Annotated in this window: 90 protein-coding genes, 9 tRNA genes and 3 pseudogenes (2 of these 102 only partly in view); 49 read left to right on the top strand and 53 right to left on the bottom strand. The window is 46.0% G+C overall.

The features are described 5' to 3' along the window. The 3 genes in view from dnaB-PI to XDD1_RS06420 are tightly spaced (each overlapping or abutting the next) and all read right to left on the bottom strand, a layout consistent with a single transcriptional unit that may run on beyond the window. A protein-coding gene (gene dnaB-PI, locus XDD1_RS06430) for an SPI-7-type island replicative DNA helicase (RefSeq protein WP_084720960.1) crosses the window boundary here: on the bottom strand, window positions 1-1,180 show its 5' portion. It extends 200 nt beyond the left edge of the window; 1,180 of the gene's 1,380 nt are visible here — the first part of the coding sequence; its start codon is at window positions 1,178-1,180; the stop codon falls past the left edge of the window. Further along, window positions 1,161-1,559, bottom strand: a complete 399-nt coding sequence (locus XDD1_RS06425) for a hypothetical protein (protein WP_045969698.1) — start codon at window positions 1,557-1,559, stop codon at window positions 1,161-1,163. The genes dnaB-PI and XDD1_RS06425 overlap by 20 nt, the downstream gene beginning before the upstream one ends. After that, window positions 1,556-2,443: a ParA family protein gene (locus XDD1_RS06420; protein ID WP_045969696.1), complete on the bottom strand. Its 888-nt coding sequence runs from the start codon at window positions 2,441-2,443 to the stop codon at window positions 1,556-1,558. The genes XDD1_RS06425 and XDD1_RS06420 overlap by 4 nt, the downstream gene beginning before the upstream one ends. Window positions 2,444-2,677: 234 nt before the next feature. Between XDD1_RS06420 and XDD1_RS06415 the strand changes: the two genes are divergently transcribed. Further along, window positions 2,678-3,694 (top strand): hypothetical protein, encoded by a 1,017-nt coding sequence (locus tag XDD1_RS06415; RefSeq protein WP_231854468.1) that lies wholly within the window; start codon window positions 2,678-2,680, stop codon window positions 3,692-3,694. A gap of 2 nt (window positions 3,695-3,696) precedes the next feature. Next, entirely contained in the window at window positions 3,697-4,080 is a 384-nt protein-coding gene (locus XDD1_RS06410; protein WP_045969694.1) for a hypothetical protein, read from the top strand. Window positions 4,081-4,089: 9 nt separating this feature from the next. Here the strand turns inward: XDD1_RS06410 and XDD1_RS06405 are convergent, their stop codons facing one another. Then, on the bottom strand, window positions 4,090-4,554 hold the full coding sequence (locus XDD1_RS06405; protein ID WP_231854467.1) for a VOC family protein: 465 nt from the start codon (window positions 4,552-4,554) through the stop codon (window positions 4,090-4,092). After that, window positions 4,530-5,516: a 6-phosphogluconolactonase gene (gene pgl / locus XDD1_RS06400; RefSeq protein WP_045969690.1), complete on the bottom strand. Its 987-nt coding sequence runs from the start codon at window positions 5,514-5,516 to the stop codon at window positions 4,530-4,532. Before pgl ends, XDD1_RS06405 begins: the two co-directional genes overlap by 25 nt. Window positions 5,517-5,663: 147 nt before the next feature. On the opposite strand from pgl, the gene XDD1_RS06395 reads away from it, so the two are divergent. Then, window positions 5,664-6,479 carry a pyridoxal phosphatase gene (locus XDD1_RS06395; protein ID WP_045969689.1) on the top strand — a complete coding sequence of 272 codons (816 nt, stop codon included), beginning with the start codon at window positions 5,664-5,666 and terminating at the stop codon, window positions 6,477-6,479. Between the two features lie 75 nt (window positions 6,480-6,554). Here XDD1_RS06395 and modC read toward each other — a convergent pair whose 3' ends face one another. The 4 genes from modC to XDD1_RS18770 form a co-directional block, all read right to left on the bottom strand. Next, entirely contained in the window at window positions 6,555-7,619 is a 1,065-nt protein-coding gene (gene modC / locus XDD1_RS06390; protein WP_045969687.1) for a molybdenum ABC transporter ATP-binding protein ModC, read from the bottom strand. Then, on the bottom strand, window positions 7,613-8,305 hold the full coding sequence (gene modB / locus XDD1_RS06385; protein ID WP_045969685.1) for a molybdate ABC transporter permease subunit: 693 nt from the start codon (window positions 8,303-8,305) through the stop codon (window positions 7,613-7,615). The genes modC and modB overlap by 7 nt, the downstream gene beginning before the upstream one ends. 17 nt (window positions 8,306-8,322) lie before the next feature. Further along, window positions 8,323-9,093, bottom strand: coding sequence for a molybdate ABC transporter substrate-binding protein (modA, locus tag XDD1_RS06380; protein WP_045969683.1), 771 nt, complete (start codon window positions 9,091-9,093; stop codon window positions 8,323-8,325). A 212-nt stretch (window positions 9,094-9,305) separates the two neighbouring features. Next, window positions 9,306-9,446, bottom strand: coding sequence for an AcrZ family multidrug efflux pump-associated protein (locus XDD1_RS18770; protein WP_071827244.1), 141 nt, complete (start codon window positions 9,444-9,446; stop codon window positions 9,306-9,308). Between the two features lie 291 nt (window positions 9,447-9,737). Between XDD1_RS18770 and modF the strand changes: the two genes are divergently transcribed. The 3 genes from modF to gpmA all read left to right on the top strand — a co-directional run bounded on the left by modF (window position 9,738) and on the right by gpmA (window position 13,197). Beyond that, a complete protein-coding gene (modF, locus tag XDD1_RS06375) occupies window positions 9,738-11,222 on the top strand; it encodes a molybdate ABC transporter ATP-binding protein ModF (RefSeq protein ID WP_045969681.1) in 1,485 nt (494 codons plus the stop codon). A gap of 158 nt (window positions 11,223-11,380) precedes the next feature. Further along, window positions 11,381-12,208 (top strand): CPBP family intramembrane glutamic endopeptidase, encoded by an 828-nt coding sequence (locus XDD1_RS06370; protein ID WP_045969679.1) that lies wholly within the window; start codon window positions 11,381-11,383, stop codon window positions 12,206-12,208. A gap of 236 nt (window positions 12,209-12,444) precedes the next feature. Then, complete coding sequence (gpmA, locus tag XDD1_RS06365) at window positions 12,445-13,197, top strand: 2,3-diphosphoglycerate-dependent phosphoglycerate mutase (protein ID WP_045969677.1); 753 nt, start codon at window positions 12,445-12,447, stop codon at window positions 13,195-13,197. Window positions 13,198-13,284: 87 nt separating this feature from the next. Here gpmA and aroG read toward each other — a convergent pair whose 3' ends face one another. The 25 genes from aroG to sdhC form a co-directional block, all read right to left on the bottom strand. After that, window positions 13,285-14,337, bottom strand: a complete 1,053-nt coding sequence (aroG, locus tag XDD1_RS06360; protein ID WP_045969675.1) for a 3-deoxy-7-phosphoheptulonate synthase AroG — start codon at window positions 14,335-14,337, stop codon at window positions 13,285-13,287. Window positions 14,338-14,594: 257 nt separating this feature from the next. Then, window positions 14,595-15,317: a nicotinamide riboside transporter PnuC gene (pnuC, locus tag XDD1_RS06355; protein ID WP_045969673.1), complete on the bottom strand. Its 723-nt coding sequence runs from the start codon at window positions 15,315-15,317 to the stop codon at window positions 14,595-14,597. A 361-nt stretch (window positions 15,318-15,678) separates the two neighbouring features. Next, window positions 15,679-15,818, bottom strand: a tRNA-Lys gene (locus tag XDD1_RS19360). A 31-nt stretch (window positions 15,819-15,849) separates the two neighbouring features. Then, window positions 15,850-15,989 (bottom strand) — tRNA-Lys (locus XDD1_RS19355). Window positions 15,990-16,020: 31 nt separating this feature from the next. Beyond that, window positions 16,021-16,096 (bottom strand) — tRNA-Lys (locus XDD1_RS06335). A 31-nt stretch (window positions 16,097-16,127) separates the two neighbouring features. Further along, window positions 16,128-16,203, bottom strand: a tRNA-Lys gene (locus XDD1_RS06330). Window positions 16,204-16,359: 156 nt separating this feature from the next. After that, window positions 16,360-17,136, bottom strand: coding sequence for a cell division protein CpoB (gene cpoB, locus XDD1_RS06325; RefSeq protein WP_045969671.1), 777 nt, complete (start codon window positions 17,134-17,136; stop codon window positions 16,360-16,362). Window positions 17,137-17,145: 9 nt separating this feature from the next. Continuing rightward, window positions 17,146-17,649, bottom strand: coding sequence for a peptidoglycan-associated lipoprotein Pal (pal, locus tag XDD1_RS06320; RefSeq protein WP_045969669.1), 504 nt, complete (start codon window positions 17,647-17,649; stop codon window positions 17,146-17,148). A 42-nt stretch (window positions 17,650-17,691) separates the two neighbouring features. After that, window positions 17,692-19,002 carry a Tol-Pal system beta propeller repeat protein TolB gene (gene tolB, locus XDD1_RS06315; RefSeq protein ID WP_045973364.1) on the bottom strand — a complete coding sequence of 437 codons (1,311 nt, stop codon included), beginning with the start codon at window positions 19,000-19,002 and terminating at the stop codon, window positions 17,692-17,694. A gap of 162 nt (window positions 19,003-19,164) precedes the next feature. Continuing rightward, complete coding sequence (gene tolA, locus XDD1_RS06310) at window positions 19,165-20,208, bottom strand: cell envelope integrity protein TolA (protein ID WP_045969667.1); 1,044 nt, start codon at window positions 20,206-20,208, stop codon at window positions 19,165-19,167. 35 nt (window positions 20,209-20,243) lie between these two features. Next, on the bottom strand, window positions 20,244-20,675 hold the full coding sequence (tolR, locus tag XDD1_RS06305; protein WP_045969665.1) for a colicin uptake protein TolR: 432 nt from the start codon (window positions 20,673-20,675) through the stop codon (window positions 20,244-20,246). 24 nt (window positions 20,676-20,699) lie between these two features. Beyond that, complete coding sequence (gene tolQ, locus XDD1_RS06300) at window positions 20,700-21,389, bottom strand: Tol-Pal system protein TolQ (RefSeq protein WP_045969663.1); 690 nt, start codon at window positions 21,387-21,389, stop codon at window positions 20,700-20,702. Beyond that, on the bottom strand, window positions 21,386-21,790 hold the full coding sequence (gene ybgC / locus XDD1_RS06295; protein WP_045969661.1) for a tol-pal system-associated acyl-CoA thioesterase: 405 nt from the start codon (window positions 21,788-21,790) through the stop codon (window positions 21,386-21,388). Before ybgC ends, tolQ begins: the two co-directional genes overlap by 4 nt. Before the next feature lie 114 nt (window positions 21,791-21,904). Then, window positions 21,905-22,165 (bottom strand): cyd operon protein YbgE, encoded by a 261-nt coding sequence (gene ybgE / locus XDD1_RS06290; RefSeq protein ID WP_408068281.1) that lies wholly within the window; start codon window positions 22,163-22,165, stop codon window positions 21,905-21,907. A gap of 26 nt (window positions 22,166-22,191) precedes the next feature. Then, window positions 22,192-22,308, bottom strand: coding sequence for a cytochrome bd-I oxidase subunit CydX (gene cydX / locus XDD1_RS18610; protein ID WP_065814092.1), 117 nt, complete (start codon window positions 22,306-22,308; stop codon window positions 22,192-22,194). A gap of 12 nt (window positions 22,309-22,320) precedes the next feature. Further along, window positions 22,321-23,460: a cytochrome d ubiquinol oxidase subunit II gene (gene cydB, locus XDD1_RS06285; protein WP_045969657.1), complete on the bottom strand. Its 1,140-nt coding sequence runs from the start codon at window positions 23,458-23,460 to the stop codon at window positions 22,321-22,323. Window positions 23,461-23,474: 14 nt separating this feature from the next. Then, window positions 23,475-25,046 carry a cytochrome ubiquinol oxidase subunit I gene (gene cydA / locus XDD1_RS06280; protein WP_045969655.1) on the bottom strand — a complete coding sequence of 524 codons (1,572 nt, stop codon included), beginning with the start codon at window positions 25,044-25,046 and terminating at the stop codon, window positions 23,475-23,477. A gap of 643 nt (window positions 25,047-25,689) precedes the next feature. After that, the gene (gene sucD / locus XDD1_RS06275; protein ID WP_045969653.1) at window positions 25,690-26,559 is read right to left on the bottom strand and encodes a succinate--CoA ligase subunit alpha; all 870 of its coding nucleotides are present in this window, start codon (window positions 26,557-26,559) and stop codon (window positions 25,690-25,692) included. After that, the gene (gene sucC / locus XDD1_RS06270; RefSeq protein ID WP_045969651.1) at window positions 26,559-27,725 is read right to left on the bottom strand and encodes an ADP-forming succinate--CoA ligase subunit beta; all 1,167 of its coding nucleotides are present in this window, start codon (window positions 27,723-27,725) and stop codon (window positions 26,559-26,561) included. Before sucC ends, sucD begins: the two co-directional genes overlap by 1 nt. 174 nt (window positions 27,726-27,899) lie before the next feature. Next, a complete protein-coding gene (gene odhB, locus XDD1_RS06265; RefSeq protein ID WP_045969649.1) occupies window positions 27,900-29,111 on the bottom strand; it encodes a 2-oxoglutarate dehydrogenase complex dihydrolipoyllysine-residue succinyltransferase in 1,212 nt (403 codons plus the stop codon). 13 nt (window positions 29,112-29,124) lie between these two features. Continuing rightward, window positions 29,125-31,932 carry a 2-oxoglutarate dehydrogenase E1 component gene (sucA, locus tag XDD1_RS06260; protein ID WP_045969647.1) on the bottom strand — a complete coding sequence of 936 codons (2,808 nt, stop codon included), beginning with the start codon at window positions 31,930-31,932 and terminating at the stop codon, window positions 29,125-29,127. 334 nt (window positions 31,933-32,266) lie between these two features. Continuing rightward, entirely contained in the window at window positions 32,267-32,983 is a 717-nt protein-coding gene (locus XDD1_RS06255; RefSeq protein WP_045969645.1) for a succinate dehydrogenase iron-sulfur subunit, read from the bottom strand. A gap of 52 nt (window positions 32,984-33,035) precedes the next feature. Further along, entirely contained in the window at window positions 33,036-34,802 is a 1,767-nt protein-coding gene (gene sdhA, locus XDD1_RS06250) for a succinate dehydrogenase flavoprotein subunit (protein ID WP_045969643.1), read from the bottom strand. Continuing rightward, entirely contained in the window at window positions 34,803-35,150 is a 348-nt protein-coding gene (gene sdhD, locus XDD1_RS06245; protein WP_045969641.1) for a succinate dehydrogenase membrane anchor subunit, read from the bottom strand. It lies immediately after the preceding gene. Beyond that, complete coding sequence (gene sdhC, locus XDD1_RS06240) at window positions 35,144-35,533, bottom strand: succinate dehydrogenase cytochrome b556 subunit (RefSeq protein WP_045969639.1); 390 nt, start codon at window positions 35,531-35,533, stop codon at window positions 35,144-35,146. Before sdhC ends, sdhD begins: the two co-directional genes overlap by 7 nt. 622 nt (window positions 35,534-36,155) lie before the next feature. On the opposite strand from sdhC, the gene XDD1_RS06235 reads away from it, so the two are divergent. Further along, window positions 36,156-37,439 carry a citrate synthase gene (locus tag XDD1_RS06235; protein WP_045969637.1) on the top strand — a complete coding sequence of 428 codons (1,284 nt, stop codon included), beginning with the start codon at window positions 36,156-36,158 and terminating at the stop codon, window positions 37,437-37,439. Window positions 37,440-37,508: 69 nt separating this feature from the next. On the opposite strand, the gene XDD1_RS06230 is transcribed toward XDD1_RS06235, so the two are convergent. Further along, window positions 37,509-38,309 carry an AraC family transcriptional regulator gene (locus tag XDD1_RS06230; protein WP_045969635.1) on the bottom strand — a complete coding sequence of 267 codons (801 nt, stop codon included), beginning with the start codon at window positions 38,307-38,309 and terminating at the stop codon, window positions 37,509-37,511. Window positions 38,310-38,428: 119 nt separating this feature from the next. Here XDD1_RS06230 and XDD1_RS06225 point away from each other — a divergent pair, with 119 nt between their 5' ends. Continuing rightward, entirely contained in the window at window positions 38,429-39,595 is a 1,167-nt protein-coding gene (locus tag XDD1_RS06225; RefSeq protein WP_045973363.1) for an MFS transporter, read from the top strand. Between the two features lie 21 nt (window positions 39,596-39,616). Here the strand turns inward: XDD1_RS06225 and XDD1_RS06220 are convergent, their stop codons facing one another. Both XDD1_RS06220 and XDD1_RS06215 read right to left on the bottom strand, forming a co-directional pair. Beyond that, window positions 39,617-40,360: a type 2 GTP cyclohydrolase I gene (locus tag XDD1_RS06220; RefSeq protein WP_045969633.1), complete on the bottom strand. Its 744-nt coding sequence runs from the start codon at window positions 40,358-40,360 to the stop codon at window positions 39,617-39,619. Window positions 40,361-40,619: 259 nt separating this feature from the next. Next, the gene (locus XDD1_RS06215; RefSeq protein ID WP_045969632.1) at window positions 40,620-40,829 is read right to left on the bottom strand and encodes a YbfA family protein; all 210 of its coding nucleotides are present in this window, start codon (window positions 40,827-40,829) and stop codon (window positions 40,620-40,622) included. A gap of 451 nt (window positions 40,830-41,280) precedes the next feature. Here XDD1_RS06215 and kdpF point away from each other — a divergent pair, with 451 nt between their 5' ends. From kdpF to kdpD, 5 genes and pseudogenes are all read left to right on the top strand, one after another. Then, window positions 41,281-41,370 carry a K(+)-transporting ATPase subunit F gene (gene kdpF / locus XDD1_RS18605; RefSeq protein WP_065814091.1) on the top strand — a complete coding sequence of 30 codons (90 nt, stop codon included), beginning with the start codon at window positions 41,281-41,283 and terminating at the stop codon, window positions 41,368-41,370. Continuing rightward, the gene (gene kdpA / locus XDD1_RS06210) at window positions 41,371-43,062 is read left to right on the top strand and encodes a potassium-transporting ATPase subunit KdpA (protein WP_045969630.1); all 1,692 of its coding nucleotides are present in this window, start codon (window positions 41,371-41,373) and stop codon (window positions 43,060-43,062) included. 49 nt (window positions 43,063-43,111) lie between these two features. Next, window positions 43,112-45,196, top strand: coding sequence for a potassium-transporting ATPase subunit KdpB (kdpB, locus tag XDD1_RS06205; RefSeq protein ID WP_045969628.1), 2,085 nt, complete (start codon window positions 43,112-43,114; stop codon window positions 45,194-45,196). A 43-nt stretch (window positions 45,197-45,239) separates the two neighbouring features. Next, window positions 45,240-45,851, top strand: a complete 612-nt coding sequence (kdpC, locus tag XDD1_RS06200) for a potassium-transporting ATPase subunit KdpC (RefSeq protein ID WP_045969626.1) — start codon at window positions 45,240-45,242, stop codon at window positions 45,849-45,851. Further along, window positions 45,838-48,027, top strand: a pseudogene (gene kdpD / locus XDD1_RS06195) (two-component system sensor histidine kinase KdpD); the annotation flags it as partial. The gene kdpC and the pseudogene kdpD, both read left to right, overlap by 14 nt. A gap of 61 nt (window positions 48,028-48,088) precedes the next feature. Here the strand turns inward: kdpD and pulA are convergent. After that, window positions 48,089-50,926, bottom strand: coding sequence for a pullulanase-type alpha-1,6-glucosidase (pulA, locus tag XDD1_RS06190; RefSeq protein WP_045969624.1), 2,838 nt, complete (start codon window positions 50,924-50,926; stop codon window positions 48,089-48,091). A 420-nt stretch (window positions 50,927-51,346) separates the two neighbouring features. Here pulA and XDD1_RS06185 point away from each other — a divergent pair, with 420 nt between their 5' ends. Beyond that, the gene (locus XDD1_RS06185) at window positions 51,347-51,775 is read left to right on the top strand and encodes an EamA family transporter (protein ID WP_045969622.1); all 429 of its coding nucleotides are present in this window, start codon (window positions 51,347-51,349) and stop codon (window positions 51,773-51,775) included. 49 nt (window positions 51,776-51,824) lie between these two features. Here XDD1_RS06185 and pgm read toward each other — a convergent pair whose 3' ends face one another. Both pgm and seqA read right to left on the bottom strand, forming a co-directional pair. Then, window positions 51,825-53,465, bottom strand: a complete 1,641-nt coding sequence (gene pgm, locus XDD1_RS06180; protein ID WP_045969619.1) for a phosphoglucomutase (alpha-D-glucose-1,6-bisphosphate-dependent) — start codon at window positions 53,463-53,465, stop codon at window positions 51,825-51,827. 90 nt (window positions 53,466-53,555) lie between these two features. Continuing rightward, on the bottom strand, window positions 53,556-54,089 hold the full coding sequence (seqA, locus tag XDD1_RS06175) for a replication initiation negative regulator SeqA (RefSeq protein WP_045969617.1): 534 nt from the start codon (window positions 54,087-54,089) through the stop codon (window positions 53,556-53,558). Window positions 54,090-54,348: 259 nt separating this feature from the next. Here seqA and ybfF point away from each other — a divergent pair, with 259 nt between their 5' ends. From ybfF to XDD1_RS06155, 4 genes are all read left to right on the top strand, one after another. Then, on the top strand, window positions 54,349-55,128 hold the full coding sequence (gene ybfF / locus XDD1_RS06170; protein ID WP_045969615.1) for an esterase: 780 nt from the start codon (window positions 54,349-54,351) through the stop codon (window positions 55,126-55,128). Window positions 55,129-55,422: 294 nt separating this feature from the next. Next, a complete protein-coding gene (locus XDD1_RS06165; protein ID WP_045969614.1) occupies window positions 55,423-56,160 on the top strand; it encodes a class I SAM-dependent methyltransferase in 738 nt (245 codons plus the stop codon). A 391-nt stretch (window positions 56,161-56,551) separates the two neighbouring features. Continuing rightward, window positions 56,552-57,589 (top strand): methyltransferase, encoded by a 1,038-nt coding sequence (locus XDD1_RS06160; protein WP_045969612.1) that lies wholly within the window; start codon window positions 56,552-56,554, stop codon window positions 57,587-57,589. Between the two features lie 58 nt (window positions 57,590-57,647). After that, window positions 57,648-59,189 carry an FAD/NAD(P)-binding protein gene (locus tag XDD1_RS06155; protein ID WP_170235718.1) on the top strand — a complete coding sequence of 514 codons (1,542 nt, stop codon included), beginning with the start codon at window positions 57,648-57,650 and terminating at the stop codon, window positions 59,187-59,189. A gap of 82 nt (window positions 59,190-59,271) precedes the next feature. Here XDD1_RS06155 and XDD1_RS06150 read toward each other — a convergent pair whose 3' ends face one another. Beyond that, window positions 59,272-60,081: an inositol monophosphatase family protein gene (locus XDD1_RS06150; RefSeq protein ID WP_045969608.1), complete on the bottom strand. Its 810-nt coding sequence runs from the start codon at window positions 60,079-60,081 to the stop codon at window positions 59,272-59,274. A 225-nt stretch (window positions 60,082-60,306) separates the two neighbouring features. Here XDD1_RS06150 and XDD1_RS06145 point away from each other — a divergent pair, with 225 nt between their 5' ends. After that, complete coding sequence (locus XDD1_RS06145; RefSeq protein WP_045969606.1) at window positions 60,307-61,047, top strand: class I SAM-dependent methyltransferase; 741 nt, start codon at window positions 60,307-60,309, stop codon at window positions 61,045-61,047. A 133-nt stretch (window positions 61,048-61,180) separates the two neighbouring features. On the opposite strand, the gene XDD1_RS06140 is transcribed toward XDD1_RS06145, so the two are convergent. From XDD1_RS06140 to rtxH, 5 genes are all read right to left on the bottom strand, one after another. Further along, a complete protein-coding gene (locus XDD1_RS06140) occupies window positions 61,181-61,834 on the bottom strand; it encodes a DUF4276 family protein (protein ID WP_045969604.1) in 654 nt (217 codons plus the stop codon). After that, the gene (locus XDD1_RS06135) at window positions 61,831-62,922 is read right to left on the bottom strand and encodes an AAA family ATPase (protein WP_045969602.1); all 1,092 of its coding nucleotides are present in this window, start codon (window positions 62,920-62,922) and stop codon (window positions 61,831-61,833) included. Before XDD1_RS06135 ends, XDD1_RS06140 begins: the two co-directional genes overlap by 4 nt. A gap of 168 nt (window positions 62,923-63,090) precedes the next feature. Beyond that, entirely contained in the window at window positions 63,091-77,289 is a 14,199-nt protein-coding gene (rtxA, locus tag XDD1_RS19855) for an MARTX multifunctional-autoprocessing repeats-in-toxin holotoxin RtxA (protein ID WP_045969600.1), read from the bottom strand. Between the two features lie 27 nt (window positions 77,290-77,316). After that, window positions 77,317-77,778, bottom strand: a complete 462-nt coding sequence (gene rtxC / locus XDD1_RS06125; RefSeq protein WP_045969598.1) for an RTX toxin-activating lysine-acyltransferase RtxC — start codon at window positions 77,776-77,778, stop codon at window positions 77,317-77,319. Window positions 77,779-77,812: 34 nt separating this feature from the next. Beyond that, window positions 77,813-78,178, bottom strand: a complete 366-nt coding sequence (gene rtxH / locus XDD1_RS06120) for a protein RtxH (RefSeq protein WP_045969596.1) — start codon at window positions 78,176-78,178, stop codon at window positions 77,813-77,815. Between the two features lie 640 nt (window positions 78,179-78,818). Between rtxH and XDD1_RS06110 the strand changes: the two genes are divergently transcribed. From XDD1_RS06110 to fur, 9 genes are all read left to right on the top strand, one after another. Beyond that, window positions 78,819-80,936 (top strand): peptidase domain-containing ABC transporter, encoded by a 2,118-nt coding sequence (locus tag XDD1_RS06110; protein WP_045969593.1) that lies wholly within the window; start codon window positions 78,819-78,821, stop codon window positions 80,934-80,936. Beyond that, on the top strand, window positions 80,929-82,284 hold the full coding sequence (locus tag XDD1_RS06105; RefSeq protein WP_045969591.1) for an HlyD family type I secretion periplasmic adaptor subunit: 1,356 nt from the start codon (window positions 80,929-80,931) through the stop codon (window positions 82,282-82,284). The genes XDD1_RS06110 and XDD1_RS06105 overlap by 8 nt, the downstream gene beginning before the upstream one ends. A 2-nt stretch (window positions 82,285-82,286) precedes the next feature. Next, a complete protein-coding gene (locus XDD1_RS06100; protein ID WP_045969589.1) occupies window positions 82,287-84,461 on the top strand; it encodes a type I secretion system permease/ATPase in 2,175 nt (724 codons plus the stop codon). 187 nt (window positions 84,462-84,648) lie between these two features. After that, the gene (locus tag XDD1_RS06095; protein ID WP_045969587.1) at window positions 84,649-85,638 is read left to right on the top strand and encodes a GlxA family transcriptional regulator; all 990 of its coding nucleotides are present in this window, start codon (window positions 84,649-84,651) and stop codon (window positions 85,636-85,638) included. A 59-nt stretch (window positions 85,639-85,697) separates the two neighbouring features. Further along, a complete protein-coding gene (locus tag XDD1_RS06090; RefSeq protein WP_197541005.1) occupies window positions 85,698-85,946 on the top strand; it encodes a type II toxin-antitoxin system CcdA family antitoxin in 249 nt (82 codons plus the stop codon). Next, a complete protein-coding gene (locus XDD1_RS06085; protein ID WP_045969583.1) occupies window positions 85,946-86,266 on the top strand; it encodes a CcdB family protein in 321 nt (106 codons plus the stop codon). The genes XDD1_RS06090 and XDD1_RS06085 overlap by 1 nt, the downstream gene beginning before the upstream one ends. A 96-nt stretch (window positions 86,267-86,362) precedes the next feature. Continuing rightward, the gene (ybfE, locus tag XDD1_RS06080) at window positions 86,363-86,653 is read left to right on the top strand and encodes a LexA regulated protein (RefSeq protein ID WP_045969581.1); all 291 of its coding nucleotides are present in this window, start codon (window positions 86,363-86,365) and stop codon (window positions 86,651-86,653) included. A gap of 175 nt (window positions 86,654-86,828) precedes the next feature. Next, complete coding sequence (fldA, locus tag XDD1_RS06075) at window positions 86,829-87,362, top strand: flavodoxin FldA (RefSeq protein WP_045969579.1); 534 nt, start codon at window positions 86,829-86,831, stop codon at window positions 87,360-87,362. A 186-nt stretch (window positions 87,363-87,548) separates the two neighbouring features. Further along, window positions 87,549-88,001 carry a ferric iron uptake transcriptional regulator gene (gene fur / locus XDD1_RS06070; RefSeq protein ID WP_045969577.1) on the top strand — a complete coding sequence of 151 codons (453 nt, stop codon included), beginning with the start codon at window positions 87,549-87,551 and terminating at the stop codon, window positions 87,999-88,001. Window positions 88,002-88,134: 133 nt separating this feature from the next. Here fur and XDD1_RS06065 read toward each other — a convergent pair whose 3' ends face one another. The 3 genes and pseudogenes from XDD1_RS06065 to nagE all read right to left on the bottom strand — a co-directional run. After that, window positions 88,135-90,840: a beta-N-acetylhexosaminidase gene (locus tag XDD1_RS06065; protein WP_045969575.1), complete on the bottom strand. Its 2,706-nt coding sequence runs from the start codon at window positions 90,838-90,840 to the stop codon at window positions 88,135-88,137. Window positions 90,841-91,075: 235 nt separating this feature from the next. Further along, a complete protein-coding gene (glnS, locus tag XDD1_RS06060; protein WP_045969573.1) occupies window positions 91,076-92,743 on the bottom strand; it encodes a glutamine--tRNA ligase in 1,668 nt (555 codons plus the stop codon). A 219-nt stretch (window positions 92,744-92,962) separates the two neighbouring features. Then, window positions 92,963-94,456 (bottom strand): annotated as a pseudogene (gene nagE / locus XDD1_RS06055) (N-acetylglucosamine-specific PTS transporter subunit IIBC); the annotation flags it as partial. Between the two features lie 379 nt (window positions 94,457-94,835). Here nagE and nagB point away from each other — a divergent pair. The 8 genes from nagB to XDD1_RS06015 all read left to right on the top strand — a co-directional run bounded on the left by nagB (window position 94,836) and on the right by XDD1_RS06015 (window position 98,732). Then, window positions 94,836-95,642: a glucosamine-6-phosphate deaminase gene (gene nagB, locus XDD1_RS06050; RefSeq protein ID WP_045969571.1), complete on the top strand. Its 807-nt coding sequence runs from the start codon at window positions 94,836-94,838 to the stop codon at window positions 95,640-95,642. Window positions 95,643-95,666: 24 nt separating this feature from the next. Then, window positions 95,667-96,824: an N-acetylglucosamine-6-phosphate deacetylase gene (nagA, locus tag XDD1_RS06045; protein ID WP_045969570.1), complete on the top strand. Its 1,158-nt coding sequence runs from the start codon at window positions 95,667-95,669 to the stop codon at window positions 96,822-96,824. 12 nt (window positions 96,825-96,836) lie between these two features. Continuing rightward, window positions 96,837-98,060, top strand: a complete 1,224-nt coding sequence (gene nagC / locus XDD1_RS06040) for a DNA-binding transcriptional regulator NagC (RefSeq protein WP_045969568.1) — start codon at window positions 96,837-96,839, stop codon at window positions 98,058-98,060. 153 nt (window positions 98,061-98,213) lie between these two features. Further along, window positions 98,214-98,290: transfer RNA gene (locus XDD1_RS06035), tRNA-Met, on the top strand. Window positions 98,291-98,295: 5 nt separating this feature from the next. Further along, window positions 98,296-98,380, top strand: a tRNA-Leu gene (locus XDD1_RS06030). A 69-nt stretch (window positions 98,381-98,449) separates the two neighbouring features. Further along, a tRNA-Gln gene (locus XDD1_RS06025) sits at window positions 98,450-98,525 on the top strand. A gap of 41 nt (window positions 98,526-98,566) precedes the next feature. Beyond that, window positions 98,567-98,643: transfer RNA gene (locus tag XDD1_RS06020), tRNA-Met, on the top strand. 14 nt (window positions 98,644-98,657) lie between these two features. After that, window positions 98,658-98,732, top strand: a tRNA-Gln gene (locus XDD1_RS06015). A gap of 170 nt (window positions 98,733-98,902) precedes the next feature. Here the strand turns inward: XDD1_RS06015 and XDD1_RS06010 are convergent. Together XDD1_RS06010 and ubiF are read right to left on the bottom strand one after the other, a co-directional pair. After that, window positions 98,903-99,271: a hypothetical protein gene (locus XDD1_RS06010; RefSeq protein ID WP_045973360.1), complete on the bottom strand. Its 369-nt coding sequence runs from the start codon at window positions 99,269-99,271 to the stop codon at window positions 98,903-98,905. Between the two features lie 578 nt (window positions 99,272-99,849). Beyond that, on the bottom strand, window positions 99,850-101,037 hold the full coding sequence (ubiF, locus tag XDD1_RS06000) for a 3-demethoxyubiquinol 3-hydroxylase (RefSeq protein ID WP_045969565.1): 1,188 nt from the start codon (window positions 101,035-101,037) through the stop codon (window positions 99,850-99,852). 227 nt (window positions 101,038-101,264) lie between these two features. Between ubiF and miaB the strand changes: the two genes are divergently transcribed. The 7 genes from miaB to speD all read left to right on the top strand — a co-directional run bounded on the left by miaB (window position 101,265) and on the right by speD (window position 108,516). Continuing rightward, window positions 101,265-102,695, top strand: a complete 1,431-nt coding sequence (gene miaB, locus XDD1_RS05995) for a tRNA (N6-isopentenyl adenosine(37)-C2)-methylthiotransferase MiaB (protein WP_045969563.1) — start codon at window positions 101,265-101,267, stop codon at window positions 102,693-102,695. Window positions 102,696-102,788: 93 nt separating this feature from the next. Then, complete coding sequence (locus XDD1_RS05990; RefSeq protein WP_408068289.1) at window positions 102,789-103,766, top strand: PhoH family protein; 978 nt, start codon at window positions 102,789-102,791, stop codon at window positions 103,764-103,766. Further along, window positions 103,763-104,230 carry an rRNA maturation RNase YbeY gene (gene ybeY / locus XDD1_RS05985; protein ID WP_045969558.1) on the top strand — a complete coding sequence of 156 codons (468 nt, stop codon included), beginning with the start codon at window positions 103,763-103,765 and terminating at the stop codon, window positions 104,228-104,230. The genes XDD1_RS05990 and ybeY overlap by 4 nt, the downstream gene beginning before the upstream one ends. Before the next feature lie 72 nt (window positions 104,231-104,302). Next, window positions 104,303-105,181, top strand: coding sequence for a CNNM family magnesium/cobalt transport protein CorC (gene corC / locus XDD1_RS05980; RefSeq protein WP_045969556.1), 879 nt, complete (start codon window positions 104,303-104,305; stop codon window positions 105,179-105,181). Between the two features lie 10 nt (window positions 105,182-105,191). Continuing rightward, window positions 105,192-106,721, top strand: coding sequence for an apolipoprotein N-acyltransferase (gene lnt, locus XDD1_RS05975; protein ID WP_045969554.1), 1,530 nt, complete (start codon window positions 105,192-105,194; stop codon window positions 106,719-106,721). 307 nt (window positions 106,722-107,028) lie between these two features. Further along, window positions 107,029-108,012: an IS30 family transposase gene (locus XDD1_RS05965; protein WP_045968417.1), complete on the top strand. Its 984-nt coding sequence runs from the start codon at window positions 107,029-107,031 to the stop codon at window positions 108,010-108,012. A 117-nt stretch (window positions 108,013-108,129) separates the two neighbouring features. Next, entirely contained in the window at window positions 108,130-108,516 is a 387-nt protein-coding gene (gene speD, locus XDD1_RS05960) for an adenosylmethionine decarboxylase (protein WP_045969550.1), read from the top strand. 296 nt (window positions 108,517-108,812) lie between these two features. Here the strand turns inward: speD and XDD1_RS19610 are convergent, their stop codons facing one another. Then, on the bottom strand, window positions 108,813-109,082 hold the full coding sequence (locus tag XDD1_RS19610) for a hypothetical protein (protein WP_148886161.1): 270 nt from the start codon (window positions 109,080-109,082) through the stop codon (window positions 108,813-108,815). Next, window positions 109,075-109,895: pseudogene (locus tag XDD1_RS19150) on the bottom strand (ISKra4 family transposase); the annotation flags it as partial. The gene XDD1_RS19610 and the pseudogene XDD1_RS19150, both read right to left, overlap by 8 nt. On the opposite strand from XDD1_RS19150, the gene XDD1_RS19605 reads away from it, so the two are divergent. The 6 genes from XDD1_RS19605 to leuS form a co-directional block, all read left to right on the top strand. Beyond that, window positions 109,852-110,037, top strand: coding sequence for a hypothetical protein (locus XDD1_RS19605; RefSeq protein WP_167541611.1), 186 nt, complete (start codon window positions 109,852-109,854; stop codon window positions 110,035-110,037). The pseudogene XDD1_RS19150 and the gene XDD1_RS19605 sit on opposite strands and share 44 nt — an antisense overlap. 420 nt (window positions 110,038-110,457) lie before the next feature. After that, a complete protein-coding gene (locus tag XDD1_RS05945) occupies window positions 110,458-111,345 on the top strand; it encodes an amino acid ABC transporter substrate-binding protein (RefSeq protein WP_148886162.1) in 888 nt (295 codons plus the stop codon). Between the two features lie 122 nt (window positions 111,346-111,467). Continuing rightward, window positions 111,468-112,208, top strand: coding sequence for an amino acid ABC transporter permease (locus XDD1_RS05940; protein ID WP_045969544.1), 741 nt, complete (start codon window positions 111,468-111,470; stop codon window positions 112,206-112,208). A 4-nt stretch (window positions 112,209-112,212) separates the two neighbouring features. Continuing rightward, window positions 112,213-112,887: a glutamate/aspartate ABC transporter permease GltK gene (gene gltK / locus XDD1_RS05935; RefSeq protein ID WP_045969542.1), complete on the top strand. Its 675-nt coding sequence runs from the start codon at window positions 112,213-112,215 to the stop codon at window positions 112,885-112,887. After that, on the top strand, window positions 112,887-113,612 hold the full coding sequence (locus tag XDD1_RS05930; RefSeq protein WP_045969540.1) for an amino acid ABC transporter ATP-binding protein: 726 nt from the start codon (window positions 112,887-112,889) through the stop codon (window positions 113,610-113,612). The genes gltK and XDD1_RS05930 overlap by 1 nt, the downstream gene beginning before the upstream one ends. Before the next feature lie 198 nt (window positions 113,613-113,810). Then, window positions 113,811-115,343, top strand: the 5' portion of a protein-coding gene (gene leuS, locus XDD1_RS05925) for a leucine--tRNA ligase (protein ID WP_045969538.1). Its footprint extends 1,050 nt past the window's final position; only the first 1,533 of its 2,583 coding nucleotides appear in the window; it begins with the start codon at window positions 113,811-113,813; the stop codon falls past the right edge of the window.

Here is a 115,343-nt window from a genome sequence, read left to right as displayed (position 1 = left end):
ACCCGGAATCGCGCAAGTCCCCGTTATTGGGGCGTTTGTCGGATCGGTTTTCGACCTGGCGGTTAAGCTGGGACAGCGCCAGTACCGGACAATTCAGCTCTTTGCCCAGGGCTTTCAGGCTGCGGGAGATTTCGGCAATTTCCTGTGTGCGGTTTTCCTGTCCGGGCGCACACATCAACTGGAGATAGTCCACCATAATCAGGGCGGGCTGACCGTATTGACGGGTGTAACGGCGCGCGCGGGCACGCAATAGCGCGGGGGTCTGGTAACTGCAATCATCAATTATCAGCCGCTGATCCCACCGGGCAAACTGATCCAGACTCTGGCTTATCCGTCCCCACTGTTCATCATCCAATATCCCGCTGCGCAGGGCCGTTAAAGCAACCCCGCCTTCCATCGCAGACAGACGCAGCATCAGTTGTGAGGTTGGCATTTCCAGACTGAAAATCTGCACCACCGCATCGTCACGATGGCGCAGTGCACCGAGACAGAATGCCAGTGCCAGCGCGGTCTTGCCCATCGAAGGACGGGCGGCCAGCAAAATCAAATCACCGGGTTGCAAGCCACAGGTTTTTTCATCGAGAATCTGAAATCCCGTTGGCGTACCGGTAATCCCGTTGCTGCCCTGTATTCGCTCCAGATGGGAAATCAGGGCATCCGCCCCTTGCAGCAGGGTCATGGCCTGATGCTGCCGAATGGCTCCTTTTTCCGCCAGATTAAACAGCTGGCTTTCAGCTTGTTCAATCAGGGTTTCTGAACGGATATTCGGCTGAAAGACTTCCGCGCTAAGGGAATTACACAGTATCAATAACTGACGTAAGCGGCTTTTTTCTACCGCAATACGAGCATATCCCTCAATATTGGCCGCACTGGGGGTGTTTTTACACACTTCCGCCACGTAGGCAAAACCCCCTACATTGTCGATTTTTCCCTGTTGGGTCAGCATATCGGTCAGGGTTATCAGATCGAACGGGCAGTTTTTTTCACTCAGTTCCGCGATGGCCTGATACATTATCCGGTGTGCCGGAAAGAAAAAATCTTCTGGTGCCAGTAACTGAACAATGTCATCCCAGCGATCATTCTCCAGCACCAGCCCGCCAATAACGCCCGCTTCGGCATAAGCGTAACTTGGAGCCACGTCACTGATGGCCTGTAGATAATCATGCGCCATAATATCCATCAGTGACCTCCTTGCTGACCCTATTCAGTGCATTGACTAACCGCTGTTGCAGACGGGGCGAAGAGACCCAGAACAGGACGTCGTTTGCGGTTAAATACCGGGGTTTTCCCGCATACCGGCTACATTCCAGTAAGGCTAAATCATGCGGGGCATCGGGGCGCAGTGCCCGACCGCGCAATTCCGCTTCATTGAGGGGACTGAAATGCTCTACGTTATCAGGAGAAACATCCCAGATAACCGGCAACAAAGCCTGATATTTTGCCAGTGCCGCTTTACGATCCGGCGCATCAACAAACACGACCCACTCATCCTGGATCTCCGTGAACGGTAGTACCATGTTGTCATAACAAAAACAGACGGCACGCCAGATAACATTCATTGCGCATCCCCCGTCGGTTGTTTAGCCAATACGGCATCAAACTTCGCTGTCCATTCGGGGAACAGTTCACAGGCCAGACTGTGCATGGTTTGCGCGGCAGCCGGGCTTTTTCGGTTGGTTTTATATTCAAGACGATGCACGGGCTGGGCACGAACGTGTCCCAGTTTGTAGATATCCAGCAGGTCAATGCGGGTTTGCAACAGCTGATAAACACGCCTGCCGCCTAACGCCGACGTATCGTAGCGTTGCTGTTCAATAATATCAGCCAGCTCATTAAGCGTATCCCGATCCAGATTGGTAGCTTCAATGCCGTTTGCCAGTATCTGAATAGAGGGCAACCGGATGCCATAATTTTCAAAGGACTGAAGGCGGGTCAACATCCGCAGCGTGCCGCGCAGGAATTCACGCACATCAGGCAGGATCGGTTTGATTATCCCCAGCACACTGTGCGTGGCACTCAGCACAACCAGCTCGGTCATTATCCCGGTTGCCCCCTTGGAGTCGATAATAATGATGTCGTACTGACTAAAGAGAGGGTGCTGCAAGATATTTTTCAGGCGTAAACGGCCATCGGGCGCGTGCAGCATCGCTGTCGGCAGGAGTTCATCCGGATCATTGGAGATAATAATGTCGAGGTTTTTGATCGCCGAGCGGGAGATGATCTGATCGGGTTGGTTCAAACCTGCGGTCTGCATCAGTAATTCATACAGACCTGCGGGTGCTTCATGGCTCAGAGTAAAAATACAGCTGGATGTGGGTTGGGAATAATCAGCATCAATCAGGAGAACGCGTAAACCGGCATCAGCAAGAAATCCGGCTAAATTGGCTGAATGGGTCGATTTACCTTCGCCCCCTTTGGGGGAAGTAATAGGAAGTATTCTCATTTTGCATACTCGGTTAATTAAGTACACAAAACAGGAAAACTTAATTTATTAACATTATTTCAACTTACGAGGGGATCCAATGTTCCTGCGGAAAACCTACTTTACGATTTAACCATTTATCGTCAGGATGCAAAAGGTAATTTCCATATATTACTCGATGTTTTTCAGGAGAAACTACAGAGTAATTATGCAACACAACAGCATGTCACGCAGGTAACAGATGACTCTCTTTCCGTGATTTATATTATGCAAATGATGCTTTACCGTAAGCATGGTTCAAATACAATTCAGGCATTGCAAGCCCCGTTTAAAAAGATGTATACACTTGGTGAGTTTGTATCAGGCAAAGCTTGCTCGGATAAAAAATGGGAGAATGCCTGTTATTTTGAAAGTACGATTGAAACAAAACCTGTCAGCGATGGGGATAATACCGTTGAACTAAAGATTACTGTTTCTGAAAGACCTTTTATTGCTAAAGAATATCCAATTGGTCATCCATACGATCCGTTTGAAAAACGTAAAATTGAATCACAAATTCAGGATAGGTTGTCTAAAAGAACTTATCCCCAACAAGGATGGGCGAGTTTGTGTGGACCTGCGGCATTTTTTTATTGCTTACAGATGGACAGACCCGATGTTTATGAACAGGCTGCACGTGAATTATGGCAGTACGGTAGAACTAAGATTGGTCAATTAGAAATTAAGCCGGGTGAGGGTTGTCGTCATCCTAGCGGTTCCTTTCATAATGATGGAGAACCAACAATTTCAGGTTTAGACTGGATAACATTAGCGAGTTTAAGAGATTCTGAAAATATCATTTTCAGCTATGATAAAGTTGATAATGAAATAGCTGGTATTACAATGTGGGGTAAATTAACCGAATGGTTTGAAAAAGCAGGTTATGAAAAAATTTTTGATAATATAAGTCTTTCCCATAGCAATATCACCGACATAATAACTTTAAACGACTATATAAAAAAAGGATATAGGGTCGTAAGTTTAATATCTGTTGGAATGCTAAAAGGAATCCCTGGCGATACTTCAGTTAAAAATCATTGGATTGTATGGGAAGGTAAAGTAGGCTCAAAAGGAAAAACAATAAACTTAGATGATGTAAACAGTGAAAATAACATAGTTAATTTAAACATGTTTACTTGGGTAGGAATTAGTGAACGGGTTAAGCCCAATAACAATTTAAATTATTTTTTAAAACATACATTTGGAGGATTGGTTTTCAAACCAATAAAATAAACATGAGAAGACTTTTTTTCATTATATCCGTCTTTCTTATTTCTGCTTGCACAAGACAAACTGTTTATATTTATCCTAATGGAAACTCTTTAAAAGATGCTCAAGTCGGTGTTCCATATAATGAGTTAATAAATATACCGGGAGTTATAGACATGGGTTTTTCAGCCCAAGTAACACCTTCAGACTCAGGCCTAACATGGAACCCGAGTGATTATACGACTCCTGTGCAACCAGCAACAGCAAAAGACTATAGCCGTATTCAAATTCAAGGAACTCCAATACGTGCTGGAGAAATACACATCAAAATATCTGGTGGGATTTATGGAAACATGTTTACAAAAGTGGGTAAATTTAATAAAACTTACACCATAAAAGTAAAGGAATAATTATCATTATTAGAATGGTGATTTATATCGCCATTCTTCATCCTTAAATCGCCCTTTCAAACCAATCAGATTACCAAACGGATCTTTAACCTGACACATCCCCAAACCGTTATCAATCTTTATAGGCCCACGATAGAGAGATGCGCCTAGAGTCTGGAAATGTTGAATAGCAGCATAAAGAGAAGGGACAGACCAATATAAAACTGTTCCCTGCTGACCGGAATTGACTTTCTTATCAGCTTGTACAATATCCAATGAAAAATCGCCTATTTCTAATACGGTAAAATCAAATTCAGCGACATAAACAACACGAGCTGCCGGAAATGCACGTTTGTACCATGCCAATCCAGCTTCAACGTCAGGAACAGGAATCAATAAGGTGGCTGGTTTCATTTTTATACCTAATATCTGCCTAATATCGCCGCGCCAAAAAATAGCGCGGCTTAAGTTTACAGTGCCAATACCGTCACCCACATCGGGCCTTTACCAACCGGATAACGTGCCAGTTGAGTTAATTCTCCCGAACAGTTGTCAATATGTGAGACTGAAATATGATCCGATTTCTGCCCCGATGCAATCAGAAAATGACCGCTATGATCGATGGCAAAACCTCGGGGTTGGGTTTCTGTCGGATAATGCCCGGCTAATGTTAAATGATAGCCATCTTCTGACACGCGAAAGTGGCTGATCAGACTCTCAGAACGCTCACTGACATAAAGGTGGCGGCCATCCGGTGTCATGTGGATATCCGCCGACCAACGAACGCTGGAAAAATCGGTTGGCAGAGAATCAATAGATTGCACAATGCGATATTTTTCCCATTTACGCAGCACATCAACGGTTGAATCCAATTCATTAATGCAGTAGATAGCTGGTTTTTTCGGATGAAATGCCATATGACGCGGACCCGCGCCTGCTGCTGTGGTTACTTCATCAGCCCGATTTTCTGTTAAGCAGCCCTGCTCATCCAAGTTGAAAATACGAATATGATCTTCTTTCAAGCATGGAACCAGTAATTGACGGTTTTCCCGATCAATATTGGCAGAATGTGGCGCTTGCAGACCTTCTACAATTTGGCGGGGTGCTTTGACGATCCCATTTTCATCAATAGGATGGACGCTTAAGTTATTGAAGCTGTAGGAAGCAGAAAATAAAAAACGCCCCGCCCTGTCAGTGGAGATATGGGTCGGGCTACCCGCCAAAGGTGCAATGGCCTGCTGTTCAAGACGCCCATCTTCCTTAATGGCATAAGTAACGAGACTAAATTGTGGACGAATTCCCACATATAAGTGTTTGCCATCAGGATTAACGACCATGGGTTGTACTTCACCCGGCACATTGACGGTCTGGAGCAGCGAAAGTTTTCCGGCCTCATTCAGTGACCATACGTGGATCTGTCGGCTATTTGGGCTGGCTGTATAAACCACCTGTTTCATATTCTCTCCTTAATGCTTTATTGCCATTTCATTGATCTATAACGATTCTTGAAAAGATTTGTCGGCTAAACTGCCCATATAACAGTTTATTATGTTCAACTACCGTATAATATTTGCCTATATCATAGACAACCCAGAGGCCAACCCATGTCATATCGCGTTATCGCGCTGGATCTCGATGGAACACTGCTTGATCCACAAAAACGTATTCTGCCAGAATCACTGGCGGCCCTAAATGAAGCCCGCCAGTCAGGAATCAAGGTCTTGATTGTCACCGGGCGCCATCATGTCGCCATCCATCCTTTCTATCAAGCGCTGCAACTCGATACGCCTGCCATCTGTTGCAATGGGGCTTATTCATATGATTATCATGCAAAGAAAGTCTTGGCCTCAAATCCACTCTCTATTCAAGAAGCCTCCCAAGTACTTTCCTATCTGCAAGACACGGAAATTCAGCATCTGATGTATGTTGATGATGCTATTTTATATCAATTTCCTCACACTGTAGCCCAAACTCTGGCCTGGTCGGATTCCCTGCCTGAACACCAACGCCCCAATATCCGGCAAACCGGAAATTTCCAAGATGCTATCCATAATGTGGGAGCTATCTGGAAACTCGCCACCAGCTCATCCGATTTAGTGAAACTGCGGGAAATTAGCAAGCAAATTGAGGAGAATCTTGGCCTTGAGTGTGAATGGTCATGGTTTGATCAGGTCGATATCGCCAAAAAAGGCAATAGCAAAGGTATGCGGCTGCAACAATGGGTCGAATCGCAAGGCATGAGCATGCAAGAGGTGATTGCTTTTGGTGATAATTATAACGATCTCAGTATGCTGGAAAGCGTTGGGCTGGGCGTTGCCATGGGGAATGGCGTCGATGCCGCCAAAGCGCGGGCGGATATTGTCACACGGGATAATACCCAGCCCGGCATCGCTGAAATCCTGCGAAAATATGTGCTGTAATGACCTTTGACATCCATTCAATGGGAGCAAATCCGTCCACGGCTGTGCTCCCTATTAACCTAACTTTCTACCTGTTCATAAGGGGCGATTTAGCGAAATACTCTTTATCTGTGCATATAACCATTGCCCAGCCCGCAGATTAAGCTCTTCCCGTGCCCAAGGGGTGATTCTCGCCCATAAACTATGTTCATTCAGCGCCAGCTTGACATCGACCTGACCATTATCCTCAAAAAACTCAAGGACTTTGACTTGCAAAGTATTACGGATGCTGCTGACTTTTGGTGGCTCCAGCACTAAGGAAACGTCTGAGGCATCAATGCGGATATGCAGATCCGTTCCCGGAGAGGCATTTATTTGCGGTAACCAAAGGAGTTTATCCGCCACCGCGACGGCGGTCATGTGATAACGCTGATGATGTTGCATAACCGAAACTTTCAGGATGCTGCCCAGACTCTCTTTTTGCAGCCACGGACGCAGTACACTGCTCGACCAAACCTCTTCCAAGGTTCCTGTCGCCCGGATTTTTCCCTTGTCCATGACAATAACATTATCTGCCAGACGTAAAATTTCATCCAAACTGTGACTCACATACAGGATCGGGATTTTGACGTCTGCGGATAATTTTTCGAGATAAGGTAATAACTCGCGCTTACGGGGTAAATCTAATGATGCCAGTGGCTCATCCATCAACAGGAGTTCAGGGGCGGTCAGCAATGCCCGGCCAATCGCTACCCGCTGTTTTTCTCCACCCGATAATGTGCCGGGAAAACGTGACAGTAAATGTTCAATCCCTAACAGGCTAACGATGCTGTCAAACTGCGGTTTCATCTCTGGTGCCATGCCGTATTGTAAATTTCCCTTCACACGATAATGCGGGAACAGGCGTGCATCCTGAAAAACATAACCAATTCGGCGCTTTTCTGGCGGCAAAAAGAGGTTGCGTTCCGTATCCACTAACGTAGAACCGTTTAAAACAATGCGGCCTTGTTGTGGGCGGCTCAATCCCGCAATCACATTGATCAGTGAGGTTTTTCCTGCCCCCGAAAGCCCAAAGATGGCGGTGATGCTTTCTGTGGGCAACGTGGTATCAAGTTGCATATGCAGCTCACCCAAGCGCTGTTCAAAATCCAGTTCTAACATGCCGCCCCCAAACGTTTTCTGCCCCAACGTGTCAGCCATTCGGACAGCATCAATGAAATCAGCGCCAATGCAATCGCGATAACGCACAGGCGGGCGGCAGCGGCTTCAGCACCCGGCATTTCCAGCAATGTATACATGGCAAGAGGAATGGTTCGGGTTTCCCCCGGAATATTCGATACAAAGGTAATGGTGGCGCCAAATTCCCCCAGCGAGCGGGCAAACGCCAATACCGCTCCCACAATAATGCCGGGTAATGACAACGGCAGGGTAATGGTAAAAAAGACTTTAAGTGAACCCGCGCCCAACGTACGGGCGGCCTGTTCCAAACGCTGATCGATGCCCTCCAAGGATAACCGAATAGCCCTGACCATCAGCGGAAAAGCCACCACCGCCGAAGCTAATGCCGCTCCTGTCCAGTTAAAGGTAAAACTGACACCCAACCAGTCATAAAGGAATTCACCAATGACTCCGCGGCGCCCCATGCTAATCAGTAACAGATATCCCACCACCACTGGCGGTAATACCAGTGGCAGATGGATGATACTGTCAAGCAGGGATTTTCCAAAAAACTGGCAACGGGCCAGCATCCATGCCATTAATATCCCGAATGGCAAACTGAATAACACCGCAATGCCTGAGATTTTTAAGCTCAGTAAAATTGCCTGCCATTCATATTCACTTAACATCTCCAAAAGATCAGTTCCTACAGTGGAGTAAAACCATAGCGTTTAAAAATAGCCGCGGCTTCAGGGGTCTCAAGATAGTCATAAAAGTCGCGCACAGCCTGTTTTTCATGACCTTTAACGATTGCAATCGGGTATTCCACTGGTTTATGGCTTTCCGATGGGAAAACACCCACCACTTTCACTTTATGGCTGGCAACGGCATCAGAACCGTAAACAATGCCCAACGGCACCTCGCCCCGCTCGACCAGTGCCATGCCACTACGCACATTGTTAGTTCGCGCCATCAGTGGATTAACCATCTCCCACGCATGCAAATATTGCAGTGATTCTTTGGCGTAAATACCCACCGGCACATGATTGGGATCACCCACCGCTAAACGCCCTCCTGCCAGCAAGGATGCCCATTTTGTTTCCCGGTTGATCGCCACTTTATCCAGTTTGCTCTCTTTAGGCGCAATCAGGACAAGCTGGTTACCCAACAAGGTATGGCGGGTATTCTCAGCCATTAATTGTTTATCAGTCGCGTAATTCATCCACTGCTGATCGGCAGAAATAAAAATATCCGCCGGTGCACCCTGTTCTATCTGACGTGCCAGTGTCGAGGATGAAGCGTAGGAAGTCACAATATCGCCCTGCTTCTTTTGGTTATACAGTGCCGCAATATCATCCAAGGCATTGGTTAATGAAGCCGCCGCAAAAACTGTCACTTTATCTGCTGCCGAAACATTTCCGGCCAGCGCAAAAGATACTACAGCCCCTGTCAGCAACGGATAAACGTTCTTTTTCATTTTATACTTACCTAAGATAATCAATATGGTACGTTGTATATAACAAGATACTACGTTAAATGAAAATGCTATCCTGAGATTAATCGGCAGGTTGTGAGCCAGTTTTAGTTTTTATGTTAATTTTAATGCAAGGATTACATCTGGCAGGGATTAAAGATGAAGAGAAAGTGGAATTGATTACCCGGATAACCGGGTAATGGAAATCACAAGGTTCAAGGCTGTTGGCGAGTATTTTCTGTTTTGGAGATCATATTGAACACGCCCCCCAACCCGTAAATCAACGCCAAAATAGCGGCCATCACCACGGGGACCATAATCAGCGCAAATCCCAAACTTTTAAGCAATTCAAACATGCTAACCTCATATCCTTAGTGACTAACAAATTAACTGCGTCATATCTGAATTTGACACAGACGGCAACCTCATCATTCTAGACAATAAAACAGTAACAGTAATCGACGAAACGTGCGATTTTTATTGTTCAATCCGGATATCTGCGAACACTTCCATAAAACGATTTTACAAGAGTGTTATCAGGTGACAGTCCGCAAGCCTGAATAACAGACTGCGACACATTGACATTACACATGATTCCGCTTATTTCTGGTGATCCTTTGGTTAATGTTGCTTAAAAAGGAAAAAGAATGTCTGAGTTGCAAATAACGCAAGCGAGTTTCCGTTTAAGTGACACCCGTATCCTACGGCTACCGTCACTGAAAATTGTTTCCGGGGAAAGTTGGGCCTTTGTGGGCGCAAACGGCAGTGGAAAATCTTCGTTAGCCCGTGCCTTGTCGGATGAGTTAATTCAACTGGCAGGTGAACGTCATTGCTCTTTTCGCTCCCCCATCCGTCTCTCTTTCGAACAATTGCAAAAACTGATTGATGAAGAATGGCAACGCAACAATACCGATTTGCTCAGTGAAGGAGAAGAGGATATTGGGCGCACTGCCGCAGATATCATTCAACTTTATCGTAAAGACAATGAGTTGTGCCTTGAATTAAGCGGGTATTTTGGCATTAAGGACTTGCTTTCACGACGATTCAAATATCTCTCAACCGGAGAAGTGCGTAAGGTGCTGCTGTGTCAGGCATTGATGGCAAACCCTGACTTGCTTATCCTTGATGAGCCTTTTGATGGCTTAGATCCTTATGCACGAGAACAACTTTCCCAATTATTGAGCACCTTGGCGGCAAAAGGTATTACTCTAGTTTTGGTCTTGACCCGCTTCCATGAAATTCCTGATTTTGTCGAACAAGTCGGTGTATTGGCGGATTGCCATCTGACGCTGGCCGGAAAAAAAGCGCATATATTGGCAGAATCGCTTGTGGCGCAGTTGGCTCACAGCGAAAACCTGCAAAATATTCATCTGCCCGAAACGGATGAATACCGCTCTGACGAGCAACTTCCGGCTGATCAACCCTTGGTATCAATGCGTAATGTTGTTGTCCAATACAATGACCAACCCATTTTGCACGGCCTGAGCTGGCAGGTAAATCCCAATGAGCACTGGCAGATTATCGGTGAAAATGGAGCCGGAAAATCGACACTGCTTAGCCTGATTACCGGCGATCACCCTCAGGGTTACAGCAATGAGTTAATCTTATTTGGTCGTCAACGGGGAAGCGGCGAAACGATTTGGGATATTAAACGCCATATTGGTTATGTCAGTAACAGTATTCATCTGGAATATCGTGTCAGTACCAGCGTGCGAAATGTTATCCTTTCAGGCTTCTTCGATTCGATAGGATTGTATCAGGCGGTTTCAGATCGGCAGCAACAATTAGCTGATGAATGGCTGGATTTATTGGGGTTATCTGGATCAACGGCGATTAGCCCATTTCATAGTTTGTCATGGGGACAGCAACGACTGGTTTTGATTGCCCGCGCGCTGGTGAAACATCCGGCTTTATTAATCTTAGATGAACCCTTGCAAGGGCTTGATCCCCTAAACCGCCAGTTAGTCCTGCGTTTCATTGATATCATGATTTCTCATGGTGACACGCAGCTTCTGTTTGTTTCTCATCATCAGGAAGATGCACCAGAGTGCATTACTCATCGCCTGCGATTTATTCCTGACGGTGATATTTATCGGTATGAAACCGAGAGCGTTGCCTTAAAATCGCTGTAATCTTCTTATCCACAACCTTATTGCGATTCCCCTTGTGATAGAGGGGAATATTTTTTGATATTTTTGTTATTATTTTTGAATTTTTTAACCATTACTATAAAATCACCGCCTATTTTTAGACTATTTCATTGGTTTTTTCAAAGATAACAGGGAATTATATGGCTTGGGCATTTCTTGCCGTTTCATTGGCACTTTTAGATCGTCGCCAGAAAATTGCTTTTTTCATTGCGTTTTTCGCTATCATTGCCGGGATCAGCACTCACGTACTGACTTATCCGGCGATAATCACGCTGTCAGTGATGACGCTTTTAGGTGTGGCACACATTTATTGCCAAAAAAACAGCGCTCTCAGAGTTATCACAGAGTTGTTATTGCTCACTGGTGGTATTTTGCTGTTTATCCATTACATTCCAGGGTTCCATAATCTCAAATATCTGGATAAAGTGCAGGTCGGCCCGCTCAGTACACCTTTTTCAATGTATTTCAACTTTGACAAGGCGTTGCTGCCCTTCATCCTAATCTTCTGTATGCCGACTTTGTTCACCCGAAAACCGTTGGTTGAGGCACCGCCTCACGGATGGGCATTATTGATCGCAGCCATTCCAGCACTATTAGGGCTTGCGACAGCATTGGGTGGATTGTCCGTTGAACTCCATTTACCTAATTGGTTCCCTGCTTTTGTTATCGCTAATCTGTTTTTTGTTTCTTTGGCCGAAGAAGCGCTGTTTCGTGGTTATATTCAGCAAAAGTTAAGCCAATGGATGAATCCTTACTTAGCGCTTGTCATGACTTCCCTGCTTTTTGGTGCAGCCCATTTTGCCGGCGGTGGTTTACTGATGATTTTCGCTACACTGGCAGGGTTAATTTATGGTCTGACATGGTTGTGGAGTGGTCGTTTATGGGTCGCGGTAGCTTTCCATTTTTCACTCAATCTGATGCACCTGCTATTTTTCACCTATCCAATAAAATTGGCCATCATGCACTAAACTAAATTCCATTTAATCTGAATTGTCTCCCTCTATTTATCGGAAGACAATTCAGATCATAAACTCCCTGCTATCCCCTCAACCCTTCCAGATAGGTAACCGCCGTAATTATCACCAAACATGATTTAAAACAGAAGATACGAGACTATTGTTTGCCGTTTTGGTCTGTCGCGCCATATAATGCCCGCAGCGATCTTTTCATTTTGTATTAAAAAGTACTGATAGGAGTTTAAGCTATGGCTGTAACTAAACTGGTTCTTGTAAGGCACGGAGAGAGCGAGTGGAACAAAGAGAACCGTTTTACTGGCTGGACTGACGTTGAATTGTCTGACAAAGGCCGCTCTGAAGCACAACAAGCTGGCCAACTGTTGAAAGAAGAAGGTTTTGCTTTTGATTTCGCCTACACTTCCGTTTTAAAACGTGCCATCCACACTTTGTGGAACATTCTGGACCAAGTTGATCAGCAATGGCTGCCCGTTGAGAAAAGCTGGAAACTGAATGAACGTCACTATGGCGCATTGCAAGGTCTGGATAAAGCAGAAACCGCCGCTAAATATGGTGATGATCAAGTTAAATTGTGGCGCCGTGGCTTCGCGATTACACCTCCTGATTTGACCAAAGATGATGAGCGTTACCCAGGCCACGATCCTCGTTACGCAAACCTGAAACCCGAAGAACTGCCGGCAACGGAAAGCCTCGCAACAACGATTGAGCGTGTTGTACCTTATTGGGAAGAAGTTATCAAACCACGCGTCGCAAAAGGTGAAAAAGTCATTATTGCCGCTCACGGTAACTCCCTGCGTGCCTTGGTAAAGTATCTGGATAATATGAGCGAAGAAGAAATTCTTGAGCTGAATATTCCAACGGCTGTACCACTGGTTTATGAGTTTGATGAAAACATGAAACCTATCAAACACTACTATCTGGGCAATGCTGATGAAATCGCGGCAAAAGCAGCAGCCGTTGCCAATCAGGGTAAGGCGAAGTAATCCTTAAAGATCGCATAAGCCAAAAAGAAAAGAATGTTAAAAAGCCGGATTAATTTCCGGCTTTTTTTATCACGTCTTGACGATAAATCAGCTTCTGCGGCTCCGGACCGCCTGAGACAACTGGCGCAGTAATGTTTCTGTATCTTCCCAACCAATACAACCGTCTGTCACACTCTGGCCATAAACCAAAGGCTCACCACTCTCCAGGTTTTGATTCCCTTCAACCAGATGGCTTTCAACCATCACACCGATGATGGCATTTTCACCGCCTGCAATCTGACCACAGACATCCACGCCGACATCCATCTGTCTTTTGAACTGCTTCGCGCTGTTTGCATGACTGAAATCAATCATTACACGGGGAGCCAAGCCTGCTTTTTCCAGCCCTTCTTTAACTGCACTGACATGTTTGGCGCTATAATTAGGTTCTTTGCCGCCACGCAGAATAATATGGCAATCCTGATTACCGGTAGTATTAACAATTGCAGAATGGCCCCATTTCGTGACAGATAAGAAACAGTGCGATGAGCTGGCTGAACTAATTGCATCAATCGCGACTTTGATGGTGCCATCCGTGCCGTTTTTGAAACCCACCGGGCAAGACAAGCCGGAGGCCAATTCGCGATGAACCTGAGATTCTGTTGTGCGTGCGCCTATTGCGCCCCAGCTCATGAGATCTGCCAAATACTGGGGGGAAATCATATCCAGGAATTCACCTGCCGCAGGTAGCCCCATATTGTTGATATCAAGCAATAGCTTGCGGGCAGTACGCAATCCATCGTTGATATCAAAACTGCAATCCATGTTTGGATCGTTAATCAGCCCTTTCCAGCCTATAGTTGTGCGAGGTTTTTCAAAATAAACCCGCATGACGATTTCCAAATCTGCTTGTAGCTCTTCACGTAATTTATTCAAGCGCCCGGCATATTCTAATGCTGCTTGCGGATCATGAATTGAACAGGGACCAATCACCACCAGTAGACGATCATCTTCACCAATTAAAATATTATGAATAGATTCACGTGCCTTATGAACAGTAATAGCACTATCTTCTGTCGCCGGAAATTTTTCGAGTAATGCAACTGGTGGCAATAATTCTGTTATTTTTCTTATTCTTATATCGTCATTTTGGTAATTCATGATCCTTTCACCTAATGTGTTTACAGTTATTTGAACATAATTTTGTGATCTCAATCTAACGGTTAGGCGTTGTGCTGTAAATAATCTTTGTGTGTAAAAATAGGATTGTTTTTTTATAGAAAATACCGTTTAACATAAAAATGAAGTTAATTCAGATAAATGGATTCATAAGAAGAGAATATTTTGCGGTTAAACAGCAAATAACAGGCCACAGATAGATTAATTATCTATGGCCAATGATAAATTTTAATTTACATTTATTTTTGATCACCATCCGTTGTGTTTAGCTGTTTAGCAGATTTGATCCACAAACGGGTACCATTTAGGGCAATACCCGTTAAGATAACATATTGCAGCGACATCGCCAGAACACCTTGATGATAATAAATTACGATGCTGATAACATCGATAACGACCCAAATCAGCCAGTTCTCTACATGCTTACGTGTCATCAATATCATTGCCACTATAGATAACACTGTCATCACAGAATCCCAAAATGGGAAAGCATCGGGCTGTAAAACAGGCGAGGTAATATTAAAGCCTATTCCCTGTAGAACAAGCACCACCACTTTTGCCATATAACCAAATACTTGATCGATATTAAATGTCATCACCAATATGGCAAAGAGGGAAATCGCGGCAACAATAGCCATCTGTTTAAGGCTGAGCCACCGAATTTTAAGCGCTATTTGTTTTTGCTCATTGACTCGGCTCCAGGCAAACCAACCATAGATATTGGCCGCGAAGAAAAAGATTTGCAGAATGAGGCTGGCGTAGAGTTGAATTTGAAAGAAGATGACAGCGAATAGTGAGACATTAATTAACCCAAACAGGTAATTAATGATTTTCTCCTGACTAGCAAGCCAGATACATAACAAACCCGCTATCGTACCTATCGCTTCAATATACGAAAGGTTATAGCCGCTTGTTCCTAACGGTATATGTACTAATATGTTATTAATGTTGAAAAAATCCATGCTTTCTTATCCTTACCATAAATAATGTTTAGTATATCAATACAACAAACATGAAATTACAAGATAAATAGGCTATTTGACCCTCCTTTGTTTTACACACTAAACAAAATAGCTAATTTAAAGGAAAAAGTCTTTAGGTATTTTAAAGATTTTAAAAAATGATAAGGAAAAAATATGAAACTAGTAATCAACTTATTAAGTTAGTTTCTCTAGCGATTGGATTAAAGCGTTATCTAAGAAATGCTTACGCATCGTTGTCTCGCTTCGCTCGGCTCGAACCTGCGACCAATTGATTAAAGTCAACTGCTCTACCGGCTGAGCTAACGACCCATCTAAGACATATTTGAAGTGAGCATTTAGATGGTGGGTCGTGCAGGATTATTCGGCCTGCGGCCTCACCCTTCGGGCCGATGCTGTCGCATCGTTGTCTCGCTTCGCTCGGCTCGAACCTGCGACCAATTGATTAAAAGTCAACTGCTCTACCGGCTGAGCTAACGCCCCATCTAAGACATATTTGAAGTGAGCATTTGGATGGTGGGTCGTGCAGGATTATTCGGCCTGCGGCCTCACCCTTCAGGCCGATGCTGTCGCATCGTTGTCTCGCTTCGCTCGGCTCGAACCTGCGACCAATTGATTAAAAGTCAACTGCTCTACCGGCTGAGCTAACGCCCCATCTAAGACATATTTGAAGTGAGCATTTGGATGGTGGGTCGTGCAGGATTCGAACCTGCGACCAATTGATTAAAAGTCAACTGCTCTACCGACTGAGCTAACGACCCATCTAAGACATATTTGAAGTGAGCATTTAGATGGTGGGTCGTGCAGGATTCGAACCTGCGACCAATTGATTAAAAGTCAACTGCTCTACCGACTGAGCTAACGACCCATCTAAATCTGTTTGACAGTTATCCCTGCCAACGGCGGCATATATTACTGATTTCTCAGCATGGCGCAACGTTTATTTTAAAAAACTTGTTTAAGCGCTTATTAAGCAATCAATTATCCCCAAAAAGACCGATATCTGACCTTTCGGGGATAATTATTACATCCCAGAAAGTTTTTTCTCTGCCATTTTTGCCGCATTCGTACCAGGATATTGCTTAACCACCTGCTGATAAACCGCTTTTGCTTTACCCTTTTGCCCCTTTTCCTGCATGATTAAACCAACTTTATACAGGGAATCACTGCTTTTTTGTGACTTAGGATAATCTTTCACGACAGTAGCAAAATAATAAGCCGCATCGTCTTTCTTGCCTTTATTGTAATTTAACTGTCCTAACCAATAATTAGCATTCGGCAAGTACTTAGACTTAGGATAAGTTTTAGCAAAGTTTTGAAATGCGACTATCGCTTTATCATATTCTTTGGTGTTGATAGCCAAAGAAACGGCGGCATCGTAATCACCTTTCTCACTTCCAGTGCTCGCCGGCGCAGCGGATTGTTTATTTTCAGCTTGTGCCGAAGACGCTGCATTGCGATTTTCTGAGTCTGTATTCTCCGCACTTGATGGATTGGTGATTTTATCCAATTGCAGATAAAGATCTTTCTGCCGCTCAATGATCTGGTTTAATTGATACTGATTCTCCTGAATTTGACCACGGAGTGTATCGATATCACGTTGGGAATCAGAAAGTTGTTGCTGAAGCTGGGTTAATAATTGACTGTGAGCGTCAGAAATACGCTCTAATTGGGAGAGGCGCTCATCGGTGGAGCCTGAGCCGACATTACTGATTGGCGCTCGGGCAGTAGCGGCCCAAGGAGCCGCTACGCCAACCAATAACGACAGACCCAATAGATAACGTCTGAAGTTACTGTTCATGTATTACTCTTAGTATACGACCACAGCGCGACGGTTTTTCGCGTATGCTGCTTCGTCATGGCCAAGTACAGCTGGTTTTTCTTTACCGTAAGAAACGATAGCAAGCTGATCAGCAGTCACGCCTTTGCCTTGCAGATACATTTTCACTGCGTTCGCACGGCGCTCACCCAGAGCAATGTTGTATTCAGGAGTACCGCGCTCATCTGCGTGACCTTCGATAGTCACTTTAACAGATGGGTTAGTACGCAGGAATGCCGCGTGCGCATCCAGCATCTGAGCGAATTCGCTGTTGATATCATATTTATCGAAACCGAAGTAGACGATATTGTTGTTTTGCAGCTCTTGCATCTGCTGACGTGCTAATTCTTCCGCAGACAGTGCTGCTTTAGAAGAATTATCAACAGTGCCTACACCAGACTGATCATTATTGCCAGTTTTCTGAGAACTACACGCTGCTACGGCCATGATTGGTAAAGCTAACATCAGCCCTTTTAGCACTTTGTTCAGTTGCATCTCTTTGATCCTTTTATAGTTTGCCATACATATTATTATGCATCACAGATACGGCGACCAGGCAGGCGATTTTACCTGACCATCGGTAGCCGGAAGACGCGCTTTGAAACGCCCATCAGTCGAAACTAGCTGCAATACAGTTCCCCACCCTTGAGTGGAGCTATAAATCACCATAGTGCCATTAGGTGCGATACTCGGCGTTTCATCCAGAAACGTATCCGTCAAGACTTGGACAGATCCCGTTACCAGATCCTGTTTGGCGATATGCTGACTGCCACTTGCCGAGCTAACCATCACGAGAAAACTACCGTCAGGGCTAACATCTGCATCTTGGTTCTGTGATCCTTCCCAAGTTAGGCGTTGTGGAGCACCGCCATTAATATCGATTTTATACAATTGTGGACGCCCACCTTGGTCTGAGGTGTAGACCAAAGTCTGACTATCCGGCATCCAGCTTGGCTCAGTGTTATTACTGCGGCCATCAGTAACTTGACGGATTTGACCAGAAGCTAAATCCATCACGTAAAGATTCAAACTACCCGTTTTAGATAATGCAAAGGCAAGTTTAGTCCCATCCGGAGAAAATGCAGGCGCTCCGTTATGGCGAGGAAACGAAGCCACCTGGCGTACAGTACCTGTTGCCAGTGTTTGAATAATCAATGCAGAGCGACCACTTTCAAATGTCACATAAGCCAGTTTGGACGCATCCGGCGACCATGCTGGCGACATCAAGGGTTCTGGTGAGCTATGTACGGTGGATTGATTATAACCATCATAATCAGAAACCCGCAGCTCATACGGAAACTTAGCCGCCCCATTATTTTTGACAACATAAGCTATACGGGTGGTAAACGCACCTTTAATGCCCGTCAGTTTTTCAAAAACCTGATTACTGACTGTGTGTGCCGCAAAGCGCAACCATTTCTTCTCAATGGTAAATTGTTCTTGTGCCAACATTGTTCCTGGTGCACCTGCAACGTCGACAAGCTGATAAGAGACCAGAAATTTACCATCCGCACTGGGCTGAATGCGCCCAACAACAACTGAGTCAATCCCCAACGCAGACCATGCAGCAGGCGTTACCTCTGATGCCGTCGTCGGTTGTTGCGGCATACGAGTGGCATCAATCGGATTAAATTTTCCACTGTTTCTCAAATCCGCAGCGATAATTGAACCGATATTTTCAGGCGCATCGCCTGCCCCAGTCCATTTAAATGGCACGACCCCAATAGGACGAGCAGAATCAACGCCTTGTGTAATCTCAATGCGAACCTCTGCCTGAGCAACTGTTGCCCACAGCATCAGAAAGCCCAATATGACCTTAAACATTTGTCTAAAAGTTTGCTTCATCATCTCTCCCTTATCGCGATCTCTTACCTGACGCAATAATCCGCCGGATTCTAACACAAACGCCAACAAACAAAACTAGACACCTAAATAAAATCTAATAATTTTGTTTGTACATATAAATTATTCGAAAGTTTACTTAGAGGAGGATGCTTATCCACTAAGCATTTAATTTAACTGCGGTTTAAATTCTAGTGTGAAATTCTTAAAATACTCATAAACCTCTTTGCTTGGTGGAGGTGGCATTTTTTTCGCCAGATTAGCAGCGGTAATTGCTGCCCGGCATAACGCCGGATCACCTGCCCCTGCTTTGATATCAATGAGCAATCCATCTGGAGCCAATTTTATGTTTAATTCACAGGTTCGTCCGATATATAAATTCGAATCATAAAATTTGCTCTGTATTGCAGCCTGAACTTTTCCGAGATAACTATTAATATCCTGCTGAGAAAGGCCGCTTTTCTTACCGCCCCCCTTTCCTGCCGCGCTCGCCCCACCCTGTTTAGGTGCATTAGATGTTAATCCACCTAACAGATCATCAACTGTCTGAGCCTGTTTGGCTGCTTCTGCCTTGGCTTTAGCCTTTGCTTTCGCCTCAGCCTCTGCTTTGGCCTTAGCTTCTGCCTCAGCTTTTGCTTTGGCTTCTGCATCCGCTTTAGCTTTTGCTTCAGCCGCGGCTTTGCGTTTTGCTGCCTCTTCCGCTTCTTTCTTCGCTTGAGCTTCTGCTTTCTGTTGGGCTTCGGCCTGCTCTTTTAGAATTCTCTCTTTTTCTGCCAGTGCCTTTGCAGCCGCTTCTTCTGCTTGTTTCTGCTCTTCACGCGCTTTGGCCGCCGCAGCCTCAGACTGTTTTTTCTGTGTTTCGGCTGCCTGTAGCGCTTTAATCCGCTCTTCTTCAGCCGCTTTCAAACGTTCCTGTTCTTCCGCCTGCTTTGCCCGCAATTCGGCCGCCTGTTGTTCGGCTTTTTTCTTCCGCTGTTGCTCGGCTAACTTGGCATTAGCCTGTTGCTGTTGCTGCTGATTATATTGCTGAACAACCGCATTTGGATCGACCATAACAGCATCAATGACAGTCCCATTTTGTCCGCCGCCGCCCATTTCTGTTTTCTGCACCAGAGAACCCCAAATCAGAAAACCGATCAGGATAGCATGCAATATTACCGAAATGATAATAGCGCGATTCAGCCTATTGTTTTGCTCGTTTGTCTTTCCCACGTTCGACATCCAGAAACTTTAAGTGACCGCCGCTGTCAGGAGCCGATAGGCTGAGTCATTAAGCCCACCGATTTTACCCCTGCCTGACGAAGCATATTCAATGCCTTGATAATTTCATCATAAGGAACTTCTTTAGAACCACCAATCAGGAAAATCGTTTTCGAATTGGCTTTCATCAAGGTTTGAGCTTCTGCAACGATTTGCTGTTCAGGTAACAATTCCAAACGTTCCTGGTTAACAACCATGTTGTATTGCCCTACCCCAGAAACTTCCACAATGACCGGCGGATTATCAGTGCTGGAAACTGTTTGTGAATCCACCGAGTCAGGTAAATCGACTTCTACGCTTTGCGTGATAATCGGTGCTGTTGCCATGAAAATAAGCAGTAATACCAGCAACACGTCCAGCAAGGGGACGATATTGATCTCAGATTTTAGCTCACGTCTGCGACTACGAGTGCGCGCCATTCGCTGATTTCCCCTTACGATTTATTACGACTTATTGGTATTGGAAGCAAAGGCCTGACGATGCAGAATAGCCAGGAATTCTTCCATAAAGTTATCGTAAACTTGTTCTAGTTTGTTAACACGCTGGTTCAGGCGGTTATAAGCCATCACCGCAGGAATTGCCGCAAACAGACCGATTGCAGTAGCAATCAGCGCTTCCGCAATACCGGGCGCAACCATTTGTAATGTTGCCTGTTTGACTGCCCCCAAAGCAATAAAGGCATGCATGATGCCCCAGACCGTACCAAACAAACCAATATAAGGACTCACAGAACCCACCGTTCCCAGAAACGGAATGTGATTTTCTAACACTTCCAATTCACGATTGAGTGAAATGCGCATAGCACGAGTAGCCCCTGTGATAACCGCTTCGGGTGCATGGTTATTTGCCTGATGTAAACGAGCAAACTCTTTAAACCCAGAATGGAATATCTGTTCAACACCATTTAGCGAATCACGGCGTGACTGACTTTCTTTATAAAGACGAGATAATTCAATGCCAGACCAAAATTTATCTTCAAATGCTTCAGCTTCACGGCTGGCTGCATTAAGAATTTTTGCCCGTTGAATAATAATTGCCCAAGAAACGATAGAAAAGCCAATCAAAATCAACATGATTAGCTGAACTAAGAAACCTGCCTTAAGAAATAAATCAAGGATGTTCATGTCAGTCACTGCTTAAACTCCGCGACAATAGACTTTGGAAGCGCCATCGGCTTCATTTGAGATGAATTCACGTAGACAACCAGGCATTCTGTGCTGTTGATAACTACGCCATTGCAATCAACAATTCGTTGAATAAATGTCAGAGAAGCACCACGGATATTCGTAACTTCGCTTTCAACCACCAGCTCATCATCCAGTTTTGCTGGTTTTCGATAGTCAATCGTCATGCGACTAACAACAAAGCCAACTTGCTCATCTAACATAGGTTGTTGGTGGAAGCCTTTTTCACGCAACATCTCTGTACGAGCTCTTTCGTAAAAGACCAAATATCGAGCGTGATAAACCACACCACTAGCATCTGTGTCTTCATAGTAAACACGGATAGGCCAACGGAATAACATATTACTCATATAATCCTAATTAGGCGAATTGACGCTGCCACTATACTCAAGACAATAGCGCTTTGGAATGGCCTGTTAGTAAAAAAAATTTATAGGCCAATCTCCTATAAAATTACGATTAGTTTACTTAAAGAAATGATATAAGCCAAAAAGAAGAATGAAAAATGCAGGTAATGGGTGAAAAAACAGACGCCAGATAATACGTTTAGGATGAAAACCAATACCAAAAGTCACGCCAGAACAAACTGCCCAGATCAATAAAATGCCTTGCCATATTTGTAGTGAACTGGTGTTGGCAGCAAAACGAGCAGGCTGCCAAAACACACATGCAGCAAGCGTTAAGGCGATGATGAGGATAAGAGCCCTCAACAGGCTCTTATCCATAAGTTGGTAACATTTATCAGCCAACATTATTTTTTGTCACTCTCAGAGGCTGTTTGTGATTCGCTATGCTCAAGTGCCAAGGCAGCAATAACAGCGAAGCTACAAGCTAAAAGCGTTCCGAGAATCCAAGCAAAATACCACATGCCTATGCTCCTTTAGTACAGTGAGTGTTTGTTGTTTTCAATATAATTCTTATCCAAACGCCCGAAGGTTTTGTAATAACACCAAATGGTGTAAGACAGCACAATAGGAACGAAGATAAGTGCAACAACGAACATAATTTGCAACGTCCATTGACTGGATGTCGCATCCCACATCGTCAGACTGACATTCGGGTCAAGGCTTGATGGCATCACGAACGGGAACATCGCAATACCAGAAGTCAAGATAATACAAGCAACTGTTAGTGATGAGAAGAAGAATGCCCAAGCACCTTTATCCATCCAAGTGGTCAGGATAGTCAGCAGAGGAAGCAGTACGCCCAACGCAGGTATCGCCCACAAAATCGGATAGTGATTGAAATTGGTCAGCCATGCGCCTGCCTGCTGAACCACTTCTTTATGTAACGGATTAGATGCTGCATTAACATCCAGCCCTCCCGTGACAACATAGCCGTCAATGCCATAAATCAGCCAGATCCCCGCCAACAGGAATGCAATTGCGGTTACCGCTGCACAAACATGGGTCGCGGTACGGGAGCGCAGGTGCAATTCGCCCGTGGTACGCATTTGCAGATAAGTTGCGCCTTGCGTCACAATCATCATCAGGCTGATCACACCAGCCAGTAATCCATAAGGATTCAGCAATCCGAAGAACGAACCTTCGTAAGAGACACGCAGGTAAGTATCCACTGCCAGCGGTACGCCTTGCAGTAAGTTACCAAACGCAACCCCGATCACCAGCGCAGGTACAAAGCTGCCAATAACCAGCCCCCAATCCCACATATTCCGCCACTTGCTGTTTTCCAGTTTTGAACGGTAATCAAAACCAACCGGACGGAAGAATAATGCAGCCAAGACCAGGATCATTGCCACATAAAAACCAGAGAAAGCGGCTGCATAAACCATCGGCCATGCGGCAAACAGAGCACCACCGGCAGTAATTAACCAAACTTGGTTACCATCCCAGTGTGGGGCAATGGAGTTAATCATGATGCGGCGTTCAGTATCATTTTTACCAATGATCCGCAACAAGATACCGACACCCATGTCAAAACCATCAGTCACGGTGAAACCGATCAGTAACACACCAATCAGCAGCCACCATATAAATCGTAATACATCATAATCAAGCATAAGTGGACTCCTGCTTACTCAATATTATTCGCTGAAGAAGCTGTTTTTTGTTCAAAATGATAACGTCCGGTCTTGAGGCTGCTTGGGCCAAGACGGGCAAATTTGAACATCAAGAACATCTCTGCGATCAAGAACAAAGTGTACAGACCACAAATCAGCACCATTGAGAAAATCAGATCGCCGACACTGCGTGTTGAAGACGCAACAGCCGTTGGCAACACTTCACCAATCGCCCACGGCTGACGGCCGTATTCTGCGACAAACCAACCCGCTTCAACGGCAATCCACGGCAATGGAATGCTGAACAATGCAGCACGCAATAGCCACTTATGTTGTCCGATACGGTTACGGATAACACTCAAGAATGACAGACCGATAACCAACAGCATGATAAAGCCAGCGGCAACCATGATACGGAATGCGAAATAGAGTGGTGCAACACGTGGAATAGAATCTTTCGCTGCGGCTTTAATCTGCTCTTCTGTCGCATCAGTGACGTTTTGGGTGTAACGCTTCACGAGCATACCATAGCCAAGATCTTTCTTACTTTCATTGAATGCACTGCGAACACTCGGATCAACATTACCCGCCCGCAGTTCTTCCAATAATTCATAGGCTTTAATACCGTTACGAATACGCTGCTCATGCTGGCTCATCAGATCACGCAGACCAACGACAGGCGTATCTGTGGAGCGGGTAGCAATCAAACCTAAAACGTAAGGAATTTGGATGGAATATTTATTTTCCATTTTGTCCTGATCAGGAAGACCAATCAGTGTGAATGAAGCTGGAGGCGGCTGGGTTTCCCACTCTGCTTCAATGGCTGCCAATTTGGTTTTCTGCACGTCCCCCATTTCATAGCCAGATTCATCACCCAGAACAATAACGGACAGTACCGCAGCCATACCAAAACTGGCTGCAATCGCAAAAGAACGTTTGGCAAACGCTAAATCGCGCCCTTTAAGCAGATAGTAAGCGCTGATACCCAATACAAAAATGGCACCTGTCACATAACCGGCTGCAACAGTGTGAACAAATTTCACCTGAGCAACAGGGTTAAGTACCAGTTCGCTGAAGCTCACCATTTCCATTCGCATGGTTTCGAAGTTAAAGTCAGACGCAATCGGGTTTTGCATCCAACCATTCGCAATCAAGATCCACAGTGCCGAGAAATTAGAGCCTAATGCAACCAGCCAGGTCACCGCCAAGTGTTGTTTCTTACTCAGTCGATCCCAGCCGAAGAAAAACAGACCAACGAATGTAGATTCGAGGAAGAATGCCATCAGACCTTCGATGGCCAAAGGCGCACCGAAAATATCACCAACATAATGTGAGAAATATGACCAGTTGGTTCCGAACTGGAACTCCATGGTCAAGCCCGTTGCGACACCCAGAGCAAAGTTAATACCAAATAACTTACCCCAGAATTTTGTCATATCTTTATAGATTTGTTTGCCAGAAAGGACATATACCGTTTCCATGATCGCAAGCAAAAACGCCATACCGAGCGTTAAGGGTACGAACAGAAAATGGTACATAGCAGTTAAGGCAAACTGTAATCGTGACAGTTCGACAATATCAAACATCTTGACTCCTTGCTCCTAGCAGGAAGACACCGACTTGCGGCAACCCGACTTCGTAAAACGAAAGCCTCGTAACTACCAGCAATAAATGCCTCAAACACAACAATGAATTATTACAAAATCAAAAATTCAATAGATACCACAATAATATTACGCCTATATTCACATACAATAAATAGCTTTTACGTGACTCAGCTTGGAATTCTGAATATAGGTCAACAATACTATACATTCTCAGGCTAATACCTATATATACTAGATCAATTTAATCAATTTTAGCGAATACAATCCAGAGTAATAACTTGATTTTAGTCAATTTTTTCCTTGTTTTGTTAAGCATTACCGTTATTATTTCATTATGGTTTACCGAGTGTTAATAAGTTGTTATTTGCAATGGCGTGTAATTTATTTTTTGCTGTCAAATGCATTAGAAAATTAACCTTTCTTTTTCATTCTTTAAAAAATATATTTTCTCGATATTTCTAATTTAATTAATCAAATAAATAGGTTTTCCTAAAATCCAGTTCAATTAAATTGAAAAAAAGCATCTTATAAATGAACTAACCTACTGTTAATATTATAAATAAAAATAAAAGGCTACCCTAAGGCAGCCTTTTTCTATAAAAATAGCTTTATTTTGTATGTCTTATGCCAGTAACACTTTTACAGCATCGCCAATATCAGCAAGACTGCGAACCGTCTTCACACCCGCCGCTTCCAGTGCAGCAAATTTTTCATCTGCTGTTCCCTTACCACCTGCGATAATCGCACCAGCATGGCCCATGCGCTTACCTTTAGGTGCGGTCACACCTGCAATATAAGCAACAACAGGTTTAGTCACATGTTGTTTGATATAAGCAGCCGCTTCTTCTTCCGCTGTACCACCGATTTCACCGATCATGACAATCGCTTCTGTCTGTGGATCTTCCTGGAACAGTTTCAGAATATCAATGAAGTTTGAACCTGGGATCGGGTCACCACCGATACCCACACAGGTAGATTGCCCTAATCCAGCATCGGTGGTCTGTTTAACAGCTTCATAAGTCAATGTGCCTGAACGAGAGACAATACCCACTTTACCTGATTTGTGAATGTGACCAGGCATGATGCCGATCTTACATTCATCAGGTGTAATAACGCCCGGACAGTTAGGGCCAATCATGCGTACACCCGCCTGATCCAGTTTTACCTTAACGGTCAGCATATCGAGTGTTGGGATACCTTCTGTGATCGTGATGATCAATTTGATACCCGCATCAATCGCTTCCAGAATGGAATCTTTACAGAATGGCGCCGGAACGTAGATAACAGAAGCGGTTGCACCCGTTGCTTCAACCGCTTCACGCACGGTATTGAATACAGGCAAACCCAAATGTTCAGTACCCCCTTTACCCGGAGTGACACCACCGACCATTTGAGTCCCGTAGACTATCGCCTGTTCGGAGTGAAAAGTGCCTTGGCTGCCAGTAAATCCCTGGCAAATCACTTTGGTGTTTTTATCGATTAAAATAGACATTATTTATTCCCCGCTGCGGCGACTGCCTGTTTAGCTGCGTCTGTCAAACTGGTCGCGGCAATGATATTCAAGCCACTGTCTGCCAGTTTCTTAGCGCCCAGTTCAGCATTATTTCCTTCCAGACGAACGACCACCGGCACATTGACGCCGACTTCTTCCACTGCACCAATAATGCCGTCAGCAATCAAGTCACAACGGACAATACCACCAAAGATATTTACCAAAACGGCTTTCACATTGTCATCTGACAAAATGATCTTGAATGCTTCGGTAACACGCTCTTTAGTTGCACCACCACCCACATCAAGGAAGTTTGCCGGTGCACCGCCATGCAGTTTGACAATATCCATTGTTCCCATTGCCAGACCTGCACCATTCACCATACAACCAATGTTACCGTCCAGCGCAACATAGTTGAGTTCCCATTGTGCTGCCTGAGCTTCACGTGAATCTTCCTGTGAAGGATCGTGCATTTCACGCAGTTCAGCCTGACGGAACATCGCATTACTATCAGCGCTCAATTTTCCATCCAAACACACCAGATCATCTTGCGTTGTGATCACCAGAGGGTTGATTTCGACCAATGCCAAATCACGCTCCAAGAACAGGTTAGCCAATCCCAAGAAAATCTTGGTGAATTGACCAACTTGCTTACCCGTCAAACCGAGTTTAAATGCCAATTCACGGCCTTGGTACGGCATAGGGCCAGATAGTGGGTCGATAATGGCTTTATGGATTAGCTCGGGCGTTTCTTCCGCCACTTTTTCTATTTCGACGCCACCTTCAGTAGAGGCCATGAACACTACACGACGCGTACCGCGATCAACAACAGCACCGAGATACAGCTCTTTGGCAATATCGGTTGCCCCTTCTACCAAGATCTGATGGACAGGTTGCCCCTGTGCATCAGTCTGGTAAGTGACCAGTCGTTTACCCAGCCATTGTTCAGCAAAAGCACGGATATCTTCTTTGCTGTTGACGACTTTCACGCCACCAGCCTTACCGCGTCCACCTGCATGAACCTGACATTTAACGACCCAAGGGCCTGAACCAATCTTGGATGCTGCTTCTTCTGCTTCGCGCGGAGTGGTACAAGCATAGCCCGCAGGCGCTGGTAAACCATACCGTGCAAAAAGTTGTTTTGCCTGATACTCGTGTAAATTCATGATGTTCTATCCATAATTTAATCTAAGAAAGGTAAATTACCTTCTATTTTGTTGCTCTGGATATGACCAGCCCCAAGAGGCTGGCCTGCATATACATTTTTACATCAACGTCGTACTACTTCAGACTTGGCGGAGTTAATACCCTCCGCCAATAGGGATCACCGATAGGTGATGCTATACATCCAGCAACAAACGTGTTGGATCTTCCAGCATTTCTTTGATGGTCACCAGAAAACCGACAGACTCACGACCGTCAATCAGACGGTGGTCATAGGACAGTGCCAGATACATCATCGGAAGGATCTCAACCTGACCATTAACGGCCATTGGACGATCTTTAATGGCGTGCATGCCAAGGATCGCGCTTTGTGGTGGGTTAATGATCGGGGTGGACATCAGGGAGCCGAAAACACCGCCGTTGGTAATGGTGAAATTACCGCCAGTGAGTTCTTCAACGGTCAGTTTACCGTCGCGGCCTTTGATAGCCAGCTCTTTGATGCTTTTCTCAATGTCAGCCATGCTCAGGGCATCTGCATCACGCAATACAGGTGTCACCAGACCGCGTGGTGTAGATACTGCAATACTGATATCAAAATAGTTGTGGTAAACCACATCGGTGCCATCAATGGAAGCGTTGACTTCCGGGTAACGTCTCAATGCTTCAACAACCGCTTTCACATAGAAAGACATAAAACCCAGACGTACACCGTGGCGTTTCTCAAACACGTCGCCATACTGCTTGCGCAATTCCTGAATTGGCTTCATGTTGACTTCATTGAAAGTCGTCAGCATGGCCGTGTTGTTTTTCGCTTCAAGCAGACGTTCTGCAACACGCTTGCGCAGACGCGTCATTGGGACACGTTTTTCACTGCGGTGTGGCAATAAGGAGGGCTGTTCAGCAGACGTAGCCGGTTTATCACTCTCTTTTTTATGCGCAGCGATATGTTTTTCTATGTCTTCACGAACAATACGGCCACCCACACCACTGCCTTTAATGGCCGCAGGATCTAAATCATGTTCTGCAATCAGACGACGAACCGCAGGGCTCAGTGCATCGTTATTTTCTTCTTCCAAAGACGCCGTCTGACGTTGTGCTGGTGTTGCCTCTGTTGTTGCTTTGACTTCGGCAGGCTTACCCGTGCTGTCACCCAGGCGGATACGGCCTAACAGTTGTCTGGAGAGTACAGTGGCGCCCTCTTCTTCCAAAATAGATTCCAAAACACCTGCTTCACTTGCTGGCACTTCCAGAACAACTTTATCGGTTTCGATTTCAACCAGCACTTCATCACGCTCTATGGTGTCACCTGGTTTTTTATGCCATGTCGCAACAGTGGCATCTGCAACCGATTCAGGAAGGTCTGGGACCAGAATTTCTACGCTACTCATTTTCTATCCTTATTTATTCAACGTTCAGTGCGTCATTAACCAGTGCTTGCTGTTGCTGCTGGTGAACAGACGGATATCCCACAGCCGGGGAAGCAGATGCCGGACGACCTGCATAACGTAAAGAAGCCCCAAACGGGATTGCTTCACGGAAATTATGTTGACTGCAATACCAAGCCCCTTGGTTCAGTGGTTCTTCCTGACACCAAACGAAGTCATGAACATGGGCATATTGCTCAAGCTGGGCTTGCAGATGCTGACGTGGGAAGGGATACAACTGTTCAATACGCACAATAGCAACATCGGTCTGTTCATTCTTACGACGCTGTTCCAACAGATCGTAATAGACCTTACCGGAACACAGTACAACGCGCTTAACACCTTTTGGAGCCAAAGCGTCAACTTCACCAATGACTGGCTCAAATTTGCCATTCGCCAATTCATCCAGACTGGACACAGCCAATGGGTGACGCAGTAATGATTTCGGTGACATAACGATGAGCGGACGGCGCATACCACGCAGAGCCTGACGACGCAGCATGTGATAAACCTGAGCCGGAGTCGATGGTACGCAGACCTGCATATTTTGTTCAGCACAGAGTTGCAGATAACGTTCCAGACGTGCCGATGAGTGCTCCGGGCCTTGCCCTTCATAGCCATGCGGCAACAGCATCACCAGACCACACATACGGCCCCATTTCTGTTCACCGGAGCTGATGAATTGGTCAATCACAACCTGAGCCACGTTGGCAAAGTCACCAAATTGCGCTTCCCAAATTGTCAGGGCACGAGGTTCAGTAGTTGCATAACCGTATTCAAAGGCCAGTACCGCTTCTTCTGAAAGTACCGAATCCCATACGTTGAATACCCCTTGACCATTGTGGATATTCGCCAAGGGCACATACACAGAGGCATTGTTTTGGTTATGAACAACGGCATGACGGTGGAAGAACGTACCACGTCCCGCATCCTCACCGGAGAGACGCACCGGAATACCTTCATCAACCAGCGTCGCGTAAGCCAGTGTTTCCGCACCACCCCAGTCAAACAATTTATTGCCATTGGCCATTTCTGCACGGTCGCCATAGATTTTCGCAACACGTGAGTGCATTTCTATTTCGGCAGGAACCGTGCTGATACTTTTGCCCAGATCTTGCAGACGTTTCATATCCACTTTATGCGGATACTCTTCATCCCATTCGTGGTTCAGGTAAGGTTCCCATGTGAATGAGTGCAGCCCCATTGGACGCCATTCATCGACAACACATTCACCATGATCCAGTGCATCACGGTACAAATTCACCATCTCAGTAACGTCATTGGCACCCAGTAAACCTTCCGCGACCAGCTTATCTGCATAAATTTTACGGGCAGTTGGCAGCTTTTTGATTTTCTGGTACATCAGGGGCTGAGTTGCACTTGGTTCATCCGCTTCGTTATGACCGTGGCGACGGTAACAAACCAGGTCGATCATCACGTCACGTTTGAAGGTATTGCGGAAGTCAAGCGCCAGACGTGTGACGAATGCAACCGCTTCCGGATCATCCGCGTTAACGTGGAAAATCGGCGCCTGAACCATTTTCACAACATCAGTACAGTATTGTGTTGAACGAGCATCTTTCGGGTTAGATGTGGTGAAACCAATCTGGTTGTTAACCACGATACGGACCGTACCGCCCACTTCATAACCGCGAGCCTGCGACATGTTCAGCGTTTCCTGAACAATCCCCTGCCCGGTTACCGCTGCATCACCGTGGATGGTGACAGGCAGAACCATGTTGCTGCGACCTTCATCAAGACGATCACGACGGGCACGTACAGAACCGATAACAACAGGGCTGACAATCTCAAGGTGAGATGGGTTAAAGGCCAGTGCCAAATGCACCAGACCCCCTTCGGTCTCAAAATCAGAAGAAAAACCTTGATGGTATTTTACGTCGCCCGTCCCCAGATGCTCTTTGTGTTTACCTGCAAACTCGTCGAACAGATCACCCGGTTTTTTCCCCAAGAGATTGACCAGAACGTTGAGACGACCGCGATGAGCCATGCCCAACACAACCTCACGGGTATCTTGTTTACCTGCGTGACGGATCAACTCTTTTAACATCGGGATAAGTGCATCGCCGCCTTCCAGGGAGAAACGTTTCGCCCCCGGGAACTTCGCACCTAAATAGCGTTCCAGACCTTCCGCTGCGGTTAATTCTTTCAGGAAACGACGCTTTTCTTCTGCATTAAACTGTGAACTGACTGTCACAGACTCCAGCCGTTGCTGGATCCAACGTTTTTCTTCGGTATTGGTGATGTGCATATATTCCGCACCAATTGAACCGCAATAAATGCGTCTCAGCGCGTCATACAGATCAGCCAATTTCATGGTCTCTTTACCAATGGCAAAAGAGCCTACATTAAACGTTTCTTCAAAATCCGCTTTTGTTAAATTATGGAAAGCAGGATCAAGATCAGAGACAGGTTCCTGCTTCCATAATCCCAATGGATCAAGGTTTGCATGTTGGTGTCCGCGGAAGCGGAATGCATTGATGAGCTGCAAAACTTTGACTTGTTTTGCATCCATTGCTGGATCGCTGACTGAAGTGTGATAACGCGTGGCATCCTTTGCCAGACGACGGAAGTAATCGCGTGTCTGTGAGTGAAGTTGTTCCCCGCCAAATCCTGCATCCGGTAATTGTTGGAAAATTTCTCTCCAACTTGCATCAACAGAATTAGGATCGGTTATATAGTCTTCATAGATTTGCTCTATGTAAGACTGGTTTGCACCAGCCAGAAAGCTTGAGTCCAGCCAGTCCTTCATTGCGCCGTTCTGCATTGTGATCCCTTAAGCTTTAAAAGCTTTAGTTTTCGCCGTGGTTAACTAATACCGCTTAATCAGCGGTGTTGATAAAAGGTTCATTTGGACGTGCTTAATGCATGTTCTTCTTTGGGTTTTCCTACCCTTCAAGGAACCTTTAAAAACTAACTCTCAGTTTTTAAAGGTTCCTTTATTTAGAAACAAACTTCGTCTTTAGCAGTGGGCAATTTATCATTTTTCATTCTTTAATGCCCTCCACTGATTTGATATTTATTTCAAAATTGTGGAGGGCAACATTATATGCACTATTTACACACTAAATATGTGTTATTTATGCACAAATTCTATTTTGCTATGCGCTATGTTTCAGCAACATAGATTTAATATGGCCAATCGCTTTTGTCGGATTTAACCCCTTAGGACAGACGTTGACGCAATTCATGATCCCATGACAACGGAAAACACTGAATGCATCATTCAGGTTATCCAATCGTGACGTTGTTTCAGTATCACGGCTGTCAATCAGGAAACGGTAGGCTGCCAAAAGACCGGCTGGGCCGATAAATTTATCCGGATTCCACCAGAATGATGGGCAAGACGTTGAACAGCAGGCACATAAGATACACTCATACAGGCCATCCAGTTTTTCCCGCTGTTGCGGTGATTGCAGGTGCTCACGCGCAGGTGGATTTTTACCATCATTAATCAGGTAAGGACGGATTTTCTCATATTGCGCGTAGAACTGCCCCATATCCACCACCAGATCACGAACTACAGGCAAGCCAGGTAATGGACGAATGACAATTTTTTTATTACCACGACGCAATGCCGAAACAGGCGTAACACAGGCCAAGCCGTTTTTACCATTCATATTCACGCCGTCAGAGCCACAAACCCCCTCACGACAAGAACGGCGGAATGCCAAGGTGGGATCTTGCTCTTTTAGCTGGATGAGCGCATCCAGCAACATCATGTCGCGTCCTTCCTCAGCTTCCAGTGTGTAATCCTGCATACGAGGCACATCATCGACATCTGGATTATAACGATAAATTGAAAATTCAAGTTTCATAATCTATTTCTCCGCAACCGGAACATCAGCAACGCAAAACGCAATGAGTAAATTAGTAAGAACGCACTTTCGGCGGGAAAGCTTCACGCAGTGTTGGCTGCATATTCACTTCACGACGCGTCATGCTCTCAGTTTGCGGTAAATACAGGCTATGACACAGCCAGTTAGCATCATCACGCTCTGGATAGTCAAAACGGCTATGGGCACCCCGACTTTCTGTACGGAAATTCGCCGCAACAGCCGTCGAATAAGCCGTCTCCATCAGGTTATCCAATTCCAAGCATTCGATACGCTGAGTATTAAATTCTGACGAAGTATCATCCAGACGCGCATTTTTCAGGCGTTCGCGGATCACTTTCAGTTCATCCAATCCTTTTGCCATCGCCTCACCTTCGCGGAATACTGAGAAGTTATGCTGCATGCAGGATTGCAAGGCTTTGCGGATTTCAACCGGATCTTCCCCTGAACGGGTGTTATTCCAGCGGTTCAGACGTTGCAGTGCAACATCAACATCGGATTCGCTGGCATCACGGCTACTTCCTTGCTCCATCAGGCACTCTTTCAAATGCAGGCCAGCGGAGCGACCGAATACCACCAGATCGAGCAGTGAATTACCACCGAGACGGTTTGCGCCGTGAACAGAGACACAGGCAATTTCACCCACGGCAAACAAACCCGGAATCACAACATCTTCACCTTTTTCGTTGACGGTCAATGCCTGACCCGTGATTTTGGTTGGAATACCGCCCATCATATAGTGACAGGTTGGGATAACCGGAATCGGCTCTTTTACTGGATCGACATGGGCGAAAGTGCGGGATAGTTCAAGGATACCCGGCAGGCGGGATTCCAATACATCCTTGCCCAGATGATCCAATTTCAATTTCGCGTGAGGTCCCCATGGCCCATCACAACCACGGCCTTCACGGATTTCAATCATGATAGAACGTGCGACTACATCGCGGCCAGCAAGGTCTTTGGCATTGGGTGCATAACGCTCCATGAAGCGCTCGCCATCTTTATTCAGCAGGTAACCCCCTTCACCACGGCAACCTTCTGTGACCAGCACGCCCGCACCAGCAATACCCGTTGGGTGGAATTGCCACATTTCCATATCTTGGACAGGAACGCCAGCACGCAGCGCCATGCCCACACCATCACCGGTATTGATATGTGCATTGGTTGTGGATTGGTAAATACGACCAGCCCCACCAGTTGCCAAAATGGTTGCCTTGGCTTTGAAATAAACGACTTCACCGGTTTCAATACAGATAGCAGTACAACCCACAATCGCACCGTCCTGATTCTTAACCAGATCCAGCGAATACCATTCAGAGAAAATCGTCGTGTGATTCTTCAAATTCTGCTGATATAGCGTATGCAATAAGGCGTGACCGGTTCGGTCGGCCGCCGCCGCAGTACGAGCTGCCTGCTCGCCACCAAAATTCTTAGATTGCCCACCGAATGGACGTTGGTAAATACGGCCATCATCCAAACGGGAGAATGGCAGCCCCATGTGTTCCAGTTCCAAAATGGCTTCCGGGCCAGTCTTACACATATACTCGATAGCATCCTGGTCACCGATGTAATCGGAGCCTTTCACCGTATCGTACATGTGCCATTCCCAGTTATCATCATGGGTATTGCCCAGAGCAACCGTGATCCCACCCTGTGCTGATACAGTGTGGGAACGCGTTGGGAATACCTTGGAAATTAAGGCACAAGATAAACCCATTTGTGAAATTTGCAGTGCAGCACGCATACCTGCACCACCGGCACCAATAACAACAGCGTCAAACTCTCTTACTGGCAGTTTCATTTATGCACCCCACACCACAATTGTTCCGTAAATCAAATAAGTTAACAGCGCGACAATAATCACCAGTTGCAGAACCAAACGCAGTGCGAGCGGCTTGACATAATCTGTCAGTACCTGCCACAAGCCAATCCAGGCGTGAACCAGAATGGAAAGCAGCGCCAACACGGTGAATACTTTGGTGAGGGAGGAAGAGAAGAAACCGCGCCAGACTTCATAAGTCATATCCGACGTTGTTGCGACAAAACCGACAAGGTAAAGGACGTACAAAACAATAATAATTGCGGATGCACGTAGCAGCAGCCAATCCTGAATACCCGTACGACCCAATGCGGATGCGTTGCTTACCATAATAATACCCCAGCCAGAATAGACAGAATAACCGCGATGACTATTGCTACTTTGGCAGATGCACTACCGGTAGCGAGAGTTTCTTCCAAGAAACCAAAATCCATCAACACATGGCGAATACCCCCACAGATGTGGTAAGCCAGCGCCGTCAATATCCCCCACAGGATAAATTTGGCGAAGAAGCCAGTCATGATTTCAGATGCTTGTAGGAAGCCCTCCAGCGAAGACAGTGACATACCCAATAACCACAGTAGGATACCCACTGCGATAAAGGTGATGACGCCTGAGATACGGTGCAAGATCGATGCTATCGCGGAGACGGGTTGGTTAATCGTCCGCAAATCGAGGTTGACAGGTCTTTGTTTTTTCACAATTTTGCCCACAAAGCTTTTTTTTATTTTCCATCCTCCGGTCCTGGGCGGGAATCAGACAGCGCTTAGAGGATACAAAGACACAACGTAATTAACTCAACAATCCTTACTGTTCATCAAAAGTTGTGATTTGATTACGCTGGGTGCTCCTACAACAGGGTAATCCGGAGACCTTACCGAAGTATAAGTACTTCACATTGTTATTACAATTCCCACACAATATGATTATTAACATTTAGCTTGAACAGTGAGAAAGATCACGCTTCAAACACTTTTCGTAAAATACATGATCTTGTTTGACAAAGATTAAACATTTATCTTACATATATATCGTTATATATTATTTGCCGTCATTTTATGATGAAAAATTAATCTTAACGAAAAATAAAAGTTATGTGAAAGTACCGTATAAGCACAGAATGTTAACATTTAATGTGAATAATACTTTAAACATAACGTCCAAAAACTTTTTAACAACCTGAAAACCATTGTCATCCGTAATGAGATTTCAGCGTTAAATGTGATACCAGCCTGATTTTAAACTCTCTCCGGTAGCACAATGCCTTCGGCACAGTATAAATTGCGCCTATCTGGTTGTTAGGGGTTATAAAAAATAAGCGCTAAGGAGATGTAAATGGCTGATAAAAAGGCTACGTTGAACATAAATGGTTCAGCTGCTATCGAACTAGACGTACTAACGCCGACCCTAGGTACTGAAGTAATTGACGTTCGAACCCTCGGCTCAAAAGGCTTCTATACTTACGATCCGGGCTTTACTTCCACTGCCTCTTGTGAGTCGAAAATCACCTATATTGATGGCAATGAAGGCATTTTGCTGCACCGTGGTTTTCCCATCGATCAGCTTGCAACGGAATCGACCTATCTGGAAGTCTGTTACATTTTGCTATATGGCGAACCGCCTACTCCCGAAGAGTACGAAAAATTTAAAACGACAGTGACTCGCCATACGATGATCCACGAACAGATCACCCGTCTGTTCCACGGTTTCCGCCGTGATTCTCATCCAATGGCGGTTCTTTGTGGTGTTACGGGCGCACTGGCTGCTTTCTACCATGATGCACTGGATGTCAATAATCCTCGCCACCGTGAAATCACCGCTTACCGTCTGCTGTCCAAAATGCCCACTGTCGCGGCAATGTGTTACAAATATTCCCTTGGGCAGCCTTTTGTTTATCCACGTAATGATCTGTCTTATGCCGCCAACTTCCTGTACATGATGTTCTCAACACCGTGTGAGGAATATAAGGTTAATCCTGTATTAGAACGCGCTATGGATCGCATTTTCATCCTGCATGCCGATCATGAACAAAATGCCTCAACCTCAACGGTACGTACTGCTGGCTCTTCCGGCGCCAACCCATTTGCCTGTATCGCTGCGGGTATTGCATCCCTGTGGGGACCTGCACATGGTGGAGCAAACGAAGCCTGCTTGCGGATGCTGGAAGAGATCCAATCTGTCGAACACATTCCTGAATTCATTGCGCGCGCCAAAGATAAAAATGATTCTTTCCGCCTGATGGGCTTTGGTCACCGTGTTTACAAAAACTATGACCCGCGCGCAACCGTGATGCGTGAAACCTGCCATGAAGTGCTGAATGAACTTGGCCTGAATGACAGTCTGCTGGAAGTAGCAATGGAATTAGAACGTATTGCGCTGAACGACCCCTACTTCATTGAGAAAAAACTGTATCCCAATGTCGATTTCTACTCTGGCATTATCCTGAAAGCGATGGGGATTCCCTCCACCATGTTCACTGTGATTTTCGCCATTGCCCGTACTATTGGCTGGATTGCACATTGGAATGAAATGCACGATGAAGGTTTGAAAATCGCACGTCCACGTCAACTTTATACGGGTCATGCTGAACGCGATTTCAAGAGTCAGTTGAAAAAGTAATTTAATGACGCCAATAACACTATTCATATTCTGACACATTCTGAATAGTGTATTTCTGCACCTCTCACGTCAGTTTTTACTGATATTAGGGGTGTAGTTTTTTATATATTCCCTTGGCGGTCTTCCCATGACTTTACGGAAAAATGTCACAAATGCACTATCATTGGCAAAACCCAGTTCCTGAGCAATATAAGATAATGTTTTGTTCTGTGCCAATAGCTCTATCGCCTTTACTAACCGCCATTGCTGTCGCCACTGTTGATAATTCATGCCTGTTTCACGATGAAATATCCGCGTAATCGTCTTTTCACTAGCACCAATATAAGTGGCTAATATGTGCAGTGGTGGCGGCAATTGTTCAAGTGATAGAGGTGTTAAACGCCGATCAGAAGGCAGAGGCAACAAAGTCGGTTCCCTACGCGCCTCACGGATTTCGTCAAAAAATACGGCCAGCAAATTTGCTCCTTTTCCCTGAGACCCATCAGAGTCAAAAGAAGATATCGCGATACGCTCCAAAAGCGCCTGTAATAGTGGAGTGGCTTCCAATACTTCACTTTGGTTAGAAAGTAACGCTGTTTCAGAAGCATTCAAATAATCAGTATCCAAATAGATAGAACGATAGCCTACAGAGCCGCGTATTTCTGCCCGATGCCGTGTTTTGGCGGGTATCCATGCCACTCTGGTTGGAGGCAGAATAGAGATCTGATTTGCCAATGTGATCTTGATACAGCCCCGCCGGGTAAACAGCAATTGCCCCATATTATGCCGATGAAAGCCAGAATCGTGTTGCCCCATCTCCGCTGCGATCCCTATCACAGGCATATTCAATCTATCAGGATCAAAATAATCATTTTGTTGCAACCACACCATATAAATGCCTTTTGACTCAATGTCTGTTTAGATAAATAAATCGTCTTTATTATCATAAAAAGACAGAAACCGGAATGCTAACCTTTTGAGCCATGACTCACTTATCATCAGAAAAAATCATGCAAACTAAACCATCACTTTGGCTCGCTATCGCTTTGATGATGTTCCCGCAAATTGTAGAAACTATCTACAGTCCTGCATTGACCAACATCGCTGATGGATTTTCCGTCAGCTCTGAACAAGCCGCTCAAACACTATCACTCTACTTCTTTGCTTTTGCTCTCGGTGTAGTCGTATGGGGACGCCTGTGTGATGTGATTGGCAGACGCCCGACTATCATTATTGGCTTATCGCTCTACAGTCTCGCTTCTCTGCTGGCATTACTGACACAACAATTTTGGTTATTGCTGATTGCCAGAATGCTGTCTGCTTTCGGGGCAGCCGTTGGTTCTGTCGGTACACAAACCATCATGCGAGATACCTACCGCGGAGAAGAATTGGCGCGGATTTTTTCCATTATGGGCATTGCCTTGGCTGCCAGCCCTGCCATTGGCATGTTTAGCGGTTCACTATTGAACGCTTTTGCTGGCTATCAAGCTGTCTTTGCCGGACTCGCCATTCTGGCAGTTATTCTGACCGGTTGGTCGATTGTAAAATTGCCAGAAACCCGGCCAAATAATGTCACAAAAGTGGCTTTATTCAGCACAGCAATCATGATGCTTAAAGATCTTTCAATCTGGCGAAATGCGTTTTTGATCGCATTTTTCAATATTTGTTTATTTAGCTACTATCAATTAGCGCCATTCCGTTTTGAACAATTTGGATTGTCGCCGGAATTATTTGGTTATACTGGTTTATTATTGACTTTCGGTGTTGGGTTAGGTTCGTTATTAAATAAATACCTATTAAAACAATCGTGGATATCTGCCAAATTAGTTACCCTTGCCTCATTAATGAGTCTGTTAAGTGGAATAGGTGTATACCTGCTTGAAAATAGCTGGTTCTTTATTTTTCCTATGTCTGGAATCGTTATCGCTTATGGTCTGGCTATTCCGAATATTCTGGCTTCTGCATTAACTCACTACTCAGACAGACTGGGCACTGCCGGCGCTTTATTCGGATTGTTTTACTATTTGCTGTTGGGACTTGGATTAGCGTTGGCAGGCTGGAACCAAGCATTGGGCAATGTACTGGTCTGCTGTGGGAGCAGCATGCTTGTTTTGTCCCTTTTGCCTATAAATTTCCCACAAAAAAGTAGAAGCCCCCAGATGCCAAAAGGGAAATAAAATCCAGGGGCTATCTAAAAATCAAGCCGGATTAGGAATATCGATAAAAGTCACATCCAATCCATAATGACTTGCCAACCACTCACCGAGCGCTTTGATGCCATAGCGCTCTGTCGCATGGTGCCCTGCCGCAAAAAAATGCAGCCCCATTTCACGGGCAACATGGATGGTCTTTTCTGAGACTTCGCCTGTCACAAAGGCATCAACACCAAACTCAGCCGCCTGTTCAATAAAACTCTGGCCGCCACCGGTACACCATGCCAGTGTACGGATCTCTTCGGGTGCATTATCGCCACAATGCAGTACCTTTCTCGCCAGACTTTTTTCAAGACGTTCAGTCAATTCTGCCGATGTAACAGGTTGATCAAAAGCACCATGAGGCAGAAGCGTATCAATCTCGCCGATGACCTTCGCTCCCATCTGGCGCGCCAATTGGACATTGTTACCCAAAACAGGATGGGCATCTAACGGGAGATGATAGCCGTACAGGTTGATATCATTGCAAAGGAGTGTTCGCAAGCGGCGGCGTTTCATGCCACGGATAACAGGAGATTCATTCTTCCAAAAGTATCCGTGATGAACGATAACAGCATCCGCCTCAAGGCGAACCGCTTCATCCAACAATGCCTGGCAGGCTGTCACACCCGTAATCACCCGCTGAACATGGGGACGACCTTCTACCTGTAATCCATTGGGAGCATAATCTTGAAATTCACGGATACTCAATTCCGTATTGAGCACATGCTCCAGTTCAACATTGTTCATCACATTCCCCTTATCTCTTAGCATTTTCTTCACCATAAAATACCTAGCTGCCATGAATTAAGTCAATTCACTTGCCAGGTTGCCTCTGCCCGCCGCCTTACAAGCCAGACCCGAAATAGAAATAGATTGGAGTCAATATCTTGAGTTACAAATGTACGTTTAAATGGCCTATAAAACAAAACACCTTGCCGGTATAAATCGACAAGGTGTCAAAATGTTATATTCAAAATGTTCAGTTAGGCTACGTCATTATGCCACTTTAACGATTTCGAATACCTGAAGCCATTTCTGAACATTCCAGCCATACTGGTTTATCACTGGTTTTTAACCATACTTTATGCAGATAGCTATAAAAGCGGGCACGATCACGGCGAAACAGCATAACAGGCAGCGCAATAGTGCCCAGCGCGATAGCACCAAGACGCCGTAAGAGAATCTGATGCCAAGAGTATTCACGATATAGAGACATTGATACCCCCTCATGGGCTTAACCTGTAAGATGAGTGAAATTTTACGCTACAAATTGAAAACTTACCACTCATCCGACCACTTTTTTAGTGGCATAAATCACCTTTTTTTTATCATTACGTAATTTAATTACAGAATTATACCTAAACAGAAACAAAACAAACAAATTGAAAACAAAAAATCAACCCGACTTAGTTTGCTATACTCGTCGTACTCCAAAATGCATTTATTATCCCCCCGCATCGCGGGGAGATAATAAGCAGCTTTCGTTTTACGAGCTGCAACTTGACGTTTATCGGGTATACACTTGCCTTATGATACTTTGTCGATAAATTCCGCAGATCATTTATACTTTTTTACGCTTTCAGGAACGCTTTTAATAACTTCTTTGTATGGTCATCCCTATGCTGTAACTGACTATTTCTGCAAGAAATAAGCAAGGAGAGTACACCATGAATATCTTCCTCATCCTTGGCATTTTTCTGGTGACGCTATTACTGGGCTATCTCATTTATGCGTTATTGAATGCGGAGGATTTCTAAATGGCAGTATCCGCTTTTTTACTGATTACCAGTTTTCTGCTCATACTGTTTCTATTGAGCAAACCGCTTGGCAACCTGATCGCCAGACTCGTCGAAGGAGAATTGCCCCGCTGGTTGACAAAAACGGAAACCATCCTGTGGCGTTGTTGTGGCTTGCAAAAACCTGGCAGCAATATCAAAGAAATGAACTGGTGGCAGTATGCTCTCGCCATCTGCATATTCAATATCGCCGGGCTATTGCTCCTGTTTACGCTGCTGGTAAGCCAAGACCATTTGCCATTGAATCCACAACATTTTGCCGGCATGAAATGGGATTTGGCACTTAATACTGCAATCAGTTTTGTCACCAATACCAATTGGCAAGCCTATAGTGGAGAAAATACCCTCAGTTACTTAAGCCAAATGGCTGGATTGACCGTACAGAATTTTCTGTCTGCGGCAACCGGAATTGCTGTGGCTTTCGCCTTAATGCGGGCGTTTTCCCGCCAAGGCATGAAAACCGTGGGAAATGCGTGGATCGACATCACACGTATCACTTTATATCTCTTGCTCCCGCTTGCGATCATTATTGCCTTATTCTTTGTCAGTCAAGGCGTTATCCAAAACTTTTCTTCCTATGTCCTCATCCACTCTCTTGAGGGACAACCGCAATGGCTGCCTATGGGGCCGGTTGCTTCTCAAGAGGCCATAAAACTGTTGGGAACCAATGGCGGCGGATTTTTTGGGGCAAATTCAGCCCATCCGTTTGAGAACCCAACTTCACTCAGTAACTTTGTCCAAGTTCTGGCGATTTTCTTGATCCCCTGTGCCTTATGTTTCGCATTCGGTCTGGTTGTTGGAGACAATCGCCAGGGATATGCTCTGCTCTGGACGATAAGCATCGTTTTCATTATTGCCACCAGCGTGGTGATGTATGCCGAAACCGCCGGTAATTCTCATCTTATACATGCCAATATCAGTGACCACGTCAATATGGAAGGCAAAGAATCCCGCTTTGGTATCCTTGCCTCTTCTCTCTATGGGGTGGTGACAACAGCCGCTTCCTGTGGTGCCGTCAATGCCATGCACGATTCCTTTACCGCGCTGGGTGGCATGATACTGCTCTGGTTGATGCAGATTGGTGAAGTTATCTTCGGTGGGGTAGGTTCTGGTCTTTATGGCCTGTTACTGTTCGTTCTGCTTGCTGTATTTATCGCAGGCTTGATGATTGGTCGCGCCCCCGAATACTTAGGCAAAAAAATTGATGTTTATGATATGAAAATGGTCGCATTAGCGATCTTAGCCACGCCTTCGCTGGTTTTATTAGGCACCGCTCTGGCGATTTCAACCGACATCGGTCGCAGCGCTATTGCCAATCCCGGCGCTCACGGCTTCACTGAAGTCCTTTATGCTTTTTCATCCGCGGCCAACAACAACGGAAGCGCCTTTGCCGGACTCAATGCCAACAATGTCTTTTATAACCTCGTGTTAGGGATCATCATGTTTCTTGGGCGCTTTGGCGTCATTCTGCCTGTTCTGGCCATCGCGGGTTCCATGATTCACAAAAAACGCCAGCCTATTAGCAGTGGCACCTTACCGACCCACGGTTCCCTCTTCATTGGATTATTAATTCTGGTCATTTTACTGATTGGTGCTCTCACGTTTATTCCTGCACTGGCGCTTGGCCCTATCGCAGAACACCTACAATTTTGACTGTGAGAATTGGCCGTGAGAATGTCAGGTTGAGAGAGTGAGGTAACGCATGAAAAACAGACAACAAGTATTATTTGAGCCGACTTTAATTCGCCATGCACTTATCGATTCGTTAAAAAAATGTCATCCGGCCCGCCAATGGCGTAATCCCGTTATGTTTGTGGTTTATGTGGGAAGTTGCCTGACCACCGCATTATGGATTGCTATCTTAGTGGGACAATTAACGGGCAACGCGCTATTTACCGGTAACGCCCTATTTACCGGGGCTATTACTCTCTGGTTATGGTTTACTGTCCTGTTTGCCAACTTTGCAGAAGCCTTGGCTGAAGGACGTAGCAAAGCCCAGGCATCCAGTTTGAAAGGTGTCAAAAAAACCAGTTGGGCGACCAAACTGGCATCACCCGACCGCGAAGCCGCAAAAGAAAAAATCACGTCAGACACTTTGCGCAAAGGCGATATTGTGCTGGTGGAGGCGGGAGAAATTATTCCTTGCGATGGTGAAGTCCTTGAAGGCGGGGCGTCCGTTGATGAAAGCGCGATTACCGGAGAATCTGCGCCTGTTATCCGTGAATCCGGTGGTGATTTCTCCTCTGTCACTGGCGGTACGCGCGTTTTATCAGATTGGTTAATCGTCGAATGCACCGTCAATCCGGGCGAAACCTTTTTAGACAGAATGATTTCAATGGTTGAAGGGGCTAAACGACGTAAGACCCCTAATGAAATCGCCCTTACCATTCTGCTCACGGCGCTGACCATTATTTTCCTGCTGGTCTGTGTCAGCCTGCTGCCTTTCTCCTTGTTCAGTGTCCAAGCCAATCAATCCGGCGCACCGATTACCCTGACGGTATTGATTGCCTTACTGGTTTGCCTGATCCCCACCACGATTGGCGGTTTACTGTCAGCTATCGGTGTTGCGGGTATGAGCCGTATGTTGGGAGCTAATGTCATTGCTACCAGCGGACGAGCTATTGAAGCCGCCGGAGATGTGGATGTCCTGCTACTTGATAAAACAGGTACTATCACGCTCGGAAATCGTCAGGCATCCCAATTTTTACCCGCACCAAGCGTAACAGAACGGCAGTTAGCTGATGCGGCGCAACTCTCTTCCCTTGCCGATGAAACACCGGAAGGGCGCAGCATCGTGATCCTGGCAAAAAAACGTTTCAATATGCGTGAACGTGATCTGCGGGAATTAAAAGCGACATTTGTTCCCTTCTCTGCCATGACCCGCATGAGCGGGGTCAATATTGGTCATCGCATGATCCGCAAAGGCGCTGTCGATGCTATTCGCCGTCATATTGAAGCTAATCACAGTCAATTCCCGGAAGTGATTGACCAATTGGTACAGAAAGTGGCGCACAAGGGGGAAACACCGTTGGTTGTTGCTGAGAACCAGCAAGTCTTGGGCGTCGTCGCCTTGAAAGATATCGTGAAAGGTGGGATTAAAGAACGCTTCAGTGAAATGCGTAAAATGGGGATCAAAACCGTCATGATCACGGGGGACAATCATCTCACTGCCGCCGCCATTGCAGCCGAAGCCGGCGTTGATGATTTTTTGGCAGAAGCCACTCCCGAAGCGAAACTTGCCCTGATCCGCCAATATCAGTCCGAAGGGCGTCTGGTTGCCATGACGGGAGATGGTACCAACGATGCACCCGCGCTGGCACAAGCCGATGTTGCCGTTGCCATGAATTCAGGCACACAAGCCGCAAAAGAGGCCGGTAATATGGTCGATTTGGATTCCAACCCCACCAAATTGATCGAAGTTGTCCATATCGGTAAGCAGATGTTAATGACCCGCGGTGCTTTGACTACCTTTAGCATTGCCAATGATATTGCTAAATATTTCGCCATCATTCCCGCTGCTTTTTCGGTCACATACCCACAACTTAATGCGTTGAACATCATGCGTCTTCATTCGCCAGAATCTGCGGTACTGTCTGCGGTTATCTTCAACGCGATAATCATAATTTTCTTACTACCCTTAGCCTTAAAAGGCGTCAGTTACCGTCCCATGAACGCACTGTCACTCTTGCGCCGGAATCTATGGCTATATGGCCTTGGTGGCCTGCTGGTGCCATTTGTCGGCATCAAACTTATTGACCTCTTGCTCACGGTCTTCATGTTTAACTGACAATCTTTAAATAATCAGGGCATACAAATAAAGGTGATGAAAAATGATCTGGTTACGTTCTTCCATTGTGTTGCTGGTATTTCTTAGCCTAATCACGGGGATTGCCTATCCCTTACTGGTGACGGGAGTCGCAGGATTGTTATTTCCCCACCAAGCAGGGGGATCGCTAATCAAGCAAGATGGCAAATGGGTTGGCTCTGAATTAATAGGGCAAAATTTTACCAACCCCGTCTATTTTCATGGACGGCCTTCCATGACGGCCGAAAAACCCTATAACACGTTGTCATCGGGAGGCAGTAATCTCGCTGTGACCAACCCGGCACTGGACAGCAAAATACAGCAAAACATAATCCAAGTGCGTTCATTTAATCATTCCGGCAATGTTCCGATCCCCGTTGATTTAATCATGGCATCGGGTAGCGGGCTCGATCCTCATATATCCCCGGAAGCGGCTGAATTTCAGGCACAACGTGTGGCGATAGCCCGTTATTTGCCACTTGACGTGGTTGATAAACTGATTCAGCAACGCATTCAGTATCCCCTGCTGAAATATATGGGGAAGCCGATAGTTAACGTACTGGAACTGAATCTGGCGTTGGATAACCTGGACCCAAAAGGCAAACCAAAAGGCAGAATAAGATATGGCACAGAATGAACCCCAGCGCCCTGATCCTGATGACTTACTGACACTGGCAAACAAAAAGCCACGTGGCAAACTAAAAATATTTTTCGGCGCTTGTGCCGGTGTCGGTAAAACTTATGCCATGCTGCAAGAAGCTCAACGGTTACTGGCACAAGGGTTAGACGTTATTGTCGGCGTTGTTGAAACCCATGAACGGCAAGAAACGGCGGCTCTGCTGCAAGGCTTGCCTCAATTACCCCCCAAATATTTCCACTATCATGAACGCAGGATAGCGGCTTTTGACATTGATGCTGCCCTTGCCCGCCATCCGGCCATTATTCTGATGGACGAGCTGGCATTCAGTAATCCCAAAGGCTGCCGCCATCCAAAACGCTGGCAGGATGTCGAAGAACTACTGGAAGCTGGCATTGATGTGCTGACTACCATCAATGTGCAGCATTTGGAAAGCCTGAATGATGTTGTCGGCGGTATTACCGGCATTCGCGTTCGAGAAACGATTCCCGATCATATCTTCGATCAGGCTGATGATGTTGTTCTGGTCGATCTTCCGCCCGATGATCTGCGTCAGCGGCTCAATGATGGCAAGGTTTATATTTCAGGTCAGGCCGAACGTGCCATTGAACATTTTTTCCGCAAAGGGAATCTGATTGCCCTGCGTGAATTGGCATTGCGCCGCACGGCCGATCGTGTAGATGATCAAATGCGCGCCTTTCGTGATACTCAGGGAAGAGAACCCGTATGGCATACGCGAGAAAATCTACTATTGTGTATTGGCTACAATGCAGGCAATGAAAAGCTGATTCGGAAAGCCGCTCGTCTGGCAGCAAAACTCGATTGTGTCTGGCATGCCGTTTACGTTGAAACCCCCAAACTACACCGATTACCAAAAAACAAACGTCGCACCATCTTACAAGCCTTGAAGCTGGCGCAAGATCTCGGTGCAGAAACTGCAACCCTCTCCGATTCTCATGAAGAAAAAGCCATCCTGCGCTACGCCAGAGAGCATAATCTGGGGAAAATCCTGATTGGCCGCTATTACAACTCACATACCAATTTCTTTGGCTTCAAATGGCATCGTGATTTTTCAGAACGACTGGGGAAACTCGGTCCTGATTTGGATTTGATTATTGTTGCGTTGGAAGATAAAAAACGTGGGGACAAAGAACCAAAAGATAACCGAACATTCAATGATAAATGGCGGATCTCGATTCAGGGCTTTTTGATGGCCATTGTGCTCTGTGCCCTGATTACCCTCTTTTCCCGAACATTCTTGCTGACCCTTGATCAAGCCAATTTGGTGGCAATTTACCTGCTCGGCGTGGTCATTATCGCGCTGTTTTATGGTCGTTGGCCATCTGTCTTTGCTGCTTTCGTCAATGTTATCAGTTTTGACATTTTTTTCGTCCAACCACACTGGTCGTTGGAAGTCAAAAACATGCAGTATCTGCTCACACTGACCGTTATGCTGATTGTCGGGGCCGTTGTCGGAAACCTCACCGCAGGGATACGCTATCAAGCCAGAGTCGCTCGTTATCGCGAACAACGGACACGGCACCTGTACGAAATCACCCGTGAACTCAGTAAGGCCCTGAATGAAGAAGATGTAGCCCGTATTAGCTATCACTTTCTGTCCAATAGTTTTCAGGCAAAAACGGGGTTGTTACTACCAGATAGCAACCACCATTTACACCAAGTGCGATCCCATAACGGTGGTCAGATGCAAATTGATAATGCGATAGCTAAGTGGTGTTTTGAGAAAAAACAACCTGCCGGAGCGGGTACTGATACATTACCAGGAGTCCCTTATCAGTTATTACCTATCGCTAACCCCTCACAGGTTTTTGCCGTTCTTGCCATTGAATCCCCTAATCAGCATCAATTACTGGTGCCGGAACAACAACGGTTATTACAAATCTTCACGGGACTGATCGCCAACGCACTGGAACGCTTATACCTTGCCCGCTCCGCAGAATCCGCCAAACTGGAAATTGAGCGGGAGCAACTGCGTAACTCATTACTGGCAGCACTATCTCACGACTTACTGACCCCGTTAACCGTACTATTCGGACAAACTGAAATGCTGATGTTGGATTTATCCGCAGAAAATTCACCTCATACTCAACAAGTTAACCAAATTCGCCAGCAAATCCTCAGTACTTCGCGACAAGTCAATAACCTGCTTGATATGGTTCCCAAGGAGATTCCAAAACAGTAAGCCCCACGGCAATCAGGCAAGGTGCCTGATTGCGTTATTTCCTGCGCACCGGCAAACCTGTCCCACGTATCCCGTGTTGTGGCAGAACCAGTACGGCTGCCGACCATGCAGGCATGATTACCTCTCCATTTTCTGTTATGCGTATTCCCGCCGCCAAAGACGCCTCGCCTAATTCACGTTGAATATCATTTAATTGCAAACCCTTGGCATTAATATCTTTGACAGTCACAGACCAAGGCGCGGCATTAATCACAACCACCAAGCCATCAAACCGCCAATCACGATCACGCGAAGTCAGATTGCCGTCATCAATCGTCATGACCAGTAAGCCAATTTGCTGATGAGGGCCAACATTCACAAAATCGACACGTTGCCTGACAGCCGCACCATCGCCAAGCGTCATCAAGGGTGAAAATTGACGTAACCGCAATAGCTCCTGATAAAATGCCACCATCTGTAATAATTCATTTTGACCTGGTTTTTTTACCCGATTTTTCACCCGATCAATCAAGGGATAATTCTTGCCATCGTTCTTACGTTCGGGTAATCCCACATCATAATTATTGTCTTTGTAATCATAACTAACCCGATTAAACCAATCGCCGGCATCATAAGAATCACGGGTAAATGATTTTGAGCGCAATAACTCTGAACCCTGTTGATCGAAAGCCAATCCTTGCCCCAGAAATACCGTAGAAAGCGAGATCGCCTGCATACGCACTCTTGTCATCAGGGAGGCTTCATGGGCCGCTTTATAGCTAATAATGTCCCACAATGTTTGATTATCATGCTTAGAGACATAATTCAGTGCTTCAATAGGATCTAACGCATAACCCGCAGCAACCCCCTTATAATCAATTTCTCTGCCGGTTTTCACTGCGCCATCTTTATCAATCATGACAAAATCAGCCAGATTACCCGCCATGCCAAGGCGCACCAGATCCCATAAATGACGAACGTAATCGGCATCTAATTTGGCGATCTCATTAGGTAATATTTCAGCTCCATTACCTATCCCCTGCTGACTGCGAATACGGTCAGCAACGTCAAATGGCCCACCGCCACGTACTGCATCCCGCATCCTGTCAGAGAAAGTTCCAATGCCTGTTCCCTTAAGATTGATTTGCGACGCGGTTTCAAATCGATCATCCTGCCCGGAATTCCAGCCTTCGCCGAAAAAGTAGACTGATGGGTTAATGGTTCGCACTTTTTCGAGTGCCGATATCATTTGCGCTTTGGGGTGATATCCCATTAAATCGAACCGAAAGGCATCAATCTTATAATCTTTAACCCAAGTCACCAGTGAGTCTTCAATCAGTTTGGCAAACATACGACGTTCAGGCGCCGTATCAGCACAACAGGTATTATTTTCAATACTGCCTGTTATTTCATCCAAACGGTGGTAATACCAAGGTACAATCTTATCCAACACCGATGTCCGAGATGTAGGGCCTGCCGCGTCGGTATGGTTGTAGACAACATCCATGATCACATTCATGCCTAATTGCTGTTTGATAGCCTGTATCATGGCGCGAAACTCTTTTATGCGACCGGCACCTTCTGGATCAGTGGCATAAGATCCTTCCGGTACGGAGTAATGAAACGGATCGTAACCCCAATTATAAGAATCCGTTTTTGCCACCAATGTATTTAATTCTTGTACTTGCGGATTATTGATATTGTCATCACGCAGCAATTGCTGCAAAACCTCCCGCACAGTCAATGTGCTACGGCAATAATCGGCAAAACGGCTATTTTTCACCTCTGGATTGATTTGACACAGGCGACTAAAAGGGTGTTCAAGATCAGCCACCTGATGGCTAAATTCATTCACGGAAGCGATATCAAACACCGGCAATAACTCCATATGGGTCATTCCCGCCCGACTCAACGCCTTAAGATGCTTAAACATATCGCTGTTATTGTCAGTCAGTGCCAGATATTTACCACGCCAAACGTCTGGTATTGTGCTGTCTGCAACGGAAAGATCACGGATATGCGCTTCATAAATGGTCATGCGGGCAATATCCGTTGGTGTATTTTGTGGGTGCGGCGTCAGCAGGTTATCCCAATTTTGCGGTTTCAGTGAGGTATCATCCAAATTGACGACCTGACTATATTCTGAATTCGTCGACAGGCTATAAGAATAAGGATCGGTCACCTCGTAGCGTTCCACATGGCGGGAATAGGGATGGTAAACCTTTAAGGCGTAGCGATAATAAGCGCCAATCAACGCTTTGCCACCTTGCCATGACCAGGAGCCACTTGCTGCATCACGCTGCATGGTATGGCTGGTCATCATCTGCTTATCTTGATTATAAATAACCAGACCAACCTCTTGGGCAGTCGGTGCCCACAAACGGAAAATCACGCCCTTGTCGTTTATCCGTGCTCCATAGTCCAACTTACCAGCAGCCTCAGCGAAACGATCATCCAACATACCCGCGGTTTGTACTTGGGTTGCCGAGAGTAATGCACCGTGTTCATTCGCCGCCAAAGCGACCAAATCCCCCATCAACAACGGATCAATATCCACATTATCAGGCAGACGGAATGCGGCCCATTTTGCCAAATGAGGGAATTTTTTTGCTGTTTCTTGGTTTAAAGTTGTCGGTCTGAGTGTCAGGTAATGATCCGTAAAATAACCGCGATCATTTAACTTTATCTTTTTGTTTTTATTATAATATAAACGAACAATCGGTTTACCTGTGCCACCTGACCACAATAACGTTTGTTTATCAACCCAGTGCGCGGAAGCCTGAGAAATTTCTGGCTCAGAATTAGCATTTCCAATACGACAACAATAGATTTGTTCACTGTCTGATATTGGTTTCAAATCATGCTTCAAGCTATGCTTCAAACCATGTACCATTGGTTTCTCCTGAGTTTGCGACAAGTCACTTTTATTTTGAACACAATTATTTGAAGCGCGTTTATTTGGAACGCACTGTGTGAGCAATAAAATAAATAGACTGCTTATTAAAATAAGATAAATCTTCCTCCAAAAGTCAGATTTCATCGCCAAACCTTGTTAATAGAAAGATTACATTAAATAACGTTCCCAAAGGGAAGATTTGCCTGTATCACTATTATGAAAATCTATTTAAACACGCTATTAAGCCACCCACCTCATCCTTTATTTATAAATATAGGGAGTAAGATAAAGGATGAGTGATTTTATCTGCACCTTGGGCAATCTTTTATTTATTGGGTTTTCACATATCAACAAAATTAGCCTATGATTCACTCCTCTGAGACAACACGGTAATATCAAGCATAGGATGAATTGAATATGAGTACATGGCTGATTTATGCCTTACTCTCCGCGCTAACCGCGGCACTGGTGGCTATTTTTGGCAAAATTGGCTTGCAAAATTTAGATGCCAATACGGCAACGGCCATTCGGGCGGTCATTATGGCGCTGTTTTTGGTCGGCGTGGTCATTGTGCAGGGAAAATTGAATCTTATCAGTGAGATTATGGCCAATCGCAAGGCGCTGCTGTTTATCCTGTTAAGCGGAATAGCCGGCGCGCTTTCTTGGTTATTCTATTTTCTGGCGATCAAACATGGCAAAGTTTCCCAAGTGGCGCCTATCGATAAACTCAGCGTGGTATTTGCGGTCATTCTGGCGGTGATCCTGTTTGGGGAGAAAATTTCGCTGATAGCTGCCGCAGGCGTCGCACTCATTACCATCGGGGCGTTGATGGTCGCTTTGGGGTAAAGCAAAAAGCCGCAGCAATTGCTACGGCTCTTGTTTTTTCACAGCCTAATCAACCCGCAGCAAATACCTGATTAACGATTTCCTGCGCTTCTTGCTCAATTTTTTCACGATGCTCGGCACCGAGGAAACTTTCACAATAAATTTTATAGGCTTCTTCTGTACCAGAAGGACGGGCAGCAAACCAACCGTTGTCACTCATGACTTTCAAGCCACCAATGGAAGCCCCATTGCCCGATGCGGTTGTCAGACGAGCGGTAATCGGATCACCGGCCAAGATATCGGCCTTAACCATTTCCGGGGACAGTTTAGACAGCAAGGCTTTTTGCTGATGCGTCGCCGGAGCCTGAATGCGGCTATAGCTTGGCGTACCGAATCGGGCGGCCAATTTATCATAACGTTGCTGCGGATTCTCACCCGTCACGGCGGTCATTTCCGCCGCCAACAGGCAAAGAATCATGCCGTCTTTATCCGTTGACCACGGTGTGCCGTCAAAACGCAGGAAAGAAGCCCCCGCACTTTCTTCTCCGCCAAAGCCCAGACTGCCTTGATGCAATCCATCCACAAACCATTTAAAACCGACGGGAACTTCCACTAATTCACGTCCCAAGTCGGCGACCACACGATCAATCATGGCGCTGGAAACCAGTGTCTTACCCACGGCAATATTTTTCTGCCATTGTGGACGGTGACGGAACAGGTAATCAACCGCCGTTGCCAAATAATGGTTAGGATTCATCAAACCCGCCGGCGTAATAATGCCATGACGGTCATAATCAGGATCATTGGCAAAGGCCAAATCAAATTTACCCCGCAATTCCAGCAGCCCCGCCATAGCCCAACGGGATGAGCAATCCATGCGGATCACGCCATCATGATCCAGTGTCATAAAACGGAATGTTTGATCGACTTTATCATTAACCAGTGTCAGATCGAGATGGTAATATTCGCCAATCCGCTGCCAGTAGGCAATCCCTGAACCGCCTAATGGATCAATACCAATCTTTAAGCCTGCTTGCTGGATCGCAGCCATATCGACAACATCACCCAGCGCAGTAACATAAGGATCAATCAAATCCTGAGGATGCAAATATTCACTCTTTAATGCCTGTTCATAAGGCAGGCACTTGACGCCATTGAGGCCAACCGCCAGTAATTCATTGGCACGCTGCTCAATGATTGCCGTCAGATCGGTATCGGCCGGCCCGCCATTAGGCGGATTATATTTAATGCCACCGTCTTCCGGCGGATTATGGGATGGCGTGATCACGATACCATCGGCCAGACTTTTTCCCTGCCGATTGTGACATAAGATGGCATAGGAAATGGCAGGCGTTGGCGTAAACCCATTATTCTCCTGCACAACCACATCAACACCATTCGCCGTTAACACTTCCAATACGGAGATAAAGGCCGCTTCTGAAAGCGCATGGGTATCTTTACCCACATAACATGGCCCGGTGATCCCCTGTTGCGAACGCACTTCCACAATGGCCTGAGCAATGGCCAGAATATGTGATTCATTAAAACTATTGCGCCCAGCGCTGCCACGATGGCCGGAAGTTCCGAACTTGACCTTATGCGCTGGGTTTTCAGAATGGGGTTGTAAGGTGTAATACTGTGAAGTGAGCTGGGCAACATTGATTAAGTCATACTGCTGGGCGAGCTGCCCGGCTCTTGGATGAATGGCCACTTTATTATTTCTCCTGGGAGAGCGCACCGGCTTATCGCCAGTGCAGTGCTAATAAATTAAGCGATTGGATGATAGGGCAACTAACTAAAATTAAATAGTGCCACACACTCTCTCAATCAAATTTGCCGGAAACTTCATATCCTGCATGATATGTTCAATCATGCTGCGTTTACGGTCAGTATTGGTATTGGTGATCACCCAAAAAGGAGTGCCGGGAATATGACGAGGCTTGGTTTGCTTACCGCTGGCTAATAAAGTGTGCTCATCACCGGCGAAATAGGTACGAGTACGGCCGTGCATCGATTCCGTTGCTTTGGTGAAACTCTCGCTGTTCAGGCTATACAGTGTAGACAGGGTCAGCATAAAACGCTCAACCGATTTTTTCTTTTCAGCGTACTCATCAGAAAGCAATAATTCACGAATAACGCGGACAGCATCACGGGAACGGGCAGCCGGGGTCTTAACAACAGGTGCAGGGTCGTTGGCAGGCTCTGTGATTTGTACTGGCTGCCCGGCGTCCAACTTCAATATGCGCCGTAAAATATCAGATGCACTTTCACCGATATGCAGAGTTTGGCTTGCAATAAAGCGGTAAAGGTCTTCATCAACTTCTATCGTTTTCATTTCTATCCAGTACTGTTCTTAATGAAAAAATTATCTTGCGATTATAAGATATAATGCCACAAAACAAAACAATTAAACTTTCAATAACTTAAAGTGATTCCTTTTAAAATTGAGAATCCGCAAAAAAGTGACTTTCCTTTAAAATAAATCAAACAGTTACAACTATTTCATTCCGCTGGGTTTGTCACTGCTCACGTATCATGATATTAAGCATCTCAATATTAAACAGGGTATAAACGCTATTAAACTCAGGCAAATTATGAAGTCAAATCGTCAATTAAATTATCATTTCCACACACCGGAAAATCCGCAATCATCAACGCCCATTGTCCTGATTCATGGGCTTTTTGGGGATTTAAACAATCTGGGGATCTTGGGGCGCGATTTACAGCAATATTATCCGGTGATCCAAATCGATGTGCGTAACCACGGTATTTCCCCACGGATGGAAAACATGGATTACCGCGATATGGCACAGGATGTCCTGCAACTCCTTGATGAGCTGAATGTATCCAAGGCGGTGATTATCGGGCATTCCATGGGGGGGAAAATCGCCATGACTATGACGGCAATGGCACCAGAACGGATTGAAAAAATCGTCGTGATTGATATGGCTCCCGTCGCTTATCCCGTCCGCCGCCATGACCGCATTTTTGCCGCACTGAACAACGTCACGGCATCTGGAGTACAAACCCGGCAAGCCGCGACAGAAATTATGCGTCAGGATATTCGGGAAGACGGCGTGATTCAATTTCTGCTGAAATCGTTCCGTCAAGGGGAATGGAAATTTAACCTGCCGGTTTTGCAAAAAGAGTACGAGAAGATTATCGGTTGGGAAACTATTCCCGCATGGCATGAACCCGCCCTGTTTATTCGCGGCGGAAATTCAGATTATATTACTGAAACCTATCGTGAAAATATTATCAGCCAATTTCCCCAAGCAACCGCATGGGTTGTCGTCGGTTGTGGGCATTGGGTTCATGCAGAAAAACCTGAGGCGGTACTCAGGGCAATTCATCGCTTTTTAGGCACAAAATAATGACATTATCAACCCATTGAATGTGGGTTGATAAAAAAAGAACCAATACTAATATAAAAATAATGATATCTAATTTATTACTGATAACTTAATATATGCTCGTTGTACTTCAAGATGCATTTATTATCTCCCGTAACGTAGGGAAATAATAATTTTCTTTCGTCTTGCGATCCGCAACTTGATGTTTATAGAGTATCAAACAAATAAAAATAATCAGAAAACATTACGTCAGTAATAAATAATATATTCTACAGAAAGATAAAACACCTTCATTTTAATTAAAGGAAAATAATTATGAAAGATAACATCTTATATAATCCTATTGCACATCTTTATGAGAGTTTTTCCGACGCCGGCGCCCAAATTAAAATAGAAACTCGAACCATCTTCAATTTGGCGGGGGATATAGAAGGCAAATCAGTATTAGATTTAGCATGTGGATATGGTCTATTTAGTCGGGAATGCAAAAGCCGCGGTGCTGCAAAAGTGATTGGTGTCGATATATCAGATAAAATGATAGAAATTGCCAAGAACAAATCGCAACAATCTGGCGATGGTATAGAATTTCATGTCAGGGATGTCAGCAAGATGGAATCATTTGGTAAATTTGACCTGATAGTTGCAGCCTGGTTATTCTGCCATGCGGAATCACTTGAACAACTTGAAAATATGTTTCGTGTCATTGCCGATCATCTTAAGCCTTCCGGTAAACTCATTGCTTATACATTTGAACCTGATTATCGCTTAGAAAAAGGGAACTATAAAAATTATTGTATAAACGTTCTGAGTGAAGAACCAATAAAAGAAACAACCCTTGTAAAGGCTGAATTTCTTACTACCCCACCCAGCCCTTTCACTATGTATCGCTGGAACCGAGAACAGTATAAAGATGCAATTATTAAAGCAGGTTTAACACAATTTGAATGGCACAAGCCAATGTTGTTGGAGAGCGATATTGAGAGCTATCCTCCGGGTTTTTGGGATATTTTCCAGAAAAACTGTCTTGATGCCGCTCTTGTTTGTCAACGCTAACAAAATAATCCCTCATAATTTTTATGGGGGATCATTTTACCCTTATCCTTTCCCCTTTCGGCGCGAGGGGTAAGGACGCATTTGTTAATACCTCCCCATATTAATAATACATTTTTATTCCGTTCTAATAACGCTGGTTATTTTCAACCTCACTCACAAGACACTTAATTATCCTTATTATCAACATGATATAAATTTAAAAATACAACAATAGGATTTTCTTGTGAAAATAACGCCGATCATTAATTTCACCTTAATAACAATGACCATAACAATATATTTGCACATAAGATTTTTTATTGTTGTCAGAACTACTCTTTTTCGGTTAAGAATATTCTTAAAATAACAATAAATTTTTCTATTTTTTAACTAACAACAAATGGGCATTGATATGAACACACTCAATTATAACGACACAGCAATTATTTCCAACGATACATCATCCGCTTTACACCTACTTCATCAAACAATGGGTTACACCTATCAAGCTGCACTTCGTGCGGCTACCGTTCTCGGTGTCGCCGACCATTTAATTGATGGATCAAAAACCGTGTATGAGCTGGCCCAAGCCGTCGGGGCCCAAGAGCAACAGCTACACCGGGTACTGCGGTTACTTGCCACGCGGAACATCTTTCACGAGATTGAAGAAAAACGGTTTGCACTCACACCGGCAGCCGAATTCTTACGCACAGACGTCAACAATTCCCTGCGAGCCGCAGTCTTGATGCTGACTGACAAGACATTTTGGCAACCGCTCGGTGAAGTTGTAGAAAGCGTTCGCGGTAATCCAGCTTTCAAGCACATCTACGGCCTTCCTTTCTTTGATTATTGGGCGCAAACAGGTATGCCTGCTGATGACTTCCACGTCGGTATGTCCTCAATGTCAAAGGTGGAAAATCTGTTTCTGGTGCACAGTTATGACTTCCCGAAAAATGCAACCGTGGTCGACGTGGCCGGCGGATTTGGCGGCCTGTTACTGAGGGTGCTACAGGATAATACCACTCTGCGCGGTATCCTTTTCGACAGACAACACGTACTGGACAGGCACGAACTTGGGGCACTGGGTGATGATACGCGGTGGGAGCTTGCATCCGGCGACTTTTTCGAATCATGTCCTCAGGGTGATATCTACCTGCTCAAATACATTATGCACGACTGGCCTGACGAACAATGTATCAGCATTCTGCGTAACTGCCGGAAAGCTATGGCGCCTAACGGGCGGGTGCTGGTGATGGACCCGGTGATCCCTGATGGCAACATTTCGCACGCAGGTAAGGAAATGGATCTCCTCTGTATGGGGATCTACGAAGGAGGACGCGAGCGAACAAGGGGTGAGCTACAACAATTGTTGACTCGTGCAGGCTTGAAACTCAATCGTGTCATTGATACAGGTTGCTATGTATCGATTGTCGAAGCCATTGCCGAATAAATTCCTTCTACATTAAGGCAGATAGATAAAACTTCCTTATTAACATATAGGGGAAATAATGATGTCTTTTCAAAAAAGAAGTCTTGCAATTGTAGGAGGTGGTGCGGCGGGAGTGACGACATTCATCGCGGCAGTACAACACCGTGCGGCACAAGTCATTTATATCGTTGATCCTGGACCTATTGGTCCAGGCATGGCATTTTTCAATTTGGATGGCGATATACTCTGCAACACCTCCGTCGATACGATGTCAGTCGTATCAGATAACCCTTTGGATTTTCTAGATTACCTGCATGAACATGGTCATGCCGTTACACCGGAATCTTTCGTGCCACGGCAATGGGTAGGAAACTATCTGAATGAAAGATTTTCAGAATTTAGCGCTATTGCTCGTCAGGCCGGTATTGATGTTTTTCATGTGCCTCATTTATTTAGGCAATTGAAGGTAAACTCACATCGTCGTTATACGCTTTGGTACGGTGATGTCCTGGCACCTAAACCGCTGGAGGTGACTGACGTTATTTTCTGCACAGGTTTTGGCGCTTCTCGCATTCCTGACGCTTTGAAACCACACTTGGCTCATCCAACTTTTATTCATTGTCCCTATCCAGAGACAGGTATGTTAACCAAAATACCCACGAAATCACGGGTATTGGTTATCGGAAGTAAACTTTCGGCAATCGATGCGGCTATTCTGCTTTGCCGTGAAGGCCATCATGTCACCATGACATCGCCGTCAGGAGATATTCCCGCTGTTCGTTCGCGATTTATGCGCAGCTCTGGCGCCTTCTTTGAGCATAAAAGCATGACATCAATAATGACCCATAAAGGAAATCAATCGACAAACTTTTTTCCTGATTCATTGAAGCATGCGTATCTCAAATATTTTCGCCGTACTTTGAATAAGTACACAAAAATACCCTGGCGAGAACAGTTTTCTAATGCCAATAGTTATCGAGAGCGTCTTCGTGAAGAAATATCGATTGCAGAGCAAGGAAAAAGCCAATGGCAAGATATCACAGTCAATTTTATGGATGTCATTAACGAAATACACCTAACAGATAAAACCTATTTTGATGGTACGTTTCATCCCAACGTTGAAAAAATGCTTCACCGATATATTACCGCCATTGCTTTGCCCAATGCACGAAAGCTCCTGCACTATATGGATAGTGATGTTCTTACCATTCAGCAAGGCGCCATTCTAAATGTCGTCGTAGAGGAGGGAGAAAAAGGGGCTTGGTTAGTCAATTTAGGGCAAGATTATCAACGGTTTGATGCAGTTGTTACTGCGGTTGGTTATCACCGCCCTTATTTCGTCATTGACGAGAACGGGCAACTTGAGATTGACGCTTACGGACATCGTTCAGAATGCGCAGTATCAATCTCGCCAGAAATGGCGGCCAGCCATCCCTACTTTAAGGAAAAGGAAAGTATTTGGTTTGTCGGAACACCTGCACACAGGCGGTTATGGGTACCCAATGCCTTGGTCGTGGTTGCAAATATAGCGACTCGGGTGATTAACAATATGAGGAGAATCGATATTCCGGTCGCATCAACCGTCGGCAACCATGAAAAAGATCTGGTCATCAGCAAATAATTGTAACCGCTCCACCCAACATGGATTTTCCTCAGGGTTTCCCACTAAAGAGGAAGATCCATGTTAAACAGAGGGATATGGTTTAATCCGCAGTAATCGATGGATTCATTATCCTCACAACACTATCAAGCAATTTTGGCGTACATGCCGATACCAAGCTGCCACCAAATATAACTTTTTCCCGACTGCCATTTAGCGTACAAAAGTCACCACCCGCTTCTTTAATGCAAGGCAGGATGGCAGCACTATCCCACGGTTTCATTAACGTATCGATAGCACAATGCAGACGGCCGGCAGCCACCATCGCGTGTTGGTAGGCATCATTAACAAACGTAAAATCACGCGCCGATTTTACCAATGACTCTAAATTATAAGCGACCTTCCCATCGGCAAGATGATAGCGGGTGCTGTGTATCCCTGAGGCAGCGATCACCGCCTGCTCTACCGTTTCCGGAGAATTTTGGGTGATCTTGAGTTGGCGCAACGGTTTACCTTCGATACTCATCCAACAACCTTCACCTTTTGCCGCATAAACAACGGTTGAAATTGCCGGAAAACTCATTACCCCAACCACAGGTTCGCCTTGTTCAACAAAAGCAATCAAGGTACTGAATAACGGAATGCCATATAAAAATGCTCTTGTCCCATCAATAGGATCAATGATCCACCCCGATTCAAATTCTTCCGCCCCATTCAAGCCAAACTCTTCTCCCCAAATTGGCACACCAGGGCTACGTTTTCCAAATATATCCCGAATTTCTGCTTCCAGCATTAAATCAGTTTGGGTAACAACGGAACGATCGGGTTTGTAATCAAACAATCCCGCACCGCCAAAAGCATCCTGAGTCTTTTCTCTTAGCGTGTTTACTGCTTCAAGGGCTATTTGCAACATCTGTTTATGATTCCATTTATTGTAGGGTAGAGTTCTTTTGTAAAAAGAAGAATTATACACAAAGTACAACACAGAATTTAATATATAACCAAATAGATGATCTAATGATAAAAATAATTATATCGGATATGTGACTGATATTTTATTGTACGACAGCGAGATAACAAATGAAAAAATAAACAGACTGTGAGTACTATCCTAATACTTAATAAGGGAACCATGATTATGCAAGAAGAGATACATTATGATTCTATTGGGGAAGGTTATGAACACTTCTACAATTCTGTCCCCCAACGCAAAGTCGAAGTGCGCACTTTATTTGATATGGTCGGTGATGTTCAAGGAAAATCGGTTCTGGATTTAGCCTGTGGCTATGGTTATTTTGGTCGGGAATTATATCACCGTGGTGCATCAAAAGTCGTTGGGGTCGATATCTCTGAAAAAATGATCGCACTGGCCAAGAAAAAATCAACGGAATACGGCGATAACATTGAATTTCATGTCGCAAATGTGTCTGATATGCAATTAAATGAAAAATTCGATATTATCACCGCGACTTTCTTATTTCATTATGCCAAATCCATTGTAGAACTGGAAAGTATGTTTCGTTCTGTCGCTAATCACCTTAAACCTTCGGGTAAATTAGTCGCTTATATGGCTGCACCAGATTATCAATTAGAAAAAGGCAATTGCCATAATTATGGTTTGAATATTCTCAGCGAAGAACCCTTACAAGGTGGTTTCATTCACCAAGTGGAATTTATTACCACTCCCCCTATTCTATTAACTTTCTATCGCTGGGATCGTGAAACTTATAAAAATGCGATTCACAAAGCAGGTTTCGGTCATTTTGAATGGAGAAAACCGATGGTGTTAGAAAGTGATATTGAACGTTACCCTGCGGGTTTTTGGGATACTTACCAACAAAATTGTATGCATACGGGACTGACCTGTTGGATGCCATAGCATTTGCTATAAATAGTGTATTTTAATACCAACTCTAGATAAAATATGCCCCCAATAATTTGGGGGATATATTTTAGCTATGTCTCGACGGATTGTTTTATATTTCCCTATTCAGGGACTTGAAATCTATTTTTCAGGGTCTTACCTTCAGAGCCATTATCTTATTTAACCACTGATTGAAATGCGGGCATTGTGAGCAAATTACATCCAAACCAATATCACCCGCGATAAGTGGACCATGCAAAGTCTTATGGTAATTGGGAATTATTGCCAAAATACGCTTGGATGGCGCAGTTTGTGGTCTGTTATTGATATTTTCAGGGTTAACGAATTGAGCTTTTATGGCTTGTAATGCGGCAATAGGCGCATTGTCATCAAGCCAATCGGCAAATTTTTCGGGTTGGCAAAATAGCAGCGCTTCAAATTCATGCAGTAACAGATTGGGAATAAAATTAGCCTGTCCGATATCATCAGCGAAAGCTTGCTCCAGCTTTGTTACCCGTTCATTAGCAGTATTATCTTGTTGTTCGTTATAATCAGGGAAATCCGTAGGCAGACCATAGTAGTCGATTAGTGTTGTGACAAAAGCCCTGGGATCTTGTCGGCATAAACGGGTAATCTGGTGTTTCACCTTGCCATAACTCGTAATCCCGCCTTTTTGACTGGGGCTCGTCTGCGCTAATATTGGTGTCAGGTAAATTTGTTGTGCGACAAAATAAGGGGTTAATACATCCCGCACGAAAGTTTCTTCCGTTTGCCCTTCTACAAAAACGTTGATACGGATCATCGTTGTGGTCTCCCTCCGAGTAAATTTTTCTTCCATAATTCACCAAGGCTGTAGTCTTCAAGCCATTCTGAAAGAGTTTCATTATTCAGGCGGTTAAAGGTGGATGTTCCTTGTTGTTTATCGACAACAATCAAATCGTCAGCATCAAATTGATTAACCAGCTCAACTGATTGGGTAGAAATAATCAGTTGGTGTTTATTGCTGGCATTTTTAATTAGACCAGCCAGTACGTTGATGGCATAAGGGTGAAGTCCGAGCTCTGGTTCATCAATAATAATTGAGCCAGGCATATAGTTTTCGGGTTGCAGCAACACCGTCGTCAATAGCATAAAGCGCAAAGTACCATCGGATAACTCACTGGCTTTAAAGGGAATATCCTGTTCTTTTTCTGTCCATTCAAGTTGAATATAATCGGCATTATCCGGCGTGGGGCGTAAATAAAAATCACCAAAAAAGGGAGCGACCATTTGAATGGTTTTAATAATCCGTTTGTAATGCAGGTGATGATGTTTTTGCAAACGATATAAAAATGCGGCTAAATTAGCGCCATCTGCCCGTAAATAGTCATTATCATTAATACGATGGGTTTGTTTAACTTTGGCACTATCGCTTGTATCATGAAAATGATATACCCGCCAACGGAGCATGGTAGGTAAAGTATAACCCCCAACGTTGGCCTGATGCTTATCAACATGAGATTCAAAGTGCCCGGCACCAATATCGTAATCGCCCTTGATGTCACAAAAGAGTGATTCATGTTGAAACATCATACGATTATCATTGGTGGGCTCTAGTCCAAATTTATAGCCATTGTGACCAAAATAAAGTTCAGCATTCATGGACTCCGTTTTTTTACGTCCAAAATGCAACAAGGTATCGGGTCCCCCCTTTTTGCCAACGAGAGATTGTAAACGATGATCAAGCATGACGGCGATCAAGTGGAAAAAGCTGATAAAATTGGATTTTCCGGCACCATTGGCTCCGATGAGGACATTCAGGCACCCCATTTGTAAATCACATTTTTCGATAGATTTGTAGCCTATTATCTTAACTCTGCTTAAGTGATCATGATTAGTTATTGGTTTCATCATCTTGCCCTTTTCAGCATCATGTGATTCAGATATGTCCTATTTTAGGGTAAACAATAGGGTAAGTAACCTGAGTATGACAAAAGAATAAGCCGTCACTGAATATTACCTGCTTAGAGATAAATATCCTGATGACGGCTTAAGATTAATTAAACCAATTTAGGTCAATTAAACCAACTTCGCTTTCCCGTTTGTCGTATCCGACCACGCAGTCACAATGGTTGATTTTGTTTTATTGTCAAGCGAGTCAATAAACCCACTGTCACCCATCTTAGGCGCAAATCCACTCATGGCCTGCACCAAAGAATCCACGGCATTGGCAGAGAATGCCGTATATTCACGCTCGCCTTGTGCGTCTTTATCCCCCATTTGGGTGATGATATCCGCACGGTTGCCATCGAAGTAATTGTTGAAGGTCACAGAACCCAAAGCTTCAAACTGCCCCTGTGCGGAGGTATCTTTGACATGACGCTGCGTCAGCAGAACCAAATCGTAACCGCTGCGTTGGAACCACAGGTTTTGCCAGTTGATATTATCGTTGAAGATAATCTTGTCGCCCTGCTTGATATCTTCAACCACGTTATCAATCACATCCCCGCTGACCACAAAGCGATTAACGCCCGTGCCACCCTTGAAGCGGTTTTGATAGCCGCCCAGTACCAGCAGATCATCACCCTCACCGCCATTAAGCTGGCTGAACTTGGAGACGACATCGGCAATCAGGTGATCATTACCTGTCCCCCCATTAATGACTGAGTGATAACCCATCAGTTTGATGGCATTGTTGCCCGTGCTGCCATCGATCTGGTTATGGTTACCGAATACCGCCGCAAAGTCGTTACCCTCTCCCAGATTAACCTGATTATTGTTGCCGATGGTAACAACGTAATCCTGATCTTCGCCGGCATGAATGCGATTAAAGTTGCCGGAAGCCACGATATAGTCGCGTCCCTTACTGCCACTGATCACACCGCCTTCACCAAAGACAAAGGCTTGGTCATCACCCTCACCCAGATAAGCGTAGTTAATGCGTCCGACCAATACCGCAACATCGTTGCCCGTACCGCCAAACATCATGTTTTCACGCCCCATCAGAACGCCCGTATCATGACCTTCACCGCCTGCGAAGATATTCGAGGTGCCGACGGAATAGAAGGTGTCATCACCACGGCCGCCCCAGAAGTTGTTGTTATCTCCCAGATAAGCACCGAGATCCTTACCGTCACCGCCCCAGTTAAAGTTGTAGTTACCGAGGGAGACGTTCATATCACCATCACCTTGCAGGTGGCCACTGTTATGCAGGAAATCAAATGTTTTCTCCTGTATGTTCAGTAAGTCGGCGGTCAGGTTCTCTTTCAGGTTGGTGACCTGTGATCCCACCTTGGCTTGCTTATCCTTATCGAACAAGGTGGCAAACAGGTTCGGCATATCCAGTGAAGGCAACCCAAATGGGCGATCAGTTTGCGGTGCTGATTGCTCCCCTTTACCAATGGAAACCTGCCCTTCCTGACTTTCATCAGGCGCTTTTGCTTTCAGGCCGTGGCTTTCAGCAAAAGATTTCACCCCATCAGCCCCGATATTCAGCCCGGCTTCCAGACTGTTGAGCAATTTTTCCGGATCGGTGAAGGCTTGCAGTTGGTCGCCACTGAATTCACCGATGATTTCCAGCATTTCACGCAGAATGGCAACGCCATCCACCGGCTGGCCTGAGCGGGAGACAATGCCGCCTTGCGGGGTATAATCCACGCCAAAGATATCCGCCAGTGTGGTGTCCGCACCGACACTTGCCAGATTCCCCAGCAACTTGTTTTTGATCTGACGTGGCAAATCCGTTGGCGTAAAGGTAAACGGATTTTTCGCCAGCCCCGTCGAGGTGTAATCCTGGGTCATCAGACCAAACAGTGAACCCAAGTTGGTATCCAATATCGATTGAATATTGTCACCGAACATAAAGTTCCAGTTACCGGTTGTGACCTGAATATCGGCACCCTGCCCACCCACTGCAAAGTTGAAGGCCAGCTTTTCATTCGCCTGACGGAACTTGTCCGCCCGACTCATTTTACCCATTTCCGGAGTATTGCCTTTGCCACTCAACCATTGGTTGTATTTCTTGTTCAGGGTGTTTTCGAGATCACTTCTCAGGCCACGGCTGCTGCGTTCATTTTGCGAATCCAGATCGGTCAGGGTCTGATAATCCACACTGCTGGTCAAATCAAGACCGGACAGATCGCGGACATATTTCTTCGCTCCTTCCAGAGTCCATTGTTGATCTTGTTTCGCCAGCCAATCGGGTGAATTAAACGATCCGGCAATCTCTTGCAGTACGCCAGAAATACGGACAGCTCCCTCAAACGGGTTAACCAACGGAGGAGTTGGGATGGATTTCTCCAGCATTACGATCAGATCGTTACTGCGCCCCAAGTTAAAGCTGACGTTCCGGTTGCCCATGAACAGTTGCGCACCTTCCAATGCCCGATAGCCGGCGATATCCACACTGTGCTTGCTGTCGCCATCACCAATATGAACCATGACGTTGTTATCGCCGAAGGCCAGAGACTTAAAGCCGCCTGTGCCGACCTTGATACCGACATTGCTGGTTCCCCAGTTCATGACCGTAAATTCGCCATCACCCGCCTGTACCTGAATATTGCCGGAATAACTCAGTTGATTATTGGATGATTTTGCTGCGGAATGATTATCCACGGCATCGTGTTGTTTTGGTGCATGAAATGTTTGGGTATTTTCCGCAATGGCACCTTGTGCTTTGGCACCAACATCGGTTTGCCCCACGCGGGACAGGATGATATCACTTTCAGAGATACCGCGGCGCACTCGTTCAGCGTGGCTTTCCACCGCACCTGCGTCATTCCAACCCAACACGATCTTGTTATCCGTGAGCTTGTGAACCCATTGTTCCCGCGCATCTTTCGTGTATTTACGGCCAATACTGTCCACCGCAACTTCGCTGCTGCGCGCCGATACCGTGGTACGAATGCCATGCTCATCCAGTGCCGAAATAAAGCGGCGGGCAAAACCATCGCGTTTGTCATCGCTGATCAACGAGCAACCGACCAGACTGATATGGTCAGGTTTACCGATCTGTTTGAAATCGGTACTGAACTGTTTCAGTCTCAAGGCCAGTTCATCCGCACTGTAACCACTGATGCGAGTGTGGTTTTGTGCGGATTCTTCACGCCCATGCCCAACTATCTGCCAGCGTAATTTGCCGGACTGTAATTGACCGGATAATGCCGCCGGATCGCCATACACCACGCGATATCGACCATCAGCATCAAGCTGAACAATCACGCTGGAATCTGGGTGCTTACCAGCCAGATTCGCGGCCGCTTTAGCCGCAACCGGATCATTTTCCGTCTGGATAATAATCTGACCATTAAAGCGGCTATCACTCCCTTCACTTTCAGATTGCGGTTTGACCTCAGCACGTTCCCACGAATCGACATCGTGGTTATTGACGATTCGGTCAATCCCTTCCGGCGCATTGTCCTTAGATACATCACCTTTAAGTGGTACTTTCACCTCATCAGTTACACTGATATCTCCCGATACCTTGAGGGTTAATTGGCCGACGGTCGGGTTAGCAAATACCTTATCGATATTCGACTGTACAAGGTGTGCCGCCTGTTTGAAATTGTGACTTTCAACTTCAACCAGTACCTTCTCACCTTTCTTCGCGGTCACTTCCAGCGTCACCGCATCATCACGGTAATCGACCACCCGTCCCGTAATGTTTGAACCGAGTTTGAAGGTCTTGTCCTGCTCTTTCAGCGCACGCAATACGTAGGGTTGTTCACCTTCACGTGCCTGTTTCCAGACCCCGTCATACTGGGTAATGGTGCCATCTTCAAACGTATTGTAGTTAACGTAGAAGCTTTGATCTTTCTCTTGGCTGGCCAGGTATTCATAACCAAATTTGGATTTATAGCCGGTTATCATTCCCTTATGGAAAGAATCCATAAAGCCTTTAAAGGCTTGATAGTTATCAAAAGACTTGATACCAAAGTTAGGATCATAGAACGACCAAACGGTTTGGTTTTCCCCTTTATGCACGGTCACTGCCATTGCGTGATCTTCAGACATAAAGGACATATATGTCGTTTTATCTACTTGACGTAGCTGTTCCATCACGGATTCATAGCCAGCGACATCATTACTCAATGAACGGTCGATTCTGTTGCCCGTCAGTCCATTGGCTTTGAGCTTGCCGCCATAGGCTTGATTGGCTTTCTCACGATCGACCAGATTGGACATATTTTGTGTTTGGCTATACTGCATTGAGAGCAGATCTTGAATGGCCGAACCGATATTCTGACGGCGATACTGATTCAGCAAAGCGGTTTCAACCGAATGGATGTCACTCTTTTTATTCACCACATTGTCATTGTAGGCTTTGACCGCATCCGTCAGCCACGACAAATACGCTTTACCGCCACCCACGCCATGTACCCGCTCTTCCATCAGATAACGGCCAGACAAGGCGAAACAGATACCTTCCAGAAATTCTTTTGACTCAACGTGATTACCCTTCGTCAGGAGTACGTTGCCAATTTCCGGCACCAGTTTTTCAAGATTATTGAGCAGGGATTCTCCCTGCGTGAAGTGGAAGGAATACTGATCCAGCTCTTTCCCACCTGACTTCGCATCAAAGAGCGTATAAAGGGCTTTTTCCACCAACCCTGTTTTTACGCGGCCATTTTCAGGCTGAGGATCAGAAACAGGGTCAGAAACAGAAAGTGTTGAGACAATCTTATCCGCATATTGGCTCATCAAACGGCTGCTGTCTTCATGACCATAGAAGGTCTGTTCACCCGCGACCTGATAACCTGCTTCGGCAAGCTTGGCACGCAGTTTTTCCCCTGCTTCGCCCAATCCTTCATTGTCGGTTAACAACATGATTGGCGTCTGCTTCGAGATACCTTGCAGGTTTTTCTCCACAGAGAAACGACCATTGACCGATTTCGCCAACGCGCCGGTCAGCCCTGCCGGATTCGGCACTTCATGGGCAGTAATGGCTTTGGTCATGCTTGGCATTGGCCGGTCGAGCAACAAACCGGACACCGCCTGTCCGTTGTGTTCAGCATAACGCGCCAGATCCGCCGCAATCGGCCCACCCATAGAATAACCATGAATGATGATATGTTCCGGCTTGATACCGCGATCATTTACCAGATAACGGAACATCGTGCGGGCATCCTGATACAGCCCTTTCTCGCTTGGATGGCCGTCACTGGCGCCATAGCCGCGCAGGTTCACCGCCAGCATATCAACGCCTTGCTTTTGGTAGTGGCTTTGGATAAAACTCGCTTGCTCTTCCGCAGAGGAACCGGAACCATGAATGAAAAGCACCACCTTTTTCGCCGGGTTATCTTTACCCTGATGAGATTCACCCTGATGCAGTTCACCCTGATCTTTCTGATCGCCGTGATGGTAATAACCGGTCAGACGTCCCGCGTCACCCTGTAGTGTGATCTTGTTCGCTGTACCTTTGGTGACTGCCTCATCCAGGATTATCTGAGTACCATACCCGACGTTACGCCGATCTTCTCTGGCACCATAAAGCTCACCGTTAAGGAAACGGGCGATTGGATTGAGCGGCTCTTTGTCACGCGGTGGGGTGCCGTCGTTGTCAATCGCCACTTTTTCCAGCGCCTTGTCTTTTTTATCCGACTGACCCAGTGCTTCCAGAGCTTCATCGGCAACCTGATTCGGCTTATGCAGGTAAGTTTCAATCTGCGCTTCCTGCAAGGTCTGCGCATAATTAAACAGCTCGGTAGGTGTCCAGATACCCCATTTTGGCCGCCATGTATGGCCAATAACGTTATCAGCACCACCCGCCTTAAGGACTCTGGCAACAATACTTGAACAGTTATCTGTCAGAAGCTGGTAACGGGCATCCGGATCCTGGCTGATTTTATGCCATTCCGCCTGCATCGCCGCCATATCCAATCCTGCCAGATTGATACGGAAGACCCGTCCCTGATCGGCTTCACTGGCTTTGAAATCCTGCGTGTCACTCAGTTCACGCTCTGCGAACTGGCGAATAACATGAGCAGTGCGTTTTTCTATCACTTCAGGAGAGTATTGTTGTTTCGCGGCGGTACGCAGCGTTTCGGCAAACGCTTTGCCCAGTTCAAATACGTCAACGCCGCCGGCTTCCATCTGTTGCACAAACGGTCGCGAAATGTATTCCGGTATCCCCGAAGATTGCAGAAACTTAGGATTCTCAAGCATCGTTATGCCAAGGTTGTCACTGAAATCCGCAAATTTTTCATCAACCCCTTTGGCCGCCTGAAGTTTTTCAATAAATTTCTCCAGCTTGTAGGTGCCGTCCTGCATACCAAATTTATCGCCCTCTTCAGAACCTACGTCCGATTCCAGTGCGGTATTTTGGCCGGCTGGCTGGCTGAAATCACGCCAACGCAGCTTCAAATCGGGATATTGCTCAGAAGAGACATTGAAAATGCGGCGAATATCGGACGATTTGCTCCCTTTCGGCCACCAACTGACGTAGTTTTTCTGGTTGAATTCACCCGCATCTTCTGCATTGATCTGAATACGCCCTTGCCCAATTTGCAGGGCAGCATGTCCCAGGCGGCTATGATCACTCGGTTTCCAGACAAACAGCGTGGCGCTGACCGGAGACAATTGTTGTTCAATGGCCTGATGGACTTTTCTCAAGCCTGAAACATCAATGCCCTTACCATCTTTTGCCAGATCACGGGCTTGCACGTTGGCGAAGACGGCATCAGCGATGGGCTGGCCATATTCCCCGCTCACCGCCGCCTTGATTTGCTCAACCGCGTTTTCCGCACTTTGTGCTTTCAGGGCAATCTGAATATTGGATTTGCCACGGGTCACAAAGTCCCCTTGCTCATCAAGATAAAGATGTTTGGTCTCTTTGAGATTGGCATTGCCCAGTTTGTTGTAGAGATCGCTGAAACTGCCTTTGCCTGTGCTTGCCAGCGTGGGTTCGGCCAGTACCCGCGATTCTTCCATACGCACATTGAGCTGTGACAGCAGGTTTTTCAGTGCCGGTGTACGCGCTGAATCGGGATGCCCCAGCAGATAACCTTCAACCTGATGACGCAAGTGGGTCAGTTTTTCCACGGCTTCCAGAGAGTAATCTTGGTGGTCTTGCCGGATATTCCCATAGTCCTTGAGCGCATCCAGTACCTGCCGATAACTGTCACCCAGAATTTTGCCCTTCACATAAGCCGCTTCCTGCAACTCATTCGCAGACATCAGGTCAGTTTTCGGCAGGTAGTTCCAGCGACCTTCCACTTTCTCGGCAAGAATGCGGGTGCGTCCCTGTTCGTGGGAAACCATACGGCCTTCCGCCAGATATAATTCGTCAGGCAGTTGGTCATAATTGTCGTAATTAGCCAGAATAAAACGTTCAACCGCTTTGATCTGAGCCGAATCTGTCGGATCTTCTACCATGATGGTCTTGAATTCATCACTCTGATGACCCGGCCACGGACGGACTTCAAAGCCGTCATCGTCGTCAGATTCACGCACCAGCAAATTGCGCTCGGTACGCAATCCATAGAATGGCAGCGCTTGGTTCAGCAGGTTATCGATGGCACTGGTTTTGATATCCAGATCAACCAATGTGTCCGGCTGGTATCCTGTCGGATTCAATGCCAGCAGCTTCTCCTGCTCTGCAAAACTGAGTGAATCAAAACGCGCTTTCACGGCAACACCGGCTTCTGTCAATCGGCGGCCTATGGATTCAGGTGACATTCCCTGATAGGCTTCGGCAGGCTTATCCAGCAGGCGGATTTCGCCCACCAGCCCTTCACGTTGCAATTGACGCAATACCGGTAATTCCACATTCCAGAAATAGTTGCCAAGGCGTAATCCCCCTTCCGCAATCACATAAACATCGTCACGCGATCCCGTTGCATAGAGGGAACTCCAGAATCCGGTATTGCTGCGGGTCGATGCGCTAATGGCCGATTGCAGGGCTTGCCGTTCCTGCTCCGGGATGTCAGAAGTGTATTCGAGCATATTGCTCCAGCGCTGGAGCTGTTTGTTCAGATCAATCGCAAAAGCGTTACCCTTGACATCAATGTCGTAAACCACTTTCTTGCCATCAGTCTGTGCGGCATCAAGAACCTTACGGTACGATTTGAAGTTTTTGCCAGACCAAAATGAAACAATACTCTTATCACCATGCACAGGCGCGAAGCTATAATCATAGCTTTCCAGCCGCAAAACCAATTCGACACGCTTGTCCCAGTCGTAATCGATGGTGGCATCAACAAACAGTTTTGCCAGTGAAGTGTGCTGCTCTTTCGGTACTTTTTCGCCACAATACTCTAAGTAGCCTTCAATGGAAGCCACCATTTTCTGTCTGATCTCATCCGGAATGTCTGCATCCACGCGATCAAACCCCGGCACAGGAATGTATTTTTCGCTGGCCAGATCGTTGTCGCTATCCAGCCAACGGTAAACATCCGCTACTTTCTGCGCCCTGATTGCGGCAGTGGATTCGGTGGCTGAACTCTTCACGGCTTCTTGCTGAATATCTTGCCGAATAAGTTCTTCGCCCAGTGCTTGCAGGCCGCTGAGATCCAGTCCTGAAATTTTCGGTGTGTTTCTGACCCACTCAGTCACGACAGCCGCGGGTGGATTAACCGATTGATTAACGGATAGTTCGCTATGACCAGAGGTCAGTGTGGATTTTTTAACCCGTATTCCTGCATTGATCTGTAAACGATTCAGGGCTTCTTTGGCATGGCCAAGTTCGTTCAGATCTTCATCCAAATAGTGCAATTCTTCACTGAACCCACCGTCAGCCTGAACGGTTGATTCAGGATTAATGCGACTCTTGGATTGTTCTGCTTTTTCAATGTTTTCAGAGTCGTGGGATTCATCAGTGTTACCTGACAGACCGCTGCCGGTTGCGCCTGTGCGCTGCGGCTTATAACTGCCATCCAGTTTGGCACCCTTGGCGTCATGTTGTACTTGCGCGGTTTTGCTGTCTGCCGCGGAGATTTCATGCTGACCACGTTGTTCTGCTTTTTGCGCGGCTGATTCGCCATCACGTCCCGCCTGATAAGCCCGTTGTTCATCGCTGAGGGCTGCTTTTTTCCGGTTTTCGGCCTGGAGACGAGCATCTTCACTATCCTGCTCGGCATGTTGACGGTTTTGTTCCGCGTTGAGTGCGCCGGCTTCTGATTTGGCAACCGCCTCTTTGATATCGCCCAGACGCCCCGCGGCCGCTGTTTGGGCGTTATCTAATTGGTTCCGTGCCGTCTCGTTTGCTTTGTTCAATTTGGTCTGAACACCTTCCAACAACCCATGAGCAAATTTATCACGATGCTGTTGACCGGATTTCCCATGATAGGCGGCATGGCTGTCCAGCGCTTCCAAGCCCTTGGCTTTTGCCAGCAGTTCATCGGTCACTGCCTGAGCTTCTCCCTGGATCGCATCACGCTGGGTTTGCCCATTTGCGTTCAGTGCCGCCAGATCGGTGGCTTCCAGTTGTGCCTGTGTACCCGAAATGGCGTCCAGTTGTTTATCACGTTCCTGTGCCAAACGCTCGCGATCGGCTTCTGCCTGTTCCTTATCCTGCAAGGCGTTCTGCGCGGCTTGATCTTGCTGCACATAGTCAGCAACACCACTGTCTGATCGTTCGGATGTTACAATCACGTTATCCAGAACATAGCCCAAGCCATCATTCAAGCCTATTCCAGAAAATTCCAGTCGGTTACTGCCAGCCTTGGCCGTTAAGGTCAACGCTTTGTTTTGCCATTCTGTATTGCCATTGGCAGCCGCAAAAACAACCTCGCCATTCCACCACACTTCCAGCCCGTTATCCGCTGAGCTGCCGACACGTCTTGCAAAATCAAACTTAACGACAATTTCTTCACCCGCCGTCAAATTCTGAATATCCTGATAGAGATGCGTGTTGCCGTTGACATCAAGCTCACTGACTCGCTCACCATGCCCTTCAACACTGAGGCCGTATGCCTTAGCTGAATGGCTGGCTTCAATACCATTGGTATGCTGCCATCCCGCAGTGCCTTGCTCAAAATCACCATTGACGATCAAGTTGCGTGACTGATTTGGATTCAGGTGATTTTCATTGCCGAGTGTCTTCTCAATACGGCCAAGATCAGGAGACTCAACCCCCGTCACCGCACCTTGCAGGCTGTTTTGCAAATCCGAGGTCACTTCACCGATTTCGGTCAGTTTAAAGCCATTCAGGGAAGAGACTGCCGGCAGGTCAATAGCCCCGCGTCCCTTATGGGTGCCTGAGGTATTGGCATCATCGCCATTCACCAGATAGTTGATCCCCTGACTGCCGGCCACACCCAGCAAGGTCTGCTTGATATTGCTGAACAGCGTCCCCAGTTTATCGCTCTGCGTATTGCTTTTTGCCACGGCAAGGCTATAGAAATCCCCGTTCCCCACCTGAATGGCCACGTTGTTGCGGGCATAAGAGGCGTGGATGTTTAAGCCATCACCCACATGGATATTGGCGTTGCCCTCACCTTTCATGACGGAAACATTCAGGCCGTCACCGACTTTAGTGTTAACGTTGAGTTTACCCCACGCCACATTGACGGAAACACCATCACCCACCTTGGTGTTGATATTCAGGTCGCCATGCGCCGCTGTCACGCTCAGGCCGTCGCCGACGGTTGTCGTGATGTTGCCCTTGCCTTTGGCGGCGGTGACTTGTATGCCGTCACCCACTTTGGTGACCACATTGCCCTGACTCCACAGTGCGTTAAAGCTGTCACCATCACCGATTTGGGTCACGATATTGGCATCACCCTTGGCAAGCACGACATTACGGCCATCGCCCACTTTGGTAATGACGTTAGCTTTGCCCCAGGCACCGGTGTAATCATCACCATCACCCACATGGGTCACGATGTTGGCTTGCCCCTGAACGACCGTCACTTCCTGACCATCACCCACTTTGGTGATGATATTTGCATCACCTTTGGCAAAGCTATCACGATCACCGTCACCCGCATGGGTCAGGACGTTAGCCTTGCCCCAGGCGGCATGAATGGCTAACCCATCACCCACTTTGGTGATGATGTTGGCATCCCCTTTGGCAAACCCGACCGTCGTGCCGTTACCCACATGGGTCATGATATTGCCGATTTTGGAAATCAACAGGCCGACCGTGGTTCCATCTCCCACTTTGGTCAGAATATTGCCCTTGCCAGCCAACACGGCAGCTGTTGTACCATCACCGACATGCGTCACGACGTTGGCCTCGGAAGCCGCGACAACGCCCATAAAATCATCACCGACTTTGGTCACGATGTTGGCTTTGCCTAATGCCAATACCCCGGTCAAACCGTTACCGACATGGGTCATGACATTGGCTTTGCCAAACATGGCGGCCAGTGTGGTGCCATTCCCCACTTTGGTCATGACATTGGCTGTACCCGCAAACAAGCCGATGCTGGTACTGGCTTTATCGTCACGGATCACGTGAGTATAAATATTGGCTTTACCCACCATCAGCGCCGCCGTCAAACCTGTGCCCACTTTGGTCAGGACGTTCGCCCCGCCAATCATGGCGGCAAAGGTGGAGCCATGACCAATCTGGGTAAAAACATTGCCTTTGCCAATCATGGCAGACAGCGCATCGCCGTCACCGACTTTAGTGGCAATATTGCCTTTGGCGATCATCAGGGCAACACTCATGCCATCGCCCACCTGCGTGAACACGTTACCCAACGCCAACATCAAGGCCAGTGCATCACCGTCACCGACTTTGGTGAAGATATTGCCCGCGCCGCCCATCAGCGCCCAGTCATTGCCGTTACCCACATGGGTGAAGATATTGCCTGCACCGATCATGGCCGCAATCGCGGTGCCATCCTTCACTTTGGTAAAGAGGTTACCTGCGCCTGCCATCACGCCCAGTGTCTGGCCGTTACCGACATGGGTCAGAATATTCCCCAGACCAAACATGATGCCGGTGGTATCACCATCGCCGACTTTAGTCAGGATATTGGCACCGCCCAGCATAATGCCGGTGGTTTTGCCCTCGCCAATATGGGTCAGCACATTGGCACCACCGCCCATAACAGCCTGTACATCACCTTTGCCCTTTTTCGTCAGCACATTAACGCCACCCAAGGTGACTGCCGATGTCTTTGAGGTGCCGGCATCAGCCGCATCATGGTTGCTGATATGGGTAATAATATTGGCACCACCAAACATGGCGGATTCCAGATCGCCTTCACCCATTTTGGTCAGGATATTCGCGCCGCCGGCCAGTATTGAGGAAACTTTGCCGTTCCCCTTTTGGGTCAGGACATTAGCCCCACCGATACCAGACCAGAAAGCATCACCATCACCGATTTGGGTATGGGTATTAAAACCGCCGCCCATGGCGATCCGGCTGTTACCATTGCCTTTGTGAATGGAGATATTGCCCACTGCCAGCAGATGGGCCAGGTAGCGGCCATCGCCCACGCGCACCAGTACGTTGGCGGCTCCCCCCGTGTTGACATCCAAATCGCCATATTGCGCTTGATGGAGAATGACGTTGGCAATACCCGCACCGTTAAAGGTGACATTGCCGCGCGTGACGTTGGATTTAATGACATTGCCAGCCCCCGCGCCGATAAAATGAATATCCCCCGAACTTTCCCCGCTGTCAGTGGCGGATTTGAACAGTTCAAGATCTTGATATTCATGCATATCCGACACACGGGCGGAAATGGTGCGTTCGGTATTCACACGATAATGCAAGTCACTCAGCGAATAGCTGCCGGTTCCCATCGGGTTATAACCGTTGTCAGCCGAGAAAGTTTCGTTGGCAAAATCCGGGGAACGCTCACTGAACTTGTAGCAAGGACGCGCAAAATATTGCAGCACGCCGGTCTTGGGATCGTTTCTCAGTTCAACCACCACCACCTTCTTGTATCTGCCAAACGCCTTGGCATAAATATAGGTGTTTGGCATCCGGTTGGATTTCACCGCCGTCACATCGACCTTAGTTCCATCCCCGTAAACGGCATAACCGCCCATTTTGGCATCGGACAAGGTGATATCGGCGGCGTTAATCAGGACACCACCACCATAATTCACCCATTGGTTTTCCGTCAGTTTTTGCTCAACAGCATCAATGGATACGGCTTTCCGTTGTTCAACCGTCAGGTTTGACAACGTATAGGCACCATCAGCGTTAACGGCCTGAAAACCTCCCCCTGCCGAGATATCCTGTTTATCCAGCCCCTTGAGATGTTTCCCGACTTTATACCATGCCGTCGAGTAGTATCTTAATTTGCCGGTTGCAGGATCATTGGAGAGCTTAACCTTATTGATTTTCGTATGAGTCCCATCCTCAAACGCAAACAGGTAGGTGTTCGGCTCCCGTGCCGATTTAAACCCTGTCACCTGATGAGAGGCGCCAATCCATTCACCACTCATGGTGGCATGGGTCAGCACAACCTCTTCCGCTTTGGCATATTCTATCCCTTCACTGCCGAAATCATTGCCTGCGCCCTTGCGGGTAATTTCGTTATAACCGCCCGCACCTGTGAAATGGATATCACCGTGTGCCACATCGGAGTAGAGGCTATTGTACCCGCCAACGCCGTCAAACCGGATATCCCCTCGGGTTTCAGAGTAGACATCATTTACCTGACGGGTACGCTCAACACGGTTATACGCTCCCGCGCCGCCCAGCGTAATATCTCCCGCCTTACCCTTGCGATTAATATGGTTATAGGCACCGGCGCTGGTAAAATGAATATTCCCCGTCTCGACTCTGGAACTGATAACGTTCGCTGCGCCGGCACCGTCAAAGGTCACATTTCCCTGAGAGCCTTGGTAGTTGTTAAACCAGGTACGGTCGATCTTATTGCCGGCACCTGCACCTGCAAAAGAGAGATTGCCTTGGTTGGTTTCATGCCAGAGTTCGTTGTAGGCACCTGCGCCCTTGAAGCTGATATCACCCTGCAAACCTTTGCGAGTGAGGCTATTGTACCCGGCTGCCCCAGAATAAAAGATGCCACTCTTGTCACCGGTATGGTTGATTTTCACCGCACCAGAAATGCCTTCATATGTTATCGGGCCGCTCTGTGTCTTATTGATCGAAGTGTAACCACTTCCCCCTTTGACCGTGAGATCGCCGCCTGTATCATGGATATCCAGATACCCGGCACCCCCGACAATCGTATCGTGTCCCCATGTCGTATTGACTCTTGCCGCAAGGGAACCCACAACAATATAGTCATTCCCGCCATAAGCATTAATGACGCCGCCAAAACCGATGGCAGTGATATTGTTTCCATCGTCATCATCTTCATATACACCGGTAAAGGTATACGCTAAGCTACGACCGACTGATTTTCCCATAAATAATCCTGATATTGGGCAGAAAAATTAAACAGTAAACCACTGCACCCGACGGATACAGTGGTCATTGTGAACATCCAGAGTTCCCCTGACAGTGCAGGCTTTTTGCCCTTTCCATGCCGCAAAAACCCGCCGGCGAAGATCGCAGGCAATGGCACGCGCATGTCCGAAAGGCGCAATCATCTCTGGAAAAAAGATATGCTGACCGGAACGCCAATCTTCCCGCGAAATTTCCCGTTCGCCGGCCAAGATCGCATCCCGGCTGCTGTCAGACAAAAAAGCCCAATTACAAAAAGCAACTGGGCGTTGATGTTTATCTTCGTAGTAGCAAAACTGATTAAGCTGGAATGACGGCAAGATACGTTGTTGCCATTCAGCAACTAAATAGCGTCGGTGCAAGGGGGAGTGTTGGCAAAGCAGCATCACCCCACCCATCATTGCCTGTATCTCATTCGCACTCAGTGTTGCCGGTTGATGTGTGATCACCATAGGTTAGCAACTACCTGATAACGTTTTGCTGATATTATTTTGCTGTTTCAGAATGGCGTGGTGAACGTTTTTTCGGTTCAGCGGTTTCTGCAACTGCCGCTTCTGCTGTAACCGGTTTTTCACCTTCATTAGCCTCAGGCACAGGTAAAAAGCCCGCGGCAATCAGTTTGCTGATTTCAGCTTCCATTCTGGGATCTTCAAGCATACTTTTAACCATAGAAACCATATACATAAAACCAGAAGCCGGCATATGGATAACTTGTTTTAACTGTAATTCCTGATCATTCTCTGCCAGCATACCACTCGCCATGCGATTAGGCTCTTGCCCGACAAAATAAAGCGAGAATACGCCTTTGTTATAATTAACACTTGAGACGGTTTGAACAAATTTTTCAGACATAGCATTATCCATTAAATAAATATTAATTTAATGTTAATATTACATTAAATTAAAATGATTAAATCATAAATGACCCCATATTTCGTATAGTTTCATTTATGATTAAACCTTATTGCTACGGTTATCTGATTAAGCTAAAGTAATTGAGTTTTCCTTTATCTTTCAATCACTATTCGTTTTCAAGGTCTATTCGTTTTCAAGGTCTATTATTCTTCAAGCACTATCCTAAATACAAAATGGTAAGTTGAGTGTGAACCGATTAAGTCTGGATCGAAAAATGAGATGATTTTCCAACGACATTTACGACTAATTTAGATAAAAATATATCCATTTATCGGCTAAAATCAACATATAAATAGTAAAATGTCTGTTTAGCCTCTACATTTTGTCCCAATTACCAACACCCATAGGCGCTTTGATAACAGATAATATCTTTTATACTTGCCGTACTTCACGATGCATTTATTATCTTCCCACGCTGCGGGGAGATAATAAGCGGCTTTCGCCTTGTGAGCTATAGTTTGAAGTTTATAGGGTATAATAAATTTGTTAAAATTATTTAAAAATAAATGTCTCATTAGTTTTCAGGTTATCTCTTTAATCAAGAGCGTGATTTTTTATTTAAAATAGATTTAATTTAATGAATGAAATAGAAAAAACAACAATATCATTAATTAATTTAATAATAATGATATCTAATAAGAACCATGCGACCACATCAAATAAAAACTTAAATAATGATGATGATTATATTTCTACGCTAAACAGGCTGAAAAAAGAATGCCATATTAAAATTAAAAATAAATACTCTATAAATAAGAAGTTAGGCGAAATATCTTTGCCTGCCATTTTGTTTGGCAACGATGGGCAACCTTTTATTCTGGCTAAATATGATGAGCAGCGGGTATTAATCCAAAAACCCAATCAAGCAACACCAGAGATATTAGGTAAAGAAGAATTTATCAATCTATGGAGCGGCAGGTGGATAAAAATAAAACAAAAAAGCAACCAATTTAATATTGGCTGGTTTATCCCTGAATTTGTCAGGCAAAAGAAGAACCTTGCGGAGATACTCCTGTTCTCCTTCGTCCTACAACTTCTGGCTCTGATCTCACCGCTGGTCGTGCAGGTTGTTATGGACAAAGTTCTCGTGCATCAGGCGCTTTCCACATTGGATGTCCTGATTTTCGGGCTGGTGGCTGCCGGATTGATTGAAATCATTCTGCGGGGGTTACGTGAATATCAGTATGCCCATACCGCCAACCGGATTGACATCAAACTGGGGTTGAAGCTGGTCAGGCACCTGTTTGGCCTGCCATTGCTGTTTTTTAAATCCCGCCAAGTGGGGGCGATTGTGACACGGGTACGGGAACTGGAAACGATCCGGGAGTTTTTAACCGGCTCGATGTTTACCCTGTGTATCGACGTCCTGTTCATGTTTGTCTTTCTTTATGTCATGAGCTTACTGTCCGGCCTGCTGACGCTGATTTTCCTGCTGACCCTGCCCTGCTATGCCCTGCTGGCCTGGTGGGTGACGCCGAAAATTGAAAAAGCGGTGGAAAAACAGTTCACTCATGCCGCCATCAATACCTCTTTCCTGACCGAAACCGTTGCCGGAGCCGAAACACTGAAAAGCCTTGCGGCTGAACCCCGCTTTATCCGCCGTTGGGATAGCCAGACCGAGCAGATGGTCAGCACCAGTTATGATGTGCAGCAATGGGATAACCGTTCCGGTCATCTGGTAACGGTGTTACAAAAAGTGACCAGTGCGGTCATTATCTGGTTAGGGGCTTCACAAGTGCTTTCCCTGCACATGACCATTGGTCAGTTGATCGCTTTCAATATGATGGTCAGCCACACCCAGCAACCCTTGTCTAAGTTGGTGCAACTCTGGGGGCAATTTATCCGCTCACGCATTGCCATTGATAAGCTGGGCGATATGTTGAACCTGCCGACAGAGCAACAATCAGGCAACCATCAGGTGGCATTGCAAGGGGCAATCTCATTTGCTGATATCGTCTTTCGCTATCAACCGGATCTTCCCCCCACCATCAACCATTTCACGCTGGATATTCGGGCGGGGGAAACCGTGGGCGTCGTCGGCACCTCCGGTTCGGGAAAAAGCACCCTTGCCCGTTTGCTGTTACGGCTTTACACCCCGGAAAGTGGCGCTATTACGCTGGATGGCATTCCTTTGCAACATCTTAATATTGAAGCCATCAGGCAGCAGATCGGTATCGTTCTGCAAGAAAACTTTCTGTTTAATAAAACCGTGTATGAGAATTTGTCTCAATCCTGCCCTGATGCCCCGTTATCCGCAGTGATTGAGGCGGCAAAGCTGGCAGGGGCACACGATTTTATTCTCAAATTGCCGATGGGGTATGACACGGTGATCGCGGAAGGGGGGCAATCGCTCTCGGGCGGTCAGCGGCAGCGTCTGGCCATTGCCAGAACCCTGTTATCCGATCCCAAGATCTTGATCCTGGATGAAGCGACCAGCGCACTGGATGATGAATCACAAGCCATCATTCAATCCAATATGGCCGCGATTGCCCAAGGCAGAACGGTGATCACCATTGCCCACCGGCTTTCCACGGTGCGCCAATGTGACCGGATCATTGTCTTAAACCAAGGCCAAATCATTGAACAAGGTAGCCATCAACAGCTTCTGCAACAAGGCCAACACTACCGGAAACTTTGGCAGTTACAACAAGAGCTAAAACAAGAAACAAAACAGGAGGAGACTGCCCATGTTTAAGGCTATCTTGCGCAGAGGGATCAAACGGTTGCGAACGACCCACCCCCATTACGATTTTTTACCGACCCATCTGGCCTTGTCGCAACGACCTCCTTCCCCGTTCGCCCGTTATACGGCCATCACGCTGAGCATCAGTGTTCTGATCGCGCTGCTCTGGGCTTGTCTGGGAAAACTGGATGTACAAGCAACCGCAACCGGGCGTTTAATCGCGTCGGGTCGTTCCCAGATCATTCAGGCTTACGAACAGAGCCGCCTGATGGCGATTCATGTCGCCAATGGTCAGCATGTTGAGAAAGGTGCCCCTTTGCTGACGCTCAACACGCTCGGCGTCAATCAGGATATTGCGCGTTTGTTCGAACAACGCGACTATACGATAGAAGAGGAAATCCGTTATCAAGCCTTGCTTGAGCAGCATGATCCCAAGTCTCTGCCACTTTTCCAGCAGCAATCCGCGGACAGGCAGGAAAAAATTCTGACGCATTACGCTCATGAGAAGCAGGAATTCGACTCCATCATTAACAATATCCATGCGGAAATGGCCGTGAATCTGGCTTCCCAAGCATCACGCAATAGCGATATACGCTCCTTGACCCATCTGCGTGACAATATCAACCAGCGTTTATTGGCCCGGAAGACCTTGAGCCAAAAGCAGGTTATCAGCAAGGTGGAATATCTGGAGCAGGAAAAAGAATTTCTGGAAACCGAGAGGCTGATCGCCCAACAAAAATCCGAACTGGGTATTTTGGTCACCCAATACCAAAGTCTGGAAGCGCGTTTCAAGGGCGTCAAAATACAAAAAGAGCGGGAATGGTTTGAGAAAAGAAAACAGGCTGTCATGCAATTAGGGGTCATAAAACAAGAAATTTCCAAAATGCAGGAACGGGAAGAACTTGAGGTGGTACGCTCGCCGGTGAGCGGCACAGTTCAACAGTTGAGTGTCCATACCCTTGGCGCCGTGCTGCAACCTGCCCAGAATTTAATGGTGATTGTGCCTGATGAGCATGTCCAACTCGCTGAAATCCAAATCCTCAACAAAGATGTCGGTTTTGTTTATCCCGGTCAGCACGTCACGGTGAAAGTCGATGCGTTCCCTTATACCCGCTATGGCACCATTGAAGGGGAATTACTCAGCGTTTCCAGAGATTCCACCCACGATGAACGGCTGGGTCTGGTGTTCCCCGCACAAATCAGCCTCAAACAGAACAATATCATGGTGGATGGCAAACCGGTTGAAATCACGGCGGGGATGTCCATTGTGGCGGAAATCAAAACCGATCAGCGAAGGGTGATTGATTATCTGCTCAGCCCAATTCAGGAATATCAATCTGAAGCGTTGAGGGAAAAATAATCATGGCTGAGATGTTCTCTTTCACCCACAGCGAAAATTTCACGCCTGATACTTCTGGTACTAACAACCGTGCACTGGATTGCATTGCCTATTTGGGCACACAGTTTCACAAAGTCGCGTCTGTCGAACAACTGCATCATGTTCTGGGGGTGGATTCCCTTGCGCTGACCGATCCACAGCTACGTGAAGCGGCGGATGCCATTGGGTTGCACAGTAAGTTTGAACGCCTGACACCCGATACCGCCGCTACGTTACCGTTACCGGCATTGATTGAATGGGATCAGCGCTGGTGGGTGCTGTCAGAAATCCGTCCCGACACATTGACGATATTCGATCCCGGCAGCGGAAAATATGCCGTCCGTGAATTAGTTCATCCCATGCCCGCTGAACCAACGGATCACAACGGATACAACTATAAGATACTACTGGTGGCAGATAAATCCCTGACCAAACAGCAGGTTAAATTTGGCCTGAGCTGGTTTTATCCTTCCATTTTCAGGCAAAAAAATCAGTTACGGGATATTTTCCTGTTTGCCATCGTGTTGCAGCTTTTTGCACTGGCTTCCCCGCTATTGTTTGAAAATATTATCGACAAGGTGCTGGTCGGGCGGAGTCTTTCCAGCCTGCATGTGCTGGGCATGGCTATGCTGGCACTGGCGCTGGCGGAACCGCTGTACGGCTTCCTGCGCAATACCGTGTTTGGGCATATGGCCAGCCAGATTAATGCTGAACTCTCCGGCAGGCTGTATCGCCATCTGGTGGGGCTGCCCCTGCCCTATTTTAAGCAACGGCAAACCGGGCAAGTTATCGCCAGAGTCCGGGAAATGGCGCAGATCCGCCAGTTCTTGACCGGCTCGACCCTGATGCTGTTGCTCGACCTGATTTTCATCGTTCTGTTTCTGGGCGTGATGTTCCATTATTCCTCCCTGCTGACCTGGATCGTCATCAGTTCACTGCTTCTCCACTTTTTGTTATGGGTAGCCGTCGGGCCAATGATTCGGCGCAAGGTAGAAAAAGAGTATGAAGCGGATGCCAATGCCACCAGCTTTCTGACCGAAGCGGTCACGGGGATTGAAACTATTAAAACCACCGCAACCGAAAAACGCTTCTTGCACCAATGGCAAAAGGTGTTGAGTCAGCAGTTAATCCAACGTTTTACCGCCCAAAAAAGCGGGCTGGCAGCGGGACAAGGGATTGAACTGATCCAAAAAGTGGTTGCCGCCCTGCTGCTGTGGTGGGGCGTCCGGAGCGTGCTGGAGGGCGAGTTATCCCCCGGCGAATTAATTGCGTTTAATATGCTGGCGGGGCATGTTACCCAGCCTATTTTAAGGCTGGCGCAAGTCTGGCAAGACTTTCAACATACCCTGATCGCCCTGCGCCGGGTGGGGGATATTCTTGATGAGCCAATGGAAAGCAGTAAACAGGGGCTGGCCTCCGCCCCCGAACTGGCCGGTCAGATTGAGTTCAGAAATATCCGTTTCCGCTATCATGCCGATACCCCCGAAGTTCTGGCAAATCTGTCACTGGAAATTAAAGCCGGGGAATTTATTGGCATTACCGGGCCGTCGGGTTCCGGCAAGAGTACCCTGACCCGATTGTTGCAGCGCCTCTATGTGCCGCAACACGGTCAGGTTTTGGTGGATGGCATGGATTTGGCGATTGCTGACCCCGTCTCACTGCGCCGTAATATGAGCGTGGTCTTGCAGGAGAGCATTCTGTTTTCCGGCAGCATTGCGGATAATATCCGCCTGTGCAAACCCAATGCCAGTGATGAAGAGGTCTATCGGGCGGCAACCCTGGCGGGCGCAGTTGACTTCATTAATGCCTTTCCCCATCAATTTGCCCATCCGGTTGGCGAAAAAGGATGCAATCTTTCCGGCGGGCAACGGCAACGTATCGCATTGGCAAGGGCATTGCTGAGTGATCCCAAAATTTTGATCCTTGATGAAGCGACTTCCGCGCTGGATTATGAATCTGAAGCCGCCATCATGAGCAATATGGATGAAATCTGCCGGAACCGCACGGTGATCAGCATTGCTCACCGGCTCAATACCCTCCGCCATGCGGATAAAATTTTCGTTTTAGATCAGGGGAAAATCGCTGAATCCGGTTCACATGATGCGCTGGTGCAACAAGATGGCTTATATGCACAACTTTGGCATCAACAAACCCAGTGATGACTGTGAAAAAAGCAATTGAGGGAAGACATGAGACTTTTTTCGCCTTAGAATCAATTTCATTATGAAATTAATAGATACTCGTCGCACTTCAATATACATGAAGTATCTCCCCGCGCTGCGGGGAGATACTTGGAGTTTATCGGGTATAGCATGACAACATGTTCTTAAGGAAGAGAATATCACTATGAAACAACTCTCGATTACAGCACTGGTCTTTTCTCACACCTCGGTCACATCGGTTGCCATGCCGATCGAAATTCTTACCCTCGCCGCCAACGCTATTGGCGGCGCAGTGCCTCACGTCAGCATTATCTCCCCGACCCATCAGGGCATAACCCGCCAAAGCATCAATCATACCGATGATCTGCTGATGGACTTCGCTCCCAGTTCACTCCTCTCTGATCCCGACGACGAACAGCAACCCGATATTATTCTGGTCGGCTCACTGGGTTTCCCTGAGTGGGAACCGCGGCACTGCTCACAGGAAGTCATGGCGTGGCTTAAGGCCATGGATGAACGACGCATTCCCATTGTCTCAATCTGCTCAGGCACATTTATACTTGCCAAAGCAGGATTATTAGACACCGGCGCAACCATTCATCCGCATTTTTCCCCTGAATTCAAAAAATTATTTCCCCATATTCCCCTCTACACCGACAAAAAAATCATCAGCGATAACCACCGTTTCTGTATCTCCAGCGCCTATGGATGCGGAAGCCATATGTTGAATATCGTTGAGTTGATATACGGACAATATGCCAGAGAGCAATGTGCAAAATTCCTGTTGGACGAAAATGACCATTCAAGTTCATACGATCCCGCCAGTTTTGCCCCTTATCGCCAACATGCCGATCCGCTGATCCACAAACTGCAAGATTGGATGCACGCTTTTCCTTCTGAAATTTTATCTGTCGCTGATTTGGCGAATAAAATTCACCTGTGTGAACGCCAAATGAAACGGCGCTTTAAGCTCGCCACCGGCAAAACACCGATTCAATATATTCAACAGATCCGCCTGTCACAGGCCAAGCATTGGCTGGAAAAATCCCATAAAACCATTGAGGAAATCAGTCATAAGGTGGGTTATGAGGATACCCGTTATTTCAGGGAGTTATTCAAGCGTTGCAACGGGTTGACGCCAAAAGAGTACCGGCAGAAATATCATTACTGTTGATTTTTTGCTCTCTCAAGATCATAATTATGCGCAGAGTATTGCGCATAAGAGACATTATCATGAGAACTTTGACCACCTCCCGCCATAGCATTAAAAAAAGCACGAATGTCTACCTGACTGCTGCCTTGGTTGAAACAGCCCGCAGCATGAATATCAACCTGTCAGCAACACTGGATAAATTGTTGGCACAGGAAATAGAGGCCAGAAAAAACGAACAAATACAGGAAAAACAGGATATGCAAGCTATGAACGCATTTATAGAACGAGCAGGAATGCTCACGGATGATGATTTTTTTGGGAGCCTGTAATGTCACAATTTGACGTATACCGAAACCCATCGGTTAAATCAAACCCACTTTGGCCTTATTATCTGATCATTCAGCATGATTATTTCGAAAATTTATCAACCCGATTGGTTGTACCGCTGGTGTCTAAGAATGATCTGAACCTCAACCAAAAACGTATAACCCCTCTCGTCAGTGTTAACGGCGCAGATTATTATGTCTTTACCCCTGCGATGACATTTCTTGATGCCAAAAAAATCAACAAAATGGACTTTGTTTGTAATGTCACAGCATCCAGAAGTGAAATAATTTCCGCTTTTGATGCCCTATTGACAAATACGTGACCAACAATCTCTCCCATCAAGCAGTAGCGACACGCGCCCAGCTAAGGTATTATTGCCCGCTATATTGTTGGTACACGCCCATTATCAATTGAATTTATGGCAAAAGAACAAACTGATCGCACCACACTGGATTTGTTCGCAGATGAACGCAGGCCAGGGCGACCTAAAACAAACCCGCTGTCCAGGGATGAGCAGCTTAGGATCAATAAACGCAACCAGTTGCGGCGAGATAAAGTCAAGGGACTGCGTCGAGTGGAACTCAAACTCAATGAAGATGCCGTCGATGCACTGAATCATCTGGCAAAACAGCGCAACATCAGCCGCAGTGAATTGATTGAACAAATGTTACTGGCCCAACTGGCAGAAACAAATCACCTTGCCGGTTAACGGCTTTTATTAAACAGCAATAAAGCGCTATCACCACACAAATCTGACAGATTTGTCATGGATGTTTGGTCAGAATAACGCTTTTCATGTTACCCAAACTGACATTTTTCTAGCTGATTTCAGCGTGATGTGTATAACTTTAATGCACAGATAAAACAAGAGGTTAACCCATTTTATGGCAATAATAGGTCTATTCTTCGGCAGCGATACCGGCAACACAGAGAACATCGCCAAAATGATCCAAGAAAAATTGGGCGGTGCTGAGGTTGCTGAAGTCCACGATATTGCCAAAAGCAGCAAAGAAGATATTGAAACCTTCGATATCCTGCTGCTTGGCATCCCAACTTGGTATTACGGCGAAGCCCAATGTGATTGGGATGATTTCTTCCCAACACTGGAAGAGATCAATTTCGAAGGGAAACTGGTTGCTTTGTTCGGCTGTGGTGATCAGGAAGATTATGCAGAGTACTTCTGTGATGCCATGGGCACCATCCGCGATATTATTGAACCCCGTGGCGCAATTATCGTAGGCCACTGGCCAACCGAAGGGTATCACTTTGAAGCCTCTAAGGGCATGGCCGACGATAACCATTTTATTGGTTTGGCCATTGATGAAGATCGCCAACCCGAACTGACGGATGAGCGCGTTGAAGCCTGGGTACAACAGATCAAGGCTGAAATGAGCCTGTCAGAGATCCTGGGTGCATAATCCGGGAATAAGCACCCTTTCAGGCAGGATAATTCCTGCATAATGTGTCATGATATCGGGCCAGGCATGGTTTTCATTTTAAATATCCATGCCTATAATCAGCAATGTGAAACAGAATCATGATTCCCTCACGATACCCCCAAGTATCATAAGTTCACTTAACCCAAGTTACAGGACTGAATCCGCATGACCGACAACAATAAAGCATTGAAAAATGCTGGACTTAAAGTAACACTTCCGCGCTTGAAAATTTTGGAAGTGCTACAGGACCCAGAATGCCATCATGTCAGTGCGGAGGATCTCTACAAAAAACTGATTGATATCGGTGAAGAGATTGGCCTCGCCACTGTCTATCGCGTGTTGAACCAGTTCGATGATGCCGGCATTGTTACACGCCACAATTTTGAAGGTGGTAAATCGGTTTTTGAACTCACTCAGCAACATCACCATGACCACCTGATTTGTCTCGACTGCGGTAAAGTCATTGAATTTAATGATGAGTTTATTGAAGAGCGCCAGAAAAACATCGCTGACCGTTATGGCATTAAGCTCTCAAACCACAGCCTCTATTTATATGGTCACTGTGCTACTGGTGATTGCCGCAAAGATAACGCGCTTCATGATGAAAAGGCAGGATAAGTAAACGCCAATGAAGTGATTAAAAAATTGGCTTCGGTTGGTTGTTCGTCTGAATAAGCTACTGCCGATTAGCACTCTCGCTAATCGGCAGTAGCTTATTCAATTTATTGCACTTATTGCTCAAAACGAATCATTAAAATTTCACTTCGTCTATACGGCTAAAACGTTTTCCATCCGTACTGACAGAACGAATTTTTACATTGCCGCTGACATGCGGCCGCTGCCTGTCATTGTAATCCTGCCATGTTTTCCCCTTATCCAGTGAGTATTGGATAACCACCCCCGGTAATGCGATATTGGCTTCCAGTGTGCCAGCAACAATTTTGCCGCCCGGCACAGGCAGGCGATAGGCTATTTTGGCTTTATCCAGTTTAGCCAGCTCACGCTGCCCCATCAGATTGGCGAAACGTTCCCAGTCTTGTTGCAATCGCACAGTATCAACATAGTGCGTTATTCCCCCCTTATATTCCCTGCCCTGCTGATAATTCTGCTCCCATTCTGCCTGATGCCATGCCCGTTCCGCCAGCGGCAGTAAGCGAGGATAGATCATATATTCCATTTGTTCATCGGTACGCACAGTTTCGCTCCATGACTGCCCCGACAGGCCATAAGCCCCCGGCCAGCGTTTATTGCTATGGGAATTAAAGTGGTTACCATCGCGATCCACTGAGGTTTCCGCATTTTGTGGCAGGTTGTTTGGTGCAAAGCTGAAAATTTTCGCTTCATCATTAAAGCGCGTTGCCCAATAATAGCCCCGCTCTTGCGGATGGACTTCATAGGGCATATCTAAATAGACATAATCCGGGCTGGAAATAACCACCCGATAGCCCTTATTCGCCCAGTCATTGACTGAATCCGTGCCTCCCCAATACAAGGTATCCCAGAAATTCACTGCAACCTGTTTAGTGGCGAACTCTTTGGCTGATTTGGCGTGTTTCAGGCCATCCTGCCATGCTTGCATTGTGCTGATACCGTGGGCATTGACGATTTTGCTGACTTCAATCGCAAAATAACTGGCGAGTTCATCAACATCTTTAACAACACCTTGCGCAACCAGCTTCTGACAAGCCTGAGATTTCGCCCACGGCTTATCTTCGATTTTCTGGTTGATAATTCCCTTGCCCGGCACAATCTGCCCATCTTTATCCTGATATCCTGCCCCCAAACGAATATTTTTCGCCTCATCACCACCAAAATGCCATGTATTCAATGGCAGCCCCGCTTCTTTGTGCATGGCAACAATTTCACTGATGACTTTATCGATAAACCGCTTTGAAGAATTCAGGCACGGATTAAGATAACTGTGGCGATCATAGAACTGGACGGAGGTGGTATTCGAGGTGTCTGTCGGATCAAGCAGGCGATATTCATTGGCTTCCTGCTCCTTGCCCTGCGCCATGAGTTTCTTATAACGCGCTTCCATCGATACCACCGCAGCACGCGCATGGGCGGGGAGATCAATTTCCGGAATGACGTCTATCTGGCGGGCTTTGGCATAGTTCAGAATATCAATGTAATCCTGACGGCTAAAATAACCACTGCCCATATTGTGATTATCCGGCCCCGATCCCAATTGCGGCAACAAGCACTGAGTTTCACTCAAATCATGGCAGCGCTGACTGCCGATTTCAGTCAATTCCGGTAACCCAGGGATTTCCAAACGCCAGCCTTCATCGTCACTTAAATGAAAATGGAATTTGTTCAGCTTATAGTGAGACATTTGGTCAAGCAGACGCAGAACGGCGGCTTTGCTATGGAAATTTCGTCCAACATCAAGGAATATCCCACGATATTCAAACCGCGGTGCGTCTTTTGCCGTCAGCGTAGCCATCTTGGGAACGCCGTTGGCAGGAAGCAGGGAAAACAGTGATTGCAGGCCATAGAACACGCCGGACTGATCAAACGCGACGATTTTTGTTCCTTTGGTGGTAATCTCCAATAAATACGCCCCCTTTACCCGCCAAGGCCCGGTAAATTGGTTGGCGTTGATTTGCGTCGCTATGTGATAACCCTGATCGGTTAATTTAATGTCACGGGCCTGGAAACGTTCCCTGATCACGTTAATCGATTCGCTGTTCAATCCGCCCAACTCTAATTTCACGCCACGGGATAAATCCACATCCTGAGAATGAATGGCAAGTTCTTTCGGTGTCGGAATAATCTGCCCTCTCAGTTTATCCTCGCTGATTGTTGCTACCTGCTGATTTTTGGCAAAGCGGTTTTCGGGTGTCATCAGGAGATTGTTATCCGTTGTGGTACGTTTCCACTGTTCGCCTTTCAGATCAGATAAAAATTCGCTGATATTCTCCGTATCGGTATTTGCCAATACCTTCGGCTTAGCATTACCGGAAGTGGCATACCAACGCGGCATAAAATCGGTACTGAAAATCTGCCAGTATTCGCCAATAATCGGTAATACGACCTTTTCATTGGCCTTGATGCCGGTAAATTTCTGCGTCGGTTCCAGTTTATGTAAGTCACCTGTGATAGGGGTAATTTTGTACTGATCATTATCCAGTTTCAGGATCTGGCGAATACTGTGAAAATAGAGCGCCCAATCTGAAGTATTGATGGCCTGATCACCGTTGCGCAAAATAATATTGACGCGATTACAGACCGCCGAATCCGCACCAAGCATGGCGCAATCTGTACCATGTGAACCCGCCTGATTATCAATGACGCTGAAATTAACCTTTAACTGACTGAGTAAATCTACGATCTGCTGTGATGACATGGGTTGTTGTGATGATATTGGTGATGCCATTTCTGCATGGGTACTGCCTATCAATCCAACTGCCGTAATAAGTGCTGCCAAGGTACGTAATTTAAGGGTTTTCATAAATTACCTCGTCCGAACTGACTATTTTTTCGATGGACAAATTTTTTGGGCAAATAATGCACAAGCCTGATCAGGCAATAACCCTACACAATATAGGACTATAAGGCAATTTTTAATCTTAGCTGAAAGAGTTAATTTTCATTACGCGGTTATTAACGATAAAAAAAGCGTGAAGTCATCACGCTTTTTGCTGTATGGGCTAGATAATCTGAATCAGATTATCTTTGTGAGATTGTTACTCTTGTGAGATTTTTGCCCAAGTATCACGCAGGCCAACGGTGCGGTTAAAGACCAGATGTTCCGTATTTGAGAGGCGGCTGTCAGCACAGAAGTAACCTTCACGTTCAAACTGATAGGTTGTTTCTGGCAGTGCTTTTGCCAAGCCCGGCTCGACAAACCCTTTACGGATCACCAGCGACTCTGGATTGATGGTAGACAAGAAGTCGTCTTCTGCCCCCGGATTGGCCACGCTGAACAGGCGGTCATACAGATAAAATTGCGCGGGTACGCCATGTGCCGCACTGACCCAGTGAATGACACCCTTGACCTTGCGGCCATCAGCGGGATCTTTATTCAGGGTTTGCTCGTCGTACTGGCAATAAATCGTCGTGATATTGCCTGCCGCATCTTTCTCGACACGCTCTGCTTTAATCACATAAGCGTTACGCAGGCGCACTTCTTTACCCAGAACCAGACGCTTATATTGACGGTTGGCTTCTTCACGGAAATCCGCACGGTCAATGTACAGTTCACGGCTGAACGGCACTTCGCGGCTGCCCATTTCGGGTTTGTTCGGATGGTTAGGCATCGTCAGAATCACTTCACCTTCCGGCATGTTTTCAATCACCAGTTTCACCGGATCAAGAACCGCCATCGCACGCGGTGCATTTTCATTCAGATCATCACGGATGCAGGATTCCAATGCCGCCATTTCCACGTTGTTATCCTGTTTAGTCACCCCAATGCGACGGCAGAACTCACGGATAGCCGCCGAAGTATAACCACGGCGGCGTAAGCCAGAAACGGTTGGCATACGGGGATCATCCCAACCATCAACGATGTTTTCTGTCACCAGTTGGTTAAGTTTACGCTTGGACATCACCGTATATTCCAGGTTCAGACGAGAAAACTCATACTGACGTGGATGGCAATCAATCGTAATGTTATCCAACACCCAATCGTACAAACGGCGGTTATCCTGAAATTCCAGCGTACAGATGGAATGGGTGATCCCTTCCAGCGCATCGGAAATGCAGTGCGTGAAATCGTACATCGGATAGATGCACCATTTATTTCCTGACTGGTGATGTTCTGCGAACTTGATGCGGTAAATGACCGGATCGCGCATCACAATAAACGGGGATGCCATATCAATCTTGGCACGCAGGCACGCTTTCCCTTCCGCAAATTCACCGGCACGCATTTTTTCAAACAGGGCCAAGTTTTCTTCTACGCTGCGATCACGATACGGGCTGTTTTTGCCCGGTTCTTTTAACGTGCCACGATATTCACGGATCGCTTCAGGACTCAATTCATCGACATACGCCAATCCCTTATTGATTAATTCAATGGCGTATTGATACAGGGTATCGAAATAGTCAGAGGAGTAACGAATATCCCCACTCCACTGGAATCCCAACCACTGAACGTCATGCTTAATCGACTCAACGTACTCGATGTCTTCTTTGACTGGGTTGGTATCATCAAAACGTAGGTTGCATTGTCCCTGATAGTCTTGAGCGATGCCGAAGTTCAGGCAGATCGACTTGGCATGGCCGATATGCAGATAGCCGTTAGGCTCAGGCGGGAAACGGGTATGTACGGATGTATGTTTACCCGTTGCCAGATCTTCGTCAATAATCTGACGAATAAAGTTTGTCGGGCGGGCATCTGCCTCACTCATTGTTTTTTCCTCAATGCAAAAAGCGCTTCAACATAACCCTCTATAATCTAATAAGCTGAACCGAGAAACAATACCTTTGATATTTAATCTACTTTCAAATGTATCACCATTGTTCGCCTTGTGAGCTGTAACTTGAAGTCTATAGGGATAGAACCCGGTGACCGCAAGAGCGATCACCGGAATATCATTTTCTGGAGCCATCTGTTGCTACTGCGACAAGCCGTTTTCCAATATCTCTTTCATCGCGTTAGCAATCAATTCTGCACGGGTTCCGACAATTATCTGAACACTCTGTTTATTCAGGCGGATAACACCTGAAGCACCCAGTTTTTTTGTTAATTGATCATTAACCAGACTTGAATCTTTCACAGATAAACGCAAGCGAGTGATACAAGCATCAATTTCCGTCAAATTATCTGAACCGCCTATTGCAGCAATGTAGTGAAAAGCTTCTTCCTGAATAGTATTCGCTGAATTTTTCTCTTTTTTCGCTACATCAACATCATAACCATCAGTTTCATCTGTCGCTGCCAGTTCACGCCCCGGTGTCATCAGGTTGAATTTTTTGATGGTGAAACGGAAGACAACATAGTAAAGACAAAAGAAGACCAAGCCTTGTGGGATCAGCATATACCAATGGACAGCCAGAGGATTACGCGAGGAGAGCAGCATATCAACAAACCCCGCACTAAAGCCGAAACCGGCAATCCAGTGCATCGCTGCCGCAATGTAAACTGAAATCCCTGTCATTATGGCATGCAGAACATAAAGCACCGGTGCAACAAACATGAAAGAGAATTCCAGCGGTTCAGTGACACCGGTAAAAAAGGCCGCAAATGCTCCAGCCATCATGATACCGGCAACTTTGGCTCTATTTTCAGGCCGTGCACAGTGGTAAATCGCCAACGCCGCACCCGGTAAGCCAAACATCATGATCGGGAAAAACCCCGCTTGATAGCGGCCAGTAATCCCCATAACCGCAGTGCCTGCTTCAATGGATTTCTGCCCACCAAGAAAGTTAGGAATATCATTAATACCAGCAACATCAAACCAAAATACTGAGTTCAGTGCATGATGCAGGCCAACTGGGATCAATAGACGATTAAAGAAAGCGTAAAAACCTGCTCCTGTTGACCCAAGATCCATAATGCTTTCACCAAATGCCACTAACCAACCATAAACGACAGGCCAGATGAACATCAGGATAAAAGAAATGATAATCATCAAGAAAGAGTTCAGGATGGGCACTAAACGACGGCCGCTAAAGAAAGACAGCGCTTGTGGCAATTCTACATTACTGTAACGGTTATACAGCTCAGCAGAGAATACACCCACCAAGATCCCAACAAATTGGTTATTGATCTTGCCAAATGCTTTTGGGACTTCTTCAATCGGAATACTTTTAATCATTGCCACCGCAGCCGGAGAACATAATTTCATGACAACAATAAATCCGATGAGCCCCGCCAGTGCTGCGGCACCATCTTTATCTTTCGACATACCATAGGCAATACCGACTGCAAACAGCATCCCCATGTTTTCCAAAATGGCATTACCTGACGTGATCAGAAATGCCGCTAACGCGTTTTCGGCTCCCCAACCCGTTGGATCAATCCAATAACCTACACCAACTAATATTGCCGCTGCGGGCAACGTTGCCACAGGCACCATTAATGCCCGGCCAATCCGTTGTAAGTAGCTCAGAATATTCACTTATGCCCCCTTGAAGCTCCGTGATGGAGTCTTTTAGTTAATTAATGACGGATACCATCATTTATGGGTTTTTTGTTAAAACGTTTTCAGTCTAAAAAGATTATTTTGTATCGCAAATTAAATCCTTCTGATATGTGATTAAAATCACCAGAACAGATAATTTTTTAATCAAAATCCGGCTGGAACACAAAACTTATTTTGTGATATAAAATATCAATATCACATTGAATGGGATAAGACTCTGTTCAAAAAAGATATTATGCGCGCTTTTGTTCTACAGTTATCACGCACTACACTGGTAACATTGAGAACTCTGATATCACATGTGCTGTGTATAACTCCCATAACTAAATTATTGCATCATTTTTAAGAGGTAATCATGAGGCTGATCCCCCTAACGACGGCAAGTGACGTTGGCCGATGGTCTGCTCACTATATTGTGAGTAAGATTAATGAGTTCAAGCCAACGACTGAACGTCCTTTCCTGCTTGGGCTTCCTACCGGCAGCACACCACTGACAACCTATAAGGAACTGATTTCCCTCTATCAAGCGGGAAAAGTGAGCTTCAAGCATGTTGTGACATTTAATATGGATGAATACGTGGGTTTGCCGGAAGATCATCCTCAAAGCTACCACTCATTTATGTACCAAAATTTCTTTAATCATATTGATATCCCAAAAGAAAATATCAATTTGTTAAACGGCAATGCGGAAGATATTGAGGTTGAATGCCAACGTTACGAAAATAAGATCAAATCGTATGGCAAGATACATTTATTTATGGGCGGTGTCGGTAATGATGGACATATTGCCTTTAATGAACCGGCATCGTCTCTTTCTTCACGCACGCGAATCAAGACACTGACCATTGAAACACGGACAGCCAATTCCCGTTTTTTCAACAATGATGTGGAACAGGTTCCCAAATATGCCTTAACCGTGGGTGTGGGCACGTTAATGGATGCCGAAGAAATCATGATCCTGGCAACCGGGATGAATAAGGCGCAAGCCCTGCAAGCGGCGGTCGAAGGGAATATCAACCACATGTGGACAGTCTCCTGTCTCCAGATGCATCCAAAATCACTGATTGTCTGTGATGAACCCGCCACAATGGAACTCAAGGTCAAGACGGTGAAGTATTTCCACCAGTTAGAAGCTGACATCGTTAATGAATTCGCCAGCTAAACTGATTTAGGAGTTAAGATATCCATGTACGCATTAACTAATGGAATTATTTATACCGGATATGACCGGCTTGATAACCATGCAGTCATCATCGCAGAGGGTTTAATTAAGCAAGTCTGTCCGGTAAACGAGTTGCCAGAAGAGATTGAGAAACACGATTTACAGGGCGCAAATCTCGCCCCCGGATTTATTGATCTACAAGTGAATGGTTGTGGTGGTGTCCAGTTTAATGAACGATTGGAAGATCTGTCAGAAGAGACGCTGCATACCATGCAGAAAACTAATCAGCGCTACGGTTGTACCAGTTTCCTGCCCACCCTTATCACCAGCCCCGATGAATTCATGATAAAAGCCATTGAAGTGATGCGCGCCTATCTGAAAAACAATCCCAATCAAGCATTAGGACTGCATTTGGAAGGGCCTTATATCAATCCAATAAAAAAGGGCACTCACAATACTGCTTATATCCGCAAGCCCACGCCTGAAATGGTCAATTACCTGTGCCTGAATGCGGATGTTATCACCAAGATAACCCTCGCGCCTGAAATGGTAGAAGACCAATATATTCAGCAACTGGCCGAAGCGGGCATAACTGTTTCTGCGGGTCATTCCAATGCGACTTATGAAGAAGCGCGTCATGGTTTCCAAAATGGCATTACTTTCTCTACTCATTTATATAATGCCATGCCGCCGATTTCTGGCCGCCAGCCTGGATTGGTCAGTGCCATTTATGATTCCTCAGACGTCTATGCCGGCATTATCTGTGATGGGATGCATGTTTCATGGCCAAATATCCGCAATTCCAAGCGATTAAAAAATGAAAAACTGATCTTGGTCACAGACGCTATTGTTCCTGCCGGGCTTTCCCACGATGCCATGGAACAATTTACCTTTGCTAATAAAACAATATATTATCGAAACGGCTTATGTGTTGATGGAAATGGAACACTGAGCGGCTCATCAATCACCATGATTGATTGTGTCAAAAATAGTGTGGAACATGTTGGTATTGCTTTGGATGAAACGTTGCGCATGGTGACGCTTTACCCGGCTAGAGCAATCGGTGTTGATAAATACCTCGGCACGATTGAACCCGGCAAGGTCGCGAATCTGACCGCATTTACTCACAATTTCAACATCGTCAAGACTATTGTTAACGGAAATGAAATCAAACTACCGTGAGTATAAAAATTGATGAGTAATGAAAACGCGCAGAAGCAAATTGGTAATATTGACCTGGTCAAACAACTCAATAGTGCTGTGGTCTATCGGCTGATTGATCAGCATGGGCCAATATCACGCATCCAGATCGCAGAAGAGAGCCAGCTTGCTCCTGCCAGCGTAACCAAAATTACTCGTCAGTTGTTGGAACGGGGCCTGATAAAAGAGGTCGAACATCAGGCGTCCACTGGTGGAAGGCGCGCCATCTCCATTATTAGCGAAACACGGCATTTCCATACGATTGGCGTCCGGCTTGGGCGCCATGATGCAACTGTGGCGCTGTTCGATATGAGCGGCAAGACGTTGGTGGAAGCTCTCTATCCTGTACGGGAAAACACACAGCAGGAAGTCGAAAAGCGAATTATTCACGCCATTGAAAGTTTCATTGACAAAAACCAGCGCCGTATCCGTGAACTGATTGCCATTTCCGTCATTCTTCCTGGTCTGGTTGACCATGACCACGGTATCATCCGCTATATGCCCCATATTAAGGTCGATAACTGGCCTCTGGTTAAGCACCTCAAAGCGTATTTCAATACCGTCTGCTTTATTGGGCATGATATTCGCAGCCTGGCATTGGCAGAAAGTTATTTCGGGGCAACGCGTGATTGTGAGGATTCCATTCTCGTGCGCATTCATCGTGGTACAGGGGCCGGTGTTATCGTTAGCAACAATATTCTGCTCAACAAACGCGGCAATTTGGGTGAAATCGGCCATATCCAGATCGATCCTTTAGGTGAACGCTGCCATTGCGGTAATTTTGGTTGTCTGGAGACCATCGCTTCCAATTCAGCAATAGAGTCCAAAGTACAACATCAATTACGCCAAGGTTTCCCAAGCCAGCTTGCCTTGAATAATTGTAATATCCATGCAATTTGCCTTGCCGCCAATGCGGGAGATCCTCTGGCAACAGAAGTCATCAGGCAAGTAGGGCACTACCTTGGCAAGGCCATTTCAATAGCGATTAACCTGTTTAATCCTCAAAAGGTAGTGATTGCAGGGGAAATCACTGAAGCAGAGCAGATATTGCTGCCGACGATTAAAAGCAGCATCAATACCCAAGTATTAAAAGCATTCCGCGAAGATCTCTCCGTGGTGGTTTCTGAGCTAAATCACTGTTCAGCGATTGGTGCATTCGCACTCACGAAACGGGCAATGCTGAATGGTGTCCTGTTGCAACATCTTCTTGGAGGATAATTTCAATCGTTTTCGTTGGCTTTGTCGACAAAACGCTTATAAGACAAACAAACAAACGATTTTGTGCATATTTCTTTAAAAAAGCAGTTGACGCATCTGCCTGATATACGCATAATGCGCCCCGCACCGCCGATGAAGGCAAAGCGAAAAGATGGCTACGTAGCTCAGCTGGTTAGAGCACAGCACTCATAATGCTGGGGTCACAGGTTCGATTCCCGTCGTAGCCACCATCTTTGCGGGAGTGGCGAAATTGGTAGACGCACCAGATTTAGGTTCTGGCGCCGCAAGGTGTGCGAGTTCAAGTCTCGCCTCCCGCACCATTTTCTTTATCGGGTTATACTTAGAATATGTCTTAGTAGCGATTTTAAGTTTTAGTGTGTTATTTCAGGTGGGGTATCGCCAAGCGGTAAGGCACCAGGTTTTGATCCTGGCATAGCCCTGGTTCGAATCCAGGTACCCCAGCCATATCACTGAACGTTGTCACAAATCTTACGATTATCGTAAATGGCTACGTAGCTCAGCTGGTTAGAGCACAGCACTCATAATGCTGGGGTCACAGGTTCGATTCCCGTCGTAGCCACCATTTAAAAATCCAGTTGGGGTATCGCCAAGCGGTAAGGCACCGGATTCTGATTCCGGCATTCCCAGGTTCGAATCCTGGTACCCCAGCCAGTATTTTCAATGAGTTACATGATGTGACAAGGCCACCAAAAGGTGGTTTTTTTTGTTTTCCATTTCGTCGTGCTTAGCCTCTTGATTTCCACAAGAACAAAACCACCTAATCAGATTTGTCTCTGTTATCCTGCAACTTGAGATCTATTGGGTATATGCGTTATTTAGGATCAAGCAGCTTGATCTTTTTTCTTGCCTTTCTTCGTCGACTTATTCTTTTCACTTTTGCAGACTACCTTGCTATGAAATTCTTTTAAAATCCGTTTCTTTTCACAGTCAGCAAAACGAGTTAGCACCTGTCGGATGAGTGGCTGATAACCAAGACCGTTTAGCTCCGCAATCAGCTTTAAATCTTCAATTAAAGATTTATTCAGTCTTATCGATATAGGTTGTAACTCGAGTTCTCCATTAATGAGTTTTTCCGTTATATCTTCAGATACTTTGACGTGAGCTTCGCTGCAACCAAGCTCGCGACTATCCCAAGCTTCGTCAGTTGAAGCTATAAGGTCACTTTTTTGCTTATCACTTTGCTTGCTCATTTTTTTAATTCCCATTCATAAACTATATTTATTGTAAATGTGAAGTTCTTCACTATCAGGAACATACGCTGTTCTGATTGCAATACCTTTATCAGGATGAAAAATAAATACTACTTTTAGCGTCATTCCATAATCTGTCTCTGATATGAACCATTTCGTTGGAGGATTAGATCTGTTATCTTCCCTTGTGTCCTCAAGGAATCTCCCAACTCTATTAGAGAAACATTGCAATATATCTTCTTCATTTACCGGCGGTGTCTTGTCCGATAATTTTTGCCTAATCTTAGACGAAATAAGAAGCTTCATGTCCAATAGCAGCCTTCTTTTAGTATGTAAATAGTCAATTAAATTTTGTATATACAAAATATGACTTTACACAGCAGAAAACAATACTAGAACACATAACAATCCTTAGTATAACATCTAGATATACTAAAGAAAGCATACGTAATTCACAATATTTTGTATATACAAACAAATGGATTAAATACAAGAGATGTGTAATATCGGCCATCCTTGGCGCCAGACTGGAACAAACAATAGTCAATTCTTGCTGTTTGATAAGAAGACAATCTCTATCACAACCCCAACGCATATTTCAAAGCAAGATTTTTCATGACGCCGGAACGCTGCGCGGCCATCAATGCCAGATTTCGTACCGTTTTCAATCCCGGTAAATCATGACTGAATGTGGTATGGAAAAAATCCATGCCTGCCTGCATCACCAAATTATCCGGCATCCTGCGGCGTTGATAACGGATCAAAACGGGCAAAGCGTCCCACTCTTCCAATAATTCTTTAGCATTGGTCAGCACCTTGAGTAAAACATCCACATCTCGATAGCCCAAATTCACGCCCTGCCCTGCCAGTGGATTGATGGTATGAGCCGCATCGCCCAACAAAACCAATCCTGCTTGTACGTAATGGCTGGCATGGTGACGGGTCAGTGGAAATGAACCTGCGGCAATCGGGGTGACTTTACCCAAGCGAGTGGGAAATGCCTGAAAAATTTCCCGCTCAAGTTGTGCCATCGTCATCGACTGCAATTGGCGAATACGCGCCGGAGAATCGTACCAAACCAATGAAGCCCATTGATCAAACAATGGCAGAAAAGCCTTGGGGCCAGAAGGGAAAAATTGTTGCCATGTTGTATCTTGTTGAGGCTGGTCAGTCTTGACGGTGATCAGCATACACGACTGCCGATATTGCCACCCTTTACTGCCAATACCGGCCAATTGACGAACTTGAGAACGGGCACCATCGGCACCAATTATCAGCCGGGTATCCATTTCCGTGCCATCCGCCAATGCCACCCGCCAGGTTTTGTTCTCATGCTGGCGCTGCATAGATTTCAGCGCTGCGGGACAAAACAAGGTCAGATTGGGATAACGCTCAAACGCCTGCCACAATGCCAGTTGTAAGATGCGATTTTCAACCATGTGGCCTAACTCTGGCAACCCCAAACTTTCAGCATCGAAAATGACGTTCGAATCATTTTGCTCCCAAGTTTCCAGCTTGCGATAAGGAGCGCTGCGCATTTGCAAGACATTTTCCCATGCGCCCAACTGCTTCAATAAATCCACCGAAGCACAGCTAATTGCAGAGATGCGAACATCGGGTTCACTATCCGCATCGTAAGGCGCGGGGTTGGCGTGCTCCAACAATGCAACACGCCAACCTTCCTGCGCCAATCCCAATGCTGTCGCCGCGCCAATCATACCTGCGCCAACAACCACAATATCGAATTTTTGTTGAGGATTATTCATATTCATCACATCATTAACTTATTGATTAAAATAGTGTACCGGAATTTTCCTTTTCCAGCTGTGAATATCCGCTGTTACAGTCTGGTCACTGGTGTCTCAAATGACTACAATAGCCAACAATATTATGCTAAATACACGACGTGCAATGACGTACAATGCAAGATTGTGCGATATATGCGCTTTTCAGTGTTGAAGCATCATTCCACTGGAAACACCGGATACACAAAATGTCGACGATAAAAAAACTGTATATTAAAACCTGGGGCTGTCAGATGAATGAATATGATTCATCCAAGATGGCCGATTTGCTGGAAACCACGCACGGTTATCAGTTAACCGATATCGCCGAAGAAGCAGATATCTTACTCCTGAATACCTGTTCAATCCGTGAAAAGGCGCAGGAAAAAGTCTTTCACCAACTTGGCCGCTGGAAAGGCCTGAAAGATAAAAACCCTGAAATCATTATTGGCGTGGGTGGCTGTGTTGCTTCTCAGGAAGGCGATTTCATTCGCCAGCGCGCACCCAGCGTCGATATTATTTTTGGGCCGCAAACCCTGCACCGCCTGCCCGAAATGATTAATCACGTAAAAGGCACTCGCAGCCCGGTCGTTGACATCAGTTTCCCTGAAATTGAAAAATTTGACCGCCTGCCGGAACCGCGTGCCGAAGGCCCAAGCGCATTCGTTTCCATCATGGAAGGCTGCAATAAGTACTGTACCTTCTGCGTCGTACCTTACACCCGTGGGGAAGAAGTCAGCCGCCCTTGTGACGATGTGTTATTTGAGATTGCACAACTTGCTGCACAAGGTGTACGTGAAGTTAATCTGCTCGGTCAAAATGTGAATGCCTATCGGGGTGCAACGTTTGATGGCGGGATCTGCTCCTTTGCCGAGTTGTTACGTCTGGTGGCGGCCATTGACGGTATCGACCGGATTCGCTTTACCACCAGCCACCCTATTGAGTTTACTGACGATATTATCGCCGTCTACGAAGATACACCTGAGCTGGTCAGCTACCTGCACCTGCCCGTCCAGAGTGGTTCTGACCGCATACTGACCTTGATGAAACGTGCCCATACTGCGCTGGAATATAAAGGCATCATTCGCCGGCTGCGCAAGGCGCGTCCTGACATCCTGATCAGTTCTGACTTCATCATTGGTTTTCCGGGCGAAACTCAGGATGATTTTGAAAAAACCATGAAACTGATTGCCGATGTTAACTTCGACATGAGTTTTAGCTTCGTCTATTCAGCGCGCCCAGGCACCCCCGCTGCCGATTTGCCCGATGACGTCAGTGAAGAAGAGAAAAAACAGCGTTTATACCTGCTCCAGCAACGCATTAACCAACAAGCCATGAGTTTCAGCCGCGCCATGCTTGGCAGCACGCAACGTATTCTGGTTGAAGGGCCATCACGCAAAAATATCATGGAACTCTCTGGCCGTACCGAAAATAACCGCGTGGTTAACTTTGAGGGAGCGCCTGACATGATCGGCAAATTTGTTGATGTCGAAATTGTTGACGTATACGCCAATTCCCTGCGTGGTAAAGTCATCCGTACTGAAGATGAAATGGATCTACGCATCCATGAGTCACCTGAATCCGTCATTGCTCGTACTCGTAAGGAAGATGAGCTCGGCGTTGGCGTTTATCAGCCTTAACAGGCCCTAACATAGAGATAATCAGTGACACAAATAAACCCACAAGTAGCAACCCAAGAAATCTTTCTGGAACCCGCAGACAACCAACGTCTGATGAGCCTGTGTGGACCCCTTGATGATAATCTGAAACAACTTGAGCATCGTTTGGGCATTGAGATCAACCACCGTGACAACCGTTTCAAACTGTCAGGTCAACCACTGTGTGTGAGTGCGGCAGCAGGAATACTGCGCCACCTCTATGTCGAAACTGCGCCTGTGCGCGGCGTAATACCCGATCTTGAGCCTAAGCAAGTGCATCTCGCCATTGCCGAAAGCCGGGTACTGGAACAAGCCGCAGAAAGCGTTCCTGAATACGGCAAGGCCGTTAATATCAAAACTAAACGGGGTGTGGTAAAGCCCCGTACACCCAATCAGGCGCGATATATTGCCAACATCCTTGATCACGATATCACGTTCGGAGTTGGGCCGGCGGGCACAGGGAAAACTTATCTGGCGGTCGCTGCGGCGGTTGATGCGCTGGAACGTCAGGAAATCCGCCGTATCCTGCTGACCCGCCCGGCGGTTGAAGCCGGCGAAAAACTGGGTTTTCTGCCCGGCGATCTAAGCCAGAAAGTCGACCCTTATCTGCGTCCGCTTTACGATGCCCTGTTTGAGATGATGGGATTTGAAAAAGTTGAGAAGCTGATCGAAAGAAACGTTATTGAAGTCGCTCCACTGGCTTATATGCGTGGACGGACGCTCAATGATGCCTTTATTATTCTCGACGAAAGCCAGAATACCACTATCGAACAGATGAAAATGTTCCTGACCCGCATTGGTTTTAATTCCAAAGCGGTCATTACTGGTGACGTGACCCAGATTGACCTGCCAAGAGGGCAAAAATCAGGCCTGAGTCATGCAATAGAAGTGTTATCTGATGTTGATGAACTGAGTTTTAACTTCTTGCATAGTGAAGACGTTGTTCGCCATCCGGTGGTGGCAAAAGTGGTTATTGCCTATGAAGCATGGGAAGCCGCAGAACAGGAACGCAAAAAAGCGCTTAATGAGAAACGCAGACAGGAAGCACAATGAGTTCAGTGGTACTAGATTTACAAATTGCCTGTGAAAATCCCGCAGGGCTTCCAGAGGAAGCGCTTTTCCAACGCTGGCTGGAGGGGGTTCTGCCACAATTTCAGGCAGAAAGTGAAGTGACCATTCGGGTGGTCGATGAGGCAGAAAGCCACGATTTAAACCTCACTTATCGTGGGAAAGATAAACCAACCAATGTGCTATCCTTCCCCTTTGAAGTGCCACCTGAAATTGAATTACCCTTACTCGGTGATTTAATTATCTGTCGTCAAGTTGTTGAAAAAGAGGCAGAAGAGCAACAAAAAACCGTCGAGGAACACTGGGCACATATGGTGGTTCACGGCAGTCTTCATCTGCTGGGATATGATCATATCGAAGACGATGAAGCGGAAGAAATGGAATCTTTAGAAACAGAGATTCTTGAAAAAATGGGTTATCCTGATCCCTATCTGGTGGAAAAAGAATAACCCTTGCCAATATTTTTATGTTAAACATACTAGTCTACGATTTTATTAATGGGGAATTTTCATTAAAACGCCATGAGCGACGACCATCCTTCAAGTAACGATAGCCCTGGCCCTAAGAAAGGCTTCTTTGCGCTGCTTAATCAGCTTTTTCACGGTGAACCAAAAAACCGTGATGATTTGGTTGAACTGATCCGTGATTCTGAGCAGAACGACCTTATCGATCCTGATACCCGAGAGATGCTCGAAGGTGTGATGGATATTGCTGATCAACGCGTGCGTGACATTATGATCCCACGCTCACAGATCGTTACCTTAAAACGCAACCAATCTCTGGACGAATGTCTGGATGTTATTATTGACTCGGCCCACTCACGCTTTCCGGTGATCAGCGAAGACAAAGATCACATCGAAGGCATATTAATGGCGAAAGATCTGCTACCCTTCATGCGTACCAATGCAGAGCCTTTCAGCATTGATAAAGTCCTTCGTCAGGCTGTTGTCGTGCCGGAAAGTAAACGTGTTGACCGTCTGCTGAAAGAATTCCGTTCCCAACGCTACCATATGGCGATTGTGATCGATGAATTTGGCGGTGTTTCAGGGCTGGTCACCATTGAGGATATTCTTGAACTGATTGTGGGTGAAATAGAGGACGAATACGATGATGACGAAGATAACGATATTCGTGCTTTAAGCCGCCACTCCTATTCAGTGCGGGCATTGACTCAAATTGAGGATTTCAATGACATTTTTGGCACCCATTTCAGCGATGAAGAGGTTGATACCATTGGTGGGCTAGTCATGCAGGCATTTGGGCATCTGCCTTCACGTGGGGAATCTATCACGATTGATGGCTATCTTTTCAAAGTGACCATGTCTGATAGTCGTAAGATCATTCAGGTTCATGTAAAAATACCGGATGATGCTGACGTTCCTAGCCTTGACAAACAATAATAGGATCTAGATGAACAAAGCCTCATTAATGAGCTGCCAGCGGTTACGTGCCGTGCTGGCACTTTTCTTCGGAGCCAGTGGAACACTGGCTTTTTCACCTTTTGATTTCTGGCCTGCGGCACTGGTTGCTCTTTTCGGCCTGCAAATCCTTTCTTTGGACAGAACCACCCGCCAAGCCTGCTTTATTGGTTTATGCTGGGGTCTTGGCTTGTTTGGCAGTGGCGCAAACTGGGTTTACGTCAGTATTGCTGACTTTGGTGGCATGCCAACCGCCATCAATATCTTTTTGGTGATCCTGCTGTCTGCCTATCTTGCCCTTTACCCTGCGCTATTTGCCGGCTTATTGAACCGTTTTTTTCCGGCTGCCAATGGCATCAGGCTGGTGATAGCCAGTCCGGCACTGTGGCAATTGACAGAATTCTTGCGTGGCTGGGTATTAACGGGATTTCCGTGGTTACAATTTGGTTATAGCCAGATTGATGGCCCCATGAAAGCCATTGCGCCTATTTTGGGTGTAGAAGGCATTACTTTCTTACTGATGCTAATCAGTGGGCTGCTGGTGCTTGCTGCTACGCAGAAAAAAATTTCGGCGGCTATCTTCGCCATTATTCTGCTGCTGTTACCGTGGCCAATGAGGCACTACCCGTGGTATACCCTGCAACCCGAAAAAGCCACTGAAATTGCTTTGGTGCAAGGTAATATTCCCCAAGCCATAAAATGGGACCCTGCTGTTCTTGGAAAAACGTTGGATATTTATCTGGATAACAGCCGTCCTTTCATTGGTAAAGCGCCAATCATCATCTGGCCGGAATCGGCGATCCCTGATTATGAACATAGCCAAAAAGATTTCCTGACCAAACTGGATAGCGTGCTGAGAGAGCACAATACCAGCCTGATCACCGGCATTGTCGATGCCCGGCCGACATTGGAAGGTTATCAATTCTATAACAGTATTATCGTACTGGGGGATAAGACACCTTACCAATATCCGGCGCCAACCCGTTACGACAAACATCACCTCGTGCCGTTTGGTGAATTTGTGCCTTTAGCATCACTATTGCGCCCACTGGCTCCTTTGTTCAATTTGCCGATGTCTTCTTTTAGCCGGGGTCATTATATCCAACCTCAACTTTCTGTTGCCGGGCACAATATTACTGCGGCTATCTGCTATGAAATTATTTTGGGTGAACAGGTACGCAATAACTTCAAGCCGGATACCGAGTTCCTGCTGACCGTTTCTAATGATGCCTGGTTTGGGCATTCCATTGGCCCGTGGCAACATTTCCAAATGGCCCGGATGCGCTCCCTTGAACTGGGTCGCCCTCTGCTGAGAGGGACAAATAATGGTGTTACCGCAGTCATCAACCCAGATGGTTCGGTTCAAGCGGAATTACCACAATTTACCCGACAGGTATTGGAAGCCAAAGTCACACCCGCGACAGGATTAACCCCCTATTTTCGTTTTGGAAACTGGCCGATATGGGGAGCAAGTGCGCTATTTTTCATCGTTGCTTTGATGAAAAACCGCCGCAAAAATTAATTTCCTATACTCGTCGTACTTCAATATGCATTTATTATCTCCCCGCGCCGCGGGGAGATAATCAGCCGCTTTCATCTTGCGAACTTCACCTTTTGCGAACTTCAACTTGAAGTTTGCAGGGTATATATTTTCTATCGTTATCAATGAAATGTTAACAAGATTCATGATCAACGTCACAATTGAAACATTAATTTAATAAAATAATAATAAATTTATTTGATGCTTGGATTCGCATAGTAAGTGCAATTTCTAAGAAAGGCGGTCAGTTGCTATAGTAGGCATCTTTCTCGCCAAAGGAAAATGCACTATGGCCTATACGCAACTGACCGAAACAGAAAGATACCAGATTTTCGGCTTAAAAGAAGCCGGTTTTACACAACGTTTTATTGCAACGTCGCTTAATCGGGCCCCATCAACAATTAGCCGGGAATTGAGACGAAACCGGGAAGCCGAGAAATATGAACCTGAACAAGCTCAGCGTAAAGCATTAGAACGCCGTCATTCTAAGGTAAAAGCCGTAAAAATCACGCCAGAGATAACAAAGTGGATAAAACAGTTAATTTGGCAAGATTTAAGTCCGGAACAAGTTGTGGGTTATCTCAAGCGGGAAGCGAAAATCTCTTTACATCATGAAACAATTTATCGATTGATTTATAAAGATAAAATAAATGGCGGTGATTTATGGCAACATCTTAGGATAGCGAAAAAACCGTATCGTAAACGCTATGGAAGCCATGAGCACAGAGGAAAAATTAAAAACAGAGTCAGTATTGATAAGCGCCCAAAAATTGTTGATAAAAAGCAGCGTATTGGGGATTGGGAAGGGGATACTATCGTTGGCAAAGATCGTAAAAGTGCCTTATTGACTTTAGTTGAACGAAAATCGTTATTTACGATCATCATTAAACTTGAAGATAAAACAGCAGAAGGTGTTGCCAAAGCGGCGACAAGACATTTATCGATGATAAAACATAAAGTTAAAACAATTACCTTTGATAACGGACTCGAATTTGCCGAACACGAACGGATCGGTAAAAATTTAGAGACAAAAATTTATTTTGCTCATCCGTATTCCCCTTGGGAAAGAGGGATAAATGAGAACATAAATGGATTAATCAGAGATTACTTCCCAAAAGGAACCGATTTTAATAAGGTATCAGAGCGGGAGGTTAACCTTGTGGCAAACCGACTAAATAATCGACCACGTAAGACACGAGATTATAAAACACCGAATGAGTTATTTACAGGAACCCCAACTCATTTACTTCGTTCATTACGGTGTTGCGCTTAATATGCGAATCCAAGACATAGATTTATTACAATAATTTGGCTTAGGCTAATAGGATTGATAAAGATAGTATGTAACCCAATGGCTAACAGAGTATGTAATTTCACTAAGGAAATATAAATGATTTCATTTAATAAAATGGATGTCTCTGGTTATTCTTTTAATGGAAAACACGTATTAGCGGAGTTTTATGGTGTTAACTTTATTCTCCTCAACGACCAGAATATTCTTACTAGGATCATGCGATCAGCTATACAAACAACGGGAGCTACAATTATAAATGAAACATCACATAAATTTAACCCAGAGGGGGTGACAGTATTGTTTTTGCTAGCCGAATCACATGCATCAATTCACACTTACCCCAGTCATTCCGCAGCATTTATTGATATTTTTACTTGTGGTAATTGTAATCCTAATTTAGCAATCAGTGAAATTAAAAAAGCACTGAATCCAACAAAAATTCAATCAAAAAATGTAGTCAGAGGAACTAGCACACATATTTAATAATCTATTGGGGAAAAAGCAAACCGTGTCTTAGACTTGGAAAAGATAATTATCATAAAAATATTCTTATAAATAGCATTTATGGGTTATTCAGGAAAGAATAATTGGTGAGGTGTCCTATATGTAATCAATCGATGCAAAGGGTGTTATCAAGGAGACAATTCACTAGTTGTACAATGATAGGAAACCCGACAAGGACACCAATTTAGAAACAGAAACCTTAGCGTGATTAACGCCCATCAGGGCATAGTTTTCAGTTTATTTGGCCTAAATCTACCTACCGTAATGGAGATATCCTAATGATTACTACTGTCTGGCAGTGTGATAAGTGCCGGAAAATCTTGAACATTGGGACTACACAATATAATTTCTCTTCTGTCTTTATTCCCAAGAATCAGGATGTCAATATAAATTCCAGTATCACCATTTGCCAGCAATGCTTTTTCAAAGCTTTTCATTCTTATGCAAGGGTAAAGTCTTCCACTCCTGCCGACATGGCGAATAATAGCTTTCCCAACGTGATTTTCAGAAGAAAAAGATAAGAAAACATAAAAATACTCATGCAACAACAGCCTCTGCCAAATAGCGATCCGTATCTTCGTTTAATTTGATCCTCAGATACCAATGCTCAAATCGAGTTTTTAAATCATTATCGAGTACCGCTGTTCGTGTCTGGAGTAAATAATGTACCCCCTGTTGACTCTATTGCATTTGCTGTTTCTTCACCATGCGCTTAGCAATAACTTCATTGATTGTCGATTCAACAAATGAAGAGGAAATCGGTTTTCTCCATACCAGTACATTTCATCTATATGTTTTAACAATGGTTTATGATTTTCATAATGCAATGTATCGTTATCACATATCAGGACACAATCATCCAGATATTCCAATGCATTATCGATATTTCCATGCCAGATAGACCATTTTATGCTGTTTAAATAGTCGGATAATTCCATACCAAGTTCAGGCGCGTTTTTTGATATCCCTTTGGCATATTGTTTTAATACGGTCAGCCGCTTGTAATATGAAACCAGTCGAGGACGTGCAGGGATTCAGGGTATAGGTTCAATTGCAGTTCCCTAAGATTATCGGCTCCATCAGATAAGAAGGTAATTTGTTGATTGGCCTGCATCCCCTGTGAAGATAACTGCGCATGAAGTTTTCTTCTGGGGTGAGTTTCCAGACACTGCACAAACCCGAAATGTTTAGCATTTAACAGGGACATCAGCTGAGAAAGATTTTCCGGCGGTAACTTCGAAATGCTGTTTTTTATCGTCCTGATTTCTGACATAGCCCCCATCAATACTCACTCTGCCATCAGTTTTCCCGGTTTTGGCAGCTTTTTCCCATTCTCCGGGAGAGCCGGCGAGAAAATCATTTACCCGACAGGTATTGGAAGCCAAAGTCACACCCGCGACAGGATTAACCCCCTATTTTCGTTTTGGAAACTGGCCGATATGGGGAGCAAGTGCGCTATTTTTCATCGTTGCTTTGATGAAAAACCGCCGCAAAAATTAATTTCCTCTCATTTTTAATGAAACGTTAACAAAAGTCAGGGCATATTACTTATGCCCTGGTTTTAGTTAATCATCGCTCTCATCACTAAGATAACTGAAATTCATCACATATCTCACCACAAATACCCCACACAAACAGAAGATTGCTTCAAATAACGCAAAGTGTGAACAACATTCAATATTATTCGCTTTTTAACCACACATAAATGAAATTGTTTATTTATAGTGCGATGTGAGTCGCGAAACAGAAACATTATGGTTTCAAAAAAGTAACATTATGAATTATTTTTTTACGGCACATAAACAAAACAACTCAGAAAATCGTTTCTATAGACAGCCTTATTTATTCATGTAGAAACACAATTGTCTGTAAAAAAACCAACTTCACAAAAATAACCACATAAAGATAAAGGAGCTGTATATGCGTAAGTTGATGTTAACCATGATGTTACTCAGTGCGGTGGGCGCTGCCCATGCACAGGAATTGACGGGGACACTGAAAAAAATTAAAGAGAATGGCGTGATTGTTGTCGGGCACAGAGAATCTTCTGTTCCATTCTCCTACTACGACAATCAGCAAAATGTCGTGGGTTATTCCCAGGATTATTCCAACCTGATCGTTGAGGCCGTTAAGAAAAAACTGGACATGCCTAATCTGCAAGTCAAACTGATCCCGATTACCTCCCAGAACCGTATTCCCCTGCTGCAAAATGGCACTTTCGATTTTGAATGTGGTTCTACCACCAACAACCTTGAACGACAGAAACAAGCCGCGTTCTCCAATACCATCTTTGCCGTCGGTACTCGCCTGCTGACCAAAAAAGATTCAGGCGTCAAGGGGTTTGATGATCTGGCAGGAAAAAACGTCGTTGTGACTTCCGGCACAACCTCTGAAATCTTGTTGAATAAGCTCAATGATGAGAAGCAAATGAAAATGCGTATTATCAGTGCCAAAGATCATGGTGATTCATTCCGCACGCTGGAATCAGGCCGGGCTGTCGCCTTTATGATGGATGATGCCTTACTTGCCGGTGAACGCGCGAAAGCGAAAAAACCTGATCAATGGACCATCGTTGGCAAACCACAATCGGAAGAAGCCTACGGCTGTATGTTGCGCAAAAATGATCCTCAATTCAAGACATTGATTGATGACGTGATTGTCAAAGTGCAAACCTCCGGCGAAGCAGAAAAAATGTTTGATCACTGGTTCAAGGAACCTATTCCACCTAAAAACCTGAACTTAAACTTCTCCATGTCAGATGAAATGAGAGCACTGTTTAAAGCTCCAAACGATAAGGCATTGAATTAATTTAAGAACTAAAAATTCTGATTTTATTGGCAAGGCGGGTATGAGGTAGTCGTTCCCTACCTCATTTTTTTCATATTTAAATTCGATGAATGACAGCTAACCCCATATCAGGGAGTTCGATTATGTCCGTTAATTGGAATTGGGATATCTTTTTACAAGCTGCCCCTTTTGGTAATACCACCTATCTGGGGTGGCTTATTTCTGGTTTTCAAGTCACGGTTGCACTTTCCATCTGCGCTTGGATCATTGCACTCGTTGTCGGTTCATTGTTTGGTATCCTCCGTACCGTCCCGAATAAATTCTTGTCCGGGCTTGGGACCTGTTATGTTGAGTTATTTCGCAACGTGCCTCTCATTGTCCAATTTTTTACCTGGTATCTGGTGGTTCCCGAATTCCTGCCCAAAAACCTAAGCGATTGGTTCAAAATGGATCTGGACCCCAATATCCAATTTTTTATTTCCTCTGTCATTTGCTTAGGATTATTTACCGCTGCCCGTGTATGTGAACAAGTTCGCGCAGCAATTCAGTCACTGCCAAGAGGGCAAAAATCCGCCGGGCTGGCAATGGGCTTAACCCTGCCACAAACCTACCGTTACGTTCTGCTGCCCAATGCTTACCGCGTGATCATTCCCCCGATGACCTCGGAAATGCTCAATTTGGTCAAGAACTCTGCCATTGCCTCCACCATCGGGCTGGTTGACATGGCGGCTCAGGCCAATAAATTGCTGGATTATTCCGCACATGCCTATGAATCATTCACCGCAATCACGTTGGCTTATGTCGGCATCAATCTCGTGATTATGCTTGCCATGAGCATACTGGAGAAAAAAGTTCGTTTACCGGGCAATATGGGAGGGCGATAAAGAAATGTATCAGTTTGACTGGAGTTCGATTATACCGAGTCTACCTTTTCTTCTGAACGGGTTGATGATAACAGCAAAAATTACCGTGATAGCCATTATCATCGGCATTATCTGGGGAACCCTGCTGGCGGTGATGCGCCTCTCATCCATCAAGGCAGTGAGCTGGTTTGCCGCCCTGTATGTTAACTTGTTCCGCTCAGTGCCTCTGGTGATGGTATTACTGTGGTTTTACCTGATTGTGCCTAACTTATTACAAAATATTCTAGGCATATCACCAAAAACTGATATCCGTTTAATTTCTGCAATGGTAGCGTTCTCGCTCTTTGAAGCCGCTTACTATGCCGAAATCATTCGGGCAGGTATCCAGAGCATTTCTCGCGGGCAATCCTCTGCTGCGCTGGCGCTGGGTATGACCCCTATGCAAAGCATGCGGCTGGTGATACTGCCACAGGCATTTCGGGCCATGATCCCCTTGCTGCTGACACAAGGCATTGTATTATTCCAAGATACGTCTCTGGTCTATGTACTCAGTCTGGCGGATTTTTTCCGTACCGCGACGAATATTGGTGAGCGTGACGGCACTCAGGTTGAAATGGTGCTGTTTGCTGGCTTTGTTTATTTTGTGATTAGTTTTTCTGCTTCTATGCTGGTTAACTATTTGAAGAAAAGGACTGTTTGATGATTTCCCTGAAAAATGTATCCAAGTGGTATGGCCAATTTCAGGTTCTGACTGACTGCTCGACGGAAGTCAAAAAAGGCGAGGTCGTTGTGGTCTGCGGGCCTTCGGGTTCCGGTAAATCCACACTGATAAAAACGGTCAATGGCCTTGAACCTGTCCAGCAAGGTGAAATTCGCGTAAACGACACCAAAGTCAATGACAAGAATACCAATCTGGCCCAATTGCGTTCCAAAGTCGGGATGGTGTTTCAGCACTTTGAACTTTTCCCTCACCTATCCATCATTGAGAATCTGACTCTGGCTCAGGTCAAGGTGTTGAAGCGTGATAAGAAAGCAGCGACTGAAAAGGGATTAAAACTGCTGGAGCGAGTTGGGTTAGCCAGCCATGCGGATAAATTCCCGGCACAACTCTCCGGCGGTCAGCAACAACGTGTTGCCATTGCCCGTGCACTCTGCATGGACCCGATTGCGATGCTGTTTGATGAGCCGACGTCTGCACTTGATCCTGAAATGATTAATGAAGTGCTGGATGTGATGGTGGAATTGGCGAACGAAGGCATGACCATGATGGTGGTCACCCACGAGATGGGATTTGCCAGGAAGGTGGCGCACCGCGTTATTTTCATGGATGAAGGCAAAATTGTCGAAGACAGTCAGAAAGACGATTTCTTTGCCAACCCAAAATCAGAGCGCGCCCGCGATTTTCTGGCGAAAATTCTGCACTGATGGTTCTTCGTCGGCGGATGGAAAAACGACCGCCGACCTTAAATTTTCCCTAAAAATAAGTCATTTTCCGCATTCCGCCTTTAACAAGAGTTGTTGCCCCTATCCCTTATCAGCTATGCTATGGAACCTTAGATTTCATAAACCAACCAAACGCGCTAATGGCGTGGCTTTATTACTCACCATAGGATTATCGGTGCCATGCAAGAACAATATCGTCCAGAAGACATAGAACAACAAGTCCAGCTTCATTGGCAAGAGAAGCAAACGTTCAAAGTGACAGAAGACAACAGCAAAGAAAAATACTACTGCTTGTCTATGCTACCTTATCCTTCTGGCCGACTACATATGGGCCATGTCCGTAATTACACCATTGGTGATGTGATTTCCCGTTACCAGCGCATGCTGGGCAAAAACGTACTGCAACCTATCGGTTGGGATGCATTTGGTCTGCCGGCAGAAGGCGCGGCGGTCAAGAATAATACCGCGCCAGCCCCGTGGACTTATTCCAACATTGAGTACATGAAAAACCAGTTAAAAATGCTGGGTTTTGGCTATGACTGGGATCGTGAAGTGACGACCTGTACGCCGGAATACTATCGCTGGGAACAGTGGTTCTTCACTCAATTGTACGAAAAGGGCCTGGTATACAAAAAAACGTCCGCCGTTAACTGGTGCCCACATGACCTGACGGTTCTCGCCAATGAGCAGGTTATTGATGGCTGCTGCTGGCGTTGTGATTCTCAGGTTGAGCGTAAAGAGATCCCACAATGGTTTATCAAGATCACCGATTACGCAGAAGAGTTGCTTAATGATCTGGATAAACTGGAAGATTGGCCTGAACAGGTCAAAACCATGCAGCGCAACTGGATTGGCCGTTCTGAAGGTGTCGAAATCACCTTCAATGTGGCCGACAGCCAAGAAAAACTGACCGTTTATACCACTCGCCCGGATACTTTCATGGGCGCCACCTATGTCGCCGTCGCGGCGGGTCATCCTCTGGCCAAACACGCGGCGGAAAATAACCCTGAACTGGCAGCATTCATTAACGAATGCCGTAATACCAAAGTTGCCGAAGCGGATATGGCAACCATGGAGAAGAAAGGTGTACCAACAGGCCTGTTCGCCATCCACCCATTGACCAACGAAAAGATCGCTATCTGGGCTGCCAACTTTGTCCTGATGGAGTACGGCACAGGCGCAGTGATGGCGGTTCCGGCACACGATCAGCGCGATTGGGAATTTGCCACCAAGTACAACCTGCCAATGAAAGCCGTTATCCTTGACAACGAGGGTAATGTACCAAACCTTCAGGACGCGGCGGCTACAGATAAAAATGCACTGGTCAATTCCGGTGAATTCAGCGGCCTGAACCATGAAGCAGGCTTCAATGCTATCGCTGACAAACTGGTTGCCATGGGTGTCGGCCAACGTAAAGTGAATTACCGCCTGCGTGACTGGGGTGTTTCCCGCCAACGTTATTGGGGCGCCCCAATTCCCATGGCAACACGGGAAGATGGCACGGTGGTTCCTGTTCCAGCCGATCAATTACCGGTCATTTTGCCGGAAGATGTTGTGATGGATGGGATCACCAGCCCAATCAAGGCTGATCCTGAATGGGCAAAAACTACCATCAACGGCCAACCGGCGCTGCTTGAAACCGATACCTTTGATACTTTCATGGAATCCTCATGGTATTACGCGCGCTATACCTGCCCAGATTATGATAAAGGT

Source organism: Xenorhabdus doucetiae (assembly GCF_000968195.1).
GTDB lineage: Bacteria > Pseudomonadota > Gammaproteobacteria > Enterobacterales > Enterobacteriaceae > Xenorhabdus > Xenorhabdus doucetiae.
The sequence above is the reverse complement of the archived record's forward strand: the minus strand, read 5'-3'. Positions and strand labels throughout refer to the sequence as shown.

Coding starts and splice junctions, on each gene's coding strand:
- cydA (WP_045969655.1), bottom strand. CDS start 25,046: ATGTTTGATATTGTCGAACTGTCACGATTACAGTTTGCCTTAACTGCT.
- XDD1_RS06010 (WP_045973360.1), bottom strand. CDS start 99,271: ATGAGCAAGCAAAGTGATAAGCAAAAAAGTGACCTTATAGCTTCAACT.
- XDD1_RS06135 (WP_045969602.1), bottom strand. CDS start 62,922: ATGAAACCAATAACTAATCATGATCACTTAAGCAGAGTTAAGATAATA.
- XDD1_RS06235 (WP_045969637.1), top strand. CDS start 36,156: ATGGCTGATAAAAAGGCTACGTTGAACATAAATGGTTCAGCTGCTATC.
- nagC (WP_045969568.1), top strand. CDS start 96,837: ATGAGTAATGAAAACGCGCAGAAGCAAATTGGTAATATTGACCTGGTC.
- XDD1_RS06420 (WP_045969696.1), bottom strand. CDS start 2,443: ATGAGAATACTTCCTATTACTTCCCCCAAAGGGGGCGAAGGTAAATCG.
- XDD1_RS06160 (WP_045969612.1), top strand. CDS start 56,552: ATGAACACACTCAATTATAACGACACAGCAATTATTTCCAACGATACA.
- ybgE (WP_408068281.1), bottom strand. CDS start 22,165: ATGGATAAGAGCCTGTTGAGGGCTCTTATCCTCATCATCGCCTTAACG.
- XDD1_RS06165 (WP_045969614.1), top strand. CDS start 55,423: ATGAAAGATAACATCTTATATAATCCTATTGCACATCTTTATGAGAGT.
- sucC (WP_045969651.1), bottom strand. CDS start 27,725: ATGAATTTACACGAGTATCAGGCAAAACAACTTTTTGCACGGTATGGT.
- seqA (WP_045969617.1), bottom strand. CDS start 54,089: ATGAAAACGATAGAAGTTGATGAAGACCTTTACCGCTTTATTGCAAGC.
- cydB (WP_045969657.1), bottom strand. CDS start 23,460: ATGCTTGATTATGATGTATTACGATTTATATGGTGGCTGCTGATTGGT.
- aroG (WP_045969675.1), bottom strand. CDS start 14,337: ATGAATTACCAAAATGACGATATAAGAATAAGAAAAATAACAGAATTA.
- sucD (WP_045969653.1), bottom strand. CDS start 26,559: ATGTCTATTTTAATCGATAAAAACACCAAAGTGATTTGCCAGGGATTT.
- gpmA (WP_045969677.1), top strand. CDS start 12,445: ATGGCTGTAACTAAACTGGTTCTTGTAAGGCACGGAGAGAGCGAGTGG.
- modF (WP_045969681.1), top strand. CDS start 9,738: ATGTCTGAGTTGCAAATAACGCAAGCGAGTTTCCGTTTAAGTGACACC.
- tolR (WP_045969665.1), bottom strand. CDS start 20,675: ATGGCGCGCACTCGTAGTCGCAGACGTGAGCTAAAATCTGAGATCAAT.
- ybfF (WP_045969615.1), top strand. CDS start 54,349: ATGAAGTCAAATCGTCAATTAAATTATCATTTCCACACACCGGAAAAT.
- fldA (WP_045969579.1), top strand. CDS start 86,829: ATGGCAATAATAGGTCTATTCTTCGGCAGCGATACCGGCAACACAGAG.
- XDD1_RS18770 (WP_071827244.1), bottom strand. CDS start 9,446: ATGTTTGAATTGCTTAAAAGTTTGGGATTTGCGCTGATTATGGTCCCC.
- XDD1_RS06370 (WP_045969679.1), top strand. CDS start 11,381: ATGGCTTGGGCATTTCTTGCCGTTTCATTGGCACTTTTAGATCGTCGC.
- ybfE (WP_045969581.1), top strand. CDS start 86,363: ATGGCAAAAGAACAAACTGATCGCACCACACTGGATTTGTTCGCAGAT.
- XDD1_RS06155 (WP_170235718.1), top strand. CDS start 57,648: ATGATGTCTTTTCAAAAAAGAAGTCTTGCAATTGTAGGAGGTGGTGCG.
- XDD1_RS05945 (WP_148886162.1), top strand. CDS start 110,458: ATGCGTAAGTTGATGTTAACCATGATGTTACTCAGTGCGGTGGGCGCT.
- nagA (WP_045969570.1), top strand. CDS start 95,667: ATGTACGCATTAACTAATGGAATTATTTATACCGGATATGACCGGCTT.
- cydX (WP_065814092.1), bottom strand. CDS start 22,308: ATGTGGTATTTTGCTTGGATTCTCGGAACGCTTTTAGCTTGTAGCTTC.
- modA (WP_045969683.1), bottom strand. CDS start 9,093: ATGAAAAAGAACGTTTATCCGTTGCTGACAGGGGCTGTAGTATCTTTT.
- ybgC (WP_045969661.1), bottom strand. CDS start 21,790: ATGAGTAATATGTTATTCCGTTGGCCTATCCGTGTTTACTATGAAGAC.
- XDD1_RS06410 (WP_045969694.1), top strand. CDS start 3,697: ATGAGAAGACTTTTTTTCATTATATCCGTCTTTCTTATTTCTGCTTGC.
- miaB (WP_045969563.1), top strand. CDS start 101,265: ATGTCGACGATAAAAAAACTGTATATTAAAACCTGGGGCTGTCAGATG.
- XDD1_RS06085 (WP_045969583.1), top strand. CDS start 85,946: ATGTCACAATTTGACGTATACCGAAACCCATCGGTTAAATCAAACCCA.
- XDD1_RS06140 (WP_045969604.1), bottom strand. CDS start 61,834: ATGATCCGTATCAACGTTTTTGTAGAAGGGCAAACGGAAGAAACTTTC.
- cpoB (WP_045969671.1), bottom strand. CDS start 17,136: ATGAACAGTAACTTCAGACGTTATCTATTGGGTCTGTCGTTATTGGTT.
- kdpC (WP_045969626.1), top strand. CDS start 45,240: ATGATCTGGTTACGTTCTTCCATTGTGTTGCTGGTATTTCTTAGCCTA.
- kdpF (WP_065814091.1), top strand. CDS start 41,281: ATGAATATCTTCCTCATCCTTGGCATTTTTCTGGTGACGCTATTACTG.
- XDD1_RS06220 (WP_045969633.1), bottom strand. CDS start 40,360: ATGAACAATGTTGAACTGGAGCATGTGCTCAATACGGAATTGAGTATC.
- XDD1_RS06100 (WP_045969589.1), top strand. CDS start 82,287: ATGGCTGAGATGTTCTCTTTCACCCACAGCGAAAATTTCACGCCTGAT.
- pnuC (WP_045969673.1), bottom strand. CDS start 15,317: ATGGATTTTTTCAACATTAATAACATATTAGTACATATACCGTTAGGA.
- sucA (WP_045969647.1), bottom strand. CDS start 31,932: ATGCAGAACGGCGCAATGAAGGACTGGCTGGACTCAAGCTTTCTGGCT.
- modB (WP_045969685.1), bottom strand. CDS start 8,305: ATGTTAAGTGAATATGAATGGCAGGCAATTTTACTGAGCTTAAAAATC.
- sdhA (WP_045969643.1), bottom strand. CDS start 34,802: ATGAAACTGCCAGTAAGAGAGTTTGACGCTGTTGTTATTGGTGCCGGT.
- pal (WP_045969669.1), bottom strand. CDS start 17,649: ATGCAACTGAACAAAGTGCTAAAAGGGCTGATGTTAGCTTTACCAATC.
- XDD1_RS05930 (WP_045969540.1), top strand. CDS start 112,887: ATGATTTCCCTGAAAAATGTATCCAAGTGGTATGGCCAATTTCAGGTT.
- XDD1_RS06215 (WP_045969632.1), bottom strand. CDS start 40,829: ATGTCTCTATATCGTGAATACTCTTGGCATCAGATTCTCTTACGGCGT.
- XDD1_RS06110 (WP_045969593.1), top strand. CDS start 78,819: ATGAATGAAATAGAAAAAACAACAATATCATTAATTAATTTAATAATA.
- XDD1_RS05965 (WP_045968417.1), top strand. CDS start 107,029: ATGGCCTATACGCAACTGACCGAAACAGAAAGATACCAGATTTTCGGC.
- lnt (WP_045969554.1), top strand. CDS start 105,192: ATGAACAAAGCCTCATTAATGAGCTGCCAGCGGTTACGTGCCGTGCTG.
- rtxC (WP_045969598.1), bottom strand. CDS start 77,778: ATGGTGATCACACATCAACCGGCAACACTGAGTGCGAATGAGATACAG.
- XDD1_RS05990 (WP_408068289.1), top strand. CDS start 102,789: ATGAGCCTGTGTGGACCCCTTGATGATAATCTGAAACAACTTGAGCAT.
- XDD1_RS06185 (WP_045969622.1), top strand. CDS start 51,347: ATGAGTACATGGCTGATTTATGCCTTACTCTCCGCGCTAACCGCGGCA.
- nagB (WP_045969571.1), top strand. CDS start 94,836: ATGAGGCTGATCCCCCTAACGACGGCAAGTGACGTTGGCCGATGGTCT.
- XDD1_RS06105 (WP_045969591.1), top strand. CDS start 80,929: ATGTTTAAGGCTATCTTGCGCAGAGGGATCAAACGGTTGCGAACGACC.
- fur (WP_045969577.1), top strand. CDS start 87,549: ATGACCGACAACAATAAAGCATTGAAAAATGCTGGACTTAAAGTAACA.
- sdhD (WP_045969641.1), bottom strand. CDS start 35,150: ATGGTAAGCAACGCATCCGCATTGGGTCGTACGGGTATTCAGGATTGG.
- ybeY (WP_045969558.1), top strand. CDS start 103,763: ATGAGTTCAGTGGTACTAGATTTACAAATTGCCTGTGAAAATCCCGCA.
- XDD1_RS06230 (WP_045969635.1), bottom strand. CDS start 38,309: ATGGTGTGGTTGCAACAAAATGATTATTTTGATCCTGATAGATTGAAT.
- XDD1_RS06255 (WP_045969645.1), bottom strand. CDS start 32,983: ATGAAACTTGAATTTTCAATTTATCGTTATAATCCAGATGTCGATGAT.
- pulA (WP_045969624.1), bottom strand. CDS start 50,926: ATGGTACATGGTTTGAAGCATAGCTTGAAGCATGATTTGAAACCAATA.
- tolB (WP_045973364.1), bottom strand. CDS start 19,002: ATGATGAAGCAAACTTTTAGACAAATGTTTAAGGTCATATTGGGCTTT.
- corC (WP_045969556.1), top strand. CDS start 104,303: ATGAGCGACGACCATCCTTCAAGTAACGATAGCCCTGGCCCTAAGAAA.
- rtxA (WP_045969600.1), bottom strand. CDS start 77,289: ATGGGAAAATCAGTCGGTCGTAGCTTAGCGTATACCTTTACCGGTGTA.
- glnS (WP_045969573.1), bottom strand. CDS start 92,743: ATGAGTGAGGCAGATGCCCGCCCGACAAACTTTATTCGTCAGATTATT.
- kdpB (WP_045969628.1), top strand. CDS start 43,112: ATGAAAAACAGACAACAAGTATTATTTGAGCCGACTTTAATTCGCCAT.
- modC (WP_045969687.1), bottom strand. CDS start 7,619: ATGTTAGAACTGGATTTTGAACAGCGCTTGGGTGAGCTGCATATGCAA.
- XDD1_RS06425 (WP_045969698.1), bottom strand. CDS start 1,559: ATGAATGTTATCTGGCGTGCCGTCTGTTTTTGTTATGACAACATGGTA.
- ubiF (WP_045969565.1), bottom strand. CDS start 101,037: ATGAATAATCCTCAACAAAAATTCGATATTGTGGTTGTTGGCGCAGGT.
- XDD1_RS06065 (WP_045969575.1), bottom strand. CDS start 90,840: ATGAAAACCCTTAAATTACGTACCTTGGCAGCACTTATTACGGCAGTT.
- XDD1_RS06095 (WP_045969587.1), top strand. CDS start 84,649: ATGAAACAACTCTCGATTACAGCACTGGTCTTTTCTCACACCTCGGTC.
- rtxH (WP_045969596.1), bottom strand. CDS start 78,178: ATGTCTGAAAAATTTGTTCAAACCGTCTCAAGTGTTAATTATAACAAA.
- kdpA (WP_045969630.1), top strand. CDS start 41,371: ATGGCAGTATCCGCTTTTTTACTGATTACCAGTTTTCTGCTCATACTG.
- speD (WP_045969550.1), top strand. CDS start 108,130: ATGATTTCATTTAATAAAATGGATGTCTCTGGTTATTCTTTTAATGGA.
- XDD1_RS05940 (WP_045969544.1), top strand. CDS start 111,468: ATGTCCGTTAATTGGAATTGGGATATCTTTTTACAAGCTGCCCCTTTT.
- XDD1_RS06395 (WP_045969689.1), top strand. CDS start 5,664: ATGTCATATCGCGTTATCGCGCTGGATCTCGATGGAACACTGCTTGAT.
- pgl (WP_045969690.1), bottom strand. CDS start 5,516: ATGAAACAGGTGGTTTATACAGCCAGCCCAAATAGCCGACAGATCCAC.
- XDD1_RS06150 (WP_045969608.1), bottom strand. CDS start 60,081: ATGTTGCAAATAGCCCTTGAAGCAGTAAACACGCTAAGAGAAAAGACT.
- gltK (WP_045969542.1), top strand. CDS start 112,213: ATGTATCAGTTTGACTGGAGTTCGATTATACCGAGTCTACCTTTTCTT.
- XDD1_RS06090 (WP_197541005.1), top strand. CDS start 85,698: ATGAGAACTTTGACCACCTCCCGCCATAGCATTAAAAAAAGCACGAAT.
- odhB (WP_045969649.1), bottom strand. CDS start 29,111: ATGAGTAGCGTAGAAATTCTGGTCCCAGACCTTCCTGAATCGGTTGCA.
- XDD1_RS06225 (WP_045973363.1), top strand. CDS start 38,429: ATGCAAACTAAACCATCACTTTGGCTCGCTATCGCTTTGATGATGTTC.
- XDD1_RS06145 (WP_045969606.1), top strand. CDS start 60,307: ATGCAAGAAGAGATACATTATGATTCTATTGGGGAAGGTTATGAACAC.